Here is a 115,343-nt window from a genome sequence, read left to right as displayed (position 1 = left end):
AACTGGTTTGTTCAGTTTATTAAGCTATTTCTTATAGTAAGAAGGTAAATACATGAGCATCTACGAACATTTTAGGCCTGATGAGGAGGTCTTTGTGGATAAAGTGCTAGAGTGGAAGCGAGCGGCGGAGTACCATCAAGTGAAGTTAACGGATTTTCTTGATCCTAGGCAACAACAAATTGTTTCTATGGTAATAGGACAAGGTGATGTTGCTGTGCAATTTGGTGGTGCAACGCCTAATGCAGAGCGTAAAAGAGCACTTATTTATCCAGACTATCTAGAATTAAATGAAGAAGAATTTCAAGTAGAAGTATTAGAAATTGACTATCCTTCCAAGTTTTATACGCTAGAACATAGGCAAATATTAGGTACATTTATGTCTCTTGGTTTAACAAGAGAAAAATGTGGTGATATTTTGCTGCAAGAAAATCGTGCCCAAATTGTAGTTGCGAAAGAAATTGTATCGTATATTGAGATGAACTTACAATCAATAGGGAAAGTAAAAGTCTCTTTAGCGTCAGTGCAAGGAGAACAAATTCTACAGATACATGAAACGTGGGGAGAGAAATCTGGAACGGTTTCTTCACTTCGTTTAGATGTTATGTTAGCTGAAATGTTACATTTATCTAGACAGAAAGTACAACCTTTCATAAAAAATGGTTTAGTAAAAGTCAATTGGAAAACAGTGGAGCAAACTTCTTATGAATGTTATCCAGGAGATGTTTTTTCTGTTAGAGGATATGGCCGAAGTAAATTATTTTCTGTAGAAGGTAGAACAAAACGCGACAAATGGAGAATTTTGTATGGTATACTAAAATGATTGGTTTTTTAGAAGGAAATCCTCCTATTTTGTCGAAGAAAAGATATAATTGAAAGAGGAAATTTAGATAACTACTTGGAGGTGGCGTTGTGCCGTTAACACCATTAGATATTCATAACAAAGAATTTGGTCGCGGATTCCGTGGCTATGATGAAGATCAAGTAAATGAGTTTCTTGATCAAATTATCAAAGATTATGAATTGGTCATTCGTGAGAAAAAAGCTTTAGAAGAAAAAGTTGCGCAGTTAGAAGGGAAGTTAGATCATTTCTCTAATATTGAAGATACGTTAAACAAATCTATCGTTGTTGCACAAGAAGCAGCGGAAGAAGTAAAACGTAATGCGCAAAAAGAAGCGAAATTAATTGTGCGTGAAGCTGAAAAGAATGCTGATCGTATTATTAACGAAGCATTAGTAAAATCAAGAAAAGTTGCTTTTGATATTGAAGAGCTAAAGAAACAAGCGAAAGTATTCCGAACTCGTTTCCGTATGTTATTAGAAACACAGCTTGAGATGTTAAACAACGATGATTGGGATAAACTAATTGAATTAGAAGACGAAGTAGATGAACTGTTGAAAAAAGAAGAAACAGTGTAAGCTTGACGTTTTTCTCATTATTACATATAATTTTAAACAACATATTTATTAAGAAAAACGAAGATAGGGATAAGTACCTTTTCAAACCTTATATAGCGAACTGAGGATGGTGTAAGCTCAGGATAAGGAGATAGTGGGAATATCACCCTGGAGTTCCGCGCTGAACAAATAGAGTAAGCGTAGGCGTGTATTCGCGTTAAGAATATAAAGAGGATTATATACATATGTATATAATCTACTAGGGTGGTACCGCGGGAGACTTTCTCGTCCCTTTTGGGGATGAGAAGGTCTCTTTTTTATTCCGTTTTTTAAGTATTTCTTTTATACATGTAAGGAGGAATTGAGCATGGAGTACAAAAATACATTACTGATGCCAAAAACAGAGTTCCCAATGCGTGGGAATTTACCAAAACGTGAGCCTGCAATGCAAGAAAAATGGGCTGAAATGAATATTTACGAAAAAGTACAAGAACATACAAAAGGTCGTCCTTTATTTGTATTGCATGATGGACCTCCATATGCGAATGGTGACATTCATATGGGACATGCATTAAATAAAGTATTAAAAGACTTTATTGTTCGTTATAAATCAATGACTGGTTTTAGTGCGCCATATGTTCCGGGATGGGATACGCACGGTTTACCAATTGAACAAGCTTTAACAAATAAAGGTGTAAAACGTAAAGAAATGACAGTTGCTGAGTTCCGTAAGTTATGTGCAGAGTATGCATATGAACAAGTAGAACGTCAACGTGAACAATTTAAGCGTCTAGGTGTACGTGCAGATTGGGATAATCCATATATTACTTTAGAGCCAGCTTATGAAGCACAACAAATTAAAGTGTTTGGTGACATGGCGAAAAAAGGTTATATCTATAAAGGTCAAAAACCAGTTTACTGGTCTCCAACGAGTGAATCTGCTTTAGCGGAAGCTGAAATTGAATATCAAGATAAAAAATCAGCATCTATTTACGTAGCATTCCCTGTAAAAGATGGAAAGAACGTATTAGAAGGTGATGAAAAGTACATCATTTGGACAACAACACCTTGGACATTACCTGCAAACTTAGGTATTTCTGTTCATCCAGAGCTTGAATATAGCATTGTAAAAGTAAATGATGAGAAATATATCATTGCTTCTGAGCTGTTTGAGACAGTTGCAAAAACGTTAGAGTGGGAAAATGCTGAAGTTGTGAAAACAGTAAAAGGTAGCGAACTTGAGTATACAGTTGCAAAACATCCATTCTACGATCGTGATTCATTAGTTATGCTAGGAGATCACGTAACAACAGATGCAGGTACAGGTTGTGTTCATACAGCACCAGGACACGGGGAAGATGACTTCGTTGTTGGTAAAAAGTATGGATTAGAAGTACTTTGCCCAGTCGATGATAAAGGTGTATTAACAAATGAGGCACCTGGATTTGAAGGCTTATTCTATGATAAAGCTAACAAACCAATTACAGAAAAATTAGAAGAAGTAGGCGCGTTACTGAAACTAACATTCATTACACATTCATACCCACATGATTGGAGAACGAAAAAACCAATTATTTTCCGTGCGACAGCACAGTGGTTTGCATCTATTGAAGCATTCCGTAAAGAATTAATAGAAGCTGTAGCAGAAACAAAATGGGTACCAGCATGGGGAGAAACTCGTCTTCATAATATGGTTCGTGACCGTGGTGACTGGTGTATTTCTCGTCAGCGTGCATGGGGTGTGCCAATTCCGGTATTCTATGCTGAGAATGGTGATCCAATTATTACGGATGAAACAATTAACCATGTAGCAGATTTATTCCGTGAACACGGTTCTAACGTATGGTTCGAGCGTGAAGCGAAAGATCTATTACCAGAAGGATTTACACATCCAGGTAGCCCAAATGGTGAATTCCGTAAAGAAACAGACATCATGGATGTATGGTTCGATTCAGGTTCTTCTCACCAAGCGGTATTAGAAGAGCGCGAAGATTTACAGCGTCCAGCTGATTTATATTTAGAAGGATCTGACCAGTATCGTGGTTGGTTTAACTCTTCATTATCAACAGCAGTTGCTGTAACAGGTAAAGCTCCATATAAAGGCGTACTAAGCCACGGTTTCGTACTAGATGGTGAAGGACGTAAAATGAGTAAGTCGATTGGAAACATCGTCGTACCGAAGAAAATCATGGATCAATTAGGCGGAGACATTTTACGCTTATGGGTATCTTCTGTTGACTATCAATCTGACGTACGTATTTCAGATGATATTTTAAAACAAGTAGCAGAAGTGTATCGTAAAATCCGTAACACATTCCGTTTCTTATTAGGAAACTTAGACGACTTTAAGCCAAGTGAAAATGCAGTAGCTGTAGCTGAACTTCGTGAAGTAGATCGTTACATGTTAGTAAAATTAAATGACTTAATTACAAAAGTTAAAGAAGCATATGAGACATACGATTTCGCTGCTGTGTATCATGCAATTCATAACTTCTGTACAATTGATTTAAGTTCATTCTACTTAGACTTTGCAAAAGACATCTTATACATTGAAGGTGCAAACCACGAAGATCGTCGTGCAATTCAAACTGTATTATATGATGTTCTTGTTGCGTTAACGAAACTTGTAACACCAATCTTACCGCACACAGCTGATGAAGTATGGCCATATATTCCAGGCGTAACAGAAGAAAGTGTACAATTAACTGATATGCCAGAAGCTGTACAATTAGATGACGCGGAAGCGTTAAAAACAAAATGGGATGCATTTATGACATTACGTGATGACGTGTTAAAAGCACTAGAAGTAGCTCGTAATGAAAAAGTAATCGGTAAGTCATTAAATGCAAGCATTACGCTATATCCAACTGCAGAAATGAAAGCTATGTTAGAGTCTATTAGCGAAGACTTAAAGCAATTATTCATCGTTTCTGAGTATAAACTTGGTGGTATGATGGATGAAGCGCCAGCAGATGCACCGAAGTATGAACATACAGCGGTTGTTGTTGTTCAAGCAACTGGTGAAACATGTGAACGTTGTTGGGTAGTTTCAGAAACAATTGGTAAAGATGCTGAACATGAAACATTATGTGAGCGTTGTGCAACAGTTGTTAAAGAAAACTATGTAAAATAATAAAAAACTGACTGCTATTGATGCGGTCAGTTTTTTTGTTGATGGTATATCAAGATCACTTTCAGACTCTTTCCTGTGAAGGAAAAATGTGTGTGAGGTAAGCAAATAAATTTCGGACACACTAACTGTACATTACAGCTAGGAGGAATGTACACGTGAATGAAATTTACATGGAAATAAAAGAAGAATTGCAATTGATGAGAAAAGAGTTGCAAGAGAGACTAGCTAAAGAAGTAATGCACAAATATGATGTCGAGTTCAGCCAAGAGCTTGGATATGAAATTAAGGAAGAGATAAAGAAAAAATTGCTATTACATGATATAAAAGAGGATTTAAAGGATGTAGAACGCGCATTATTTAAAATGGAAATAGACATGTATGGTATTTGTGAAGAGACGGGGAGATTAATTTCGACAAAGCAAATGAAGACAATGCCGACTGCCCGTACGATTCATGAATTCTTCTACGAAAAGGTAAATGTATGAATACGCACAACGATATTATATTACCTTTTTTTAATTTATTTTATTCTTCTATAAAGGTTCATTGTGAAAAGGTAGCAGCTATGCTAAAATTTTGAGGTACACTGTCTTTGTGGGGGAAATGAAAATGATATATTATGTAATAGCGTTATTCGTCATTGCTATCGATCAAATATCGAAGTGGTTAATTGTAAAGAACATGGAATTGGGTACGAGTATTCCGATTATCGACAATGTATTATACATAACATCACATCGAAATAGAGGCGCTGCTTGGGGTATTTTAGAAAATAAAATGTGGTTCTTCTACATTATTACAGTTGTTTTTGTAGTGTTTATTGTATTTTATATGAAAAAGTATGCGAAAACAGACAAGCTTCTAGGTATTTCGTTAAGCCTAATTTTGGGCGGGGCAATTGGTAACTTTATTGATCGTGTATTTAGACAAGAAGTAGTGGATTTCATTCACGTGTATATTTTCTCGTACAACTATCCAGTATTCAATATAGCTGATTCAGCATTATGTATTGGTGTTGTATTAATTATTATTCAAACATTATTAGAAGGCAAGAAAGCGAAGGAGTAATTGAATGAGTGAAGTAGTACAAGTAACAGTTGCAGCAGAGCAAAAAAACGAGCGAATTGATAAATTCGTTGCAGGGATAAATAACGAATGGTCACGTACGCAAGTGCAGCAATGGATTAAAGATGACGTTGTGACAGTAAACGGAAAAGCGGTAAAAGGGAATTATAAAGTAAAAGAAGAAGATGAAATTACAGTAACAATTCCTGAACCAGAAGAGTTAGATATTCAACCAGAGGATTTAAATTTAGAAATTTATTATGAAGATGCAGATGTGCTTGTTGTAAATAAGCCACGTGGTATGGTTGTACATCCAGCACCAGGGCATACAAGTGGTACACTTGTAAACGGCCTTATGCACCATTGTACAGACTTATCAGGCATTAACGGTGTAATGCGTCCAGGTATCGTGCATCGTATTGATAAAGATACATCTGGACTATTAATGGTTGCTAAAAATGATATGGCACATGAATCGCTTGTAAATCAGCTTGTAGCAAAAACAGTAACGAGACGTTACAAAGCGATTGTACACGGTGTGATTCCGCATGATAAGGGAACGATTGATGCTCCGATTGCTCGTGATAAGAAAGAGCGTCAAAGTATGACAGTTGATGAAAATGGTAAGAACGCTGTTACGCACTTCCAAGTGTTAGAACGCTTTAAAGACTTTACGCTTGTAGAATGTCGCTTAGAAACGGGACGTACGCACCAAATTCGTGTTCATATGAAATATATTGGCTATCCACTTGCAGGAGATCCGAAGTATGGTCCGAAGAAAACGTTAGATATGAATGGACAAGCACTTCATGCGGGTATTTTAGGCTTTGATCATCCTCGTACTGGTGAATATATTCAGTTTGAGGCACCGATTCCAGAAGTGTTTGAAGACGTATTAAATATTTTACGAAAATAGTATTGACAAATCATAAGAAAACTGAGATACTGACAACAGTTAAATAATGATCCTTTAACACAGCCCCGTGAGGTTGAGAAGGTAACGGTTTGAAATACTTAGGGTATGTTGTACCCTTTTTTCAAAAGTCCTCTCGCACACGCTGAGAGGACTTTTTTTATACCATTACTCTCACGCAAGAAAAAAGCTTGGAGGTGTAGAGCATGCAAGAGAAAGCTGTCGTTTTAGATGACCAAATGATTCGCCGCGCTTTAACACGAATTAGTCATGAAATCGTGGAACGAAATAAAGGTGTCGATAATTGTGTTCTTGTCGGAATTAAAACTCGTGGAATTTTTATTGCACAACGTTTGGCAGAACGAATTGGTCAAATTGAAGGAAAAGAAATGGAAGTTGGAGAGTTAGACATTACGTTATATCGTGATGATTTAACACTACAATCGAAAAATAAAGAACCACTTGTAAAAGGTTCTGATATCCCTGTAGATATTACGAAGAAGAAAGTTATCCTTGTGGATGACGTATTATATACAGGAAGAACAGTTCGAGCAGCAATGGATGCTCTTATGGATTTAGGTAGACCATCTCAAATCCAATTGGCGGTTCTTGTTGATAGAGGTCATCGCGAATTACCAATTCGCGCTGATTATGTAGGGAAGAACATTCCAACATCAAGTGAAGAGCGTATCGAAGTTGATTTGCAAGAGACAGATCAACAAGATCGAGTAAGCATATACGATAAGTAAAGCCCTTTTAAATGTAGTCCTGTGAGGCTGCCAAAGGGTCTTGGCTTTCATATGTCAAATTTGGCATACGAAAGTGTAGGACTCTTTGTGCACAGGCACAAAGAGTTTTTTTATTGCAAAGATTTAAACTGAAGGAGGATGTAACAATGGAACAAAAGCCAGTGTTAGACGTTAATGAAGTACCGAAACCGGGAAAATGGTTATTTTTAAGTATACAACATTTGTTCGCGATGTTTGGATCAACAGTGCTTGTTCCGTTTTTAACAGGATTGAATCCATCAGTAGCATTAATATCAAGTGGATTAGGAACGTTAGCGTTCCTTCTTATAACGAAAGGTCAAGTACCTGCCTATCTAGGATCATCATTCGCCTTTATCGCACCGATTATAACAGCGAAAACGGCAGGTGGACCGGGAGCAGCAATGCTTGGTGGTTTGCTAGCAGGACTTGTGTACATCTTAATCTCACTCGGAATTAAGAAATCAGGATCAGAGTGGATTATGAAATTACTACCACCAATCGTAGTTGGTCCAGTAGTAATGGTAATCGGTCTAGCTTTAGCACATACAGCAGTTAACATGGCGATGAACGGTGCGGATGGCAAATATAGCTTTACACACTTTTCAGTAGCATTAGTAACATTAGCAATTACCATTATATGCTCGATATTTGGAAGAGGATTTTTCAGTATAATACCAGTGTTACTTGGCATTATCGTCGGATATATCTTCGCTTACTTCCAAGGGCTAGTAGACTTAAAGCCGGTAGCTGAGGCAAAATGGTTTGTTGTACCAGATTTCACAGTACCATTTGTAACATATACACCAGAGTTTTCATGGAAGATTGTACTCTTGATGGTACCAGTTGCACTAGTAACAATATCAGAACATATCGGACATCAAATTGTTCTTGGAAATGTTATTAAAAGAGATTTAATTGAAAAACCAGGTTTACACCGTTCAATCTTCGGTGACGGAGTAGCAACATTAATTGCGTCACTAATCGGTGGGCCACCGAATACAACGTATGGTGAAAACATCGGTGTGCTAGCAATTACGAGAGCATACAGTGTATACTTATTCATCGGTTCAGCAGTATTCGCAATCATGTTCGGGTTTATCGGTAAGATTTCTGCACTGATTCATTCGATCCCAACACCAGTTATGGGTGGTGTATCAATCTTACTATTCGGTGTAATCGCATCAAGCGGATTACGCATGATGGTAGATGATAAAACAGATTTAAGTGACAAACGAAACTTAATGATTGCATCAGTAATATTAGTAATCGGTATTGGTGGAGCGGTACTTCACGTAGGAGAATCATTCCAAGTAGAAGGAATGGCACTAGCAGCAATTGTAGGTGTACTGTTAAATCTACTACTACCGGAAACGAAACAAATAAAACAATCTAAGCAGATTGCTTCATAATAATAACCTTTTAATTCAGTCCTGTGAGACCGGAAAGGGTGGCTTCTTTCTTGCACCCTAGTCTCACATGACTAGGGTATTTTTATGCAAAGGTTGTTATAAAAATTCAAAAGTGGTAACATAAAAATCAGAAAGATGAGGGATGACGATGAGCCATTTGTTAACGATGAGTGAATTATCGGAAGTAGAAATTTCAGAAATCCTAAAAGATGCAGAAGATTTTGCGAATGGAAAAGAGAGCAAAACGACAGAGCAAACTTTTGTTGCGAACTTGTTCTTTGAGAATAGTACGAGAACGAGATTTAGCTTTGAAGTTGCTGAGAAGAGATTAGGACTTGATGTTTTAAACTTTTCAGCTGATGCATCTAGCGTACAAAAAGGAGAAACTTTATACGATACGATAAGAACACTAGAATCAATCGGAACAAAAGCAGTGGTCATCCGCCACGAGCAAGATCGCTACTTCGATGAACTAAAAGATCAGGTGAATATTCCAATCTTAAACGCTGGAGATGGATGCGGAAACCACCCAACGCAGTGCCTACTCGATCTTCTTACAATTAAACAAGAGTTTGGAAGATTTGAAGGTTTGAAGATTGCAATAGTAGGAGATGTTCGTCATAGCCGAGTAGCACGTTCTAATGCAGAAGCATTAACGAAGCTTGGTGCAACAATTTACTTTGCAAGTCCAGAAGAGTGGAAAGATGAAGACAACACATTTGGAACATACAAACCATTAGATGAACTTGTTCCAGAAGTTGATGTAATGATGTTACTCCGTGTACAACATGAGCGTCATGATCATTATGAAACAGACATTATGAAAGAATATCATGAGAAACACGGATTAACAGTAGAAAGAGAAAAGCGTATGAAAGAAGGAAGCATTATTATGCATCCAGCTCCTGTAAACCGTGATGTTGAAATTGCAAGTGAACTTGTTGAGTGTGAGCGTTCACGCATATTTAAACAAATGGAAAATGGAGTTTACGTAAGAATGGCTGTACTAAAACGCGCCTTACCAAATGTATTAGGAGGAATGAAACATGAATTATTTGTTTAAAAATGGTCGTTATATGAATGAAGAAGGAAAAATCGTAGCAACGGATCTTCTCGTACAAGACGGTAAAATCGCTAAGGTAGCAGAAAATATTACGGCAGATAATGCTGAAGTAATCGATGTGAACGGAAAGTTAATCGCACCTGGATTAGTAGATGTACACGTACATCTTCGTGAACCAGGTGGTGAACATAAAGAAACAATTGAAACAGGTACACTAGCAGCGGCAAAAGGTGGATTCACTACAATTTGCGCAATGCCAAATACACGCCCGGTACCAGATTGCAGAGAACATATGGAAGACTTGCAAAAACGTATTGAAGAAAAAGCTCATGTTAACGTACTACCATACGGAGCAATTACAGTACGTCAAGCTGGTTCTGAAATGACAGATTTCGAAACATTAAAAGAACTTGGAGCATTTGCTTTCACAGATGACGGCGTAGGCGTACAAGATGCGAGCATGATGTTAGCGGCTATGAAACGTGCAGCAAAATTAGATATGGCAGTAGTTGCGCACTGTGAAGAGAATACGCTTATTAATAAAGGTTGTGTACATGAAGGGAAGTTTTCTGAGAAACACGGATTAAACGGTATCCCATCAGTATGTGAATCTGTACATATTGCAAGGGATATACTGCTTGCTGAAGCAGCAGATTGCCACTATCACGTATGTCATGTAAGTACGAAAGGTTCGGTACGTGTAATCCGTGATGCGAAACGCGCTGGAATTAAAGTAACAGCAGAAGTAACACCGCATCACCTAGTGTTATGTGAAGATGATATCCCATCAGCTGATCCTAACTTTAAAATGAACCCACCGCTTCGTGGAAAAGAAGACCATGCAGCATTAATTGAAGGTTTATTAGATGGAACGATCGATATGATTGCAACTGACCATGCACCGCATACAGCGGAAGAGAAAGCACAAGGAATTGAAAGAGCACCGTTTGGAATTACTGGTTTTGAAACAGCATTCCCGCTTCTATACACAAACCTTGTGAAAAAGGGAGTTATTACGCTAGAACAGTTAATTCAATTCTTAACAGAAAAGCCAGCTGATACATTCGGCTTAGAAGCAGGTCGCCTAAAAGAAGGTAGAGCAGCTGATATTACAATCATTGATTTAGAACAAGAAGAAGAGATTGACCCAACAACATTCTTATCAAAAGGAAAAAATACACCATTCGCAGGTTGGAAATGCCAAGGATGGCCGGTAATGACAATCGTTGGTGGTAAGATCGCATGGCAAAAGGAGAGTGCATTAGTATGAAAAGACAACTTATCTTAGAAGATGGAACAGTATTAATTGGAACAGGTTTCGGAGGCGAAATCGAAAAGTCAGGTGAGGTTGTATTTACAACAGGAATGACTGGATATCAAGAAACATTATCTGATCCATCATATTGCGGTCAAATCGTAACATTCACGTACCCATTAATCGGAAACTACGGCATTAACCGTGACGATTTTGAATCCATTCACCCATCTGTAAATGGTTTAATCGTAAACGAAATTTGTGATCATCCATCAAACTTCCGTAATGAAATTTCGTTAAATGATTACTTGAAAGAAAGAAATATCCCAGGATTAGCAGGGATTGATACGAGAAAATTAACGAGAAAAATTCGTCAATACGGTACATTACGCGGACGCCTTTGTAATATGGATGCAGATGTAGAGTACATTGTAAGTCAATTAAAAGCGACAGTATTTACAGATCATGTAAAACGCGTATCAACGAAAGATCCATACCCAAGCCCAGGTCGTGGTCACCGAGTTGTACTAGTAGACTTCGGTATGAAACATGGTATTTTACGAGAATTAAATAAGCGTGACTGTGATGTAATTGTAGTTCCTTACAACACAACAGCAGAAGAAATTTTACGCCTTAGCCCAGATGGAATTATGTTAAGTAATGGACCTGGAGATCCGAAAGATGTATCAGAAGCAATTGAAATGTTAAAAGACATTATCGGTAAAGTTCCTTTATTCGGAATTTGCCTAGGACATCAATTGTTCGCTCTAGCATCAGGTGCAAATACAAGTAAGTTGAAATTTGGTCACCGTGGTTTAAACCATCCAGTAAAAAATCTTGCAACTGGAAAAGTAGCAATTACATCTCAAAACCACGGATACGCAGTAGAAGAAGAATCAGTTGAAAATACAGATCTTGAAATTACACATGTTGCTTTAAACGATGGAACGGTAGAAGGTCTTCGTCATAAGAAGTTCCCAGCATTTACAGTACAATACCATCCAGAAGCTTCAGCGGGACCAGAAGATGCAAATGATTTATTCGAAGATTTCTTAACAATGATTGAAAACTTCAAGAAAGAAGGGGAAGAGTTATGCCAAAACGCCTAGACATTAACACAATTTTAGTAATCGGATCAGGACCAATTGTAATTGGGCAAGCAGCGGAGTTTGACTACTCTGGTACACAAGCTTGTCAATCTCTTAAAGAGGAAGGTTACAAAGTAATCCTTGTTAACTCTAACCCAGCAACAATTATGACGGATACTGCAACAGCAGATAAAGTATACATCGAGCCATTAACATTAGAATTCGTAAGCCGTATTATTCGTAAAGAACGTCCTGATGCAATCCTACCAACATTAGGTGGTCAAACAGGTTTAAACATGGCTGTTGAACTTGCAAAATCAGGCGTACTTGACGAGTGCGGAGTTGAAATTTTAGGAACAAAATTATCAGCAATCGAGCAAGCGGAAGATCGTGATTTATTCCGTACATTAATGCAAGATTTAAATGAACCAACACCACCAAGTGAAATTATTCATAACCTTGATGAAGCATATGGATTTGTAAATGAAATTGGTTATCCAGTAATCGTTCGACCAGCGTTCACATTAGGAGGAACGGGCGGCGGAATTTGCCATAACGAAGAAGAGCTAATTGAAATCGTAACAAGTGGTTTAAAACATAGTCCAGTAACACAATGTTTATTAGAGAAAAGTATTGCTGGCTGTAAGGAAATTGAATATGAAGTAATGCGTGATTCAAATGATAACGCGATTGTAGTATGTAACATGGAAAACATCGATCCAGTTGGTGTTCACACAGGTGATTCGATTGTAGTAGCACCGAGCCAAACGCTAAGCGACCGTGAATATCAAATGTTACGTAACACTTCATTACGAATTATTCGTGCACTAGGAATTGAAGGTGGATGTAACGTTCAGCTTGCGCTTGATCCATATAGCTTCCAATACTATGTAATCGAAGTAAATCCACGTGTAAGTCGTTCATCTGCACTAGCATCTAAAGCAACTGGATATCCAATTGCGAAATTAGCAGCAAAAATTGCAGTCGGCTTAACGTTAGATGAAATTGTAAACCCAGTAACACAAAAAACTTACGCTTGCTTCGAGCCAGCGTTAGACTATGTTGTTTCAAAAATTCCACGTTGGCCGTTTGATAAGTTTGAATCAGCGAACAGAACGCTTGGAACACAAATGAAAGCAACTGGTGAAGTTATGTCAATCGGACGTAACTTAGAAGAATCATTACTAAAAGCAGTTCGTTCTTTAGAGCTTGGCATTTATCACTTAGAATTAGACCACTTAAAAGAACTTGATAAAGAAACGATGAAAAAACGTATCATTAAAGCGGATGATGAACGACTGTTTATTGTAGCAGAAGCAATTCGCCAAGGTGTAACGAAAGAAGAAATCAATGAATGGTGTGAAATGGACTTCTTCTTCTTACAAAAAGTTGAAAACATCGTAAATATGGAACGTGAAGTAAAAGCGAATGTAGGAAATATAGAAGTACTACAAACTGCAAAAGAAATGGGCTTCAGCGATCACTACATTGCAGCAGCTTGGAACAAAACGGAGCGCGAAATTTACGATATGCGTAAAGAAAATAATATGATGCCAGTATTCAAAATGGTAGATACTTGTGCGGCAGAGTTTGAATCTGCAACGCCATATTACTACAGCACATATGCGGACGAAAATGAATCGATTGTAACAGATCGTAAGAGTGTAGTAGTTCTAGGATCTGGTCCGATCCGAATTGGTCAAGGTGTTGAGTTTGATTACGCAACAGTTCACTCAGTATGGGCAATTAAAGAAGCTGGATATGAAGCAATTATCATTAACAACAACCCAGAAACAGTTTCAACAGACTTCAGTATTTCTGACAAATTATACTTTGAACCATTAACGATTGAAGATGTAATGCACATTATCGATTTAGAAAAACCAGAAGGTGTTATCGTTCAGTTCGGTGGACAAACGGCAATTAACTTAGCAGCGAAACTAGAAGAACACGGTGTGAAAATTTTAGGAACATCACTTGAAGACTTAGACCGTGCAGAAGATCGTGATAAATTCGAAGCTGCTTTAACAAAACTTGGCATCCCGCAACCAGTTGGTAAAACAGCAACGACTGTAGAACAAGCGGTAGCAATCGCAGAAGAAATTGGTTACCCAGTATTAGTAAGACCATCTTACGTACTAGGTGGACGTGCAATGGAAATCGTATATCGTCAAGAAGAACTGCTGCACTACATGAAAAATGCAGTTAAAGTTCATGCAGATCACCCAGTATTAATCGACCGTTACATGGTTGGTAAAGAAATTGAAGTAGATGCAATTTCGGATGGTGAGAATGTATTCATTCCAGGTATTATGGAACATATTGAACGCGCTGGAGTTCACTCTGGTGACTCAATTGGAGTATATCCACCACAAAGTTTATCTGAAAAACTAAAAGAACAAATCATTGAACATACAATTGCACTTGGAAAAGGATTAAACATTGTTGGATTACTAAATATCCAGTTTGTAGTATTCAAAGATCAAGTGTACGTAATTGAAGTAAATCCACGTGCAAGCCGTACAGTACCGTTCTTAAGTAAAATTACAGGCGTACCGATGGCGAATGTTGCAACGAAAGTTATTTTAGGGCAAGACCTAGTAGAGCAAGGATACGGAACTGGCTATCACCCAGAAGAGAAAGAAGTATATGTAAAAGCTCCGGTATTCTCATTCGCGAAACTACGCTCAGTTGATACAACATTAGGACCTGAAATGAAATCAACAGGGGAAGTAATGGGTAAAGACTTAACGCTTGAAAAAGCATTATATAAAGGATTAGTTGCTTCTGGAATTAACATCCCAACGCACGGCTCAGTAATCATTACTGTAGCTGATAAAGATAAAGAAGAAGCGATGGAAATTGCAAAACGTTTCCACGAAATCGGCTATAACTTATTAGCAACAGCTGGAACAGCACAATCATTAGAAGAGCAAAATATCCCAGTACAAGTTGTAAACAAAATTGATTCTGAAGACTACAACTTACTAGATATTATCCGTCAAGGAAAAGCACAGTTTGTAATTAACACATTAACAAAAGGTAAACAACCAGCGCGTGATGGTTTCCGCATTCGCCGTGAATCAGTAGAAAATGGTGTGGCTTGCTTAACATCACTTGATACAACGAGAGCAATCTTACGAGTATTAGAATCTATGACATTCTCAGCTCATTCAATGAAAGAAATTACGCAAACAAAGCGTCACGAGGTGGTACATGCATGATGCAAAAGCAAAATATGATCGTCGTTAATCAAAAAGAAATCGCAAAAAATATTTACGAATTAGTGCTTCAAGGAACGTTAGTACAGCAAATGAACGAACCAGGGCAGTTTGTACACATTAAGGTAGCAGAGGGCATTGCGCCCCTTCTGCGCCGCCCAATTAGTATTTGTAATGTAGATCAAGAGAAGAACGAATTTACAATGCTATATCGTGCCGAAGGACAAGGGACAAAAACATTAGCAACTAGAAAACAAGGTGAAATGGTAGATGTACTAGGACCATTAGGACACGGTTTTCCTGTAGAAGAAGCAGAAGCTGGTCAAACAGCTTTACTAGTAGGCGGGGGAATTGGTGTACCACCACTTTATGAATTATCACAGCGCCTCGTTGCAAAAGGTGTACGTGTTATTCACATCTTAGGCTTTCAAACGAAAGATGTAGTTTTCTATGAAGAAAAATTTGCAGAACTTGGTGATACGTACGTTGCAACAGTAGACGGTACACACGGTACAAAAGGATTTGTCACAGATGTAATTGATAATTACGGAATTGACTTTGATATTCTTTATTCATGTGGTCCGTTAGCGATGCTTCGTGCATTAGAAGGACGTTACAAAGAGAAAAAAGCCTATATTTCATTAGAAGAACGTATGGGCTGTGGTATTGGAGCTTGTTTCGCATGTGTATGCCACTTACAAGAAGATCCAAGTGGACATTCTTACAAGAAGGTGTGTAGCGACGGACCAGTATTTCCAATCGGGGAGGTTGTACTATGAACAGATTGCAAGTTGAATTACCAGGATTATCATTAAAAAATCCAATTATACCGGCATCTGGATGCTTTGGGTTTGGTCGTGAATATGCACAGTTTTACGATTTAAGTGTATTAGGATCAATCATGATTAAAGCGACGACAGAACAACCACGTTATGGAAATCCGACGCCTCGTGTTGCTGAAACACCAGGCGGCATGCTAAATGCAATCGGACTTCAAAACCCGGGATTAGACAAAGTAATGAATTCGGAATTACCATGGTTAGAACAATTTGACCTTCCAATTATTGCAAACGTTGCAGGCTCACAAGCTGAGGATTACGTAGCGGTTGCGAAGGAAATTTCTAAAGCGCCTAATGTCCATGCACTAGAATTAAATATTTCTTGTCCGAACGTAAAAACAGGTGGTATCGCCTTTGGTACAAATCCTGAAATTGCTGCTGATTTAACGAAGCGAGTAAAAGAGGTTTCTGAAGTACCTGTATACGTGAAGTTGTCACCGAACGTGGCAAACATTGTGGAAATTGCAAAAGCGATTGAAAATGCAGGTGCAGATGGTTTAACGATGATTAATACATTGCTTGGTATGCGTCTAGATTTAAAAACAGCTAAACCAATTTTAGCAAACCGTACAGGTGGATTATCAGGTCCTGCGATTAAGCCAGTAGCAATTCGTATGGTACATGAAGTAAGCCAAGCGGTAAACATTCCGATTATCGGAATGGGTGGTATTGAGACAGCGGAAGATGTAATTGAATTCTTCTATGCTGGCGCAAGCGCAGTTGCAGTAGGTACAGCGAACTTTATTGATCCGTTCGTATGTCCGACAATTATTGAAGAGTTACCAGCATTACTAGATGAATTAGGATTTGATCACATTTCGGAATGTCAAGGAAGGAGCTGGAAGCAAACATGTCACAGTCGTTAATCGTTGCATTAGATTTTCCAGGGAAACAAGATGTAGAACAATTCTTGCGCCACTTTGAAGGGGAAGAGTTATTTGTCAAAGTTGGTATGGAGTTATTTTACAAAGAAGGCCCTGCGATTATTACGTACTTAAAAGAAAAAGGACATAAGATTTTTCTAGATTTAAAACTTCATGATATTCCGAATACAGTAAAAAGCGCTATGCGTAGCCTAGCTAGTCTAGATGTTGATATGGTAAATGTTCATGCTGCAGGGGGAAGCAGTATGATGAAAGCTGCGATTGAGGGATTAGAGGAAGGTAAGCAAGAAGGAAAAGAGAGACCGATTTGTATTGCAGTTACACAACTAACAAGCACTTCGGAAGCTATGATGAAAAAAGAGATCGGCATTGAGAAAACGTTAGAAGAAGCGGTTGCTCATTATGCAAAACTAACGAAAGAAAGTGGACTTGATGGCGTTGTTTGTTCAACACTTGAAGTTCCAAAATTACGTGAAGTATGCGGAAATGAATTTGTAACAGTAACACCGGGGATTCGTCTTGCAAGCGATGATGTAAATGACCAGGTGCGCGTAGCAACACCGAAACGTGCGAGGGAACTTGGCTCAAGCTACATCGTAGTTGGACGTAGTATTACAAAAGCAGAAAATCCGCTTGAAGCGTATAAAACAGTAAAACAACAGTGGGAAGGTGTAACAGTATGAAAAAAGAAATCGCATCGCATTTATTAGAAATTGGAGCAGTATTTTTACAACCGAACGATCCATTCACATGGTCTTCAGGTATGAAATCACCAATTTATTGTGATAACCGTTTAACTTTATCTTATCCAAAAGTACGTCAAGCGATTGCAGCTGGATTAGAAGAGTTGATTAAAGAGCACTTCCCAACTGTAGAAGTTATTGCAGGAACAGCAACTGCTGGTATTGCGCACGCTGCATGGGTAAGCGATCGTATGGATTTACCAATGTGCTACGTACGTAGTAAAGCAAAAGGTCACGGTAAAGGGAACCAAATCGAAGGAAAAGCTGAAAAAGGTCAAAAAGTAGTAGTAGTAGAGGACCTAATTTCAACTGGCGGTAGTGCAATTACATGTGTAGAAGCACTTCGCGAAGCTGGCTGTGAAGTATTAGGGATCGTATCAATCTTCACATACGAGCTAGAAGCAGGAAAAGAAAAGTTAGAAGCAGCGAACGTAGCATCATATTCTTTAAGTGATTACAGTGCATTAACTGAAGTTGCAGCAGAAAAAGGTATGATTGGACAAGCTGAAACGAAGAAATTACAAGAGTGGCGTAAAAATCCAGCTAACGAAGCTTGGATCACAGCGTAACACGAAAAAAGACGACCGCGGGGGAACGCGGTCGTTTTTTTATATTATTGTTAAAACTTCAAGTAAAGTTCCATCAATATCAAAGAAAATCATATTACAATCTCCTTAACTACTTAGTGCTTTCTGCAAGCTTATATCCTCTTACAAACAATAGAGTCACATAAGAAACAATAAATGAGAAAATGCTATACATGCCGACCCAAAAGAAAAATTTTGGAGTAAAGGCGATAACACCTATTATTAAAAAACTAGCAAACGTTACAATCGGCATTACGTAATACGTTTTCGTCTTGCGCGTTCCAATAACAGAAACGATAAAGATAAGTAACGGACAAATTAATAAGACGAAAATCAATTCATTCATAGTTATGTCCCCTTTTCTAATTGAAGTAATCTGTTTCTCGTAAACGTTTTGAAAAAATTACTCTCCTAATATAATTTCGCTAAGGGATAACGAATCCCTGTTGAAAACCGGTAATTCATGATGAATTTTACAAGAAAAAACGTAAGCAAGAGAACACTTGCTTACGTTATAAAATAAACATCGCAAAGATAGTGGTGACAATTAAACCGATAACAACAGGTAAAAAGTTTCGGCGTGCAAGTTCAAATGGATCTACCTTGCAAATTGCAGCAGCAGGAATAAGCGCCCAAGGAATTAACGTCCCGCCCCCGGTCCATATAGCCGCAATTTGTCCGAGTGCTGTTAATGTAGCTGTTCCATGGCCAAGTGCTGTTCCAAAAAGATTGGCAATGGAACCAGCAAGTGATATACCTGAAAAACCTGATCCATCTAAGCCGGTAATGACACCAACGATGGTTAATGTCCCTGCCGATACATATTGATTTAAAGGAACAGTTTGAGATAAAGCGATGCCTAAGTCGTTAATGATTCCGTGTGAACCTTTCGGTAAATAGTCCCCGATAATTTTTACAAATCCACTATCTCCTAAATAAAAGAGTGCAGCGATAGGAATAACTGGTCCGAAAATTTTAAAGCCAAATTGGAGCCCTTCTATGAAATAATCGGTCGTTTTATTCAGTCCATTTCCTTTGTAGGCGATGAGGGAAATGATGATAATCATAATAACAGTCGTTCCGCCGATAAGTGCAGTTGCGTCGCTTCCTTGTAATTTAAATTGAATCATGCAAAGGATATCAATGATATATATGATAGGGATACAAATAGCGAGCCATTTTTTTATGCGAGGAGATAATGAAGTGAGCGTTTTAGAAGACTCAGTTGATGGAATAGCTTCTTGTATAGATAAGCCTGTATGAAACTCTTTTCGTAAGAAGAAAAAAGCGACAGAAGTTGTCACAATGCCCATAACGATAACGAGTGGAACACTTGCAGATACGACGCTGGAAACAGGGAGACCAGCCGCGTCTGCAGTTAATTTCGGTGCACCTTGAATAACGAAGTCTCCAGATAAGGCGATGCCGTGTCCAAATAAGTTCATAGCAATTGCAACCCCAATTGGAGGAAGGCCGACACGTACAGCAACCGGTAATAAAATAGCTCCCATTAAGGCGACAGCTGGAGAAGGCCAAAAGAAGAAAGAAATGGTCATCATTAAAAGGCCGATAATCCAGTAGGCGAGTGTAGGTGTACGAATCATTTTTGTAAATGGTGAAATCATCGTATCATTTATGCCAGTATGAACGAGTAAATTGCTCATTGATACGATAATGGAGATGATTAATATAGTTGGTAATAGCTCAGTAATGGCGTAAATGAAACTTTGAAAAATTCCGCTAATGGCAAGAGGGATAGAACTTGTTGCAGTTAATGCCAATAAAAAGATAAAAACGATACAAATGATAGTCGTATCTTTTCGGAGAATAAAAAAGGTAATAATAGTGAGTAAACAAATAATGTAGAGAGCGTGTAATAGCGTTAATTCAACTCCCATAACATTCACATCCTTTAGGCATTCGTGTAGTTTATTGTATGAAAGCAGTGAAAGTATGTGAGTATAGGAAAAAGAAAAAAGTGAAATTTCATGTACTGTAATGATAAGAATAAAAAATGGATGATACAATACAATTAATCCTAAAAATGGGATTTGAGGAGAAGGGGAATGGGGGAGTAAGAATGAGAGAAAAAATAGGATATTATGGTGTGCTAGTTTGTTTACTATTATCAGTTATTTCAGGACAATTTCTTAACAGTGAATGGGTACCAGTTATATTATGTATAGGAGTATTGATTTTTGCTCCTATGTATCGCTGGAATGAATGGAAAGCATATAGTCGAAAAAAGAAAATGGTTTTCAGCATCGAATTTGTCATTATAATCAGCACAATTCCGTTTTTGTTATGGAAAGGAAATGAGGTAATAGATGGAATTGTAATGTTTCAAGGGTGGTTGTTTATTGCGAAAATGCTATATTTAATATGCATTTTAATGTTGGTAGTGGTAGTCACTAAAATAGTAAACGAAAAGCTATTCGTTAATGAATAAAAGAAAATGCCACCTTATTCGGTGGCATTTCCTCATTAGAAAGAATTCTATGTGCAACGAAAAACTCCTTTAAAAAAGGTCGTGATTTCAACAAGGAATAACAATTAGTTCTCGATTTGATTTTGTAATAACTTCATATCCATCTTTTGTAATGACGATATCGTCTTCAATTCTACAACCGCCCCAGTTCGGTATGTAAATGCCCGGCTCAACTGTAACAACCATACCTTCTTGTAAAGTTACCTTACTTTCTTGGGATAGGCGAAGCGGTTCATGTATTTCTAACCCAAGACCGTGCCCAGTAGAGTGGCCAAAGTATTGACCGTATCCATGTTCTGTAATGTAATCCCTCGTTATATCATCGATACTTTTCGCAGTTTCTCCAGGCTTAATCGCTTCAGTCCCACGTTTTAACGCTTCTCGTACAACATTGTATATTTTTTTGAATTCTTCCGATGGTTCCCCTATTGCTACAGTACGTGTTATATCGGAACAATATCCGTCGTAAAGTGCACCGAAGTCTAATGTAACGATATCCCCTCGTTCGATTATTTTATTTGATGCAACTCCATGGGGAAGTGAAGAACGAACGCCTGAGGCTACAATGATTTGGAATGAAGAAGATGTAGCCCCTTTTTTTCGCATGAAAAATTCTAATTCATCTCGTACAGCATTTTCACTTATTCCTGGTTTTAGAAACGTAAGAATGTGGTGAAATGCTTCGTCCGCGATATTAGCTGCAATTTTCATTGTTTCTATTTCAGGCGTGTCTTTAATGATACGAATATTTTCGATAATTTCGCACACTTGAATCATTTCCGCCTGTACGTATTTTTGCAAGTTTTTATATTGTTGCAATGTCATGTTGTTTTCTTCAATTCCAAGTTTTTGAATGTTTAATTTCGATACTTGATGTGCAATTTCTTTTTCTAAATTTCCTTTATGCATAATAATTTCAGCATCTTTTATTTGTGATTTCGCTTGATCTACATAGCGGAAATCAGTGATAAAAACAGCTTGATCGGCAGAGATTAAGACGACGCCAGCACTACCTGTAAATCCTGTTGCATATTGGCGGTTTTCTTTTTTGGTAATAAGTAACCCGTCAATTTCATAGTTTTGTAATTGATTTTGGATTTTATTAATTTTTAAAGTCATGTTAATTCCTCCTATTCACAGTATTGAATAAAGCAAATAGCGTGCCAAAATGTATATTTGAAGAAAGGATAGTAGGGACAACATATATTTTAGGGGAGATAAAAAAATAGCCTGTAATTTGTGGGAGGCGGTTTGTTCATAAAATCTAGATTGCTTCAATGAATAGCAGGGGGATGGGGAAAAATAATGATTGGAGTTACACTTGTACTTTATTTACATGCTGTAAAAAATTTTATACAAATGTGAAATGATACTGTCAATTTTTTTGACAATATTGAATGGATATAGCAACGAAATTGAAAACATATAAAAAATGCGCTGCATACAAGCAACGCATTTTTTTATTTACGCTTTTAATTTCATTACAATATCAGCATCTGGTGTTACATATACGGTTTGCTGATTGTCGTACGTAACAAAACCAAGTTTTGCACCACTCGGTTTTTTGACATGGCGTATTTTGGTGAAATCAACAGGTACAGAGCTAGACTCTTTCGCTTTACTGTAATAGGCAGCAATTTTGGCAGCTTCTAGTAAAGTTTCTTCAGCAGGCTCTAAAGAACGAATGACAACGTGAGAGCCAGGTATGTCTTTCGTATGTAACCAAATTTCATCACGGCGGGCAAACTTCGTTGTTAAATAATCATTTTGTTTATTGTTTTTACCAACGAAAATCTCTGTGCCATCACTTGCTACATATTTATCTAATACTGGTTTAGTAGGCTTTTTCTTTGCGTTTTTCGTTTTGCGATTGCGCACATAACCTTCTTCAGCTAATTCCTCACGAATTTCTTCAATATCTTTTGAAGAAGCAGCTTCCATTTGTTGAAGTAAGCTATCAAAATAAAGAATTTCTTCATTTGTTTTTTCGATTTGTTCTTCTACAACAACAACTGAATTTTTTGCTTTTTGATACTTTTGGAAATAGCGTTGTGCATTTTCAGATGGTGTTTTTAAAGGATCTAATGTAATTTTTACAGTTCCACCATTCTCATCGTAATAATTAACGACCTCAATATCTTTATCGCCCTTTTTTAAAGCGTACATATTGGCTGTAAGTAGCTCTCCAAATAGTTGATATTTATCTGCTTTTCCAGCATCTTGCAGTGTTTTTTCGAGTTTAATGAGTTTTTTCTCGTTTTTATTTTTTTCGTTTTGCATAAAGCGTTCTAAATCATGAGCTTGTTGTTTTACACGATCACGTTCTGCTTTGCCAAAGAAGAAACGATCTAACAATTCGCTCACTGATGAGAATGTTTTTTCTTCTCCTTGCAAGTGTGTAAGAGGGAAAAGATAAAAGAATTCTTTTCCATTTGCAGTAATCATTGTAGGTGTATATGCATGAGATAGTAATGGTGTTTGTATAGAGAAAAATGCTTCTGATAATGCTTTCTCGTTTGCCATACCGGCTTTCTTTACTACTTCTTTTGCAAATAATGGGGATATTCCCATGAAAGCACCGACGAGTTGTTTATCCATATTTCCAGATAGAAAGTCTAGCGGTCTAATAAAATCATCTGCGGTTTCAATTTGCAGAGGATTGATTTTATGTTGGGCTGGTGGCGCGACGTACTCAGCACCAGCATATACAGTTCGGTGACGGTTTACGGCTAATGAAACGTGTTTTAAGCTATCTAAAATCACGTTTGTTTTCGTATCTAATAAGATAATGTTACTATGTCGTCCCATTATTTCAATTACTAATGTTTTTAATGATTCGTCTCCGATTTCATTACGACTGCGAACTGTAATTTGAATAATGCGTTCTAAGTCGATTTGTTCAATTTTTTCAATAAATCCACCTTCTAAATGTTTGCGAAGAAGCATACAGAACATCGGCGGTATTGCTGGCGAATCGTAGTTTTGATTCGTTAAGTGCATACGCGCATATGTAGGATGAGATGAAAGAATTAGTTTTTGGTTCTTTCCATTCGCTCGAATATGTAATAAAATCTCGTATTTTGAAGGTTGATATATTTTGGAAATTCTTCCTGTGTAAAGAGAATTTTCAATTTCATGTGTAATCGCTCTTGTAAATAATCCATCGAATGCCATAAATGAACACTCCTTTCTAACTAAATGTTAATTATAGCATTTTTTTGGACGAGGCTGAATAAGCTTTCAATAGAGTATGTCTGGAATCAGGAGGTCGATAGCAGGATGAACTGGTATGGAATGCGAGCACATGAAGTGGAAGAAAGAACGAATACGAATGTAAAGGTTGGACTTACAGAGAAAGAAGCAGAAGGGCGAGTAAAGAAATTTGGTACTAATGAATTAGAAGAAGCAAAAAGGCCTTCTGCACTAATGGTATTTTTAGCACAGTTTAAAGATTTCATGGTACTCGTTTTGTTTGGAGCAACAATTGTTTCTGCGTTTTTAGGTGAATACATTGATTCTATTGCTATTGTTGCCATTGTTATTATCAATGGTATTCTCGGCTTTTTTCAAGAAAGAAAAGCTGAAAAATCATTGGAAGCTTTAAAGGAACTAGCCGCTCCGCAAGTTACTGTAATGCGGAATGGAAAGTGGGTAAAAGCACCATCTAAAGCACTTGTTTTAGGGGATATTATTAAGTTTTCCAGTGGTGATCGTATTGGGGCTGATGTGCGTCTTGTTGAGGCATCAAGTTTATATATTGAAGAGTCTGCTTTGACAGGGGAGTCCGTACCTGTACAAAAGAAGGTAGAAGCATTGCAAGGGCAAGATGTTGCAATTGGGGATCAAAAAAATATGGCTTTTATGGGGACAATGATTACGCGAGGATCTGGTACAGGAGTTGTTGTAGCAACTGGTATGAATACAGCGATGGGGCAAATTGCAAATATGTTGCAAAATGCAGAGCAAATGGAAACGCCACTGCAAAGAAGGTTAGAACAGCTCGGAAAAATATTAATTATTGTAGCTCTTATTTTGACAGCGCTCGTTGTATTGGCTGGTGTGTATCAAGGGAATGAAGTATATCATATGTTTTTAGCTGGCGTATCGCTAGCTGTTGCGGCTATTCCAGAAGGATTGCCAGCAATTGTTACAGTAGCTTTATCACTTGGTGTACAGCGTATGATAAAAAAGAGAGCAATTGTAAGGAAGTTACCGGCCGTAGAAACGTTAGGCTGCGCTTCTGTTATATGCTCTGATAAAACGGGAACAATGACGCAAAACAAAATGATGGTAACACATATGTGGTCAGGCGGAGAATTGTGGAAAGTGACAGGGCAAGGATATGAACCTAATGGCTCTTTTATGAAAGGTGAAAAAGAAGTGAATCCAGCTAAGACAAAATCACTTTATCAGCTACTTACATTTGGTTCACTATGTAACAATGCAAATATTATTCAAAAGAAAAAGGCGTACGTATTAGATGGAGATCCGACAGAGGGAGCGCTTGTAGCTGCAGCAATGAAAGCTGGGATAACACGTGAGGCATTAAAAGGGAAATTTGAAATTATTCGTGAATTCCCCTTTGATTCAACTCGAAAAATGATGAGTGTTATTGTACGAGATCGAGAGGGGAAAAAGTTTATTGTTACGAAAGGAGCACCGGATGTTCTTTTGCAACTGAGTCAAACAATCTTATGGGGGGATAAGCAGCAGCCGTTAAGTGAGCTATATAGAAAAGAAGTACAGGCGGCTATTCATAGCTTAGGTAGTCAAGCGCTTCGAACAATTGCAGTTGCGTTTAAACCTTTAAAAGTCACGGATTCTATTGAACATGAAAGAGACGTTGAAAAAGATTTTATGTTGGTTGGAATACAAGGTATGATTGACCCGCCAAGGCCAGAAGTGGCGCAGGCGGTAAAAGAGTGTAAAGAAGCTGGTATTCGAACAGTAATGATTACAGGTGATCATAAAGTGACAGCAATGGCGATTGCTGAACAATTAGGAGTTTTACCACCAGATGGACGCGTTGTTGAAGGAGTAGAACTCGCGAATATGGATGTGGAGGAATTAGAAAATGTTGTAGAAGATACGTATGTATTCGCTCGTGTATCACCTGAGCATAAATTGAAAATTGTTAAGGCACTGCAAAATCAAGGACATATAGTAGCGATGACAGGTGATGGAGTGAACGATGCTCCAGCGATAAAAACAGCGGATATTGGGATAGCGATGGGAATTACAGGGACAGATGTTGCGAAAGAAGCCTCTTCACTTGTTTTACTAGACGATAATTTTGCTACAATTAAATCAGCAATTAAAGAAGGAAGAAATATATATGAGAACATACGTAAGTTCATTCGCTACTTATTGGCGTCAAATGTTGGAGAAATTTTAGTTATGTTATTTGCGATGTTACTTGCATTACCACTGCCGATGGTTCCTATTCAAATTTTATGGGTGAACTTAGTTACTGATGGTTTACCAGCGATGGCATTAGGTTTGGATAAGGCTGAAGGAGATGTGATGAAGAGAACACCGCGTCACCCGAAAGAAGGGGTATTCGCTAGAGGGCTTGCGTGGAAAATAATAAGTCGAGGGTTTTTAATTGGAGCAGTGACGTTAGTGGCGTTTATTATTGCGTATAACCAACATCCAAATGAACTGAAATATGCACAAACTGTAGCGTTCGCGACGTTGGTACTTGCTCAGCTTATTCATGTATTTGATTGTCGTAGTGAGCATTCTGTCTTTCACCGTAATCCATTTGGGAACGTGTATTTAGTAGGGGCGGTTATTATTTCGTTACTACTCATGCTAGTGGTTATATATTATCCACCGTTACAACCAATCTTTAGCACAATGCCGATACAAGCAAGAGATTGGTTATTAATTGGAGGTTTGTCATCAATTCCGACTTTCTTACTAGTAGGTTCTTTATTAACAGGGAAAAAGGCTAAGAAGAAAAAGCCGATATTATATAAGAAGGGATTAAACTTGAAATAGTCAATGTTATGAAAATGTGATATAATTTACAGAAGGTAGTAGAGCCTTGTCTCTATTACCTTTTTCATTGAGTTATTTTATGGCTTGGATGTGATAAAAATGATTTCTAGTATGACAGGGTTTGGAAGATCGAAAGTAGAAAGTGATACTTTTCAAATTACAGTAGAAATGAAATCGGTGAACCACCGTTTTTTAGAGATGAGTATTCGACTTCCTAAGCAAATGATGGTATTTGAGGACAAAATTCGTAAAATAATTGCACAGCAAGTTCGACGTGGACGCATTGAAGTGTCTATTAGTATAGCGGGTGAAGGACTTGTTGAAAGAAAATTAAGTGTGAATTGGTCACTTCTTGAGCAGTACCAATCGATGATGGAAGATATAAAAGGAAAATTTCAATTACAAGATTCTATTACACTTCAGCAATTAATGGCAATGCCAGAAGTAACAGCAATTGAAGAAATAGAAAATGTAAATGAACATTTTGAGAACAGTTTATATGAGGCTGTTCGTCAAGCTGCTCATATGTTGAAAACGATGAGAGATGGCGAAGGAGAACGATTACATAAAGATATAGCGTATCGTTTACAAGAGATTAGCAACTGTGTAAATGCAATTATTCCACATGCACCAATTGTTACACAAAAATATCGTGAACGATTAGAAAATCGCTTAAAAGAATTACATAATCAAGATCTAGATGAACAAAGATTGCTAACAGAAGTCGCAATCTTTGCAGAGCGTTGTGATATTCATGAAGAGTTAGTTCGTTTGCAAAGTCATTTAGAGCAATTTCGTGAAACATTGCAGATTGAAGAGCCTGTTGGAAGGAAAATGGATTTCATCGTGCAAGAGATGCATAGAGAAATTAATACGATTGGTTCTAAGGCAAATGACTTAACAATTTCAAAATATGTTGTAGAAATGAAAAATAACCTTGAAAAAATTCGTGAACAAGTACAAAATATTGAGTAGCTTTCAAAAAATATATAAAGTTATACGTGGTGGAGAAATCGGATAGACTTACTAGGAGGCGCAAACTATGGCCATGCGGTTTTTAAATATTGGATACGGAAATATTGTATCTGCTCATCGAATTATTGCTATTGTAAGTCCGGAGTCAGCTCCTATTAAACGGACAGTACAGGAAGCACGCGAACATAATGCTTTGCTTGATGCTACGTATGGGAGAAAAACAAGGGCGGTTATTGTTATGGATGATGGGCATGTTGTATTAAGTCCAATTCAACCAGAGACGATTGCACATCGTTTGAATAATAAAGAAGATTTAAGTGAGGAAGGGTAGGTTTTACATATTTATGAGAAGTAGAAGAGGATTGCTCATCGTTCTTTCAGGGCCTTCTGGGGTTGGAAAAGGGACGGTTCGTAAAGAGCTGTTTAGCCATGAGGATACACGTTTTCAGTACTCTATTTCAGTAACGACACGTAAGCCGCGTGAAGGTGAAGTAGATGGTGTGGATTATTTCTTTAAAGAAAGAGAAGAATTCGAGGAAATGATTCGTAATGAAAAATTACTTGAGTGGGCTGAGTTCGTAGGTAATTATTACGGAACACCGATTGACTATGTTGAAAAAACATTACAAGAAGGAAAAGATGTATTCTTAGAAATTGAAGTGCAAGGAGCAATTCAAGTTAAGAAAGCTTTCCCAGAAGGTGTATTTATTTTCTTAGCACCTCCAAGTTTATCTGAACTAAAGAGCCGTATTGTCGGACGTGGTACAGAGACTGAAGATGTTATTGAAAATCGTTTAACTGTAGCGAAAGAAGAAATCGAGATGATGGACGCTTACGACTATGTAGTAGAAAACGATCAAGTTGAATTAGCTTGTGATAGAATTAAAGCAATTGTGGTTGGCGAACATTGCCGCCGCGAAAGGGTAGCAAAATATTATAAAGAAATGACGGAGGGTCTATAATTATGTTAAATCCATCAATTGACTCATTACTACAAAAAATCGATTCTAAGTACACATTAGTAACAGTAGCTGCAAAACGCGCGCGTGAAATGCAACTTGCTAATAACTGTGTTGTAGAAAAACCTGTTTCTCATAAATGTGTAGGTAAAGCATTAGAAGAAATCGATGCAGAAGCATTAAGCTACGTACCAAGTGAAGATAAAGTAGCTGAATAAGCCTTTGCCTTCGACAAAATAAAACATAGACTTTATAATTTTCTATGTAACGGTAACAACCTATTTACAAGTAGGTTGTTATTTTTTTACGAAAGGAATGAAATATTGGTACTGACGAGCTGAGAATTCTATTTCAGTATTATAAGTTTGAAAAAGAAAGAGGACGAGTCATATGCTAAAAGGGAAAAAGATACTTCTATGTGTAACAGGAGGCATTGCGGTTTTTAAAGCAGCTGCGTTAACGAGTAAATTGACACAATCTGGCGCGATTGTAAAAGTAATGATGAGTGAGTCGGCAATGAAGTTTGTTACGCCTCTTACATTCCAAGCGCTTTCTCGCCATGATGTATATACGGATACATTTGATGAGAAAGACTCAGCTGTTATTGCTCATATTGATTTAGCAGATTGGGCGGATGTTGTACTTGTCGCACCTGCTACTGCCAATTGTATTGGAAAGTTAGCTGGTGGTATTGCAGATGATATGATTACAACTACTTTGTTAGCTACTACAGCTCCGGTATGGATTGCGCCTGCTATGAATGTGCATATGTATGAAAATAAAATAGTTCAAAAAAATATGATGACATTGAAAACGCTAGGATATACATTTATTGAGCCTGGGGAAGGCTTTTTAGCATGTGGATATGTAGCGAAGGGACGACTAGAAGAACCTGAAGCAATTATTGCACGGTTAGAGGAAGCTTTCTCAGAACACAAACCATTGCAGGGAAAAAGAATATTAATAACTGCTGGCCCAACACGTGAAAAGGTTGATCCAGTTCGCTTTATGACAAATTTTTCTTCTGGAAAAATGGGGTATGCGATTGCGGAAGTGGCAGCGAATTTAGGCGCTGATGTTATACTCGTTTCAGGACCGACAGCATTAAATCCACCGTTACATGTAACGACAGTGCAAGTGGAATCTGCACAAGATATGTTAGAAGCGGTTCTTCAACATTATCAAAACGTAGACGTTGTCATTAAAACAGCAGCAGTTGCAGATTATCGTCCGAAATATGTTCATGAGAATAAAATGAAAAAGCAAAATGGTGATGCTGTCATTGAACTTGAAAGAACGGTGGATATTTTAAAAACGTTAGGTCAGAAAAAGGATAAACAGTTACTTATCGGTTTTGCTGCTGAAACGACAAATGTAGAGGAATATGCAACGAAAAAACTACGTGAGAAAAATGCAGATATGATTGTCGCGAATGATGTAAAAGCGCAAGGAGCTGGATTTGGCACGGATACGAATATTGTAACAATGTATAGAAAAGATGGAAAAGTTATTGAGTTGCCAATTTTAATGAAAAAAGAGGTAGCTCGTGAAATATTGAAGCAAATTGAAATGATGTTAGAAGATGATCGTTTATGAAATTTGCAAGTGTAATTGTTGATGTACCTGCCCGTCAGACAGATCGACCATTTGATTACATTATCCCTAAAAAATGGGAAGATATTGTACAGACAGGAATGCGTGTAGTAGTTCCGTTTGGCCCAAGAAAATTGCAAGGTTTTATTATTGGGATTAAAGATTCGGTGGATGTAGAAAGTAAGAAGTTAAAGACAATCCATGAAATATTAGATGTAACACCGGTTTTAAATGATGAATTATTAAAGCTTGGATATTGGCTTACAAGTGAAACGTTATGCTACATGATTTCAGCTTTTCAAGTGATGCTTCCAACTGCGATAAAAGCAACGTATAAAAAACGTCTACAACTTTGTAAACAGGAAGAAATAGCACCTGAAATACTATATTTATTTCAGGATAAAGAAGCAATTGATTTTGAAGTAATCGAGCAACAGCCACATTTATACCGAACTATTCAACAAGAAATTAAAAATGGTACGGTTGAAGTCGTTTATCAAGTGAAAGATAAAGTACAAAAGAAGAAGCAAAGAGTGGTTCAGCCGGAGTTGCCAGAAGATAAATTGGAATTAGCGGCATTTGAACTGAAAAGTAAAAAACAACAAGATGTACTTTATTATTTTGTGGAAAATTATAAAAGTGCACCGTTGAAAGTAATTACAGAAGAGTTACAAATAACAGATGCTCCAATAAAAGCACTTGTTAAAAAGGGATTCATTTCAGAAAAGTATGTGGAAGTATACCGAAATCCGTATGACGATGATGATTTTGAACAAACAAAACCATTTCCACTTACGGAGGAACAAAAACAAGTTATTACACCGATTTTATCATCAATTACAAATGAAACTTATAATCCATTTTTACTATATGGTGTTACAGGAAGTGGAAAGACAGAAGTATATTTACAATCTATAGCAGCAGTGCTCAAGAAAGGAAAAGAAGCTATCGTTCTTGTTCCTGAAATTGCACTAACGCCCCAAATGGTGGATCGTTTTAAAGGTAGGTTTGGCTCACAAGTTGCAGTTCTTCATAGTGCGTTGTCTGTTGGAGAAAAGTATGACGAGTGGCGTAAGATTTTAAGAAAAGAAGTGAAAGTTGTAGTTGGTGCGCGTTCAGCTGTTTTTGCGCCTTTTGAGAATTTAGGGATTATTATTATTGATGAAGAGCATGAATCAAGTTACAAACAAGAAGATAATCCGAGGTATCATGCAAGAGATGTAGCTGTCTGGAGAGGACAATATCATAAATGTCCTATCGTTCTTGGTAGTGCGACACCAACACTTGAATCGTTTGCAAGGGCGAAAAAAGGTGTTTATGAACTATTAACAATGGAAAAACGTATGAATGAACAAGCTTTACCAACGGTAGAGATTGTTGACATGCGAGAAGAACTTCGTGACGGGAATCGATCAATGTTTTCTAAGGCGCTGCATGAAAAAATAGCAGATCGATTAGAAAAGAAAGAACAAATGGTACTCTTTTTAAATAGAAGAGGTCATTCTACATTTGTTATGTGCCGTGATTGTGGGTATGTTGTTCAATGTCCGCATTGTGATATTTCATTGACATATCATAAAATGAATCATCGTTTAAAATGTCATTATTGTAGTTACGAAGAGAATATGCCAACTGAGTGTCCAGCTTGTCAAAGTACATACATTCGTTTCTTTGGTACAGGTACACAAAAGGTAGAAGAAGAAATTACAAAACTATTTCCAGAGGCACGAGTCATTCGAATGGATGTAGATACGACAAGTCGAAAAGGAATGCATGAAAAATTATTAAAGGCGTTCGGGGAAGAAAAAGCAGATATATTACTCGGAACACAAATGATTGCTAAAGGATTAGATTTTCCGAAAGTAACGCTCGTTGGGGTGTTAACTGCAGATACGATGCTTCACTTACCTGATTTTCGGGCGAGTGAAAAGACATATCAGCTATTGACGCAAGTAAGTGGACGAGCGGGTAGACATGAATTGCCAGGGGAAGTTGTGATTCAAACGTATACGCCAGAACATTACAGTATAGAGTTAGCGAAGAACCAACAATATGATGTGTTTTTTGACCAAGAAATGCAAATGAGACGAACAAGACAATATCCCCCATATTACTATGTTGTACTCGTAACTGTATCTCATCCTGAATTATTAAAAGCGGTACAAGTGACGGAAAAAATTGCCTCGTATTTACGAACGCATTGCTCACAGCAAACAATGGTGCTAGGACCAGTTGCTTCAGCGATTCCAAGGATAAAAGATAGATATCGTTATCAATGCATGATAAAATACAAACGGGAACCAAACTTAAAGAACGTGCTCAAAATGGTAAATGAACATTATCAAGCAGAAATGCAAAAAGAGCTACAAATCTCAATTGATTTTAATCCAACAATGTTAATGTAGCGGAGGGAAATATGGCAGTTTTAGAAATAATAAAGCATCCAAATGAAGTGTTAGAAACACCATGCGAAAGAGTAATTAACTTTGATAAAAAGTTAGTGAAATTGTTGAAAGATATGCATGAAACAATGTTAATTGCGGACGGAGTCGGTTTAGCTGCGCCTCAAGTAGGTGTAAGCTTGCAAGTAGCGGTTGTTGATGTCGATGATGATACTGGGAAAATCGAGTTAATCAATCCATCAATATTAGAAAAACGTGGTGAACAAGTAGGTCCCGAAGGCTGTTTAAGCTTCCCGGGACTTTATGGTGAAGTAGAACGTGCCGATTATATTAAAGTAAGAGCACAAAATCGCCGTGGGAAAGTATTCTTATTAGAAGCGGAAGGATTTTTAGCGCGTGCAATTCAACATGAAATCGATCATTTACACGGTGTTTTATTTACATCGAAAGTGACAAGATATTATGAAGAAAACGAACTAGAATAGGTGTTAAAAGGAGCGGTTTTTAAATGATAAAAGTAGTGTTTATGGGAACACCGGACTTTTCAGTGCCGGTGCTTCGTCGTCTTATTGAAGATGGCTATGAGGTAGTAGGTGTTGTGACGCAACCTGATCGTCCAGTAGGTAGAAAAAAAGTATTAACACCTACACCTGTTAAAGTTGAAGCGGAAAAACATGGTATCCCTGTGTTACAGCCGTTAAAAATTCGTGAAAAAGATGAATATGAAAAAGTATTGGCATTAGAGCCAGATTTAATTGTAACAGCTGCATTTGGGCAGATTGTACCAAATGAAATTTTAGAAGCACCGAAGTATGGATGTATTAATGTTCACGCTTCTTTACTTCCTGAACTTCGTGGTGGTGCACCAATTCATTATGCAATTATGGAAGGTAAAGAAAAAACAGGTATTACAATTATGTATATGGTAGAAAAATTGGATGCTGGTGATATCTTAACGCAAGTGGAAGTTGAAATTGAAGAGCGTGAAACGACAGGCTCATTATTTGATAAATTAAGTGAAGCAGGAGCACACCTTCTATCTAAAACAGTACCTTTATTAATCCAAGGTAAGTTAGAACCGATTAAACAAAACGAAGAAGAAGTAACGTTTGCGTACAATATAAAACGTGAGCAAGAGAAAATTGATTGGACAAAAACAGGTGAAGAAGTATACAATCACATTCGCGGATTGAATCCATGGCCAGTTGCTTATACAACTTTAGCGGGACAAGTTGTTAAAGTATGGTGGGGAGAAAAAGTGCCTATAACTGAACCGGCTGAAGCAGGTACGATTGTTGCAATCGAAGAAGATGGTTTTGTTGTAGCAACGAGTAATGAAACAGGTGTTAAAATTACTGAATTGCAACCTTCTGGTAAAAAGCGTATGAGTTGTTCACAATTTTTACGTGGAACAAAACCTGAAATTGGAACGAAGTTAGGAGAAAATGCATGAGACAAAATGTTCGTGAATTAGCTCTTGATGGTTTAATTCAAGTGGAAAAAAGTGGTGCATATAGCAACTTACTTTTAAATAATCTAATTGAAAAAAGTGCAATTGATAGAAAAGATATTGGTTTATTAACTGAAATTGTATATGGAACGATTCAACGTCGTGACACATTAGATTATTATTTACAGCCTTTTTTAAAAAAGAAGGTTGAGGCGTGGGTAAGAGTATTGCTTCGCTTATCTTTATATCAAATGATTTATTTAGACCGAGTGCCAGAAAGAGCGGCTATTCATGAAGCGGTTGAGATTGCAAAGCGTCGCGGGCATAAAGGAATTGCTGGTATGGTGAACGGTGTATTACGTTCGATTCAGAGAGAAGGTGTACCTTCTGTAGATGAAATCAAGGATCCAGTAGAACGTCTTGCAATTACAACAAGTCATCCAGTTTGGCTTGTCCAAGAGTGGACTTCAGAATACGGTTTAGAAACTGCAGAAAAAATGTGCGAAGTAAACATGTTACCCCCTGTACCAACAGCGCGTGTGAATGTTGATAAGGTAACGGTAGAAGAAGCGATTGAGTTGTTGGCAAGTGAAGGTATAGAAGCAAAAAGTGGTGACTTATCAGATGATGCAATTCAGATTGAAAGAGGAAATGTAGCGCATACAGAAGCGTTTAAAAAAGGATTTCTTTCTATTCAAGATGAAAGTTCTATGCTTGTAGCACGCGCTTTAGAACCGAATACGGGAGATGCAGTTCTTGATAGTTGTGCTGCTCCAGGCGGAAAAACAACGCATATCGCGGAACGATTAAAGGGAACTGGTAAGGTCATGTCCCTTGATTTACATGCACACAAAGTACGTTTAATTAAACAGCAAGCAGAGCGACTTGGTCTAGAAAATGTCGAAACTAAAGCGCTAGATGCTAGAAAAGTGCAAGAGCACTTTGCAAATGAAACGTTTGATAAAATATTGGTAGATGCACCGTGTTCTGGATTTGGTGTAATTAGACGTAAGCCTGATATTAAGTTAGGAAAAGATAAAGGCGATAGTGAAAGATTATCGACGATTCAAATTGCAATACTAGAAAAAATAGCACCATTATTAAAACAAGGCGGTCGTCTTGTTTATAGTACGTGCACAATTGAGAAAATAGAAAATGAACAAGTAATAGAGAAATTTTTACAAGAACATCCTGAATTTGAATGGGATACTACGCTTAAAGAGCGTATGCCAGAAAAATTAACTCCGTATATTGATGAAGGTCAAGTACAAATTTTACCGCATTATTTTGCGACGGATGGCTTTTATATTGCTTGTTTAAGGAAGAAGGTGTAGCATCATGGAAACGACTGTAAGAAAACAAAAGAAAAATTTAGAAACGAAGAAACCATCAATTTACTCTTTACAACTTCATGAAATGCAAGATTGGTTAAAGGAACAAGGAGAACCGAAGTTCCGTGCTGGACAAATTTTTGATTGGTTATATAAAAAACGTGTAAAAAATTATGAGGATATGTCAAACCTTTCTAAAGGATTGCGTGATAAATTGTCGAATTCCTTTGATATTACTACTTTAAACACGTTAGTAAAACAAACGTCTTCGGATGGAACAATTAAATTCTTATTCCAATTATATGACGGATATTCTATTGAAACGGTATTAATGCGACACGAATATGGAAATTCCATTTGTGTAACAACGCAAGTGGGTTGTCGTATTGGGTGTACGTTCTGTGCTTCGACACTTGGTGGATTAAAGCGAAACCTAGAAGCTGGAGAAATCGTAGCGCAAGTAGTAGAAGTTCAGCGTGCGCTTGATGAAACGGAAGAACGTGTAAGTTCTCTTGTTGTTATGGGGATTGGAGAACCATTTGATAACTATGATAATTTAATGGGATTCTTACGCATCATTAACCATGAAAAAGGACTTCATATTGGTGCGAGACATATGACTGTTTCGACGAGTGGAATTATCCCGAAAATTTATAAGTTTGCTGAAGAAGATCTACAAATTAATTTTGCGATTTCATTGCATGCTCCAAACTCAGAATTACGTTCAAAATTAATGCCGATTAACCGTGCTTATAAATTACCAGATTTAATGGAAGCTATTAAATACTATGTAAATAGAACAGGGCGTCGTATTACTTTTGAATATGGATTATTTGGAGGAGAAAATGACCAAGTAGAGCATGCTGAAGAGCTTGCTGCGCTCTTAAAAGGTGTAAAATGTCATGTGAACTTGATTCCGGTAAACTACGTACCTGAACGTGATTATGTACGTACGCCACGTGAACAAATTTTCTTGTTCGAGAAAACGTTAAAAGATCGTGGAGTGAATGTAACGATTCGCCGTGAACAAGGTCATGATATTGATGCAGCCTGCGGTCAGTTGCGTGCGAAGGAGCGCAAAGAAGAGACGAGGTGACGAGATGAAAGCCGTATTTCTATCGGATAAAGGAAAAGTTCGTCAACATAATGAAGATAGTGCAGGAGTTTTTCACAATTTAGATGGAAATGTATTAGCGGTAGTAGCAGATGGAATGGGAGGTCATCGAGCTGGTGATGTAGCTAGCTCGATGGCCATTCAATTATTCCATGATTATTGGAAGCAAACACATAATATGAATGAGCCGAAAAAAGTAGAACAATGGTTACATACTAGTGTTGGGATTATTAATGAGCGTATATATGAATACGCTCAGCAAAATGCAGAATGTAATGGTATGGGAACAACGCTTATAATAGCTGTTTGTACACCAAGCTTTGTGACAATAGGGCATATAGGAGATAGTCGTTGCTATATGGTATCAGAAGGAGAAATGACGCTAGTAACGGAAGATCATTCACTTGTAAATGAGCTTGTGAAACATGGTGAAATTTCAAAGGAAGACGCAGAGTATCATCCGAAAAAGAATGTGTTATTAAGAGCATTAGGAACAGAAGAAAAAGTTGGGTTAGATGTTAAAACGTTGGTGATTGAGGAAGATGATCAATTACTTCTTTGCTCTGATGGGTTATCAAACAAAGTTTCTATTGATGATATGCGACAAATTTTACAGTTAAATGAACAGCTTGAAGGTAAAGGGCAGTGTCTCATTCAATTGGCAAATGATCGCGGTGGAGAAGATAATATCACACTTGTTCTTATTGATTATGCGGGTTCGACAAACGAAAGTAGGTGAAGTGCAACGTGCTGATTGGAAAACGCTTAAATGACCGTTATAAGCTGCTGAAAATGATTGGTGGTGGCGGAATGGCCAATGTATATTTAGCTCATGATGATATACTTGGCCGAGATGTAGCGGTAAAAATATTAAGACTCGACTACTCAAATAACGAAGAGTTTATTAAACGTTTCCATCGAGAAGCGCAGTCTGTTACAACGTTGTCGCATCCAAATATTGTGAATATGTATGATGTCGGAGAAGAAGATGGTATATACTATCTTGTCATGGAATATGTACCAGGGCAAACATTGAAGCAATACATAATTGAGCGAGGGATGTTACCTATAGGAGAAGCTCTTGATATTATGGAGCAGTTAACATCCGCTATGGCACATGCCCATCATTTTGAAATTGTGCATCGTGATATAAAGCCGCACAATATTTTAATTCGAGCTGATGGAATAATAAAAGTAACAGATTTTGGAATTGCGACAGCTACAAGTGCAACAACAATTACACATACAAATTCAGTGCTCGGTTCAGTCCATTATTTATCACCAGAACAGGCACGTGGCGGGATAGCAAATAAACAATCAGATATCTATTCTCTTGGAATAGTTATGTTTGAATTGTTAACAGGAAGACAACCGTTTTCTGGCGAATCTGCTGTTGCTATAGCTTTAAAACATTTACAAAGTGAAATCCCATCACCAAAAAGATGGAATGAAAATATTCCGCAAAGTGTTGAAAATATTATATTAAAGGCAACTGCAAAAGATCCGTTTCACCGATATCAATCTGCCAATGCGATGAAGCGAGATATTGAAACTGCGCTATATCCAGAGAGGATAAATGAGCAACCATTTTACATACCGGAAGATATGGAAGCGACGAAAGCGATTCCGATTATTCAACAAGAACAATTATTTGAAAATGTAAGTGATGAAACGATTGTTTTAAAAGGGAGTAAGGTGGAAGAACCGATAAGAGCAGAAGCAGCTGAGTTAGATAAGAAGAAAAAACGGAGTAACAAGTGGCTTAAAGTTTTAATTTCAACATTTTTATTTTTAGCAATAGGAATAACATTAGCACTTACGGTTATTCCAGGATTATTTATTCCGAAAGATGTGAAAGTTCCTGATGTGGCTGGTATGAAATACACGACAGCTGTAAATACATTAGTAGAAAAGGGCTTTGAGGTGACGGAGCCTAATATTGTATATACAGATGATGTTGAAGTTGGGGATGTAATAAAAACGGACCCTGTAGCAGGAAGAGTCGTAAAAGAAAACGCTAAAATTACTATCTATCAATCAGGTGGAAAAAAGAAAAGTAAGATGGCAAATTTCACAGGTCAAAACTTTGAGAGTGTAAAAGCTGAGTTAGAAGAAAAATATAAACAAGTTACGGTAAATTATATTGAAAATGATAAGCCGAAAGGTGAAATTGTAGAACAAATTCCGACGCCTGATCAGATGGTTATAGAAGCGGAGCAAGAACTGAAAATCTGGGTAAGTAAAGGGCCTTATCAAATTAGACCAGGTGACTTTTCGGGGTGGACTGAAAATAGTGTAACTGGTTATTTGAATGAGAGAAAACTAACGTCAGATATAAAACGAGAGTATTCAGATACAGTCGAAAAAGGACTTGTAATTTCGCAATTTCCAAAACCAGGTACACCATTAAAAGAGGGAGATAAAGTAACTATTATTATCTCTGATGGTCAAAAGCCTAAAGTGACTAAAACGGTAAAAGTGGACAATATCTCTATCCCATATGAGCCTGCTGTAACAGGTGAAAAAAAGCCGCAAACAATAGAAATTTATAAAGAAGACATGCAGCAAAAAATGGATAGACCGGTTGAAACGAGAACAATTACTGAATCAGCGACTATTTCTTTAGAATTTGTAATTCAAGAAGGTTCAAAGGGACACTATAAAATTGTACGGGATGGAGTAACGATTATTGATAAAGAAGTACCATATCCAACTCAATAATAGTGAAAGTCTACTTATTATTATTGCCTGTTATGCTGTCTACAAAGTGGACGGTATAGCAGGCAAAAATATATGATTCAAAAAGCTAGTAAAGTGATGCAGCTGTAAATATTTTTTTGCATTTAATGGGAAATTCAATGTATATTAGCGAAAGTATATATGGTAGGTTTTGAAATCGTTATTTGGAAAATTTAAATCCATTCATTTTTAAATTCAGCATCACCTTATACAAAAAAGGAGAATTCTATGCCAGAAGGAAAAATTATAAAAGCTTTAAGTGGGTTTTATTACGTGCAGCATGAAGAAGGGGTTACGCAATGTCGTGGGCGAGGTGTATTTAGAAAAAATAAAATTACACCACTTGTAGGAGACCAAGTTGTTTTTCAGGCAGATAATCCAACTGAAGGTTATGTGCTTGAAGTGTTTGATCGAAAAAATGAACTTGTTAGACCTCCTATTGCTAATGTCGATCAAGCGATCCTTGTGTTCTCTGCAGTAGAACCAGATTTTAATCCTGGACTGTTAGATCGATTTTTAGTGCTGATTGAATATCATAACATTAAGCCAATTATTTGTATTAGCAAGATGGATTTAGTAGATGAAAAGATGAAAGCAACTGTTGAAGCTTATGCGAATGATTATCGTGAGATGGGTTATGATGTTTTATTTACTTCTATTAATACGTCAGAAAGTATTGATATATTAAAACCATACTTAGAAAATTGTGTTTCTGTCGTTGCGGGCCAATCTGGTGTTGGGAAATCTTCAATGCTTAATGTGCTACGTCCAGAATTAGAGCTGAAAACAAATGATATTTCTTCCCATTTAGGACGCGGGAAGCATACGACAAGACACGTAGAATTAATTGCAATTGGGAGTGGACTAGTAGCAGATACACCGGGTTTTAGTTCACTAGATTTCATTGATATAGAAGTAGAAGATCTTACATATTGTTTTCCAGAGTTGAAAGAAGCGAGCCAATACTGTAAATTTAGAGGGTGTACACATCTTTCTGAACCGAAATGTGCGGTGAAAGCTGCGGTTGAAGAAGGGAAGATTACAGAATATCGCTATAAGAACTATAAACAATTCGTAGAAGAAATTAGAGAGAGAAAGCCGAGGTATTAGTTATGATTAAAATTGCACCATCGATTTTATCAGCAGATTTTTCAAAATTAGGGGAAGAGATTAAAGATGTAGAAAAGGGCGGAGCGGATTACATTCACGTTGACGTAATGGATGGACATTTCGTACCAAATATTACGATTGGACCGTTAATTGTAGAAGCAATCCGTCCGATTACATCATTACCATTAGATGTACATTTAATGATTGAAAATCCTGATAACTATATCCCGACTTTCGCACAAGCGGGAGCGGATATTATTACTGTTCACGTAGAGGCGTGTCCGCATCTACATCGTACAATTCAGTTAATTAAATCTCATGGTATTAAAGCGGGCGTTGTATTAAATCCACATACGCCAGTTTCAGTGATTGAGCATGTATTAGAAGATATAGATATGGTATTACTTATGACAGTAAACCCTGGATTTGGTGGACAGAAGTTTATCCATTCTGTATTACCGAAAATTAAACAAGTTGCAGACATGGTGAAAGAGCGCAATCTAGAAGTGGAAATTGAAGTTGATGGTGGTGTAAATGCTGAAACAGCAAGACTTTGTGTGGAAGCAGGAGCAAATGTACTTGTAGCTGGGTCAGCAGTATACAATCAAAAAGACCGCGGTGAAGCAATTCGCGTAATTCGTGGGTAGTGATGAACTTTTATCCTAGTAAGGCATTTATAGGATAGGATAAAAATATGTAAAAAGGCAATCTACCGAATGGCAGATTGCCTTTTTACAATGGGAGGAGAAGAAAAAATGATTATTCATATTTTGGCAGGAGGACCTTCGGAATATTGCGCAGATTTTGCTCGATACGAGAATGAGGAAGTAGTGTGGGCAGCGGTTGATAGGGGAGTATACCGTCTATTAAAGAAAGGGATTACCCCGGCTGTTGCGTTTGGAGATTACGATTCAGTTACTGAAGAAGAATTAGTATGGATGGGACAGCAAACGAACGAATTACATATTGTTCCGCGGGAAAAAGATCAAACGGATTTAGAAATTGCAATCAACTGGGCATTAGAACAGAAGCCGGCACTAATTCGTATTTTTGGTGCTACTGGTGGAAGGCTTGATCACGGTTTGGCAAATATACAGATGCTTTTAAAAGGGTTAGAAGTAGAGATAGAAATGTGTATTGTGGACAATAAAAATGAAATAACAGTTAAAAAAATGGGTACACATATAATTGAAGAAAATAAAAATTTTCCTTATGTATCTTTTGTACCAGTTACTGAAATAGTGGAAGGGATTACATTGTTTGGTTTTAAGTACCCTCTTACTAATAAAACAATAGAGTGGGGATCAACACTTTGTATTAGTAACGAACTCGTTGAGGAAAAAGGTACTTTTTCATTTACTTCTGGCATATTAATGTTGATAAGAAGCACTGATTGAAGAAACAATTTTGCTCCTTACATCATATAGTGACCAAGTGGAGTAATGGGGATTAGGAGGGAAACCATGAGATTTTATACAATTAAGTTACCTAAATTTCTTGGTGGAATAGTTCGTGCAATGTTAAATACCTTCAAAAAAGATTAAAAAAAGCACCTATCACCGGTGCTTTTTCCATTGTTATAGTAAAAAAAGAGCCTATCGGCTCTTTTTTTTATTATTAAACACGTTCGATTTTGCCAGATTTTAATGCTCTAGCAGAAACGTAAACACGTTGAACTTTTCCGTCGATGCGTACGCGAACTTTTTGAAGGTTAGCGCCCCATTTACGTTTTGTAGCGTTCATTGCGTGAGAACGAGAGTTACCAGAACGAGCTTTTCTTCCAGTAATAGCACAAACACGAGCCATTTATATTTCCCTCCCTTGATACCTTACCATACGTAATTTTTCAATGTTAGTCTTTTATGCGATGCTAAAAACACTACTATAATTTAACACAACTAAAAAGAGAATGCAACACCGTAGAAAAAAGAAATCAAGAAAATTTACTTGACACTATATGTCAATGAAGAAAAGTTGAAATCCATAAAAATTGCTTGACATATTATAGTGGTACATGTTGTATAATAACAATGGACTATTTTGCTCATCATAAAAAAGTGTAATTTAAAACATAAAATATGAGAGTGAAAAGAAAGAACGATGGAATTTTCTTTAAAAAGATTATATGATAGTAACTAAAGTAGTCTAGCTCACTTTCACCATTTATGAAGGGGGAAACGAGATGTCAATTGAAATTAAAACGAAGTACGGTCAAATTGATATTAGTACAGATGTAATTGCAACAATTGCTGGAGGTGCCGCGGTAGATTGCTACGGTATCGTAGGTATGGCATCAAAAAATCAGTTAAAAGATGGATTAACAGACATTTTACGAAAAGAAAACTTCACTAGAGGTGTTATTGTTCGTAAAGATGAAGATGAAGTACATATTGATATGTATATTATTGTGAGCTATGGTACGAAAATTTCAGAAGTGGCACATAATGTGCAGACGAAAGTGAAATATACATTAGATCAAACTGTAGGACTAGCAGTAGATTCTGTAAACATCTACGTACAAGGAGTTAAAGTAATAAACTTGTAATGTGCATTAAGGAGGAAAATCTGTGTCAATTCAAAAAATTGATGGAAAACGTTTATCACAAATGATCATGCAAGGAGCGAATAATTTAACAAACAATGTTCAGCTTGTTGATGCATTAAACGTATTTCCAGTTCCAGATGGCGATACCGGTACAAACATGAACTTATCTATGACTTCAGGTGCGCGTGAAGTGAAAGCAAACCCTTCACAGCATGCTGGTAAAGTCGGCGTAAGTTTAGCCAAAGGATTATTAATGGGAGCTCGTGGTAACTCTGGAGTTATTTTATCTCAGTTGTTCCGTGGTTTCTCTAAATCCATTGAACAAAAAGAAGAATTAACAACAGTTGATTTTGCTGCAGCACTAGAAGCTGGAGTAGAGGCGGCTTATAAAGCGGTTATGAAACCGATTGAAGGAACGATTTTAACGGTTGCAAGAGAAACGGGTAAATATGCAGTAACAGTTGCGAAAAAACAGCGCGACTTTGTTTTGTTTATGGAAGACGTTGTGAAAGAAGCAAACGCATCGTTAAATCGTACGCCAGATTTATTACCTGTATTAAAACAAGTTGGCGTTGTAGATAGCGGTGGTAAAGGTCTTGTAGTGGTATACGAAGGATTTTTAGCTGACTTAAAAGGAGAAACGATTTCTTCTGATGCACCGACGCAACCATCTATGAATGAAATGGTACGCGCAGAACATCACCGTAGTGTACAAAGCCAATTGAGTACAGAAGATATTAAGTATGGATATTGTACGGAATTCATGGTGAAATTAGAGGCTGAAAAGGTGAAAGAGCATAATTTCTCTGAACAAAAATTCCGTGAAGATATTAGTGTATATGGTGATTCTCTACTAGTTGTGTCTGATGATGAAATTGTAAAAGTTCATATCCATGCAGAACATCCTGGAGACGCTATGAACTACGGGCAAAAATACGGTAGTTTAATTAAGATTAAAGTAGAAAATATGCGTGAACAGCATACTGCTTTATTAGATGAACCTACTATGGTTCCTGAACAACCAGCTCAATCGAAAGAAAAACAACCATATGGTATCGTAACTGTAGCTATGGGGTCTGGTATTAAAACTTTATTTGAGAGCATCGGCGCAACGAAAGTTATCGAAGGTGGTCAAACGATGAATCCAAGTACGGAGGATATCGTGAAGGCAATTGAAGAAGCAAATGCTGAAAAAATCATTATTTTACCGAATAACGGAAATATTGTAATGGCAGCAGAACAAGCGGCATCAGTTGTAGATCAAGAAGTTATTGTTGTTCGTTCGAAAACAGTTCCTCAAGGTATGGCAGCAATGTTAGCATTTAACCCAGTTGGAACGTTAGAAGAGAATGAAGAAAACATGCAAGAAGCTTTATCTCATGTGAAAACAGGTCAAATTACGTATGCTGTACGTGATACGGAAATTGATGGTGTAGCAATTCAAAAAGATGATTTCATGTGTATTGCAGATGGGAAAATTGTATCTACAAATGCTGAAAAAGTAGGAGCTGCGAAGCAATTACTAGAAGCGCTTATTGATGAAGATTCTGAAATCGTAACGATTCTACAAGGTGAAGATGCAACTGACGAAGAAGTAGCGGAGTTAGTTGAATTTGTAGAAGAGAAATTTGAAGATGCAGAAGTAGAAGTGCATGCTGGAAACCAACCAGTGTATTCTTTCATCTTCTCTGTAGAATAAGATAAGATTCGTTTTGAAAATAAATGGATTACTTACTTGCTAATGGATAAGAAGTAGTAATATGAAGTTTATTACTAGTTTTTATTCAAAAGGCTAGCATATTGAAGAGAGAAAAGAGCCTTGCTGCTAATAGTGAGGCTCTTTTTTACTTGTTTTATATAAGGGATTTGAGTAGTTTCTCTTAGAATGCCTATGATAGAATATATAAGGTGAAAGAGAGCGATTACAGATGCTAATTGGTACTCAAATAAAATGCAATAAAGAAAATAATGTGACGGGGTGTGAGAATCTTGAATGATGTTGTACAAGTTCCTGTTACGGATGTAAAGGGGATCGGAGGAGAAACATCTGAGTTACTACATGAGATGGGTATTTATACAGTTTCTCATCTATTAGAACATTTTCCATACCGTTATGAAGATTATGCGATGAAAGATCTTGCTGAAGTAAAGCATGATGAACGTGTAACGGTTGAAGGGAAGATTCATAGTGCTCCTTTGCTGCAATATTATGGTAAGAAGAAATCGCGTTTAACAGTTCGTGTTCTCGTCGGTCGTTATTTAATTACGGCGGTATGTTTTAATAGGCCTTACTATAAGCAAAAATTAAAGTTAGATGAAACGGTAACGATTACTGGTAAATGGGATCAACATCGTCAAACAATTGCTGTATCAGAACTTCATTTTGGGCCGGTTGTACGTCAACAAGAAGTGGAACCTGTTTATTCAGTAAAGGGGAAACTTACAGTAAAACAGATGCGTCGTTTTATTGCTCAAGCGTTAAAGGAATATGGAGATTCTATAGTCGAAGTGTTACCGGATGGTTTGTTAGGGCGATATAAATTATTACCAAGATATGAAGCGCTTAGGGCATTGCATTTTCCGGTAGGACAGGAAGATTTGAAGCAAGCGCGTCGCCGTTTTGTATATGAAGAATTTTTCTTATTTCAGCTGAAAATGCAAACGCTCCGGAAAATGGAGAGGGAAAATTCAAAAGGGACGAAGAAAGAGATTCCGTCAGTAGAATTACAAGAATTTATCGATGCACTGCCGTTTCCATTAACGGGTGCGCAGCGCCGAGTTGTAGATGAAATTTTGAAAGATATGACATCTCCTTATCGGATGAACCGACTATTGCAAGGTGACGTTGGTTCTGGGAAAACAGTTGTTGCTGCGATTGGCCTTTATGCATCGAAATTAGCTCATTATCAAGGTGCTTTAATGGTTCCTACAGAAATTTTAGCTGAGCAACATTATCAGTCGCTTGCTGAAACGTTTTCGCATTTTGGTATGAAGGTGGAACTGTTAACAAGTTCTGTTAAAGGTGCGAGACGTCGAGAAATTTTAGCGAAGTTAGAACAAGGAGAAATAGATATTCTTGTTGGAACGCATGCCTTAATTCAAGATGAAGTTATATTTCATAGGTTGGGTCTCGTTATTACAGATGAACAGCATCGATTTGGTGTAGCGCAGCGCCGAGTTTTACGGGAGAAAGGTGAAAGTCCAGATGTATTATTTATGACAGCGACACCAATTCCGCGTACGCTTGCAATTACTGCATTTGGAGAGATGGATGTTTCGATAATCGATGAGATGCCAGCAGGTAGAAAGGTGATTGAAACATATTGGGCAAAACATGATATGTTAGATCGCGTTCTCGGTTTTGTTGAAAAGGAGATAAAAAAAGGAAGACAGGCATACGTTATTTGTCCTCTAATTGAAGAATCTGAGAAACTTGATGTGCAAAATGCTATCGACTTACATAGTATGCTGACGCATCATTACCAAGGGAAATGCCAAGTTGGATTGATGCATGGGAGATTATCGTCTCAGGAAAAAGAAGAGATAATGGGACAGTTTAGTGAAAATAAAGTGCAAATTCTTGTATCGACAACAGTTGTTGAAGTAGGTGTGAACGTACCGAATGCGACTGTAATGGTTATTTATGATGCAGAACGTTTCGGTTTATCGCAGCTTCATCAGCTTAGAGGGCGTGTCGGCCGTGGTAGTGAGCAATCATATTGTTTATTAATAGCAGACCCTAAATCAGAAACAGGGAAAGAAAGAATGCGCATAATGACTGAAACAAATGATGGATTTGTATTGTCAGAAAAAGATTTAGAATTACGAGGTCCTGGAGATTTCTTTGGGAGTAAGCAAAGTGGCTTACCAGAATTTAAGGTTGCTGACATGGTACATGATTATCGAGCGTTAGAAACAGCAAGGCAAGATGCGGCGATACTAGTAGATTCAGAAGCGTTTTGGCACAATGATCAGTACGCTGCCTTGCGTACGTATCTTGATGGGACAGGTGTGTTCCAAGGAGAGAAGCTCGATTAAAGGGAGTCAACAAAAGTTTTTGTTGCATTCTACTTTTAATGATTATATACTACTGTTAGTACCTAGTCATAAAAATGGATGGTGCGGTATGAAAAAAAGAAGAAGTAAAAAAGAAAGACAAGAGTTATTACAACAAACAATCGAATCAAATCCTTTTATTACGGATGAAGATTTAGCGGAAAAATTTCAAGTGAGTATACAAACAGTACGACTTGATCGTATGGAATTGTCTATTCCTGAATTAAGAGAGAGAATTAAACATGTAGCTACAAAGCAACATGAAGAAGATGTGAAATCTTTACCGTTAGAAGAGGTTGTTGGAGAAATTATTGATATTGAATTAGATAGACATGCAATCTCTATCTTTGAAGTAAAGGTAGAACATGTATTTAAAAGAAATCAAATTGCCCGTGGGCATCATCTGTTTGCGCAAGCAAACTCACTAGCTGTTGCAGTTATTGATGAAGAATTAGCTTTAACTGCAAAGTCTACCATTCGATACATTCGCCCTGTAAAATTAGGAGAGCGTGTTGTTGCAAAAGCGCGCGTTGAAGATGTAGAGAATGATAAGGGACGGACGGTTGTCAAAGTGCGTAGCTTCGTTGGAGAAGAACTTGTTTTTACAGGCACTTTTGAAATGTATCGATCTAGTAATTATAGTGAGGAAGGTAACAACTTATGAAAATCGCAATAGATGCAATGGGCGGAGATCACGCTCCAAAGGCTGTAGTATTAGGGGCAATGAAAGCTATTAAGGAATATTCTGATTTACATATTACGTTAGTAGGGAAAGAAGAGGAAATTCGTCAATACTTAACGAGTGATGAACGAATTACTATTCTTCATACAGACGAAAAAATAGAATCAACGGAGGAACCAGTAAGAGCGGTTCGTCGAAAAAAACAAGCTTCAATGGTGCTTGCGGCACAACAAGTAAAGGATGGAGAAGCAGACGCTTGTATATCCGCAGGTAGTACAGGAGCTTTAATGGCAGCTGGATTATTTGTTGTCGGTCGTATGGAAGGAATTGAGCGACCAGCTTTATCGCCTACAATGCCAACTGTAGATGGAAAAGGTTTTGTTATGTTAGATGTTGGAGCAAATGTTGATGCAAAACCAATTCATTTATATCAATATGCAGTAATGGGATCTGTTTATGCTGAGAAGGTAAGAGGAATTGAAAATCCTCGCGTTGGACTATTAAACGTTGGAACAGAGGATGGAAAAGGAAACGAGCTTTCAAAGCAAGTATTTGCAATGCTTAAAGATGCGCCAATTAATTTCGTTGGGAACATTGAATCAAGAGATTTATTGCAAGGTGTAGCAGATGTTGTTGTATGTGATGGTTTTACAGGGAATGTAGCGTTGAAATCATTAGAGGGAACAGCACTTGCGCTATTCTCTATGTTGAAAGAACAATTAATGAGTTCATTTACGAGTAAATTAGCAGCGGCGGTATTAAAGCCAAAACTTATGGTATTAAAAGATAAAATGGATTATTCGGAGTATGGAGGAGCTGCATTATTTGGATTGAAAGCACCTGTCATTAAGGCTCACGGTTCTTCTAATGACCAGTCGATATTTAGTGCGATTCGTCAAACGAGAGAAATGGTAGCGAAAGAAGTAATTCCTACGATTTCAAGCGTAATGGAGAAAGAGTCACTCCAATAAGAGGAGGATTTGAAATGGGAAAAATAGCATTTCTTTTTCCGGGCCAAGGTTCACAGGCAGTTGGAATGGGTAAACAATTAGCAGAGAATAATAAAGAGGTTGCAAAAGTGTTTGCAAAAGCAGATGAGGTGTTGCAAGATTCACTTTCAGAAGTGATTTTTGAAGGACCGCAGGAAAAGCTTACATTAACAACAAATGCGCAGCCTGCATTATTAACAACGAGTTTTGCTATTTTGACAGCTTTGAAAGAGTATGACATTACACCTGACTTTGTCGCTGGTCATAGTTTAGGTGAATATAGCGCTCTTGTAGCAGCTGGTGCATTAACTTTTGAAGATGCGGTATATGCTGTAAGGAAACGCGGGGAATATATGGAAGAAGCTGTTCCGGGCGGGGAAGGTGCAATGGCAGCTATATTAGGTGCTGACCCACATATGCTGAAACAAGTTACAGAAGAAGTAACAAGTGAAGGATATGCAGTGCAAATCGCTAATATGAATAGTACGAAGCAAATTGTAATTTCTGGAACGAAGCAAGGCGTAGAGGTTGCTTCTCAAAGAGCGAAAGAAAATGGTGCAAAGAGAGCAATTCCACTAAAAGTAAGTGGGCCATTCCATTCTTCACTTATGAAGCCGGCAGCTGAGAAGTTTCAAAGTGTTTTGAATGAAATTACAATTCATGATACGAACATTCCTGTTATTGCAAATGTTACGGCGGATGTTATTACACGTGGTGCCGACATTCAAGAAAAGTTAATCGAACAGCTTTATTCGCCTGTATTATGGTACCCGTCTATTGAATGTATGGTGAAGCAGGGAGTAGATACATTTATTGAAATTGGGCCTGGAAAAGTACTTGCTGGACTTATGAAGTCAATTGATTCATCAGTGAAAGCATATGCGATATATGATGAAGAGACATTAAAAGATACCATTTCAAATTTGAGAGGAGAAAACTGATGTTAAAAGGGAAGGTAGCATTAGTAACTGGCGCTTCACGTGGAATTGGTCGCGCGATTGCGATCGATTTAGCGAAACAAGGGGCAAATGTAGTAGTAAATTATGCAGGTAATGAACAAAAAGCAAATGAAGTAGTAGATGAAATTAAGAAATTAGGTTCTGATGCAATTGCGGTAAAAGCAGATGTTGCAAATGCTGATGATGTTACAAATATGGTGAAACAAACAGTAGATACATTTGGACAAGTTGATATTCTTGTAAATAATGCTGGTGTAACAAAAGATAATTTATTAATGCGTATGAAAGAAGAAGAATGGGATACAGTTATTAATACAAACTTAAAAGGTGTATTCTTATGTACAAAAGCAGTATCTCGTTATATGATGCGTCAACGTCACGGTAGAATTATAAATATCGCTTCTGTTGTGGGTGTTATAGGAAACCCAGGGCAAGCTAATTATGTTGCTGCTAAAGCGGGTGTTATTGGATTAACAAAAACATCTGCAAAAGAGTTAGCAAGTCGAAATATTACTGTGAATGCAATTGCGCCGGGCTTTATTGCGACTGATATGACGGATGTACTAGATGAGAATATTAAAGCTGAAATGTTAAAAGTTATTCCAGCTGCTCAATTTGGTGAAGCGAAAGATATCGCGAATGCTGTAACGTTTTTTGCTTCTGATCAAAGCAAATATGTTACAGGTCAAACGTTAAATGTTGATGGCGGTATGGTAATGTAATAAAAGAATCGATTTCACCTAGTTTTTTTGGTCAATATTTAATATAATATTTGAGGGGAGGTGAATGGAATGGCAGATGTTTTAGAGCGCGTAACAAAAATCATCGTTGATCGTTTAGGAGTAGAAGAGACTGAGGTAGTACCAGCTGCAAGCTTCAAGGAAGATTTAGGAGCAGACTCCCTAGATGTAGTAGAACTTGTAATGCAATTAGAAGATGAATTCGAAATGGAAATTTCTGATGAAGATGCTGAAAAGATTGCTACTGTTGGCGATGCTGTGACTTACATAGAGAGTCATCTATAATGCTTAAGTGAAGTCCCGTTTTTTAGCGGGGCTTTCTGGCTTATATCTGGAGGGACCTATGCCGTACCGAAAATATAGAGAAAAAAAATACGAAACAAAATATCGTGAAGCATTTAAAGTGTTTCAAGAAAAGATAGGTATTACGTTTACAGATGAAAAATTATTGATTCAAGCATTTACGCATTCATCGTATGTGAATGAGCATCGAAAAAAACCGCATGAAGATAATGAGCGTCTTGAATTTCTTGGAGATGCAGTATTGGAACTGACTGTATCACAGTATCTGTTTCAAAAATATCCGACAATGAGCGAAGGAGAGTTAACAAAACTACGTGCAGCTATTGTATGTGAGCCATCTCTTGTTCGTTTTGCGAACGAATTGTCATTTGGCAGCCTTGTTTTATTAGGAAAAGGTGAAGAAATGACAGGTGGACGTGAACGACCAGCTTTATTAGCGGATGTCTTTGAAGCGTTTATTGGTGCCCTTTATCTTGATCAAGGGCTAGAAACAGTTTGGGAATTCTTAAAAGAAATTGTATATCCGAAAATTAATGAGGGTGCTTTTTCTCATGTGATGGATTATAAGAGTCAGTTGCAAGAATTGATTCAGCGTGATGGCAGTGGCAATGTTGAGTATCAAATTTTGCAAGAAAAAGGACCAGCTCACAATCGAGAATTTGTGTCACGTGTTACGTTAAATAACGTAGCTTTAGGTCTTGGTAGTGGTAAGTCGAAAAAAGAAGCAGAGCAACAAGCTGCTGCAGAAGCATTGAAAAAATTAAAAGAACAACTATAAGGAATCCCCCTTTGAATGAGGGGGATTCCTTATGCATAGAATGAAACTTTCTTTTTGTTTATAAAGAAAAAGAAGGTAAATCCGTATAATACTTGTTTTTATATAGAGAACATTTATAACGACGGAGAATAGGAGGAAGGCCTTTCGTGTTTTTAAAAAGATTAGAAATAGCAGGGTTTAAGTCTTTTGCTGAGCGTGTATCTGTTGATTTTGTCCCAGGTGTAACTTCTGTAGTAGGACCTAATGGAAGCGGGAAAAGTAATATTACTGATGCAATTCGCTGGGTACTTGGTGAACAATCTGCAAAATCATTACGTGGTGCAAAGATGGAGGATATTATTTTTGCAGGCAGTGATACGAGGAGAGCGGTTAATGTTGCTGAAGTAACAATAACTTTAAATAATGAAGATCAACGTTTACCAATTGAATACAATGAGGTGTGTGTAACACGTCGTGTATCTCGTTCAGGTGATAGTGATTTTTATATTAATAAACAATCATGTAGATTGAAAGATATTATCGATTTATTTATGGACTCTGGTATGGGAAGAGAAGCTTTTTCAATTATTAGCCAGGGGAAAGTGGAAGAGATTTTAAGTAGTAAGTCAGAAGAGCGTCGAGGTGTATTTGAAGAAGCGGCAGGCGTACTAAAATACAAACTTCGCAAAAAGAAAGCTGAAGGGAAACTAGCAGAAACACAAGAAAACTTAAATCGTGTACAAGATATAATTCATGAATTAAGTAGTCAAGTAGAACCTTTAGAAAGACAAGCTTCTATTGCGAAAGATTATCTTGAGAATAAAGAAGAATTAGAGAAAGTAGAAGCTGCGCTTATTGTTCATGAAATTGAAGAATTGCATGAGAAATGGGAAGCGCTTCGAAATCAGTTTGGGCATAATAAAAACGAAGAAGCTAAAATGTCAACGAATTTACAAAAAAGTGAAGAAGAGCTTGAGGAATTACGAGGACAATTACAAGCGGTAGACGAGTCTGTAGACTCGTTGCAAGAAGTACTTCTTCTTTCTAGTAAAGAGCTAGAAAAACTAGAAGGGCAGCGTGAGTTGTTAAAAGAAAGAAAGCAAAATGCTACGACGCATTGTGCGCAACTTGAGCAGTTAATTGTTGAATTAACTGAGAAAGCTAAAAGTTACGATGGTGAGATTGAGTCAAGTACAGAATCTTTAATGCAATTTGTGAATGAAGTAAAAGAGTTGGAGCAAAAATTGCATGATAATGAGCAACTGCTTGCTACTTTTGCTGACAATTTAGAGGAACAGATTGAGAATTTAAAAGGTGACTATATTGAGCTTTTAAATCAACAAGCTAGTCATCGTAATGAATTATCTATGATTGAAGAACAATCGAAACAGCAAACGTCTAAAAACGAGCGTCTAGATGAAGAGAATGCGAAATATGTAGAAATGCGTATGGAAATTACAGCGAAAAAGACGAAACTTGTAGAAAGTTACGAACAAGCGAAAGAAAAAGTAGCTGGCATTCTCTCAAATATACAGAAGACAGAGGCGGCGCTTGGGAAATGTAAGACGCAGTATAGTGAAAATGAAACAAAACTGTATCAAGCATATCAATTTGTGCAACAGGCACGTTCTCGAAAAGAAATGCTTGAAGAGATGCAAGAAGATTATTCTGGATTCTATCAAGGTGTACGTGAAGTATTGAAAGCTAGAGAAAATAGGTTGCAAGGTATCGAGGGTGCTGTTGCGGAACTGTTAACGGTACCGAAAGAATACGAAGTTGCAATGGAAATCGCTCTAGGTGCAGCGATGCAGCATATTGTTGTACAAACAGAGGAACATGCTCGTAATGCGATTGCATTTCTAAAGCAAAATAAACATGGACGTGCAACGTTTTTACCGCAAGCTGTTATTAAAAGCAGATCGTTATCATTTGAGCAATTACGCATTGCAAATCAACACCCATCGTTTGTAGGTGTGGCGGCAGAACTTGTGCAGTACAACAATAAATATGAAAATGTAGTTTCAAATTTATTAGGTACTGTTATTGTTGCGAAAGATTTACGTGGAGCAAATGAGTTGGCGAAACAACTGCAATACCGTTATCGCATTGTAACAATCGAAGGTGACGTAGTGAATCCTGGCGGTTCTATGACTGGTGGGGCGGTAAAGCAAGCGAAATCTTCTTTATTAGGACGCCAACGTGAACTGGAAGAGTGGACTCGCAAGTTAACTGATATGGAAGAAAAAACAACGAAGTTAGAAAACTTTGTTAAAGCAGTAAAACAAGAGATTCAAGAAAAAGAAGTGAAAATACGCGAACTAAGGCAAACTGTAGAAGCAGATCGTGTAGATGAGCAGAAATTAAGAGAAGAGATTAATCGTTTAGAATTAGAAGAACATCGTATTAATGATCGGTTGTCTATTTATGATTTAGAGATTGAAGGGTTTTTACAAGATCGAGTAAAAATGCAAGGGCGTAAAGAGGAGTTAGAAGGGGTTTTAACGAATCTTCAAGCTGAAATCACTAAGTTAGATAGTAAAATTGTAGCTTTAACAAAACAAAAAAGTGAGCAACATTCTTCGAAAGAAAAAGTTCAAAAAGAAATGACTGAGTTAAAAGTGCTGGCAGCTGAAAAGCAACAACGCTTATCTAATCAAAAAGAAAAAGTTGAACGATTGACGAAGGAAAAAGAAGAAACGGATGCGACACTTGTAAAAACGAAAGAGGATTTAGCGTTCTTAAAACAAGAAATGACATCTAATTCAAGTGGTGAAGAGCAAATTACGAATATGATTGAGAAGAAAGCATATGATCGTAATCAAACTTCAGAATTAATTCGCTCTCGTCGTGAACAACGTGTATCGTTGCAAGAGAGAGTAGAACATTTAGAGCGCAATTTGAAAGAAACGACAGGTAAACATAAATATGTTCTTGAAATGTTGAAAGATCAAGAAGTGAGAATAAATCGACTGGATGTAGAGTTGGAAAATAGATTACAACATTTACGTGAAACATATACGATTTCATTTGAAGCGGCAAAACTAAAATATACAATGACAATGCCTGCAGAAGATGCGCGTAAGAAAGTAAAATTAATCAAATTATCCATAGAAGAGTTAGGTACAGTGAACCTAGGGGCAATTGATGAATATGAACGTGTAGCGGAGCGTCATACATTCTTACTAGAGCAGAGAGACGACTTAGAAGAAGCGAAAGCGACATTGCACCAGCTTATTACCGAAATGGATGAAGAAATGAAAAAACGCTTTTCTACTACGTTTGAAGGCATTAGAATGGAGTTTCAATCGGTATTCTCTGAATTATTTGGAGGCGGTAGAGCGGATTTAGTAATGACTAATCCAGAGGATTTACTAAATACGGGTATTGATATTGTAGCACAACCGCCAGGGAAGAAACTGCAGAACTTAGGTTTACTTTCAGGTGGAGAGCGTGCTTTAACAGCAATTGCGCTTTTATTTGGTATTTTAAAAGTACGCCCAGTACCGTTCTGTGTACTAGATGAGGTAGAGGCAGCCCTTGATGAGGCGAATGTAGCTCGTTTTGCACAGTATTTAAAGAAATTCAGTGATGAGACGCAGTTTATTGTAATTACACATAGAAAAGGTACAATGGAAGAGTCTGATGTGTTGTACGGTGTAACAATGCAAGAATCGGGGGTATCTAAACTTGTTTCGGTTCGTTTAGACGCCGGAGAAGAACTTATTGCAAGTGAATAGGAAGGATGGGAAAGTATGAGTTTTTTTAAAAAACTAAAAGAAAAAATTTCAAAACAAACGGATACAGTTACAGAGAAATTTAAACAAGGATTAGAAAAAACGAGAAATTCATTTGCGGATAAAGTGAATGATTTAGTGTATCGTTACCGTAAAGTGGACGAAGATTTCTTCGAAGAGTTAGAAGAAATTTTAATCGGTGCAGACGTTGGCGTTGCGACGGTAATGGAATTAATTGACCAATTGAAAGAAGAAGTACAACGTCGTAACATTCAAGATCCAAAAGAAGTACAAGCTGTTATTTCAGAAAAACTAGTAGGAATTTACAAAGGTGACAGCGATTTTAGTAACGAAATTAATATGCAAGAGGACCAATTAACGGTCGTTTTATTTGTTGGTGTTAATGGTGTAGGAAAAACGACGACAATTGGTAAACTGGCGCATAAGTTTAAATCAGAAGGTAAGTCAGTCCTATTGGCGGCAGGAGACACATTCCGTGCTGGAGCGATTGAACAATTAGAAGTATGGGGCGATCGCGTTGGTGTAGAAGTGATTAAACAAGGATCTGGATCTGATCCAGCGGCGGTTATGTATGACGCTGTACAAGCAGCGAAAGCACGTAAGGTAGATGTATTACTATGTGACACAGCAGGACGCTTGCAAAATAAAGTGAACTTAATGAAAGAGTTAGAGAAGGTGAAGCGTGTAATTGAGCGTGAAGTACCAGGTGCTCCTCATGAAGTATTGCTTGTTATTGATGCAACAACAGGACAAAACGGTTTAAGCCAAGCGAAAACATTCCGTGAAGCAACGAATGTAACTGGTATTGTTTTAACGAAGTTAGATGGAACTGCTAAAGGTGGTATTGTATTAGCGATTCGTAACGAAATGGATGTACCGGTGAAGTTTGTTGGATTAGGAGAGCAAATGGATGACTTGCAGCAGTTTGATCCAGAACAATATGTGTATGGTTTATTTGCGAACTTAGTAGAAACAGAAGAAGTATAAGCGAAAGAAGCGGTATTTCCGCTTCTTTTTCTATAAAAAATATATGATGTTAAGAAAAAAACTTGACACTCTTTTGGACTACATGTAAACTAATTCATGTAAAGGGAAATCACTTAACAAAGGATGATCCAACATGCTCGAAAAAACAACGAGAATGAACTATTTATTTGATTTTTATCAATCGTTGTTAACGCAAAAACAAAGAAGTTATATGTCGCTTTATTATCTAGATGATTTATCTCTTGGTGAAATTGCGGAAGAATTTGATGTAAGTCGCCAAGCCGTGTATGATAACATTAAACGGACTGAAGCGATGCTTGAAGAATATGAAGAAAAATTAGTATTACTTCAAAAGTTTCAAGAGCGACAGCGACTTGTTGCAAAGCTAAAACAGCTAATCAGCGAAGAAGAGCATGTGAATGAAGAAATGAAACAAGTTGTTGAAGCTATCGAAAAATTAGATTAGGAGGGCGGCAATATGGCATTTGAAGGATTAGCCGACCGACTTCAACAGACAATGCAAAAAATCCGCGGCAAAGGAAAAGTTTCTGAAGCCGATGTGAAAGAAATGATGAGAGAAGTTCGTCTAGCTCTTTTAGAAGCGGATGTTAACTTTAAAGTAGTAAAAGATTTTGTGAAGCGTGTGTCTGAACGTGCTGTCGGACAAGATGTAATGAAAAGTTTGACACCTGGACAACAAGTAATTAAAGTTGTACAGGAAGAACTTACAGAACTTATGGGCGGAGAGCAAAGCAAAATTGCTGTTGCTAATAAGCCACCGACTGTTATTATGATGGTTGGTCTGCAAGGTGCGGGTAAAACAACGACGACAGGTAAGCTTGCGAATTTGCTTCGTAAAAAGCATAATCGTAAACCGATGCTTGTTGCAGCGGATATTTACCGTCCAGCAGCGATTAAACAGCTTGAAACATTAGGGAAGCAATTGGACATGCCTGTATTTTCTTTAGGAGATCAAGTAAGTCCTGTTGAAATTGCGAAACAAGCGATTGCAAAAGCAAAAGAAGATCATCACGATTATGTTTTAATCGATACAGCGGGTCGCCTGCATATTGATGAAGAATTAATGGATGAATTAGCGAAAGTGAAAGAAGTTGCGAAACCGGATGAAATTTTCCTTGTTGTCGATGCGATGACGGGGCAAGACGCGGTAAATGTTGCACAAAGTTTCCATGAACAGTTAGGTTTAACAGGTGTTGTATTAACGAAATTAGATGGTGATACGCGCGGTGGTGCTGCATTATCTATTAAGGCTGTAACAAACACGCCGATTAAATTTGCTGGTATGGGTGAAAAACTAGATGCAATTGAAGCGTTCCATCCAGAGCGTATGGCATCCCGTATTTTAGGGATGGGCGATGTCTTAACGTTAATTGAAAAAGCGCAAGCTACAGTTGATGAAGAGAAAGCAAAAGAACTTGAGCAAAAAATGCGTACGCTTTCGTTTACGCTTGACGATTTCCTAGAACAACTTGGACAAGTGCGCCAACTTGGGCCGCTTGATGAATTGTTAGGAATGCTTCCTGGTGCAAATAAAATTAAAGGGCTGAAAAATGCGCAAGTTGATGAAAAACAAATTGGGCATATTGAGGCAATTATTCGTTCTATGACTAAATTAGAACGAGAACAACCGGAAATAATCAATGCTAGTCGCAAAAAGCGCATTGCCAAAGGTAGCGGTACAACTGTACAAGAAATCAATCGTCTAATTAAGCAATTCGATGACATGAAAAAAATGATGAAGACGATGACGGGAATGCAAAAAGGTAAGAAAAAAGGACTAGGTGGATTGAAGTTTCCATTCATGTAAGGAAAAAAAGATGGCTCTGTTAAGAAAAAATACTTTACAAAGCAATAGTCTTTTTGCTAATATAATTATCTGTGTGAAATAAATTCGGAGGTGCTTTATAAATGGCAGTTAAAATTCGTTTAAAACGTATGGGAGCTAAAAAAACTCCTTTCTATCGTGTAGTTGTTGCAGATTCTCGTTCTCCTCGTGACGGACGTTTCATTGAGGAAATCGGAACTTACAATCCAGTTGCTCAACCAGCTGAAGTTAAGATCAACGAAGAAGCAGCATTAAAATGGTTAGGAAATGGTGCTAAACCATCTGATACAGTTCGTAACTTATTCTCTAACCAAGGTATCATGGAGAAATTCCACTTATCTAAACAAGGTAAGTAATTGAGGCAATGACTATGAAGAAGTTAGTCGAGACGATTGTCAAGCCTCTTGTCGATTATCCTGAAGATGTAAAAGTTACACAGGAACTTTGCAACGGAGAGATAAAGTATCGATTAACTGTACATCCTGAGGATGTTGGAAAAGTCATTGGAAAGCAAGGGAGAGTTGCGAAAGCGATTCGAATGCTCTTGTATTCAGTGGGACATCATAATGATGAAAAAGTAACACTGGAAATTCAATAAACGTAAAAAGGGCGAGGAGTTATTCCTCTCCCTTTTTTAACATTTAAATAGAGATTGCATGTTCCATCTGCGAAATGGAGATGCTTAATTTATATAGAAACCAGGGGTGACATACTATTTATGACAAAATGGTTTAACGTAGGGAAAATTGTAAATACTCATGGCGTAAGAGGAGAAATCCGTGTTATTTCTCGTACTGATTTTCCAGAAGAGCGATATAAAGTAGGAAACACGCTATACATATCGAATGAGAAAGGCACAGACTATCTTCCGGTGAAGGTAACTTCTCATCGCCAACATAAGACATTCGATTTATTAACATTTGAAGGATATAACAATGTAGATGAAGTAGAGAAGTTTAAAGGTTCTTTAATAAAAGTACCAGAAGAGCAGTTAGGCGAACTTGCTGAAGGTGAATACTACTATCATGAAATTATTGGTTGCAGTGTTGTAACGGAAGAAGGAGAAGCGCTAGGGACAATCAAAGAGATTCTATCTCCTGGTGCAAATGATGTTTGGGTAATTAAACGCCCGAAGGGTCAAGATCTCTTAATTCCTTATATCGATGATGTTGTACTTCAAGTTAATATTGAAAATAAATTAGTAACCATTCATGTAATGGAAGGGCTGCTATAATGAAAATTGATATTTTAACGTTGTTCCCAGACATGTTTACCGGTGTATTTGGATCTTCTATATTAAAGAAGGCGCAAGAAAAAGAAGCGGTAAACCTTCGTGTTGTTAACTTTCGTGATTATACAACAAGTAAGCATAATAGCGTAGACGATTATCCTTACGGCGGAGGAGCTGGTATGGTGCTTACTCCTCAGCCTATTTTTGATGCTGTAGAGGATTTGACGAAAGAGACAGAGCGTAAGCCGAGAGTTGTCTTAATGTGTCCGCAGGGCGAAAGATTTACGCAGAAGAAAGCGGAAGAGCTTGCAGGGGAAGAACATTTAATCTTCGTATGTGGGCATTATGAAGGATATGACGAACGAATTCGTGAGCATCTCGTAACGGATGAGATTTCTATTGGTGACTATGTATTAACGGGCGGAGAATTAGCCTCTATGGTTATTACTGATAGTGTGGTACGTCTCTTGCCAGGTGTGCTAGGAAATCATGCTTCACAAGTAGAGGATTCGTTTAGTACAGGTTTATTAGAGCATCCTCATTATACACGTCCAGCTGATTTTCGTGGTATGAAGGTACCGGATGTATTAATGTCAGGGAATCATAAAAACATTGATGAATGGCGACATAAGGAATCTTTGCGCCGAACGTATACGCGTAGACCTGATTTATTAGATGAGAGAGAGCTATCTAAACAAGAGAAAAAATGGCTTGAGGAAATAAAGCGAGAGCAGTAATAACTTCATATATTTGCTATTGCAACAGGCCTAGTAATATGCTATTATAACATTTGTGCTACTGAAATCAGTAGCCGTATTAACGATGTTCCGCTGTAATTTATTAAGACTTTATAAGAGCATCTGTTTAAAGGAGAGAATTTAATATGCAACAATTAATCGCAGAAATTACAAAAGGCCAATTAAAAACTGACCTTCCTTCATTCCGTCCTGGTGACACTTTACGTGTACACGTAAAAGTTGTTGAGGGAACTCGTGAAAGAATTCAGCTTTTCGAAGGTGTTGTAATTAAACGTCGTGGTGGCGGAATCAGTGAAACATTCACAGTTCGTAAGATTTCTTACGGTGTAGGTGTTGAGCGTACATTCCCAGTTCACACGCCAAGAATCGCGAAAATCGAAGTACTTCGCCGTGGTAAAGTACGTCGTGCTAAGTTATACTACTTACGTAACCTTCGCGGTAAAAAAGCACGTATTAAAGAAATTCGATAAGACATGTATGGGAGCTTGTAAATGCACAAGCTCCCTTTTTCCAATCTATATGAAATTTTGGTATAATACGAGCAGTTTACATAACCGTGGAGGGGAAATGCATGAAAAAAGAGAAGAGTTCACTTTGGGAATGGATTAAAGCAATTTTGATTGCTGTTGTATTAGCTGGTGTTATTAGACAGTTTTTCTTTGCGCCAATTCTCGTAGACGGGGTATCGATGGCACCTACTTTACATGATCGTGATCGAATGATTGTGAATAAAATTGGTTATCACATTGGAGATCCAAAACGCTTTGATATTATCGTATTTCGAGCAACAGAAGATAAAGATTACATTAAGCGCATTATAGGCCTGCCAGGCGATGAAATAGAGTATCGTAATGATAAACTGTATATTAACGGAAAGGCTTATGAGGAGCCGTATTTAGACAAGCAGAAAAAGCAAATTGCTGACGGACCGCTTACATATGATTTTAATCTTGAAGAAATGACAGGCAAGAAAACCGTTCCAAAAGATCAATTATTTGTTTTAGGTGATAATCGTCGTTTTAGTAAAGATAGCCGTTCAATCGGTACGATTTCAATGGATCAAGTAATTGGTAAAGCTAATATGTTATATTGGCCGTTAGAAGACGCACGTATTGTGAAATAAATGAAAAAGAAGGTGGCAACATGGTAATTCAATGGTTTCCAGGGCATATGGCGAAGGCTAGACGCCAAGTAACGGAGAAATTAAAATTAATTGATGTTGTAATTGAACTTGTAGATGCTCGATTACCATTATCATCTCGAAACCCAATGATTGATGAAATCATTACACATAAGCCAAGGCTTGTTGTTTTAAATAAAGCGGATATGGCAGATGATCGTTTAACAAAACAATGGATCGCATATTTTAAAGAAAAAGGCCATATGGCAATTTCAATTAACGCGCAAGCTGGACAAGGTATGAAGGAAATTGCAGCAGCTTGTAAAGTGCTTGTTAAAGAAAAATTTGATAAAATGGTTGCAAAAGGTATTAGACCGAGAGCGATTCGTGCATTAATTGTAGGTATACCAAATGTTGGTAAATCTACATTGATTAATAAATTGGCAAAGAAAAATATTGCTAAAACAGGAGATCGTCCAGGTGTGACAACAGCTCAACAATGGATTAAAGTTGGGAAGGAAATGGAATTGTTAGATACACCAGGTATTCTGTGGCCTAAATTTGAAGATCAATTAGTGGGTCTTCGCTTAGCGACAACGGGTGCAATTAAAGATTCAATTTTAAATTTACAAGATGTAGCTGTTTACGCATTACGTTTTATGGAGAAACATTATCCAGAACGCTTGAAAGAACGCTATAATTTAAATGAGATTCCAGAAGATATTGTGGAATTATTCGATGCAATTGGAAAAAATAGAGGCTGCTTAATGGGCGGCGGAATGATTGATTATGATAAGACATCTGAGCTTGTGCTTCGTGAGCTTCGTGGTGGCAAACTTGGAAAAATGACGTTTGAAACACCGGAAGAGTTTGCAGAGCAAGTAGAAGATGTGGAAAAAATAGAAGAAGTATAAGACGTGCGTTTGTGCGTCTTTTCTTTTTGGATATGTTTAAAAAGGAGCTTGTATAAATGCAAACTATAACGATAAAAGAAGCAGAAAATGTATTGAAAGAAATTATGAATGAAGAAGATGATCGCTTTCAACTGTTAATGAAAGATGATCGAAAAGGTGTTCAAAAGCTCGTTTTGAAGTGGTATAAACAAAAAGAGTTAGAACAGAAAGAAAAAGAGAAGTTTTTTGAAATGTCCAAGTATGAAAATGCTTTGCGTGAAAAAGGGGTCACATATATCGCGGGTATTGATGAAGTAGGGCGCGGGCCATTGGCTGGGCCTGTTGTGACGGCAGCTGTCGTTCTTCCTGAGGATTTTTATATTCCAGGGTTAAATGATTCGAAAAAGTTGAGTGAAGCGAAACGTGAGCGTTTTTATGATGAAATAAAAGTACAAGCAATTGCAATTGGAGTAGGAATTGTATCGCCGCAAGTTATTGATGACATTAATATTTACCAAGCAACGAAACAAGCGATGTTAGATGCAGTTGCGAATTTATCTTGTACACCCCAACATTTATTAATTGATGCGATGAAACTTCCTACACCAATTCCACAAACATCAATTATTAAAGGTGATGCGAAAAGTGTTTCGATTTCAGCCGCATCCATTATCGCAAAAGTAACGAGAGATCGTATGATGAAAGAACTGGGAGAGAAGTATCCTCAATATGGATTTGAGCAACATATGGGATATGGCACAAAGCAACATTTAGAGGCAATTCAAGTGCATGGAGTATTAGATGAACACCGAAAGTCATTCGCGCCAATTAAAGATATGATTCAAAAATAAGCTGTAAATATACAGCTTATTTTTTTATTTTGGCATATAAACATTACTATTTCCGAAAAAGAATAAAGCGATTTCAGTTTTCTGACACTTTATTGTAGACAGCGTGCCAATCATCTTATACAATGGCAATGTAATGTTTTTTAAACATTAAAAAACTTTTCGAGTAAAACAGGAAAACAGGGGAGGATGGGACCATGAATATCCATGAGTACCAAGGTAAGGCAGTCCTTAGAAGCTATGGGGTTAGCGTTCCGAACGGGAAGGTTGCATTTACAGTAGAAGAAGCTGTAGAAGCGGCGAAAGAATTAGGAACAGATGTATGTGTAGTGAAAGCACAAATTCACGCTGGTGGACGCGGCAAAGCTGGCGGAGTAAAAGTTGCAAAAAATTTAGATGAAGTTCGTACATATGCAGAAAGCATTTTAGGAACTACACTTGTGACACATCAAACAGGTCCTGAAGGTAAGGAAGTAAAACGCTTACTTATCGAAGAAGGTTGCGATATTAAAAAAGAATATTATGTAGGTCTAGTTTTAGATCGTGCAACTTCTCAAGTTGTTTTAATGGCGTCTGAAGAAGGCGGAACAGAAATTGAAGAAGTAGCAGAAAAAACACCTGAAAAAATCTTTAAAGAATATATTGATCCAGCAGTAGGCTTACAAGGTTTCCAAGCGCGCCGAATCGCATTTAACATCAATATTCCAAAAGAGCTTGTAGGACAAGCTGTGAAGTTTATGATGGGCTTATACCGTGCGTTTATCGAAAAAGATTGCTCTATCGCTGAGATTAACCCACTTGTTACAACAGGTGAAGGTAAAGTTATGGCATTAGATGCAAAATTAAACTTTGATTCTAATGCATTATATCGCCATAAAGACATTTTAGAGCTTCGTGATCTTGATGAAGAGGATTCAAAAGAAATTGAAGCTTCAAAATACGACTTAAACTACATTCCTTTAGATGGAAATATCGGTTGTATGGTTAATGGTGCAGGTTTAGCGATGGCTACAATGGATATCATTAAACATTACCACGGTGACCCAGCTAACTTCTTAGATGTTGGTGGCGGTGCAACTGCAGAAAAAGTTACAGAAGCATTCAAAATTATCCTTTCTGACAAAAATGTAAAAGGTATCTTTGTTAACATTTTTGGTGGCATTATGAAGTGTGATGTTATTGCAGAAGGTGTTATTGAAGCAACGAAACAAGTAGGTCTTGAGTTACCTTTAGTTGTACGTCTTGAAGGTACAAACGTAGAACTAGGTAAGAAAATTTTAAATGAGTCTGGCTTAAATATTGTTGCAGCAGAATCTATGGCAGACGGTGCACAAAAAATTGTTTCACTAGTGGGCTAATAGAAAGCGGGGGAGAAAAATGAGCGTATTAGTTAATAAAGATACAAAAGTTATTGTTCAAGGTATTACAGGTTCTCAAGGTTTATTCCATACAAAACAAATGATTGAATACGGTACAAAAATTGTCGGTGGTGTAACACCAGGTAAGGGCGGCACTGATATTGAAGGTGTACCAGTATTTGATACAGTAGAAGATGCAGTGAAAGCAACAGGCGCAAACGCTTCAGTTGTATACGTTCCACCCGCTTTTGCGGCAGATGCAATTATGGAAGCTGTTGATGCAGAAATTGATTTAGTAGTATGTATTACTGAAGGGATTCCTGTATTAGATATGGTAAACGTAAAGAGATATATGGCGGGTAAACATACACGTTTACTTGGACCAAACTGCCCAGGTGTAATCACACCGGATGAATGTAAGATTGGTATTATGCCAGGATATATTCATAAAAAAGGTCATGTTGGTATCGTATCTCGCTCTGGTACATTAACGTATGAAGCTGTACATCAGTTAACACAAGAAGGTATTGGCCAATCTACTGCTGTAGGTATCGGCGGAGACCCTGTTAACGGTACAGACTTTATTGATGCTTTAAAAGCATTTAATGAAGATGAAGAAACACATGCTGTAATTATGATTGGTGAAATCGGCGGTACAGCAGAAGAAGAGGCAGCTGAATGGGTAAAAGCTAATATGACAAAACCTGTTGTAGGCTTCATTGGTGGTCAAACAGCGCCTGCTGGCAAACGTATGGGCCATGCTGGTGCAATCATTTCTGGCGGTAAAGGAACTGCTGCTGAAAAGATTAAAACAATGGAAGCTTGTGGCATTAAAGTAGCTGAAACTCCAGCAGTTATGGGAGAAACGCTAATCTCTGTTTTAAAAGAAAAAGGTTTATTTGAGACTTGTAAAAACTATTAATCTGTTGAAAGACACCTTCTTACTTGAGGGTGTCTTTTTAGACTTTTTCTGTTTACATAATAAAAATTATGGGTAAGGAGAATCAAGATGAAAAGAGAGAGATTATTACATCTTCATTACTTGCTAGCAGATTATTGGAAAGCGATGGAGAGGCTACTATATGTCGATCCAGAATTAGAGAACATATATAATTTTAACGAAAAACAAATGGAACACTACACTGGAATATCCTCGAAAAAATCTTCAGAACTAGTAAAATTTCTTCAAAGTTCAAATCTTCCGCAATATATATCTTATTTAGAGAAAAATCGTATTTTTTATATAACGATATGGGATGAAAATTATCCGCAATTATTACGTGAAATACAAGACCCTCCCTTCGTTTTATATGGAAAAGGAGAGAAAGATTTCCTGAATAAAGTAAATAAATTAGCAGTTGTTGGAACGAGAGAACCATCATTATATGGTCATGAGAGTTTGAAGTTTATTTTACACCCTTTATTAGAAAGAGAGTGGCTTATTGTCAGTGGGTTTGCAAAAGGGATAGATACAATGTCTCATGAGATTACAGTAAGGCATCATTGCCCGACTATTGCGATATTAGGGCATGGATTGTCTTTTATGTATCCGAAAGAAAATAGACCTTTATATGAAATGTGGAAGGAATATATATTGTTATTGACAGAGTATCCGCCGCACTATGCACCGAAAAAATGGTATTTTCCAAAAAGAAACCGGATTATTAGTGGTATAAGTAAAGGTGTTTTAGTTGTAGAAGCGAAATCGAGAAGTGGAACACTTATTACTGCGGACCTTGCGTTAGAGCAAAGTAGAGAGGTATTTGCGCTTCCTGGACCTATATTTATAGAGGGGGCATCGGGAACGAATCATCTTATTCAGCAAGGAGCAAAACTAGTAAGAAATGCAGAAGATATCTTGGAAGAGATTTTAAATTAACCTTATATTTTTATGTTTTTATTAAACAATTATTGACAAATGGTAGATTGGCACTGTATGGTATATTCATTCTTGATTGACAAAAACAAGAGAAATCAATAAGATTAATGAAGACTTGAATCCACCTCTTAAGGAGGCACTAGCATGTCAGATTACCTCGTAATCGTGGAGTCGCCTTCTAAGGCGAAGACCATTGAGAAATATTTAGGGAAAAAATACAAAGTTGTCGCGTCTATGGGACATGTTCGCGATTTGCCAAAAAGTCAAATGGGGATAGAAGTAAAGAACAACTTCACCCCGAAGTATATTACCATTCGTGGTAAAGGTCCCGTCTTAAAAGATTTAAAATCAGCGGCCAAAAAAGCAAAGAAAGTCTATCTCGCGGCCGATCCAGACCGTGAAGGGGAAGCGATTGCTTGGCATTTAGCGAATACGTTAAATGTGGACGTTGAATCAGATTGTCGGGTTGTGTTTAATGAGATTACGAAAGATGCGATCAAAGAATCATTTAAACATCCTCGTGCAATTAATATGGATTTAGTGGATGCACAACAAGCAAGACGTATACTTGATCGTCTTGTTGGTTACAATATTAGTCCTTTATTATGGAAGAAAGTAAAAAAAGGATTAAGTGCAGGACGTGTACAATCTGTAGCAGTTCGTTTAATCATCGAGCGTGAAAGGGAAATTCAAAACTTTGAACCTGAAGAATTCTGGACAATTAAAACAGAATTTGTAAAAGGAAAAGACACATTTGAAGCAAGCTTTTACGGTGTAGATGGTGAAAAAGTTCAATTAACAAATGAAACGCAAGTGAATGAAATAATTGAACAGATGAAAGACAATGCGTTTTCAGTTGAAAATGTAACGCGCAAAGAGCGAAAACGTAACCCTGCATTACCGTTTACAACATCTTCCTTGCAACAAGAAGCAGCCCGTAAGTTAAACATGCGAGCAAAGAAAACAATGATGCTTGCACAGCAATTGTATGAAGGGATAGATCTTGGAAAACAAGGAACTGTAGGTCTTATTACGTATATGAGAACTGATTCAACACGTATCTCAGAAACAGCTCAAACAGAGGCTCGTACTTACATCACTGAAGCGTATGGTACGGAATACATAGGAACAGAAAAGAAGAAAGAAACGAAAAAGTCAAATGCACAAGATGCGCATGAGGCAATTCGTCCTACTTCGGTAATGAGAAAGCCAGAGGAACTAAAAAGTTTCTTAGGTCGTGATCAACTTCGATTATATAAATTGATTTGGGAGCGATTTGTTGCAAGTCAAATGGCGTCTGCTATAATGGATACTGTGACAGCGAGACTCATTAATAACAATGTTCAGTTCCGTGCAAGTGGATCGGTTGTAAAGTTCCCGGGATTTATGAAAGTGTATGTAGAGTCAAAAGATGATGGTGCTGAAGAAAAGGATAAGATGTTGCCGCCTTTAGAAGTAGGGGAAACTGTATTTTCAAAGGATTTAGAACCAAAGCAACATTTTACACAACCTCCTCCGCGCTATACAGAGGCTCGCCTAGTAAGAACACTTGAAGAACTTGGAATTGGAAGACCGTCGACATATGTACCTACACTTGAAACGATTCAAAAGCGTGGGTATGTAGGCTTGGATAATAAACGCTTCGTTCCGACTGAACTTGGTGAAATAGTAATTGAACTTATTTTAGAGTTTTTCCCAGAAATTATTAACATTGAATTTACTGCCAATATGGAGCAAAGCCTTGATGAAGTAGAAGAAGGAAATGCGAATTGGGTAAAAATTGTTGATGATTTCTACGTAGGTTTTGAACCGCGTTTAGAAAAAGCGGAAAAAGAAATGCGTGAAGTGGAAATTAAAGATGAACCAGCTGGGGAAGATTGTGAATTATGTAATCACCCAATGGTCTTTAAAATGGGTAAATACGGGAAATTTATGGCTTGCTCGAATTTCCCAGATTGTCGTAATACAAAGCCGATTGTGAAAGAAATCGGTGTTACTTGTCCAAAGTGTGATAAGGGTCAAATTATTGAACGCCGTAGTAATAAAAAGAAACGTCTTTTCTATGGGTGCGGTACGTATCCGGAATGCGACTTTGTATCTTGGGATAAGCCAATTGGTCGTAAGTGTCCGAAGTGCGAAGGCATGCTTGTAGAGAAAAAGTTGAAAAAAGGCGTGCAAGTACAATGTATTTCGTGCGATTATGAAGAAGAACAACAAATGTGAGCGTAACTGCTCACATTTTTTTCGGGAAGAAAAGGAAAGGTGATATAAATGACAACACAAGTAGTAAACGTCATTGGCGCAGGTCTTGCAGGAAGTGAAGCAGCTTATCAAATTGCAAAACGTGGTGTCCAAGTTAGATTATATGAAATGAGACCGGTAAGGCAAACGCCAGCTCATCACACAGATAAATTCGCTGAATTAGTATGTAGTAACTCACTTCGTGCAAACACTTTAACAAATGCAGTTGGAGTTATTAAAGAGGAAATGCGCTTAATGGATTCTGTAATTATTCGTGCGGCGGATGAGTGCTCTGTACCAGCTGGAGGCGCTTTAGCTGTAGACCGTCATGAGTTCGCAGCTAAAGTAACAGAATACGTAAAGAACCATCCAAATGTAACTGTAATGAATGAAGAAATTACAGATATTCCAGAGGGACCGACAATTATTGCTACAGGTCCATTAACATCTCCTGATCTTTCTGCAAAATTGAAAGAATTAACAGGAGAAGATTATTTCTACTTCTATGATGCTGCAGCCCCAATCGTAGAAAAAGACAGCATTGACATGAATAAAGTATATTTAAAATCGCGTTATGACAAAGGTGAAGCTGCATATTTAAATTGCCCAATGACAGAAGAAGAGTTTGATCGTTTTTATGAGGCTCTAATTGCTGCTGAGACAGTGCCTTTAAAAGAGTTTGAAAAAGAAATTTTCTTTGAAGGTTGTATGCCAGTAGAGGTTATGGCAAGTAGAGGGAGACAGACGTTAGTATTTGGACCTATGAAACCTGTTGGATTGGAAGATCCAAAAACAGGGAAAACGCCATATGCTGTTGTTCAGTTACGTCAAGATGATGCAGCGGGGACTTTATACAATATCGTAGGTTTCCAAACACATTTAAAGTGGGGACCGCAAAAAGAAGTGTTACAGTTAATTCCAGGATTAGAAAATGCAGAGATTGTACGTTATGGTGTAATGCATCGTAATACGTTTATTAATTCACCTAATTTGCTTCGTCCAACATATCAATATAAACAACGGGATGATTTATTCTTCGCTGGTCAAATGACTGGAGTAGAGGGATATGTTGAATCGGCAGCATCAGGATTATTAGCAGGAATTAATGCTGCGCGTCTTGTGCAAGGTGAAGAGCCAGTTGTATTACCGCCAGTAACTGCGATGGGTAGCATGGCAAATTACATTACGGCAACGAACGCTAAAAACTTCCAACCGATGAATGCGAACTTCGGTCTATTTGCACCGTTAGAGAAGAAGATTAAAAAGAAAGCAGAACGAAATGAAGCGTACGCAGCACGCGCTTTAGAAACGATTCGAAATTTTGTAAATATTTAGTTAAATTTCTTGCAAAGGCTACTAAGTTGTGATACGATTTAGTAGCCTTTATTGAGGTGAGTTGTGTGAATGTGAAGAAATTGTTACAATTATTCGTTGGATATTTACAAATTGAAAGAAATTATTCAAAATATACAATTGCAAGTTATCAAAATGATTTAGAACATTTTGTGCAATTTATGGAACGAGAAGGCATATCCTCTTTTTTAGACGTTACATACGCGGATGTTCGTTTGTACTTAACGACGTTGCACGATGAGAAGTTAGCCCGTAAATCTGTCGCAAGAAAAGTATCAAGCTTACGAAGTTTATATCGTTTTTTGATGCGTGAAGGTTATCGAAAGGATAATCCGTTTGCACTTGCGTCACTCCCCAAAAAAGAATTGTCAATCCCAAAGTTTTTATATGCTGAAGAGTTAGAGGAATTATTTGAAGTTTCTGACACAGAAACACCATTAGGTCAAAGGAATCAAGCTTTGTTAGAGTTGATGTATGCGACTGGGATCCGTGTGAGTGAATGTGTCAATTTACAACTTACCGATATTGACTTTGCGGTGGGAACAATTTTAGTAATGGGAAAAGGAAAAAAACAAAGGTATATTCCGTTCGGAAGCTATGCGCAAGATTCTTTAATTACTTATATAGAGAATGGGAGAAAACAGTTAGTTAATAAGACTGACGAGGACTCTCATATGGTATTTTTAAATGCGAAAGGTAAACCGCTAACAAGTCGTGGAGTTCGTTATGTTTTAAATGAACTCATTAAAAAGGCTTCGCTGACAATGCGGATAAGTCCCCATATGTTAAGGCATACATTTGCTACACATATGCTAGATGAAGGGGCGGATTTACGTACTGTACAGGAGTTATTAGGCCATGAAAATTTGTCGACGACACAAATTTATACGCATGTCTCTAAAGAAAGATTGCGTTCTGTTTACATGAAGCATCACCCGCGGGCATAAATTGCTTTAAAAGCTATAAAAACAAATAAAGGAGTTTTTTCTATGGGAAATTTCCACGCTACAACGATATTTGCAGTTCATCATAATGGAGAATGTGCAATGGCTGGAGATGGCCAAGTGACAATGGGAAATGCTGTTGTAATGAAACATACAGCTCGTAAAGTTCGTAAACTTTTCCAAGGTAAAGTTTTGGCTGGTTTCGCAGGATCAGTTGCTGACGCATTTACTCTTTTTGAAATGTTTGAAGGGAAATTAGAAGAGTATAATGGCAACTTGCAGCGTGCTGCTGTTGAAATGGCCAAACAATGGCGTGGCGATAAAATGTTACGTCAGCTAGAAGCAATGCTCATTGTCATGGATAAAACAACTATGCTCCTTGTTTCAGGTACAGGAGAAGTAATTGAACCGGATGATGGTATTTTAGCAATTGGATCTGGTGGGAATTATGCACTTTCTGCAGGTCGTGCTTTAAAGCAATATGCAAGTGAACACTTAACAGCGAAGCAAATTGCGAAAGCGAGTTTAGAGATTGCTGGCGATATTTGTGTTTATACGAATCACAACATAATTGTTGAAGAATTGTAGAATCGTAAGGGAGGCATTTTATATGCATTTACATTTTACTCCGCGCCAAATTGTGGAAAAATTAGATCAATACATCATCGGTCAAAAAGACGCAAAGAAAGCGGTTGCTGTAGCGTTGAGAAATCGATATCGTCGCAGTAAATTAGCTGAAAATTTACGTGACGAAATTGCACCTAAAAATATCTTAATGATTGGACCGACAGGTGTTGGGAAAACAGAGGTAGCACGACGAATGGCGAAACTCGTTGGAGCACCTTTTATTAAGGTTGAGGCTACAAAATTCACAGAAGTTGGATATGTGGGTAGAGATGTAGAGTCGATGGTACGTGACCTAGTGGAAACATCGGTTCGTATCGTAAAAGAAGAAATGGTAGTGAAAGTTCAAGATAAAGCCGAAGAGCAAGCGAATCAACGTCTTGTTGAAATTTTAGTGCCGAGTCCAGAGAAACAATCTGGATTCAAAAATCCATTAGAGATGCTTTTTGGAGGCACTCAAAATTCGAATCAAACGTCTGATACACAAGAAGATGTTGAAATCGAAAAGAAGCGTCAAGATGTGGAGAGAAAGCTTGCTGCAGGGCTTCTTGAAGACGAAATTGTATCGATTGAAGTGACTGAACAACAGTCTTCCATGTTTGATATGTTACAAGGAACTGGCATGGAGCAAATGGGAATGAATTTCCAAGATGCGCTAGGAAGTTTTATGCCGAAAAAAACGAAAAAACGTAAACTTTCTGTAAAAGAAGCAAGAAAACTCTTGACAAATGAAGAGGCACAGCGCTTAATTGATATGGATGAAGTTACACAAGAGGCTGTTTATCGTGCTGAACAGCTCGGGATTATTTTTATCGATGAAATTGACAAAATTGCTGGTAAGCAGTCGAATAGCGTAGATGTATCACGTGAAGGTGTGCAACGTGACATTTTGCCGATTGTAGAAGGGTCGAATGTTGCGACAAAATACGGATCAGTAAAAACGGATTATATTTTATTCGTTGCAGCTGGAGCGTTCCATATGTCTAAACCGTCGGATTTAATTCCGGAATTGCAAGGGAGATTTCCGATTCGAGTAGAATTAACAAAATTATCGACAGACGATTTTGTTAAAATACTAATCGAGCCTGACAATGCGTTAATTAAACAATATATGGCATTATTGGCGACTGAAGGTATAGAAATTGAATTTTCAGACGAAGCTATTCGTAAGATTGCTGAGATTGCTTATCAAGTTAATCAGGATACAGATAATATTGGAGCAAGAAGACTTCATACGATTATGGAGAAGCTCCTTGAAGATTTATCGTTTGAAGCATCTGAAATTACGTTAGAGAAAATAACGATAACACCTCAATACGTTGAGGAGAAATTAGCAACAATTGCTAAAAATAAAGATGTGAGCCAGTTTATTTTGTAATAGTGTCATCAGGTGACTCGCCCTAGTTTCCAAGTGATGAAAAAATATGTGAGTAACATGTAGGAGGAACTTTTGAAATGGAATTATTAGCAAAAACGAGAAAATTAAATGCGTTATTACAGAGCGCAGCAGGGAAGCCTGTAAACTTTAGAGAAATGTCTGACACAATGTGTGAAGTAATCGAAGCAAACGTATTCGTAGTTAGCCGTCGTGGTAAATTACTAGGTTATGCAATTCACCAACAAATCGAAAACGAACGCATGAAGCAAATGCTTGCAGAACGTCAATTCCCAGAAGAATATACACAAAGCTTATTCAACATTACAGAAACATCTTCAAACTTAGATGTGAACAGTGCTTACACAGCATTCCCAGTAGAAAACAGAGAATTATTTGGTCAAGGTTTAACTACAATCGTACCAATCGTTGGTGGCGGTGAGCGTCTAGGTACATTAGTATTAGCTCGTCTTGGTCAAGAGTTCTTAGATGATGATTTAATCCTTGCTGAGTACAGCTCAACTGTTGTAGGTATGGAAATCTTACGTGAAAAAGCAGAAGAAATCGAAGAGGAAGCACGTAGTAAAGCTGTTGTTCAAATGGCGATCAGCTCATTATCTTACAGTGAGTTAGAAGCAATTGAGCACATCTTCGAAGAATTAAATGGAACAGAAGGTTTACTTGTTGCAAGTAAAATTGCTGATCGCGTAGGAATTACTCGTTCTGTAATCGTAAATGCACTACGTAAATTAGAAAGTGCTGGTGTTATTGAGTCTCGTTCTTTAGGTATGAAAGGAACATACATTAAAGTGCTAAACGACAAGTTTCTACAGGAACTTGCTAAATTAAAAACAAACTAATTTGTAAAAACTCTCCTCGATTGAGGAGAGTTTTTTATGTGCAATGGATAGATGGTGCTTGTGAAAAGTGTCATAAGCGTGTTTTCTGAGAAAACTATTAATTGTATTTATTTTTTTGCTTAAAAGAAATGAAGGTTGGTAATACTAGAATTCGAGTATGAACAAAGAAAGTTTTACATTGTTCGCATTTTCGACTTGATTGTAATATTTCAGTATGATATAGTAAGCAGTGGTGTCAGTACAAAGTACACACGTTTACTGATTTAAGTGTTGGTGCTACGTTTGTAGTTTCGCTTAGAGATGAAGTAAACGGAGGATATCAAAAACCATTTAGGAGGAACTATATTATGTCAGTAATTTCTATGAAGCAATTGCTTGAAGCTGGTGTTCATTTCGGACATCAAACTCGTCGTTGGAACCCAAAAATGAAGCGTTACATTTTCACAGAGCGTAACGGTATCTACATCATCGACTTACAAAAAACTGTGAAAAAAGTTGAGGAAGCTTACAGAACGATGCGCGACATCGCTGCTGAAGGCGGAGACATCTTATTCGTAGGTACTAAAAAACAAGCACAAGAAGCTATTAAAGAAGAAGCAACTCGTGCTGGTATGTACTTCGTTAACCAACGTTGGTTAGGCGGAACTTTAACAAACTTCCAAACAATCCAAAAGCGTATCAAGCGTCTTAAAGACATCGAAAGAATGCAAGAAGATGGTACTTTCGAAGTACTTCCTAAGAAAGAAGTTGTTCAACTTAAAAAAGAGTTAGAGCGTCTTGAGAAATTCTTAGGCGGTATTAAAGATATGAAAGGTCTTCCAAGTGCATTATTCGTAGTAGACCCTCGTAAAGAGCGTATTGCAGTTGCTGAAGCACGCAAATTACACATTCCAATCATCGGTATCGTTGATACAAACTGTGATCCAGACGAAATCGATCACGTTATCCCAGCAAACGATGATGCAATTCGTGCTGTAAAACTTCTTACATCTAAAATGGCAGACGCGATCCTTGAAGCAAAACAAGGTGAAGAAACTGTTACTGCGTAACAAAGTTGGAAAGGTGATAAGGGGTTCGGCCTTTTATCACCTTTTTTAAGGTATAAACACCTTTATAAAAGGTATAAATACATATTTTAGGAGGATGAAAAGTATGGCAATCACTGCTCAAATGGTAAAAGAATTACGTGAAAAAACTGGCGCAGGTATGATGGACTGCAAAAAAGCTTTAACAGAAACTAACGGCGACATGGAGAAGGCAATTGACTTCTTACGTGAAAAAGGTATTGCGAAAGCTGCTAAAAAAGCTGACCGCATTGCTGCTGAAGGTTTAACTTTCATCGAAACAAACGGTAACGACGCTTTAATCTTAGAATTAAACTCTGAAACTGATTTCGTTGCGAAAAACGAAGGTTTCCAAACACTAATTAAAGAATTAGCTGCTCACTTATTAACTAACAAACCAGCTAACGTTGAAGAAGCTATGGCTCAAACAATGGAAAACGGTAAAAAAGTTGAAGAGCACATCAACGAAGCAATCGCTAAAATTGGTGAAAAACTTACACTTCGTCGTTTCGAAATCGTATCAAAAACTGATGCAGATGCATTCGGCGCTTACCTACACATGGGTGGACGCATTGGTGTATTAACAGTTCTTGAAGGTTCTACTGATGAAGCTGCTGCTAAAGATGTTGCAATGCACATCGCTGCAGTTAACCCTAAATACATCGACCGCGATGCTGTAACAGCTGAAGAAGTTGAGCATGAGCGTCAAGTATTAACACAACAAGCATTAAACGAAGGCAAGCCTGAGAAAATCGTTGCAAAAATGGTTGAAGGCCGTTTAGGCAAATTCTTCGAAGAGATTTGCTTACTTGACCAAGCATTCGTTAAAAACCCTGATATGAAAGTTCGTCAGTTCGTTGAGTCTAAAGGCGGAACATTAAAAGGATTCGTTCGCTACGCTGTTGGTGAAGGTATCGAAAAACGCGAAGACAACTTTGCTGAAGAAGTAATGAACCAAGTAAAAGGTAGCAACTAATACAGATTAGGGAACACATTGTGTTCCCTTTTTTAAAATAAAGATGTAAGCAATTGGAGGTTCATTATGAGTAAACCGAAATATAATCGTGTCGTTTTAAAGCTAAGTGGAGAAGCTTTAGCTGGAGAGCAAGGATTTGGAATTAACCCAACTGTTATTAAGTCAGTTGCGGAACAAGTAAAAGAAATTGCAGAACTTGATGTAGAGGTTGCTGTTGTTGTTGGTGGCGGTAACATTTGGCGTGGGAAAATTGGAAGTGAAATGGGCATGGATCGTGCAGGGGCAGATTACATGGGCATGTTAGCGACAGTTATGAATTCATTAGCTCTTCAAGATAGCTTGGAGAATATCGGAATTCAAACTCGTGTACAAACTTCAATTGAGATGCGTCAAGTTGCAGAACCTTACATTCGTCGTAAAGCAGTTCGTCACTTAGAGAAAAAACGTGTTGTTATCTTTGCAGCAGGTACAGGTAACCCATACTTCTCTACAGATACAACAGCAGCATTACGTGCGGCAGAAATTGAAGCAGATGTAATTTTAATGGCGAAAAACAATGTAGATGGTGTATATAATGCGGATCCATCTATTGATCCAACAGCTACGAAATATGAAACGCTTACTTACTTAGACGTATTAAAAGAAGGTTTAGGTGTAATGGATTCTACAGCTTCTTCTCTATGTATGGATAATGATATTCCATTAATTGTATTCTCAGTTATGGAAAAAGGTAATATTAAACGTGCCGTTTTAGGCGAAAATATCGGAACAGTGGTAAGGGGGAAATAAATATGGGACAACAAGTATTGAAGTCTTCAAATGAAAAAATGGAAAAAGCAGTTGCTGCTTATTCTCGTGAATTAGCAACAGTTCGTGCTGGCCGTGCAAACGCGTCTGTATTAGATAAGGTACAAGTTGATTACTATGGTGCACCAACACCAGTTGTGCAATTAGCGAACATTACAGTTCCAGAAGCGCGTTTACTAGTAATTCAACCTTATGATAAAACTTCTATCGGTGATATTGAAAAAGCAATTTTAAAAGCAGATTTAGGCTTAAATCCTTCTAATGATGGAACTGTAATTCGTATTGCATTCCCTGCATTAACAGAAGAACGTCGTCGTGATCTTGTAAAAGTTGTGAAAAAATATGCTGAAGAAGCTAAAGTTGCTGTTCGTAACGTACGTCGTGACGGAAATGATGATCTTAAGAAGCTTGAAAAAGCTGGCGAGATTACAGAAGATGATTTAAGAGGATATACTGAAGATATCCAAAAAGAAACAGATAAATATATTGCAAAAGTTGACGAAATCGCAAAAAACAAAGAAAAAGAAATCATGGAAGTGTAATAGCGATAACTTCGCAATTATGACCCTCTTCTTAAGGGGGTCTTTTTACACTTTTAGGCATACGTCTGCTTGCTGGAGGGTATGAATGATGTTTAAAAACTTTCCTTTTTTTAAAGGTAAAAAGGACACATCGTTTGATCATCTCGTTGAAGAAGTGAAAAAAGGATATATCCCAGAACATATTGCCATCATTATGGATGGGAATGGAAGATGGGCAAAGAGGAGAGCAATGCCTCGTATTGCGGGACATCATGAAGGTATGCAAGTTGTAAAGAAAATTACAAAATTTGCAAGTAAACTTAATGTGAAAGTGTTAACTCTTTATGCTTTTTCAACTGAGAACTGGAAAAGACCGAAAAAGGAAGTTGATTATTTAATGAAGCTTCCAGAAGAATTTCTAGGTACATTTTTACCAGAATTGATTGAAGAAAACGTACAAGTCCGAGTAATAGGGCAAAAAGATCGTCTTCCTACGCATACACGCAGAGCGATGGAGAAAGCCATGGAAGATACGAAAGAGAATACGGGATTAATTCTTAATTTCGCGTTAAACTATGGAAGTCGAGATGAAATCGTTTCTGCTGTGCAACATATGATGAAAGATAATGAGGAAGGAAAAATTCGTTCTGAAGAGGTAAGTGAAGAAATGCTTTCCTCCTACTTAATGACGAGTTCTTTACCTGATCCAGAGTTGTTAATCCGAACAAGCGGAGAGCTACGTATTAGTAATTTCATGTTATGGCAAATTGCATATTCGGAGTTTTGGTTTACAGACGTGTATTGGCCAGACTTCAAAGAAGAACATTTGCTAAATGCGATTACTGACTTTCAACATAGAGGGCGCAGATTCGGAGGCGTGTAGAAAGAGAGGGTTTGGTAGTGAAACAGAGAATTATTACTGGAGTGGTTGCTGCCGCGCTATTCATTCCCATCGTAATATACGGTGGCGTGCCTTTTACGGTTTTAGTGTATGCACTTGCTTCTATAGGTTTATATGAATTAATTCGTATGAATAAGCTTACGCTTATTTCAGTACCGACAGTTTTAGCTGCAGTATTATTGTGGATTCTTTTAATTCCAAGTAGTGCATCAGAACTGTTTACATGGATTGGATTAGGTAAATTGGAAATCACATTTGTGATTGTTTTATTACTTTTATCATATACAGTCCTTTCTAAGAATACATTTACTTTTGATAATGCTTCATTTTTACTGATGGCAACGACATATGTGGCAATGGGATTCTTATATTTAAATGAAACGAGAATATTAGGAATTAAATATGTATTTTGCGCATTATTTGTTATATGGGCTACTGATTCAGGCGCATATTTCGTAGGAAAAGCATTGGGCAAGAGAAAATTGTGGCCAGAAATCAGTCCAAATAAAACGATTGAAGGTTCATTAGGGGGCATCGTTTGTGGAATTATTGTGGCACTTGTTTACAACGTGTTCTTCCCAGTCGAATCGAATGTAGTAATTTTAATTGTGCTGACAATTATTATTTCTATTTTTGGACAAATTGGTGATTTAGTACAATCTGCTTTTAAACGTCATTATGGCGTAAAGGATTCAGGTACAATTTTACCTGGGCATGGTGGTATATTAGACCGAACAGATAGTTGGTTATTCGTTTTACCAATTCTCTACTTCTTATTACAATATAATTAATAAATGAACGAGGGGTTGGAGTCATGAAAAACATTAGTTTATTAGGTGCAAGCGGATCAATTGGTACACAAACTTTAGATGTATTACGCTCGCACCCAGACCAATTCCGTCTCGTTGCTTTTTCTGTAGGGAAAAATATTGACTACGCAGTAAAGGTAATTCAAGAATTTTCTCCGCAAATCGTCTCTGTGCAAAGAGAAGAAGATGTTTTAAAATTACAATCTGTTTCTGGTAATACAAAAATTGTATATGGTAGTGAAGGACTTTTAGAAGTAGCACTACATCCAGATGCGGAGATTGTAGTAAATGCTGTTGTAGGTAGCGTAGGGTTGTTACCAACACTTCGTGCAATTGAGGCGAAAAAAACAATTGGAATTGCAAATAAAGAAACGTTAGTAACTGCAGGACATCTTGTAATGGAAGCAGCACGAAAACATAATGTTTCGTTACTTCCAGTTGATAGTGAACATTCGGCTATTTTTCAATGCTTGAATGGTGAAAATGAAAAAAGAGTTTCTCGTCTTATTATAACGGCTTCTGGTGGAAGTTTCCGCGATAAAACGAGGGATGAATTGCATCATGTGACCGTAGAAGATGCGCTTCGACATCCAAACTGGTCAATGGGTTCGAAAATTACAATTGATTCTGCTACAATGATGAATAAGGGACTAGAAGTAATTGAAGCACATTGGCTTTTTGGTATCCCTTATGAGCAAATCGATGTTGTTTTACATAAAGAAAGTATTATCCATTCTATGGTTGAATTTGAAGATCGTAGTGTAATGGCGCAGCTTGGTTCACCTGATATGCGAGTACCAATTCAATACGCACTTACATATCCGGATAGATTGCCTCTTTCAGACACAAAACAGTTAAACTTATGGGAAATAGGGACGTTGCATTTTGAGAAAATGGACCAAGAACGATTCCGTTGTTTACGTTTTGCGTATGAAGCTGGAAAAGCAGGTGGAAGTATGCCAGCTGTAATGAACGCAGCGAATGAAGTAGCTGTTGAAGCCTTTTTACAAAAGAGAATTGATTTCTTAACAGTGGAAGACCTCATTGAAAAAGCAATGAACCATCACAATGTCATTGCACGACCGAGCTTAGAGGAAATTTTGGAAATTGATGCGGCCACAAGACGGTTTGTGATGGAACAAATTTAGCAAAGGTGGTTATGGAATTGAATACAGCGATTGCCTTTATATTAATTTTCGGTGCACTCGTATTTTTCCATGAGCTAGGGCATCTATATTTCGCAAAAAGAGCAGGTATTTTATGCCGCGAGTTTGCGATTGGTTTTGGTCCGAAAATATTCTCATTTGAAAAGAATGAAACGGTGTATACGATTCGATTACTGCCCCTTGGTGGCTATGTAAGAATGGCTGGCGAGGATGCGGACACAGTTGAGTTAAAGCCTGGGAAAAAGGTTGGCCTTGTATTAAATGAAAAAGACGAAGTTGTGAAATTAGTTTTTGATGGATATGAAAAGTATCCAAATGTTCGTGTTATTGAAGTCGAACAAGCTGATTTGGAGCATAATTTAACAATTTCGGGCTATGAAGAGTACGAGGAAGAGCTTCAAACATTCCGAGTGAATGAAAAGGCTCGTATTATTACTGCGGGGGAAGAAATTCAAATTGCCCCGTATAATAGACAATTTGGCTCGAAAAAACTAGGGCAACGCGCTTTAACAATCTTTGCGGGTCCTGCAATGAACTTCATTTTAGCATTTGTTATTTTTGTGATTCTTGGATTTGTACAAGGGGTCCCTATTGACAAACCAATGGTCGGAAAAGTGATGGATAACAGTGCAGCACAGCAAGCTGGATTGAAAGAGAATGATACAATTCAAGCTATTGATGGGAAAAACACAAGTACATGGAAAGATGTTGTTACTATTGTACGTGAAAACCCAAATAAAGAAATTACGTTACAAGTAAAGCGTGATAATGAACAGTTTAATGTGAAAGTAACGCCAACACTCGATAAAGAAGGAAAAGACGAAGTTGGTAGAATCGGTGTTTATTCTCCTGTAGAGAAAACAGTGATGGGTTCTATTAAATCAGGATTTGAACAAACGTACCAATGGACGAAACTAATTTTTGAATCTCTTGTTAAATTAGTAACTGGTCAATTTTCTATTAATGAGTTATCAGGTCCAGTAGGAATTTATAATCTAACAGATCAAGTTGTAGATTATGGGTTTACGCGTGTACTAAGTTTAGCTGCAGTTCTAAGCATTAATCTTGGTTTATTTAATTTATTACCAGTTCCTGCTTTAGATGGTGGCCGTTTATTCTTCTTCTTAATTGAAGCGTTACGAGGGAAACCAATTGATCGCCAAAAAGAAGGAATGGTTCACTTTATTGGTTTTGCATTATTAATGTTACTTATGTTAGTTGTAACTTGGAATGACATTCGTAAGTTTTTCTTGTAAAATAAAGTGAAACTTATAATGAAATAGAGCTCGTAGAATAAAATCCCTCACCTAACTCGAGGTGAGGGGTTTTACTGCGTGTAAGAGTAAAATGAAGAGGTGCAAATAAATGAAACAAAGTATGGTATTCAGTCCTACATTACGTGAAGTTCCAGCTGATGCTGAAATTAAGAGTCATCAGCTATTACTTCGTGCAGGTTTTATGCGTCAAAATGCTTCTGGTATTTATAGCTTTCTACCATTTGGATTAAAAGTATTACACAAAGTAGAACGTATCGTTCGAGAAGAAATGGAGCGCGCAGGAGCTGTAGAATTATTAATGCCAGCTATGCAAGCTGCAGAATTATGGCAAGAATCAGGTCGTTGGTATTCTTACGGATCTGAATTAATGCGTATGAAAGATCGTAACGCTCGTGAATTCGCATTAGGAGCGACACATGAGGAAGTAATTACGGATCTTGTGCGTGATGAAGTGAAATCATATAAAAAATTACCGTTAACATTATACCAAATTCAAACAAAATTCCGTGATGAGCAAAGACCTCGTTTCGGCTTATTACGTGGAAGAGAGTTTCTAATGAAAGATGCCTACTCTTTCCATGCTACACAAGAGAGCTTAGATGAAGTATACGATCGCTTATATAAAGCATACTCTAACATTTTTGCTCGCTGTGGCTTGAATTTCCGTGCAGTTATTGCTGATTCTGGAGCAATGGGCGGAAAAGATACACATGAATTTATGGTATTATCTGATGTTGGTGAAGATACAATTGCATACTCTGACACATCTGATTATGCAGCAAACATCGAAATGGCTCCTGTTGTAGCTACGTATACGAAGAGTGACGAAGCAGAAAAAGCACTTGAAAAAGTAGCAACACCAGACCAAAAAGCAATTGAAGAAGTATCTGCATTCTTAAACATTGCAGCTGACAAGTGCATTAAGTCTATGGTGTTTAAAGTAGATGAGAAATTAGTAGTTGTACTTGTTCGTGGTGATCACGAAGTAAACGATGTGAAAGTGAAAAATGTATACGGCGCTTCAGTTGTTGAGCTTGCTTCTCATGAAGAAGTAAAAGCATTATTAAATTGTGAAGTTGGTTCATTAGGACCGATTAATGTAACAGGTGATATCGAAATTATTGCTGATCACGCTGTAGCATCAATTGTTAACGGATGTTCAGGAGCGAATGAAGAAGGGTTCCATTATGTAAATGTAAATCCAGAACGTGACTTTAAAGTAAGTCAATATACAGATTTACGCTTTATTCAAGAAGGAGACCAATCTCCAGATGGAAACGGAACAATTCTTTTCGCACGCGGAATTGAAGTTGGTCATGTATTCAAATTAGGAACTCGTTATAGTGAAGCAATGAACGCAACATTCCTAGATGAAAATGGAAAAACACAACCACTTATTATGGGTTGTTACGGTATCGGTGTATCTCGTACAGTAGCAGCAATTGCAGAGCAATTTAACGATGAGAACGGCTTAGTTTGGCCAAAAGCGGTAGCACCGTTCCATGTGCATGTAATTCCAGTAAATATGAAATCTGATGCACAACGTGAAATGGGTGAAAATATCTACAACTCATTACAAGAACAAGGCTATGAAGTGTTATTAGACGATCGTGCAGAACGTGCAGGTGTTAAATTTGCAGATGCAGATTTATTCGGTCTTCCAGTTCGTGTTACAGTTGGTAAAAAAGCAGACGAAGGTATTGTAGAAGTGAAAGTACGTGCTACAGGTGAGTCTGAAGAAGTAAAAGTAGAAGAACTTCAAACATATATTGCAAATATTTTAAAATAAGAAGAGGTACCTCGTAATGGGGTACCTTCTCTTTCTTTGTAAACGTATTTTGTAAAAGAAGAGGTGAGAAATCTTTCTTTGTGGTACGTTTCAATTTATAATAGCAAATGGAAGGAGAGTGCTTATGTCTTTAACAAATGAACAACAAGAGCGATTTCAAATTTTGCTCCAGCAGTTGCAAATACCAGACGACCTTATAAATCAATATTTACAAGGCGGTGGTATTGAAAGGCTCGTTATTGATAAAGCGAATAAAAGTTGGCATTTTGATTTACAAGTGCCACGTATTTTGCCTACAGAATTATATGAATTGCTAGAAACAAAGCTTAAGCAATCATTTTCTCATATTGCAAGAACAACATTTGCATTAGAAACAGAGAATAAACAATTTACAGAAGAAGAAGTGAGGGCGTATTGGCCGCTTTGTACGGAACGAATTACATTTTCACCTATGTTCGCATACTTAAAGAAGCAGCTTCCACAGGTGAATGGAGTGAAGTTGTTAATAAATGTAAATAACGAGCTGGAGTCTACGGCTTTAAAGAAAAACGTTGCGAAACCAGTAGGGGATCAATACGAAGTTTTTGGATTCCCGCGTTTTCAGTTAGACACACATATACAGCAAAATACAGAAGAAATGCAAAAGTTTCGTGAACAAACGCAGCAAGAAGACCGTGAGCGTGTTATACAAGCTATGGAAGAAATGGCGAAGAAGCAAGCTGAAGAAAGCAGCGTTGTGTATGAAGGACCGATTACACTCGGGTATCTTATTAAGCCAGATGAAGAGATTACACCGATGCGAGAAATTCAAGATGAAGAAAGAAGAAAAACGGTTCAAGGATATGTCTTCCATGTAGAAACAAAAGAGCTTCGTAGTGGGCGTACGTTATTAACTTTAAAAATAACGGATTATACGGATTCTATTATGATCAAAATGTTCTCGCGTGACAAAGAAGATATTCCAATGCTGCAATCCTTGAAAAAAGGAATGTGGGTGAAAGCGCGTGGTTCTGTTCAAAACGATACATTCGTTCGAGATTTAGTAATGATTGCAAATGATATTAATGAAATAACAGGACCGTCTCGTAAAGATAAAGCACCAGAAGGCGAAAAACGAGTAGAGCTGCATCTCCATACTCCGATGAGTCAAATGGACGCTGTCACTCCAGTTTCTAAGCTTGTTGCTCAAGCTGGTAAATGGGGACATGAGGCTATTGCGGTTACAGATCATGCCGTGGCTCAGTCCTTCCCAGAGGCGTATTCTGCAGGGAAGAAGGCTGGTGTTAAAGTTATATATGGTGTAGAAGCAAATCTAGTTAATGATGGTGTACCGATAGCGTATAACGAAGCGCATCGTTTACTTGCAGAGGAAACGTATGTTGTTTTCGACGTTGAGACGACAGGTTTATCAGCTGTATACGATACAGTCATTGAGTTGGCTGCCGTAAAAGTAAAGGGTGGCGAAATTATTGATCGCTTTGAATCTTTCGCAAATCCACATCAACCATTATCAGCGACGATTATTGAATTGACAGGTATTACGGATGATATGTTAACTGATGCACCTGAAGTGGACGAAGTGTTTAAAAAGTTTGAGGAATGGATGGGCGACCATACACTTGTTGCCCATAACGCGAGCTTTGATATGGGCTTTATTAACGTAGGTTTTAAAAAGGCTGGACTAGAAAAAACGAATAATCCAGTTATTGATACGTTAGAACTTGCACGATTTTTATTCCCAGAAATGAAAAATCATCGATTAAATACGATGTGTAAAAAACTTGATATTGAATTAACACAACATCACCGTGCGATTTATGATACAGAAGCGACGGGATATTTACTTGTGAAAATGTTGAAAGACGTAATTGAAAAGGGATTTGAATATCACGATCAATTAAATGATAGCATGGGACAAGGGGATGCGTATAAGCGTGGCCGTCCAAGTCATATGACGTTACTTGCCACATCAGATGTTGGATTGAAAAATTTATATAAACTTGTTTCATATTCTCACCTTAATTACTTTTACCGTGTACCACGTGTGCCGAGATCACTATTAAAAAAATATCGTGAAGGGATTTTAGTAGGAACGGCTTGTGATAAAGGTGAAGTGTTCGAGGCAATGATGCAAAAGGCACCTGAAGAGGTAGAAGAAATTGCCCAGTTCTATGATTACATTGAAGTAATGCCTCCAGAGGTGTTGCGTCATTTAGTAGAACGTGAGCTTGTTCGAGACGAAGGTCAATTAAAAACAATTATTTCTAACTTAGTAAAACTAGGTGAGACGTTAGATAAACCAGTTGTTGCTACAGGAAACGTGCATTATTTAGACCCTGAGGATGCGATGTATCGTAAAATTTTAGTCAGTTCGCAGGGCGGAGCCAATCCGTTAAATCGACATTCATTACCGCCAGTACATTTCCGTACAACTGATGAGATGTTAGAATGTTTTTCATTCTTAGGTGAAGACAAAGCGAAAGAAGTTGTTGTAACAAATACACAAAAGATTGCGTCATTAATTGGTGATGTGCATCCAGTAAAAGACGATCTATACACACCGAAAATTGAAGGTGCTGATGATGAAACGCGTGATATGAGTTATAAAATGGCGCGTAGCATTTATGGTGAAGAGCTACCGGAAATTGTAGAAGCACGTTTAGAAAAAGAATTAAAAAGTATTATTGGGCATGGATTCGCCGTAATTTATTTAATTTCACATAAGCTTGTGAAAAAATCGTTAGTAGACGGATATCTAGTAGGTTCGCGTGGATCGGTAGGGTCATCATTTGTTGCAACGATGATGGAAATTACAGAAGTAAACCCATTACCACCACACTATGTATGTCCGAAGTGTAAGCAATCAGAATTCTTTAATGATGGTTCTGTAGGTTCTGGTTTTGACTTACCAGATAAAGAATGTCCTGCTTGTAATATTCCATATGTAAAAGATGGACATGACATTCCTTTCGAAACGTTCCTTGGATTTAAAGGAGATAAGGTGCCCGATATCGATTTGAACTTCTCCGGGGAATACCAACCACGTGCCCATAACTATACGAAAGTACTGTTCGGTGAAGACTATGTATATCGTGCAGGAACGATTGGTACAGTTGCGGAAAAAACTGCTTACGGATATGTAAAAGGTTATGCAAATGATCATAACTTAACGATTCGAAATGCAGAGATTGATCGCTTAGTAGCAGGGTGTACCGGTGTAAAACGTACAACAGGACAGCATCCAGGCGGTATTATCGTTGTGCCAGATTACATGGATATCTTTGATTTCTCACCAATACAGTACCCAGCTGATTCAATTGGTGCTGAATGGAGAACAACGCATTTTGATTTCCACTCGATTCATGATAATTTATTAAAACTTGATATACTAGGACACGATGATCCGACCGTTATTCGTATGTTACAAGATTTAAGTGGTATTGATCCGAAAACAATCCCAACGGATGATCCAGAAGTAATGAAAATTTTCTCTGGTCCAGAATCGTTAGGGGTAACGGAAGAGCAAATTAACTGTAAAACAGGTACACTTGGTATACCAGAGTTTGGTACAAAATTCGTAAGACAGATGTTAGAAGAGACAAAACCGACGACATTCTCAGAGTTAGTCCAAATTTCTGGACTATCACATGGTACTGACGTATGGCTTGGTAATGCAAACGAGTTAATTTATAACGGTACATGTACGCTGAGCGAAGTTATCGGTTGTCGTGATGACATCATGGTATATTTAATCTATCAAGGTCTAGATCCATCATTAGCCTTCAAAATCATGGAGTCGGTTCGTAAAGGTAAAGGTGTACCGGAAGAATGGGAAGAAGACATGAAAAATAATAATGTACCAGGTTGGTATATTGATTCATGTAAGAAGATTAAATACATGTTCCCTAAAGCCCATGCGGCTGCTTACGTACTTATGGCTGTACGTATCGCATACTTTAAAGTACATTTTGCACTGTTATTCTATGCCGCATATTTTACAGTTCGTGCAGATGATTTTGATGTAGAGGCAATGGCGAAAGGTTCAGCATCTATACGTGCAAGAATTGATGAAATTGCTCAAAAAGGATTGGATGCAGCGCCGAAAGAGAAAAGTTTATTAACAGTACTAGAAATGACACTTGAAATGTGTGAGCGTGGATACTCATTCCAAAAGGTGGATTTATACCGCTCACATGCAACAGAATTTATTATTGATGGAGACACATTAATTCCTCCATTTAATGCGGTACCTGGTCTTGGTACAAACGCAGCTTTAAGTATTGTGGAAGCACGTAAAAATGGAGACTTCTTATCAAAAGAGGACTTGCAGCAGCGTAGTAAGGTTTCGAAAACAATTATTGAGTATTTAGATAGTCAAGGTTGTTTAGGAGATTTACCGGATCAAAACCAGTTATCACTGTTCTAGTAGGTAGGAAAAGTCTTTGCAAATCAACATTTCCTATGATATACTATTAACCGAGATAACCATGTCATGTATATTGTGTAAAGAAAAGAGTGGGGAAACCCACTCTTTCGTGTTACTATCTATGTTTTCTCTACGTAGATAGGTAAAAGATTTCTGTCGTATATACATATTTTGTTACAAGTTTTACTTCTTAAATTTGGTAATACTAAGACAGATAATCCCTGCTGAACAGCAGGGGCTTTTGTTAGCTAACGAGAAAGAATAAGATAGACCGTTTTTAAAGTGGCGGGGTCTTCTTCTTTTAAATGGTACATGACGGCAGGAAGGAGGCTGTTTATGGATAAGAAAGTCACAGAAGTTGTAGAAGCATTTGCGCAGCCGATCGTTGAAGAGTTAAATCTTGAACTTGTAGATGTAGAGTATGTGAAAGAAGGACAAGACTGGTTCTTACGCGTATTCATCGATTCTGAAAAGGGAGTCGACATTGAAGAATGCGGTGCGGTAAGTGAACGTTTAAGCGAAGCTTTAGATAAAGAGGATCCAATTCCTCATCTTTACTTTTTGGATGTATCATCTCCTGGAGCGGAACGCCCATTAAAGAAAGAAAAAGACTTCCAGCAAGCGGTAGGAAAACAAGTGGCAATTAAAACATATGAGCCGATTGATGGTGAAAAGATGTTTGAAGGAAAACTGCTTTCTTACGATGGTACAACAATAACATTATTATTAACAATTAAAACACGTAAAAAAGAAATCCAAATTTCGATGGATAAAGTCGCAAATGCGCGACTTGCTGTTACGTTTTAGTTAGAAGGGGGATCTTCATGAGCACTGAGTTATTAGATGCTTTGCTCGTATTAGAATCTGAAAAAGGCATTAGCAAAGACATTATTATTGATGCGATTGAAGCAGCTTTAATCTCTGCTTATAAGCGCAATTTTAATCAAGCACAAAACGTTCGTGTGAGCTTTAACCCAGAAGTGGGAACAATTCAAGTTTTAGCACGTAAAGACGTAGTAGACAATGTGTTTGATCCACGTCTTGAAATTTCTGTAGAGGAAGCAAGACAAATTAATCCAAACTACCAAGATGGTGACGTACTAGAAATTGAAGTAACACCAAAAGACTTTGGTCGTATTGCAGCACAAACTGCAAAACAAGTTGTCACACAACGAGTGCGTGAAGCAGAGCGCGGTGTTATTTACTCTGAGTTTAGTGACCGTGAAGAAGATATTATGGTAGGTATTGTACAACGTCAAGATGCTCGTTTCATCTATGTAAGCTTAGGAAAAGTAGAAGCTTTATTACCTGTAAGTGAGCAAATGCCTAATGAGCAATACAAACCACATGATCGTATTCGCGTATTCATTACGAAAGTAGAAAAAACGACAAAAGGACCACAAATTTACGTATCACGTACACATCCTGGTCTTTTAAAACGTTTATTCGAAATGGAAGTTCCTGAAATCTATGATGGAACTGTAGAAATTCGTTCTGTAGCACGTGAAGCTGGCGATCGCTCTAAGATCTCTGTATATGCAGAGAACACTGATGTTGATCCAGTTGGTTCTTGTGTAGGACCAAAAGGGCAACGTGTACAACGCATTGTAGACGAATTAAAAGGTGAAAAAATTGACATCGTCCGCTGGTCAAATGATCCAGTTGAATATGTTGCAAATGCATTAAGCCCATCACAAGTTGTTAAAGTACTTGTAGATGAAGAAGAAAAAGCGACAACAGTAGTTGTTCCAGACCACCAGTTATCATTAGCTATCGGTAAGCGTGGACAAAATGCACGTCTTGCAGCTAAATTAACAGGCTGGAAAATTGATATTAAGAGTGAGTCTGATGCGAAACAACTTGGTATTGTAACAGAAGAAGATAGCGTAATCGCATTTGGATTCGATTCAGTGGAAGACGAAATCGAATAGAGGTGATGAGTATGAGCAATCGAAAAGTTCCGTTACGAAAATGTGTTGCAACGCAAGAAATGAAATCAAAACGAGAGCTCGTTCGCATTGTTCGTTCCAAAGAGGGAGAAGTGTCCATTGATTTAACTGGGAAAAAATCAGGACGAGGTGCTTACTTGTCGAAGGACAAGGAGAGCATTCTTCAAGCTCAAAAGAAAAATGTTTTGGAACATCATCTAAAAGCGAAAATCGACGGTTCTTTATATGAAGAGCTTCTTGAGCTTGTTGAGAAGGAGTCGAAATAAGTGTCCGATTGGAAATCGTTTTTAGGACTAGCAAACCGGGCTCGGAAAATTATTTCGGGTGAAGAACTCGTTTTAAAAGAAGTACGAAGTGGCAAAGCAAAACTTGTATTGCTATCTGAAGATGCGTCAGTAAATACTACAAAACGCATCACAGATAAAACTACGTACTACAACGTACCAATGAGAAAGGTCGAAAATCGACAACAATTAGGGCATGCGATTGGGAGAGATGAGCGAGTCGTTGTAGCTGTGTTAGATGTAGGCTTTGCGAAAAAGCTGCGTAGCATGCTCGATACAAATTACCGGGGGTGAAGGTATGAGTAAAATTCGAGTGCATGAATATGCAAAAAAACATAATATCTCAAGTAAAGATCTTATGACAAAACTAAAAGAAATGAATATCGAGGTTTCGAATCATATGACAATGTTAGACGATGAAGTAGTAAATAAATTAGATAATGAATATCAAACTGAAAAACCTTCTGTTGCAGATGAGTTTGAAGTAGAAGAAAAAGTTGTTCGCAGTAAAAAGAACAGCAATAAGAAAAAGAAAAAAGGCAAAGGAAACGAAGACAAACGTCAAGAGAACTTTGCTGGTAGACAACAAACTCAAATTGTAGAAACACCAGATAAAATTACTTTCTCTGGAAGCCTTACAGTAGGAGATCTTGCTAAAAAATTAAGCAAAGAGCCATCTGAAATTATTAAGAAGCTCTTCATGCTTGGAATTATGGCAACAATTAACCAAGACTTGGATAAAGATACAATTGAGTTAATTGCTAACGACTACGGTATTGAAGTAGAAGAAGAAGTAATTGTAAGCGAGACTGAGTTTGAAACATTCATTGATGAGCAAGATGATGAAGAGAACTTAAAAGAACGTCCAGCTGTAGTTACAATCATGGGACACGTTGACCATGGTAAAACAACATTACTGGATTCTATTCGTAACTCAAAAGTAACTGCAGGCGAAGCGGGTGGAATTACTCAGCATATCGGTGCATATCAAGTTGAAGTAAACGATAAGAAGATTACATTCTTAGATACACCTGGTCACGCAGCATTTACAACGATGCGTGCTCGTGGGGCACAAGTAACGGATATTACAATCCTTGTTGTTGCAGCGGATGACGGTGTTATGCCACAAACGGTTGAAGCAATTAACCATGCGAAGGCAGCAGGAGTACCAATTATTGTTGCTGTGAATAAAATGGATAAACCAGCTGCAAACCCTGATCGCGTAATGCAAGAACTAACTGAATATGAATTAGTTCCAGAAGCTTGGGGCGGAGATACTATTTTCGTACCAATTTCTGCAATTCAAGGCGAAGGCATTGACAACTTACTAGAAATGATCCTTCTTGTAAGTGAAGTAGAAGAATATAAAGCAAATCCAAACCGCTATGCAACTGGTACAGTAATCGAAGCACAGCTTGATAAAGGTAAAGGAACTATCGCGACATTACTTGTTCAAAATGGTACGCTTCGAGTTGGAGATCCAATCGTTGTTGGAACTTCATTCGGACGTGTTCGTGCAATGGTAAGTGATATTGGTCGTCGTGTAAAAGTTGCTGGTCCATCAACTCCTGTTGAAATTACTGGTTTAAACGAAGTACCACAGGCTGGAGATCGTTTCATGGCATTTGCTGATGAGAAGAAAGCTCGTCAAATTGGTGAATCACGTGCACAAGAAGCGTTAGTTGCACAACGTGGTGAGAAATCTAAATTAAGCCTTGAAGATTTATTCCAACAAATCCAAGAGGGCGATGTAAAAGAAATTAACTTAATCGTAAAAGCAGACGTACAAGGTTCTGTTGAAGCGATGGCAGCATCACTTCGTAAAATTGATGTTGAAGGCGTAAAAGTTAAAATCATTCACACTGGTGTAGGTGCGATTACAGAATCTGATATCATTTTAGCTTCTGCATCTAATGCAATTGTAATTGGATTTAACGTACGTCCAGATGTGAACGCGAAGCGTACAGCTGAATTAGAGAACGTTGATATTCGTTTACACCGTATTATTTATAAAGTAATCGAAGAGATTGAAGCAGCTATGCAAGGTATGCTTGATCCAGAATTCGAAGAAAAAGTAATCGGTCAAGCAGAAGTTCGTCAAACGTTTAAAGTAACAAAAGTTGGAACAATCGCAGGTTGTTACGTAACAGACGGTAAAATTACGCGTGATAGTGGCGTACGTATTATCCGTGACGGCGTAGTAATTTTCGAAGGACAACTTGATACGTTAAAACGTTTCAAAGACGACGTAAAAGAAGTTGCACAAAACTATGAGTGTGGTATTACAATTGAGAGATATAATGATCTTAAAGAAGGGGACATCATTGAAGCGTACATTATGGAAGAAGTGAAGCGATGATTATCGCTTCACTCTCATTCGAGTGTATGATTTACGATGTGCATTCTTTAAAAGAGAAACGTGCAATTTTACAACGTGTGTTAACTCGTGTAAAACAGCGCTATAATGTAGCTGTTTCTGAAGTTGGGCACCAAGATGTATGGCAACGTACAGAAATTGCAGTTGTTTCCGTATCCTCAAATCGTGTTATCTGTGAGAAAGAAATGAATCGTGTACTTGAGTACATCGATTCATTTCCTGAAATTGAACGTACAATAACACATTTGGAATGGTATTGAATGAGGTGAAGAGTTATGAAATTACGTGCGAACCGTGTGGGCGAGCAAATGAAAAAAGAATTAGGCGACATTATCAGTCGTAAAATTAAAGACCCACGTATTGGATTTGTTACAGTAACTGATGTACAAGTGAGTGGTGATTTACAAATTGCTAAAGTATATATTTCTGTTTTAGGTGATGAAGAACAGAAAGAAAATACTTTAAAAGGTTTAGCGAAGGCAAAAGGCTTTATTCGTTCAGAAATTGGCCAACGTATTCGTCTTCGTAAAACACCAGAAATTACCTTTGAGTTTGATGAGTCTATCGGATATGGTCATCGAATTGATACACTTTTACATGAAATTAATAAAGACGGTAAACGTGAAGAATAATGGATAGACATTTGTCTATCCATTTTTTCAATGCAAAATAAGTTTTGGATATTTACTACGAGAGAATTATGATGAGGTGAACATATATGGAAGGTGTAGTATTATTACATAAGCCAAAAGGCATGACATCACATGATTGTGTATTTAAATTAAGAAAGATATTGCGAGAAAAGAGAATTGGTCATACGGGAACATTAGACCCTGATGTAACAGGAGTATTACCAATTTGCGTTGGAAGAGCAACGAAAATTGCACAATTTTTAACAAGTGAAACGAAAACATATGAAGGTGAAGTAACATTAGGGTTTTCAACGACAACTGAAGATGCTTCTGGTGAGGTTGTTGAAACGAAAAATGTAGATCGTACTATTACTCGTAAGGAAGTAGAGAAAGTCCTTGCGGAATTAACAGGCACGATTGAACAAATGCCACCAATGTTCTCGGCTGTAAAAGTAAACGGGAAAAAATTATACGAATATGCAAGAGCAGGGCAAGAGGTGGAACGTCCAGTTCGTACAATTACAATTCATGAATTCATATTACTTGATGATCGTGAAGTTTTTGAAGGAGAAAATATTTCATTCCGTTTCCGTGTAACGTGTAGTAAAGGAACATATGTAAGAACGTTAGCTGTAATGATCGGGGAAAAACTTGGTTTCCCATCACATATGTCGCACCTTATAAGAACGGCATCTGGTGAATTTTTATTAGAAGATTGCATATCATTTGAAGAAATTGAAGAAAACGTGCAAAATGGAACAGTAGAGTCTATCTTCATTTCAATTGATGAAGCATTAAGTAAGTTTCCAAAAATGGTTGTAGATGAAAAGCAAGCAGAGAAAATAAAGAATGGTATGTTCTTAAAAAATGAATTAGAAATAACAGCACCATTTATTACAGTGTTTGATAAAAATGATCGTTGCTTAGCAATTTATGAACATCATCCGAAACATCCTGGTATGTTAAAGCCGATGAAAGTACTTGTGAATAATCAAGAACTAAAGCTATAATGAATTATTGGAAGGATTATTACAGAAAAAGGTGAATTCAAGCGTGAAACTTATTCATTTAACTCATCCACATGAACAAAATAAATTAGAATTACCACCTACTGTAATGGCATTAGGATTTTTTGATGGCATTCATTTAGGACATCAATGTGTAATTCGAACTGCGAAAAAAATAGCGGACGACCGAGGATATAAAAGTGCAGTTATGACATTTCATCCTCATCCATCTGTTGTTTTAGGAAAAAAGGATGCGCATGTGGAGTATATTACACCGATGCGCGATAAAGAAAAAATAGTCGAAAGCTTAGGAATCGACATATTATATGTAATTAAATTTGATGAATCATTTGCAGGGTTATTACCGCAACAATTTGTAGATGATTATATTATTGGTTTAAATGTAAAGCATGTAGTAGCAGGGTTTGATTATTCATATGGACGTTTAGGAAAAGGAAAGATGGAGACTTTACCATTTCATGCAAGAGGGGAGTTTACACAGACTGTGATTGAAAAAGTTGAATTTCAAGAAGAGAAAGTAAGTTCTACAGCATTACGAAAGTTAATTCGAAATGGCGAAATGGAGCAAATTCCATCTATTTTAGGTAGAGCCTATACTGTAGCGGGAACAGTTATACACGGCGACAAACGTGGACGTCAAATTGGTTTTCCAACAGCTAATGTAGGTTTAAGTGATGAGTATTTATTGCCACCTGTAGGTGTTTATGCAGTGAGATTAAAAGTTCACGGTGAATGGTACGATGGTGTATGTAATATTGGATATAAACCGACTTTTAAAGAAGATGAGCGTCAATTATCAATTGAAGTGCATTTATTTGAATTTAACAAAGATATATACGATCAAAATGTTACAGTAGAGTGGCATATGCGTATAAGAGCAGAAAAGAAATTCAACGGTATTGATGAGTTAGTTGAACAGATCGCAAAAGATAAGAAAACAGCCCAAGAATATTTTGTGAGCGAAAAGAATATACTTGCTTTTTCAAATGAAAAGTAGTATTCTATGTTATGTACTTTATGACAACCATTGCTTGGCATTGCGACTCACCGACGCTTGCTAGGTAATTGGGGGTTTAATTAATAGGAGGTGAAATAGGATGGCTTTAACACAAGAGCGTAAAAATGAAATCATTGCACAATTTAGAACTCATGAGACTGATACTGGTTCTCCAGAGGTTCAAATTGCTGTCCTAACGGAGCAAATTAACACTCTAAACGAGCACTTACGTACTCACAAGAAAGATCATCATTCACGTCGTGGTCTATTAAAGATGGTTGGTAAACGTCGTAACTTACTAACTTACCTTCGTAATAGCGATATCACACGTTACCGTGAATTAATCACAAAGCTTGGCTTACGTCGATAGTCAAAGAAGCGGGAATATTCCCGCTTTTTTGTTAGGTAAAAATATATCTTCTACGCTTTATAGCTTACTTAATTTTAGGCAATACTAGAGGTAGAATATTGTGATATACTATCCATTTACATAGAAGAATTGAATACTTTAAATTGAGAGGGGTACTTAAATGAGTCAAGAAAAGCAAGTCTTCTCGATAGATTTAGCTGGTCGCCAGCTAACAGTTGAAACTGGTCAGCTTGCAAAACAAGCGAACGGAGCAGTATTAGTAAGATATGGCGATACAGCGGTTCTATCTACAGCAACTGCATCAAAAGAAGCAAAAAATGTAGATTTCTTCCCACTTACAGTAAACTATGAAGAGCGTTTATATGCAGTCGGAAAAATTCCTGGCGGTTTCATTAAACGTGAAGGTCGTCCAAGTGAAAAAGCAATTTTGGCAAGTCGTTTAATCGACCGTCCAATCCGTCCACTTTTCGCAGATGGTTTCCGTAACGAAGTACAAGTTGTCAGCATCGTAATGAGTGTTGATCAAGATTGTTCTTCTGAAATGGCAGCTATGCTTGGTTCTTCATTAGCGTTATCGATTTCAGATATTCCATTTGAAGGTCCAATCGCGGGTGCAACAGTTGGTCGTATTAACGGCGAATTCGTTATCAACCCAACAGTAGAACAGCAAGAACAAAGTGATATTCACCTTGTTGTAGCTGGTACGAAAGATGCAATTAACATGGTTGAAGCAGGAGCAGATCAAGTGCCTGAGGAAACAATGTTAGAAGCAATTATGTTTGGTCATGACGAAATTAAACGTCTAATTGCATTCCAAGAAGAGATTGTACAAGCTGTAGGTAAAGAGAAATCAGAAGTGAAACTTTATGAAGTTGACGCTGATCTTAACCAAGCTGTACGTGAAATGGCTGAAGAAGATATGCATTCAGCAATTCAAGTACATGAGAAACATGCACGTGAAGATGCAATTAACGAAGTGAAAAAGCGTGTTATTGAGCATTACGAAGCGCAGGAAGCTGACGCTGATACATTAGGACAAGTAAATGAGATTTTATATAAAATTGTAAAAGAAGAAGTACGTCGTCTTATTACAGTTGAAAAAATCCGCCCAGATGGCCGTAAAGGTGACGAAATCCGTCCATTAGCATCAGAGGTTGGCATTTTATCTCGTACACACGGTTCTGGTTTGTTCACTCGTGGACAAACACAAGCATTAAGTATTTGTACATTAGGTGCATTAGGCGATGTGCAAATTTTAGATGGTCTTGGTGTAGAAGAATCAAAACGCTTTATGCACCATTACAATTTCCCATCATTTAGTGTTGGTGAAACTAGACCAATGCGTGGACCAGGTCGTCGTGAAATCGGTCACGGTGCACTAGGAGAACGCGCACTTGAGCCTGTAATTCCATCTGAAAAAGATTTCCCATACACAGTACGTCTTGTATCTGAAGTTTTAGAATCAAATGGTTCTACTTCACAAGCAAGTATTTGTGGTAGTACTTTAGCAATGATGGATGCTGGTGTTCCACTTAAAGCTCCAGTTGCAGGTATTGCAATGGGTCTAGTTAAAACTGGTGAGCATTACACAATTTTATCTGATATTCAAGGTATGGAAGATCATTTAGGTGATATGGACTTTAAAGTAGCAGGTACAGCACAAGGTGTAACTGCACTACAAATGGACATTAAAATCGATGGTCTATCTCGTGAAATTTTAGAAGAGGCATTACAACAAGCGAAAGTTGGTCGTGTGCACATTCTAAATCATATGTTATCTGTTATTCCAGAGCCACGCACTGAATTATCAGCGTACGCTCCAAAGATTATTACAATGACAATTAATCCAGATAAAATCCGTGACGTTATTGGACCGAGCGGTAAACAAATCAATAAAATTATTGAAGAAACTGGCGTTAAAATTGACATCGAGCAAGATGGCACAGTATTCATTTCTTCAATAAACCAAGAAATGAACGACAAAGCTAAGAAAATTATCGAAGATATCGTTCGCGAAGTACAAGTAGGTGAAATCTACGAAGGAAAAGTGAAACGTGTTGAGAAATTCGGTGCTTTCGTTGAATTATTCAGCGGTAAAGATGGATTAGTTCACATTTCTGAACTTGCACTTGAGCGTGTAGGTAAAGTAGAAGACGTTGTAAAAATCGGTGACGTAATTACGGTTAAAGTTATCGAGATTGACAAGCAAGGTCGTGTTAATCTATCTAGAAAAGTATTGCTAAAAGAAGAGCAAGAAAAAGAAGCTGCTAAAGAAGAAAACAAACAAGAGCAGCAATAAGCGAAAGCCAGTTTAACTGGCTTTTTTTGTTATGTAAAAATATGATTTATATATATTTTTATGTCAGTATAGGTATAGTTTTCATTATAACGCTCAAATTAACAAAGATAAGAAGAAAAATGTTTTTTTATATAGTTAATTTGGGAGGGTTTATATGAAAGTTCGTATATTGGCATACATATGTATATTTTCTTTATATGTCAGTTTAGGCTCTTATTCTGTTTTTGCACAGGATAACTTATATGAAGAAATTCAAAAGCATGCAAAACAATATGAGATTGCACCTCAAAATGCGATGATTGATAAGATATGGAAAGCAACACCAGGATATAATGGAAGACAAGTTGATATGGAAGCATCCTATAACAATATGAAGAAGCTAAAGGAATTTGATCAAAAACACCTTGAATTTAAGGAAGTATCACCGAGTGTCCACTTAGAAGATTTATCACCTGCTCCAATTTATAGGGGGCATCCGAATAAAAAGATGGTGGGATTAACAATAAATGTGGCATGGGGAAACGAGTATTTGCCTCGTATATTAGAAATATTGAAAAAGCATGATGTGAAGGCGACTTTCTTTTTAGAAGGACGTTGGGTGAAAGAAAATTTACGATTTGCAAAAATGATTGTCGATGCAAATCAAGAAGTCGGAAATCATTCTTATACGCACCCTAATATGAAAACGCTATCGTCTGATGAAATACGAGAGCAGTTACAAAAAACAAATCGAATGATTGAAGCTGCTACGAATCAAAAGGTGAGATGGTTTGCCCCGCCGAGTGGAAGTTTTCGGGATGAAGTCGTGAAAATCGCTGATGATTTCCAAATGGGAACGATTATGTGGACTGTCGATACAATCGATTGGAAGCGACCTGAGCCAGATGTACTATTGCAGAGAGTAATGAGAAAAATACACCCAGGTGCTATCGTATTAATGCATCCTACTTCGTCCACGGCAGAAGCATTAGATACAATGATTAAAAAATTGAAGGAACAAGGATATAAAGTAGGGAATATAACAGAATTACTGGATGAAAAACGTGTGGATTAAATACATTTGCATGACATTCATCCTTAAACTTGTTATCATTAAATAATAGCACTTATTTAGAGAAACTGGCAGTAGGAGGAAAGTTTTTGATTAAAAAATATACTTGTAAAAATGGTGTAAGAATAGTTATGGAGAATATACCAACTGTAAGATCGGTTGCGATTGGTATTTGGATCCATGCGGGATCAAGAAATGAAAATGAAAAAAATAACGGGATTTCTCACTTTTTAGAGCATATGTTCTTTAAAGGGACAGAAACACGTAGTGCACGCGAAATTGCAGAATCATTTGATAGTATTGGTGGGCAAGTGAATGCTTTTACTTCAAAAGAGTACACTTGTTACTATGCAAAAGTGCTAGATGAACATGCTAAATATGCTTTAGATGTATTAGCTGACATGTTCTTTAATTCAACATTTGATGAAGAAGAATTGAAAAAAGAGAAGAATGTCGTATGTGAAGAAATTAAAATGTACGAAGATGCTCCAGACGATATTGTGCATGATATGTTAACGAAAGCAACATATGAAACGCATCCGCTTGGATATCCTATTTTAGGAACAGAAGAAACACTTGATACGTTTACAGGTGATACGCTACGCCAATATATTAAGGATCATTATACACCTGAAAATGTAGTTGTTTCAGTTGCAGGAAATATTGATGAAGCCTTCTTACAAACGGTAGAGCAATATTTCGGTAGTTATGAAGGAACAACAAACCGTGAACAAGTACATAGTCCAATTTTCCATTTTAACAAAGTAGCACGTAAAAAGGAAACAGAACAAGCTCATTTATGTTTAGGATATAAAGGCTTACAAATGGGACACGAAGATATTTATAACTTAATTGTATTAAATAACGTTTTAGGCGGTAGTATGAGTAGCCGTTTATTCCAAGAAGTACGTGAGCAACGTGGGTTAGCTTACTCAGTATTTTCTTACCATTCTTCTTATGAAGATACAGGTATGTTAACACTGTATGGTGGAACAGGTAGTCAACAATTAGATACACTGTATGAAACAATGCAAGAAACATTAGAAACATTGAAAAATACAGGTATTACAGAAAAAGAGCTTATTAATAGTAAAGAGCAATTAAAAGGAAACTTAATGTTAAGTTTAGAAAGTACGAATAGTCGTATGAGCCGTAATGGTAAAAATGAATTGCTACTTCGTAAGCATCGTTCACTTGATGAGATTATCGAAAGTGTAAACACTGTAACAAAAGAAAATGTAGATGGGTTAATTCGTAACATGTTTACAGATGAATTCTCTGCAGCATTAATTAGTCCAGATGGAAAACTTCCAAAAGGAATAAAACTATAATCAACTTTTACGATGTATCTGAAAATAACCTTCTCTCTTTTTAAATGAGAGAAGGTTATTTTTTTTATACATATAGAATAGGTACTAATTATAGACAATGCAAATGAAAAATTTAGTAGGGGAGTGGAGTGAGTATGCGATTAAGTGAATTAAGCGGTAAAGAGGTTGTAGATTTAGAAAAAGCGGAAAAAATGGGAGCCTTAGGTTATATGGATTTAGAGATTAATGAGAAAGACGGACAAATACAAACACTTATAATACCTGTAGGGAAGTGGGGAGGTTTTAAAAAGGAACCACAAGAAGTAAGAGTGGCATGGAGTCAAATAAAGAAAGTCGGACACGATATGCTTCTTTGTGATAGTATAGATCGTTCAAATTCGGAGTGAAGGATGGCCATTTTGGTCATCTTTTTTTGTATCTACATAGAAACCTGATAAATCATATGTGCATTTGGATTTTCAATCACCATAAACTCGTACATTACATATGATGTGGAGGAAAAAGAAAAAGTAGGCACTTTTCTTATAAATGACAGAAAAAGAAGGTGAATTAGGGAATGTTGACTGAGATGCATATTGCTGTCATAGGAGGAGATGCAAGGCAGCTAGAAGTAATTCGTAAGCTAGTTGAATTGGATGCGAAACTTTCTTTGATAGGTTTTGATCAGTTAGATCATGGTTTCACAGGGGCAGCAAAAGAAAGTATACAAAATTTAGATTTCACTTCTGTAGACGCAATTATTTTGCCGGTTGCCGGTACAAATGCCAAAGGAGAAGTAGATACTATTTTTTCAAATGAAAAAGTTTCAATAACGAAAGAACAAATTGAAAATACACCAGAACACTTTACTATATATTCAGGTATTGGTACACCTTACTTGGAAAATCTCGTATCTACTACGAATCGAAAACTTGTTAAATTATTTGATCGTGATGATGTAGCAATATACAATTCTATTCCAACGGTAGAAGGTACATTAATGATGGTAATTCAACATACCGACTATACAATTCATGGGTCCAATGTAATGGTTCTAGGATTTGGGAGAACAGGAATGAGTGTTGCGAGAGCATTTCAATCATTAGGAGCCCATGTCAAAGTTGGAGCAAGACGATCTGAACATATTGCACGTATTACAGAAATGATGTTTTCTCCTTTTCATATGCAAGACATAGAGAAAGAAGTAGGAAATATCGATATTGTAATTAATACGATTCCGCATCTCGTTGTAACAGCGAATGTTATTGCAAAAATGCCAGCTCATACGTTAGTGATTGATTTAGCTTCTAAACCAGGCGGTACCGACTTTAGATATGCGGAAAAAAGAGGAGTCAAAGCATTGCTAGCACCTGGATTACCAGGTATTGTTGCCCCAAAAACGGCTGGGCAAATTTTAGCAAATGTTCTTTCTCAGTTATTAGCAGCAGATGCAATTGCGAAGGAGGAGGAAAAGAAATGAGTTTGAAGGGGAAACGAATTGGTTTCGGATTTACAGGTTCACATTGTACGTACGAAGAAGTAATGCCTCATTTAGAAAAATTAATTGCTGAGGGAGCAGAAGTACGTCCTGTTGTTTCTTACACTGTTCAATCAACAAATACTAGATTTGGAGAAGGAGCAGAGTGGATTAAGAAGATTGAAGAAATAACAGGTTTTAAAGCAATTAATTCAATCGTTGGTGCAGAACCACTAGGACCTAAAATTCCACTAGATTGTATGGTAATTGCACCACTAACAGGGAATTCTATGAGTAAATTTGCAAATGCAATGACAGACTCTCCAGTATTAATGGCAGCGAAAGCGACGTTAAGAAATGGCAAGCCTGTCGTATTGGCTGTTTCGACGAATGATGCTCTAGGGCTTAATGGAGTAAATCTAATTACACCAACAAGGTGACGACAAAGCATAAACGCTTATATGTCGCCATCTTGAGGGAGCTTAGGGTAAAGCACAAGTTCGAAATCATCAAGCCTTTGCCACTTTTCCTTTTTATAAACAGCCTTTTCTAAAACTGACTTTAGGAGGCTGTTTTTCTTTTTTGGATCATCTGTTTTAAAGTACAGATCAAGAACATGCTCCACTTGAGGTATTGTGTCTTTCTTGACTTTTTCCTTCTTTATTTCGGTTTTAATTTCTTTCTTTAAGTTTTCCATAGTGGAAGTAATTTCAGTTATACGGTCAGAAACTACATTCGAGCGTTCTAAAAACATATCGACTGTGTAAACGCCACGTTCTAATAAATCATGTAAATTATTTTTTTGTTTTTGGACATCCACTAATTCTTTTTCAAGCTTGCGTAATGCAGCTTCATTCATTTGAATAACTTGTGTTTCTTTTAATTTGTCATCTTGCTTATGTTTTTCAAAATCAGCTTTATAATTGATGTACCATTCTTTTAATGCCTCGAGTAAACGCTTCTCAATTAATTCAGTATAACTTGATTTGTTTTCACAGCCGCGGTGTTTACAGTCCATCGTTTCTTTTCGATTCTTTGGATAACGTTGTACCATACTGTAACCACATTTAGCGCATTTAATAATACCAGCCAATGGATTTTTTATTCCGTTCGTATTGTAGGGAATGTGATATCTTGAGTTTAATTTTTCTTGTACTTGTTCAAATAAACTTTCCGGTATGATTGGCTCATGTTTGCCATCAGCAATAATCCAATCTGATTTATCTTGTCTTGCACAACTACGTTTCACAGCGTCAGGACGTTTTACTTCTTTTCGCTTTTGCCACGTTACTTTTCCGATGTACACATTGTTTTTTAATATATCCAAGATGCTGTAGGGGTTCCATTCATTACCTAGCTTACTTTTGTAGCCAAGATCATTTAACTTGCTCCTAATTGCATTTGCTCCCATATCCTCATTTGCATACCAATCAAATATCATTCTAACGACAGAGGCTTCTTCTGAATTAATTGTTAAAGTACGTTCTCGCTTATTTAAACGATGGATATCATATCCGAATGGTGCATGTGTGCCAAGGTAATTACCAGCCTCTACACTTGCGACACGACCGCGTTGCATACGTCTCGTAATAATCTTTAATTCTTTACGTGCCATAAATGCTTCAAATTCGCTGTATTCTTCATCCCACTCATCATTAAGGTCATAAGTCTTCCTAGGTGTCATAATCTTCGTATTCGAGCGTTTAAACGTCTCTAAAATGATTCCTTGCTCTTTCATACCACCACGACCCAAACGGTCCATATCCATACAAAGAACAACATCATATTTATTATCTTCAATCTCTTCAAGTAGCGCTAACATCTCAGGGCGTTTCACTAAGCTCTCACCAGAAACGATTTCCTCACGAACAGATAAAACATTTAAGTTCATTTCCTTGGCAATTTTCAGCAGGGTAGTTCGATGTTTTGCTAAAGTTTCGCCTTCACCGCGTGCTTCGGCCTCGAGATCAGCACGGGATTTACGTAGGTAGATTGCGGTTTTCATAGGAATTCCCCTCCCTTTAATAGCTATTATAAACTCTAATAATGAATATAGAATTATTCTTTTCGGATAAGAATATATGTTCTTTTTTATGTTAGAAGAAAAGCCCGCAAAAAGGGCTGTAAGAAACTATTTTTGTTAGTCTAATTTGAATGTGCTGTTACAGTATCCGTATCATCCTCAATCTTGTTTTCGTTTACGATTTTTCTGTATTTCAAAAATACTTTTGAATCGAAATCACATATAAAGAATACATCGTTATCCTTATAGAACTCTGAGAAGTAAACAGTTCTTTTATTATCGATTATATATCCATGTTTTAATTTCTCAGTTTTAATTTTCGCTTCACTTACTAGTGATACAGAGTATTCATGTTGTACTTTGATTTTGTGTTTATTAATTATTATAGTATATAAAGGGAACAGCATAATTAAGAAGAAAAATGTTGTAATTATAGTTTTAATACTAGGGTCTATATAAAAAGAATAGCTAAATAAAATACTATGTACGAAAATCCCACTAACTACTGTGAACATAAATATATTATCGAATTTTGTTTTATCGATTTTTTTCGATTCCGAAGCACGTAAAGCAGATACAAGAATTCTAATTAAGAAAAATCCCCATATTATTAGTAGTAAAAAAGCAATAATACCAATAATACCAATCCATTCATTATTTAAATGAAAGGTTTCAAGAGCAAGGTACAGTAGCAATGTAACAGAAATATTGAAAATAACAAATAGTATGTCCCCCATAATAAAACGCCATATTTGTAGGTTTTTTTGTTGTATTTTTTCTAAAAATAGTTGGTCAATTTCATTAATGGTTGTGATTTTAAGGTTTTTATTAAATATATAAGTAATCAAGGCAAGAACCGCTGTTCCAAGTGCCGCTATTCCAGCGGCTGATTTTATAAGAGTTTCAATTGGTAAATTCAAATTGTATTTCCTTCTTTCATTTAATTTTTCTTGCAATAACCTTTACACATTTTTAAACGAGCAAATCCACCCGGAATCTCATAAATCTCTGCAACTTCTTGAATAGTTAAACGAGTATCTTTATAAGCAGAAACCATTTCATCAGTTAGTAATAACTCCACAGCAAATGTATTTGCTTCAATCTCTAATCAATCTAGAGAAAACAAGGTTTTACTTCTTAAAAATGGAGTAATAGCTTTTGAGTGTAATAGGACACATTCTAATGCAAACTTTAGATTACGATAAAAATTCTTCTACAATTGCTTTACTTTTTTCATATAGGATAGATCTATCATCAATGATGGCATGAACATGCATTAGATTGAGATGACTTAATCCGTCCGTTTCTAATTTTTTATAATATCGCTGTTATTTATTTCACTTTCTATCCAACATAAGCCCACTAATTTTATTAAAAAAATCTAAACACCTTTTTTCAAGTGGTTTAATCACCTGATTTGTTGCACCTCGCTATTTTATCTTGATAATCAAGTGCCTGTTTTTTTTGCAATCGGATTGTCATCCATTTTTTCTAATTGAGATAAAGCAGAACGTGCTGTATCGCAATCCATTTTTTCAATTTCTTGTCTCTCGAATCGTTCACGGCGAGAGGCTGCTGCCCTATCGAAAGCTTCCTCTTTCTCCTTTGGATCAGCGGCTTGAAGTTTTCTTATTTGCTCCTCCTTGAATCGCTCCAATTCGGGTCCTTCTATTTTGGGTACTGATTGATTACTGGAATCATTTTCTTCCGTTTGACGTTGGGCTTCAGCTTCTTGACGTTGTTGTTCTTCTTGTTTTATTTTTTCTTCTACCTGACGTTGTTCTTCCGCACTCTTTGTTTCTTCTTGTGCGTGTTGTTCGTCTTCTTTAACTGGATTGTTAGTATCACAACCAACTAGTCCAATAGATAAAAAGAGCGCTGTAAATGGTACTAGGTACTTTTTCATTATTAATCCTCCATAAGTTAATAGAATTGCATCTGCTTTCTTAACAAATATAGGTTTTTAAACGGGCGAATCCTCCAGGAATCCCATAAATCTCCGCAACTTCTTGAATAGATAAACGAGTATCCTTATAAGCAGAAATCATTCCATCGGTAAGTAACAATTCCACAGCAAATGTATTTGCTTCAATTTCTAAGCGATCCACTGAAAAGAAGGTTTGGTTACGCAAGAAGGGAGTATTTGCTTTAGGATGAAGTACAGCATGACCTAATTCATGTGCACAAACAAATCGTTGAGTAGTTTCGTTAATTTAATTATTAATATGAATGAATTTAAAGCGTTTATAAGTGTTGTAAAAACCAAGAGTATTCCCAAGGTCTTCGAACAACACTATAATACTTTTTCGTTTAGCAATTTCAAAGGGGTTTGTTGTGTCGTGTTTTTTTACGATTTTGAGTACGTATTCTTTAATTTCCATTTCTCGCTCCGTTCAATCTTTTTTATACTTGTTTGGAGTGAATTTTTGTTTTGCTAATTGTTTTGCCATGCGCATAGAGTTTTCTAGAGAAATACGAATCATTTCTTTTGTATGTTCGTCTATTGGTTCTCCGTCAAACATTAAAGCATCTTCGCTATTTTCTAAGTCTTTTAAAGTTTTTTCTAAGTCACGAGCGATATCACGAGTATCTTTTTTGTTTAAATCAGGAAGTGCATTAGACATCCTTGATTCATCTTCTCTTCCTAATAAATAATCTGTTGTTACTCCTAAAACATTCGCTAAATCTTTTAGCATTTCGTTTGAGGGAGTGCTATGACCATTCTCATAGTTACTAATGGTGCCTTTAGTGGTATTTACTTTATCGGCTAATCCTTGCTGAGTGAGCTTACGCGTTTTACGCATCTCTTTTAATCTTTGTCTCAACATTTTTAGCACCTCCCGTTAATAAAAAGTACAAAGATATTGTACCTTATAAAGATGGATTGTAAAAATTTGTACAAGAATCTTATACATATAATAAAAGTACAAAATACTTATACAAGGAGCGAGACAGTGATCAAAAATATCAAATTAATTAGAGCTAGGAAAAAAAGTAAGTTAACCCAACAAAATCTTGCAAATAGAATGCAAGTTACAAAATCTACAATAAGTAATTGGGAAAATGGTTATAGTAATCCAAATCTTGAAAAGGCTATCAGATTAGCAACTATTCTTGGTCGTGATATAAAGGATTTAATTTGAGGTACAAGAGTACAAGAATCTTATACTTTAAGGTGGAAAGTAGGTGAGAAAATGCCATCAACTAACATGGCAGTACCAACAGAACCGTCGCATAAACATATAAAAAGCACTTCAAGAGGTGACACTATGAGCCAACAAGAAGAATATGCGGCGACTTATGAATTTGGAAAAACGAAAGTCCATGTCGTGGCTCCTGAGCCAAAATCACAAAAGGATATTGATAAAATCCGTCAAGCATATTACAAGGCTGGTTGGGCCATCATCAAAGAGATACAAGTAAAAGCAAACGTTGAGGAATAGTTCCTCTCTTTTTATACGAAAAGTAGACAAGTTACATATGTACTAAGTTCATTGTAACCATTTGAAAACTAAATATGGAGGCGAACAGATATGGGAACAAGCATATACTGCAATTCAGCAATAGGGGAATTATTACAGAATGCTAGAGAATGTTGTGACAATGTTCAGCTGAAAACAAAGAAAGGGTTATCTAAGTACCTGGGTATTACACATGAACGATTAACCCGTATTGAATCAGGACTTTCTAAACCAGAATTGGAACTTGCGATGGATTGGTGTCATGCAACAGGAGCAAAGTTGAATCAACAAGCAATCAAACATATTTATGGTGTTGGGTTGCCGCCTACAGATCCACGATTAACTCAAGATGTAAATCTACAATTGATGAACTACATTAAGCAAGCTGAAGAGGGAATTGCGGCAGCAAAAGAAATTATGAATCTACAAGTTACAACAAGGTCATGGAAGCATGATGAAAAGAAGAAACATGAATATGCAGTTCATGCAAAAGAAATCTTCGATACAATCCAAGCTACTCAATGTGTAGTACAAGCCCTTGAACAAGTTCATTTTGGCATTATGGAACAAATACAAAGAAGTTGGTTGCAAAAGGCTATGACGGAGAACGTTATTATTCAATCGGTGGATAGCTTAATGAATTTAACAAAGGTGCTGTAAAGGAGGAAGGAAAATGACAGTAGATTATAAGAAACCGAGTTTAAGAGAATACAAGGAATTAATTCGATATGATGCAAAACTAACGGGTGAAATTAAAATAGCAGAATTACTTAATGAAGATTCAAAAACAGTTGAATTAAAGCAAGAGAAGAAATTGTTGGGGATTCGAATCAAGATTATCGAAGCGTCATTTATTTTGAAACATAAATGGGCAAAAGAAAAAGCTACCGCCTAGACAACAGTAGCTGACAATATATTTTACAAAATAATTATATCATTATATTAATTTTTTGGGTAAATTAATGAACTTGTAGTTTCTTCCATTAAGTTTAATTTATACCGAAATAATAGATTTTTAATATTTTTATAAAAAATAGAAAAGTACTGTGCGTGTCGTTATGACCAGAAAGGAGATGTAATTTATGAATGATAAAAACAATCGTCTGCATGATTTAGTTCTTCCTGGGGATTTTTCATTTGCGAATAAACTTCGTAACTGTATGAGTGAATGTATTCATAACATGTTTAATGCAGAATCAACCGGAGAATCAAATCATTGGGAAGAAGAGCTGGAGCGATGTATAAGGGAATTTAAAATGCTTCGTGATACAAAAGAGGAACATGAGGCATCGATGAGTTATCGGGTAGTGATTAAAGATTTAAGAGCAAGAGGAGTTAACGCTTCGTTAGTAACACGTAGAAAATAAAAAAGATCTATCACTTGGCAGAGTGATAGACAAACGGTCTTGCAAAGATCTTAGGATTAATTATATCAAATTAGCATTCGTATAACAACGGAGTGTGCTACATGCTTTTAGACAAATCGTTACATAGAGTGTTGCTGAACCCTAAAGTGTTTCAACAAGCGACATCAGAGCAACACCTAATTTACTTAGTAAAACAATATCTCAAAATAGGATACAAGAATTATCGCTTATTACGTGTAGAGGACGGATTCGCGATATGTAAACGGGAGGATGAATAATATGGCAGTTTATAGACCAGTACATGTTTCATTTTGGCAGGATTCATTTGTTTTAGATCTTACACCGGAGGAGAAGTATTTCTACTTATATTTGATGACAAACAGTAAGACGTCTCAATCAGGAATCTATGAGCTTCCACTTCGTATCATTGAAACTGATACAGGATATAATCGTGAAACTGTTATGAAGCTATTAGAACGTTTTGCTGAATACGGAAAAATTAACTACAACCAAAAAACAAAAGAGCTGTTCTTAATCAACTGGTTAAAATTCAATCCAATTAAAAATGTAAACATTGAAAAGTGTGTCTTAAAAGAGATTCAATCTGTGAAGGACCAGGATTTTTTAGTTGATTTCTATGAAACTTGTTTGCAATTAGAAAAAGAGCAAGATTTTAAAATTCCTCGTATTAAGGAGTATTTATCAGTCCGTTTGGAGGGGCTTATAAGGGGCTTCCAAGACCCTAGCAAGGAAGAAGAAAAAGAAGAAAAAGAACAACAACAAGAAGAACGCGCAGGCGCGGAGGAAGTTGTTGAGGTTAATCCAATTTCTTTTTACGAGCAAAACTTCGGATTCATTACACCTTTTATCGCAGATGGTATTTATGCTTGGGTAGATGATTTAAATACAGAGCTAGTTATTAAGGCTATGGAGATTGCTTTAGAGAAGAATACGAGAAACATGTCTTACGTAAATACGATTTTAAGAGATTGGCATCTTAAAGGCTTTAAAACAGTAACTGATGTTGAGGCAGCTGATAAAGCATTTCGTGCTCAGCGATTAACAAAAGCTCAGCAACAGACACAAGCACCTTATCAACAAAAAGGCTTATCGGAAACTACTAAAAACGTAATACAGCAGCAACAAGCATGGGAGCAGAACATTCCAACAGAAGAAGAACTTGCAGTACTTAACCAACAGAATGCGTGGTTGGCCAAATGAGTAACGATATGATTCGTAATGTTGAAGCTGAACAAAGTGTTTTAGGTAGCATAATCCAAGAAGGCGATTTAATTAAAGATTGTCAGCTAAAGGTAAAACAGTTTTCTTTACCAACGCACCAAGTAATTTTCAAGGCAATGAGAGAATTAGAGGATGCTGAGGTTCCCGTAGATCTTGTTGCTCTCATTGGAAAATTCGATGAAAGCTTTATGCATCAAATTGGCGGAATTGAATTCTTTGTAAATCTAACAGAAGTTGTTACGACTACTAAAAATTTTTCGTATCACGAAGGCTTAGTTATTGAAGCTTGGAAAATGAGACATGCTCAAGAGGTTGCTGGTAATTTATATAATCGTCTTCAGCAAGAAAGAGATATGAGCGCTATTAGTACTTCGATTGATGAATTAAGCGCCATTGAGGAAACAGGTTATTCAGATGAATTTAATTTAAAGGAAACCCTAGTTGATCTGTATAAGAACATGCAAATTGATGTAGGAGATTTAACCGGTATACCAACTGGTTATGACGACTTGAACAGAATGACAGCAGGGTTACAAGAAGGTGATTTAATCATTGTCGGTGCCCGTCCTTCAATGGGGAAAACAGCATTTGTATTAAACGTTGCTTTTCATGCAGCAAGTGCTCATACAGCTACATGAATCTTTTCACTAGAGATGGGAGAAGAGCAGCTACTAAAGAGAATGATCTCAAGTACTGGAAATATAGATGCTACAAAATTAAAGAATCCTAAGAAGCTATGTAATTTAAAGGATTGGGAAAAGATTAGTCAAGCGATGGGATTAATTAATGATTTGCCATTAGAAATTTACGATAAAGCAAATGTCACGATGCAAGAGATTTACGCTAAAACTAGGAAATTAAAGCATAAGTACCCTGATAAAAAGGTTTTAATTGCAATTGATTACTTGCAGCTTATTGTAGGGGATCCAAAGCATAGAGGGAACCGCATGCAAGAAATCGGTGAGATTAGTCGTAAGTTAAAACTGATGGCAAGAGAGCTAAATGTATGTGTAGTTGCATTATCACAGTTAAGTCGTGCTGTAGAAAGTAGACAAGATAAGAGACCATTGCTATCAGATTTACGTGAGAATGGTCAAATTGAGCAAGATGCGGATTTAATAGCATTCTTATATCGTGAAGATTATTATGACCGCGAGACAGAAAATAAAAACATAACAGAAATTATTTTAGCGAAACAAAGGGACGGTCCAGTTGGTGTTGTTGAACTAGCATTCATTAAAGAATTTAGTAAGTTTGTAAATTTAGAGAGAAAGTTCAATCATCAACAGGAGGCTTAATCATGTTGTTACGTCAGGAAGTAGAACGTAGAAAACTAATGATCATTCGTAAATTATTGGGTTTAGGATTAGCTGAAATTAATGGACAAACATTAGATCAATTAACGTTAACGCAGCTTGAAGGGATTCTAATAGCAAGTTTGCAGGTATTGGAGGGGAAAAAACAATGCCAAAGCAATTAACAATTTTTGACGTGGAGCCAGTTGTATCATTTGATCCTAAGAAAGCTCATATTCACCGTTTGAATTCAAAATTACGGTATGCAGATGTGGTTGTGCAAATACCACGCCAAGTCAAAGCGATTGATGAATTAAAACCAACGACAGCGCCTGATGAACGTTATGAGTTGTTTGAAGATTACACAATTGGGATTTGGCGTTATAAGCGAGTGGAGGATAAACAATTTGTATGGGAAGAGGCAGAAAAAATGTGTAAGCAAGCAAGGGATGAAAAAAAGCCGATTCCAATTCGGCTCCATCTATCACTGGAACAATCATTTGTTCCGGAGAATGTTGTGCAATATCTATAGACAAATAAAAAAAGCTGAGATTACTCTCAACTTACTTCGACAAAGTAATTATAACATATGGGAGTGATCTTGGTGGGAATTAGAAAAGAAAATATTGTTGAAATGACAGCTGAAATAGATTTGAAAATAAACGGAATATATATCGTTAAAAATGGTCGGGTTCAGCTAATAGAACCACCTCAAAGTGGATTTGGTGAACAATCATTTGTATATCAAAGTGGAAAAGTAATTCGGATGGAAGAGCGGAAAACACAGTTATTATAATCAAATTTGAATTTTATTAAGAAAGAGAGATAGGGAATGTAATTCGTAAAAAGGCGTTTTACTAGATTAGGAACACTAGCAAAACGCCTTGTGGGTAGTACATCATACCCATCAAGCTAACCAAAATAGGTGGCTCGACTTGAACTAGCAATTGTACCTGCCCAACCGCTAAAAACTACTAATAATTAAAAAAACTTTTTACATAACAATTTAATCCTTTATAGAAAACTACGAGGGGTTAAATTGTTCAAAGAGTATTCCATTTGAGGTCTAATTAATTTAAGTTCTTAAATGAAAATTTGAGGGAAACATTCACGAACACCAGAATTTCTTAATGAATTAAATAATGCTGCACTGATTCTTAATAGGACGTTGTTATCAGTTCCATCTTCTAAATCGTATATTACAAAGTATGAGTTATCGACTGTGAAAATACATTTTCGTTCTAATTTAAATCCAGGCGGTACAGTTGGAAGTGTATCAACTGGTACAATTACAGGTGTATCTCCTTCATCTCTGATAAAATTGAACGTTTGCTCGTCAATTTCATAGATATTAACTGGATCAATTTCTACACCTTTATCTGGAATTGTAATTTCATCTTCAACTAATAAGAAAAAACGTTGGTTTCGAAAATTGAAAAGAGATCTTGCTCCAATTTCAAATGATGCCATTTTATATTAACCTCCTTAGCAACTTTTTATAGGTTTAAAGTTACTTTTATACAATATGTTAGATTAATAGATTTGGTTACGGCACGTACTACGTAAATTACTAAATTAGGGGTCTCGCCCTATGTCTATCAAGCTAAGGTTATGAAGTATTCCAAAAACGATAACAGAGCTTCGGTGTTACAAGAAAGTTAAAATTTTCGTTCTGGGGAATCTATAAAATTTTAACTTGATGGCGATGGGGTAGTACATGTTTTTTGGGGGAAAGCGTATTAAAAAATAAATAAAAGCGTTATTTTATAGTGATGCAAAAAGAGTACATATCGAATATGTACTCTTGAAAAAAGGAAGTGTAAATAAGTGATGAAACACTATACTACAACATATGCTTGTCTCATTTAAAAGTGCAAGGAATATAACAAAATAGTTATTTTGTTATATAAAAAACATGCACAAAAATTGTGCATGTAAAGTAAAAGCTATGTCTTGTCTATGTAAATATATGCTTAGTTTATATAAATCGTGTGTATGTTTGAACGAAATGGTTATTTGCAAATATAAAGAGCGCTTTTTAAGGCGCTCCATGACCAAAACTAAAATTGAAAAAGAATACCACATGATATTTTATGTATGTTCTTAATACATGTGCAGATCTTTCTTTTGCACAACAAAGCAGCTAGTTAATAAAACTAACTGCTTGTTGTACAAAAGAAACGCTGCGCTTACAGAAATAGTTTGTAACTTTAAGTTGCAAAAATAGTATGAACAGGTTTGAAAATGTTATGCGGAAATGAAAGAAAATAAAAAAGAGCACCATGCATAAGTGCTCTTTAAGATAGGAGGTAACACTTTGAGCTGGATGTTTAGGTTAAAAGTATATGATGTAGAAACGGAATAAGACCTAAAACTTATTTTTAACTAAATGCAAAAGAGCAGCTAGCAAAAGCTAACTGCTCAAATAAGGAAATCGGAGAAAGATAACCATGTGTCTACATTATTGACGGAATATTGAGTTTTATTCAAGGGATAGATATTCATAATTTTTAAATAAACGATAATATCTATGTAATACACGGAATATTTAAAGTTTATAAGGGAGAAAGGAGGTATAGGTGGTATGAAAAAAAAGAATGCCAGGGTAGTTAGGGTATTTATAGCAGGTCCATTTTTTAATGATGAACAACTTAACAGGATAAAGAGACTAGAAAATGCGCTTGGTAACAATCCTTTTGTTGCAGATATTTTTTCAGCTAGATTTTATCAACATGAACATTTAACTTTTGGATCTATGGAGTGGAGAACTGTAGTTTTTCATAACGATTTAAAATATTTAAGAAGAGCGGATGTAGTAGTGGCAATTCATGATTTTGTGAATGGATGTGTAGATAGTGGCACGGCTTTTGAACTTGGTTACGCATATGCATTCCAAAAGCCTATTATTTTGATAAAAGAAAAAGAAAGTATACCTAATCTTATGTTAATTGAAAGCTTACATGCCTATCTGGCAAATATAGAAGATATTGTGACGTATGACTTCATTAATATGCCACGTATTCCATATAAAGGGCCACTAGTGTGAATTTTTTCAGTCTCTTAGATGTATTAAGAGACTGGTTTATTTAATAAAACTCAACAAAATAATCCTTTTCTAATAAAAGGTTACTAAAATATGAGAAAATGATATAATAATCCAAATTACACATTTAGTCCTACTGGAAGAACCAGCGGACATCGAACTATAAGAGCATTAGTGATATTGCTCTGTAGTTTGGTGTCCGCTTTCTTGTTTTTATTAATAAAATATATAAGGGGTGTTTTTATATATGACGCAATTAACTTTCTTACCTAAAATTGATCGCAAAGCAACGCAGACTCGTTTAGAAGAGATTCTTGAAAATGTTCGTATTTATAGACAATTTGGGATGATTAGACATGAGATGAAGGTTACAGCATCTAGCGAGGTAAGATATCACGGTCCGACAAATATAGTAGGGAAGCCAGCTGAAGATATTGCTTTAGCAAATGTTGCTATGAGTGAAAGAGAAGTGAAACTACAACGTTTATCTTTTCAAATTGATAAGGCGTTAAGTCGTTTTAGTAAAAACCAAAGGGATATTATTGTAAAACGATATTTAGAAGATGAAGAAGTCTTTGATTACATGATTTATAACGAAATTGGTATGAGTGAGCGTACGTATAGACGGAATAAATCTAATGCTTTTTATAAATTAGCTTTTGCTCTTAGATTAGAAGTATATGAGGCAGAAGAAAGTGGAGGTAATGAATAATGAATTTTGTTCAACCAATACGTGACCCAGAGCAAATACAGCAGTTAAAAGAGTATTTTAAGGAAAAGAGCTTACGTAATTACATTCTCTTCATTATGGGTATTAATACAGGATTGAGAATCTCGGACATTTTGAAATTGAAAGTAGGAGATGTCAAAGATAGTCATATATCTATGCGGGAAAAGAAAACAGGGAAACAGAAGCGAATACAAATTACTGCAGCACTGAAAAGAGAGCTTAAATGGTTTATCAAAGAAAGGGAAGATAATGAGTACCTATTGAAAAGTAGACAAGGTAGAAATCGTCCAATCGGTCGTAGCATGGCATATAAGATATTAAGTGGAGCAGCGGCAGAGTTTGGATTAGATGAAATCGGAACGCATACCCTAAGAAAGACGTACGGGTACCATATGTACATGCAAACAAAAAACATAGCATTACTCATGGAGATATTCAATCACTCGTCAGAGAAGGTCACGTTACGTTATATAGGTGTTAACCAAGATGCAATGGATAAAGCAATGACTAGGTTTAAAATTTAATTATTGCTTATTTCTTTTTCATTAAAAGTTAAGCACCCCAAATCCCCTTAAAAAAGTTGTATTTGGAATATTGTAACAAAATAAAAAAAGACCCTACAAGAGAGTCTTTCATCAGCTAATATTAAGCTTTTTGAACATTAGTAGCTTGTAGGCCACGTTGTCCTTGTTCTACTTCAAACGTTACACTTTGTCCTTCGTCTAAAGATTTGTAACCGTCGATTTGGATAGCTGAGAAATGTACGAATACGTCTTCTCCACCTTCACGCTCGATGAATCCAAAACCTTTTTCTGCATTAAACCATTTTACTTTACCTTGTTCCATAATTGTTGCCTCCTAGTGTGGATACCCACACATATGTTACTACCCTTGCTCAAATACCTTAGACGAAAAACAAAATTTATTCTTAATCTCAAGCCAAACAAAAATAGGTCTTTCTTAAATTAACACACTTTCTAAAAAATAGCAAATTTCAAAAATAAGTCCTTATGGTAATTAGCTACTAATAGTTGTTGCTG

112 protein-coding genes, 5 pseudogenes and 1 other annotated feature (1 of these 118 running past the window's edge) are annotated in these 115,343 nt (G+C 37.0%); of the genes and pseudogenes, 104 read left to right on the top strand and 13 right to left on the bottom strand.

Annotation, left to right across the window (positions count from 1 at the left end):
* From HFD78_RS05245 to pyrE, 17 genes are all read left to right on the top strand, one after another.
* Positions 1 to 37, top strand: the 3' portion of a protein-coding gene (locus HFD78_RS05245) for a YggT family protein (RefSeq protein ID WP_000214233.1). 227 nt of this gene lie to the left of the window's left edge; 37 of the gene's 264 nt are visible here — the last part of the coding sequence; its start codon lies off the left edge, out of view; it ends in the stop codon at positions 35 to 37.
* 15 nt (positions 38 to 52) lie between these two features.
* Positions 53 to 820 (top strand): YlmH family RNA-binding protein, encoded by a 768-nt coding sequence (locus HFD78_RS05240; RefSeq protein WP_002098127.1) that lies wholly within the window; start codon positions 53 to 55, stop codon positions 818 to 820.
* Between the two features lie 89 nt (positions 821 to 909).
* On the top strand, positions 910 to 1,416 hold the full coding sequence (divIVA, locus tag HFD78_RS05235) for a septum site-determining protein DivIVA (protein WP_001131611.1): 507 nt from the start codon (positions 910 to 912) through the stop codon (positions 1,414 to 1,416).
* Positions 1,417 to 1,467: 51 nt separating this feature from the next.
* Positions 1,468 to 1,691: a binding site (T-box leader), on the top strand.
* A gap of 71 nt (positions 1,692 to 1,762) precedes the next feature.
* A complete protein-coding gene (ileS2, locus tag HFD78_RS05230; protein WP_000455952.1) occupies positions 1,763 to 4,528 on the top strand; it encodes an isoleucine--tRNA ligase in 2,766 nt (921 codons plus the stop codon).
* A gap of 155 nt (positions 4,529 to 4,683) precedes the next feature.
* Complete coding sequence (locus tag HFD78_RS05225; RefSeq protein ID WP_001002956.1) at positions 4,684 to 5,013, top strand: TraR/DksA C4-type zinc finger protein; 330 nt, start codon at positions 4,684 to 4,686, stop codon at positions 5,011 to 5,013.
* A 124-nt stretch (positions 5,014 to 5,137) separates the two neighbouring features.
* Positions 5,138 to 5,596 (top strand): lipoprotein signal peptidase LspA, encoded by a 459-nt coding sequence (lspA, locus tag HFD78_RS05220; RefSeq protein WP_000642184.1) that lies wholly within the window; start codon positions 5,138 to 5,140, stop codon positions 5,594 to 5,596.
* A 4-nt stretch (positions 5,597 to 5,600) separates the two neighbouring features.
* The gene (locus HFD78_RS05215) at positions 5,601 to 6,509 is read left to right on the top strand and encodes an RluA family pseudouridine synthase (RefSeq protein ID WP_000005830.1); all 909 of its coding nucleotides are present in this window, start codon (positions 5,601 to 5,603) and stop codon (positions 6,507 to 6,509) included.
* A gap of 203 nt (positions 6,510 to 6,712) precedes the next feature.
* Positions 6,713 to 7,255: a bifunctional pyrimidine operon transcriptional regulator/uracil phosphoribosyltransferase gene (gene pyrR / locus HFD78_RS05210; protein ID WP_001156491.1), complete on the top strand. Its 543-nt coding sequence runs from the start codon at positions 6,713 to 6,715 to the stop codon at positions 7,253 to 7,255.
* Between the two features lie 146 nt (positions 7,256 to 7,401).
* Entirely contained in the window at positions 7,402 to 8,685 is a 1,284-nt protein-coding gene (gene uraA / locus HFD78_RS05205; RefSeq protein WP_116291428.1) for a uracil permease, read from the top strand.
* A gap of 148 nt (positions 8,686 to 8,833) precedes the next feature.
* Complete coding sequence (gene pyrB, locus HFD78_RS05200; protein WP_000018849.1) at positions 8,834 to 9,748, top strand: aspartate carbamoyltransferase; 915 nt, start codon at positions 8,834 to 8,836, stop codon at positions 9,746 to 9,748.
* Positions 9,732 to 11,018, top strand: coding sequence for a dihydroorotase (gene pyrC / locus HFD78_RS05195; RefSeq protein ID WP_001108367.1), 1,287 nt, complete (start codon positions 9,732 to 9,734; stop codon positions 11,016 to 11,018). The genes pyrB and pyrC overlap by 17 nt, the downstream gene beginning before the upstream one ends.
* A complete protein-coding gene (locus HFD78_RS05190; protein ID WP_000828684.1) occupies positions 11,015 to 12,112 on the top strand; it encodes a carbamoyl phosphate synthase small subunit in 1,098 nt (365 codons plus the stop codon). Before pyrC ends, HFD78_RS05190 begins: the two co-directional genes overlap by 4 nt.
* Positions 12,097 to 15,315: a carbamoyl-phosphate synthase large subunit gene (gene carB, locus HFD78_RS05185; RefSeq protein ID WP_001126097.1), complete on the top strand. Its 3,219-nt coding sequence runs from the start codon at positions 12,097 to 12,099 to the stop codon at positions 15,313 to 15,315. Before HFD78_RS05190 ends, carB begins: the two co-directional genes overlap by 16 nt.
* Complete coding sequence (pyrK, locus tag HFD78_RS05180) at positions 15,312 to 16,091, top strand: dihydroorotate oxidase B electron transfer subunit (RefSeq protein WP_000983359.1); 780 nt, start codon at positions 15,312 to 15,314, stop codon at positions 16,089 to 16,091. The genes carB and pyrK overlap by 4 nt, the downstream gene beginning before the upstream one ends.
* Complete coding sequence (gene pyrD, locus HFD78_RS05175) at positions 16,088 to 17,017, top strand: dihydroorotate oxidase B catalytic subunit (RefSeq protein ID WP_001081049.1); 930 nt, start codon at positions 16,088 to 16,090, stop codon at positions 17,015 to 17,017. The genes pyrK and pyrD overlap by 4 nt, the downstream gene beginning before the upstream one ends.
* Positions 17,002 to 17,718: an orotidine-5'-phosphate decarboxylase gene (gene pyrF, locus HFD78_RS05170; protein WP_000083496.1), complete on the top strand. Its 717-nt coding sequence runs from the start codon at positions 17,002 to 17,004 to the stop codon at positions 17,716 to 17,718. Before pyrD ends, pyrF begins: the two co-directional genes overlap by 16 nt.
* Positions 17,715 to 18,347 carry an orotate phosphoribosyltransferase gene (gene pyrE, locus HFD78_RS05165; RefSeq protein WP_000711449.1) on the top strand — a complete coding sequence of 211 codons (633 nt, stop codon included), beginning with the start codon at positions 17,715 to 17,717 and terminating at the stop codon, positions 18,345 to 18,347. Before pyrF ends, pyrE begins: the two co-directional genes overlap by 4 nt.
* Positions 18,348 to 18,456: 109 nt before the next feature.
* Here pyrE and HFD78_RS05160 read toward each other — a convergent pair whose 3' ends face one another.
* Complete coding sequence (locus tag HFD78_RS05160; RefSeq protein ID WP_001003937.1) at positions 18,457 to 18,711, bottom strand: YbeF family protein; 255 nt, start codon at positions 18,709 to 18,711, stop codon at positions 18,457 to 18,459.
* A 166-nt stretch (positions 18,712 to 18,877) separates the two neighbouring features.
* On the bottom strand, positions 18,878 to 20,263 hold the full coding sequence (locus HFD78_RS05155) for a membrane protein (RefSeq protein WP_000537870.1): 1,386 nt from the start codon (positions 20,261 to 20,263) through the stop codon (positions 18,878 to 18,880).
* A gap of 182 nt (positions 20,264 to 20,445) precedes the next feature.
* On the opposite strand from HFD78_RS05155, the gene HFD78_RS05150 reads away from it, so the two are divergent.
* Positions 20,446 to 20,814, top strand: a complete 369-nt coding sequence (locus HFD78_RS05150; RefSeq protein ID WP_001208274.1) for a YoqO family protein — start codon at positions 20,446 to 20,448, stop codon at positions 20,812 to 20,814.
* An 87-nt stretch (positions 20,815 to 20,901) separates the two neighbouring features.
* Here HFD78_RS05150 and HFD78_RS05145 read toward each other — a convergent pair whose 3' ends face one another.
* On the bottom strand, positions 20,902 to 21,972 hold the full coding sequence (locus HFD78_RS05145; RefSeq protein ID WP_000172802.1) for a M24 family metallopeptidase: 1,071 nt from the start codon (positions 21,970 to 21,972) through the stop codon (positions 20,902 to 20,904).
* Between the two features lie 345 nt (positions 21,973 to 22,317).
* Positions 22,318 to 24,027 (bottom strand): Rqc2 family fibronectin-binding protein, encoded by a 1,710-nt coding sequence (locus HFD78_RS05140; protein ID WP_000863279.1) that lies wholly within the window; start codon positions 24,025 to 24,027, stop codon positions 22,318 to 22,320.
* 105 nt (positions 24,028 to 24,132) lie between these two features.
* On the opposite strand from HFD78_RS05140, the gene HFD78_RS05135 reads away from it, so the two are divergent.
* The 17 genes from HFD78_RS05135 to spoVM all read left to right on the top strand — a co-directional run bounded on the left by HFD78_RS05135 (position 24,133) and on the right by spoVM (position 42,073).
* Complete coding sequence (locus tag HFD78_RS05135) at positions 24,133 to 26,856, top strand: calcium-translocating P-type ATPase, SERCA-type (protein ID WP_001104775.1); 2,724 nt, start codon at positions 24,133 to 24,135, stop codon at positions 26,854 to 26,856.
* A gap of 99 nt (positions 26,857 to 26,955) precedes the next feature.
* Positions 26,956 to 27,831 carry a YicC/YloC family endoribonuclease gene (locus HFD78_RS05130; protein ID WP_000625869.1) on the top strand — a complete coding sequence of 292 codons (876 nt, stop codon included), beginning with the start codon at positions 26,956 to 26,958 and terminating at the stop codon, positions 27,829 to 27,831.
* Positions 27,832 to 27,898: 67 nt separating this feature from the next.
* Entirely contained in the window at positions 27,899 to 28,162 is a 264-nt protein-coding gene (remA, locus tag HFD78_RS05125) for an extracellular matrix/biofilm regulator RemA (RefSeq protein ID WP_001251456.1), read from the top strand.
* Between the two features lie 13 nt (positions 28,163 to 28,175).
* Positions 28,176 to 28,793, top strand: coding sequence for a guanylate kinase (gmk, locus tag HFD78_RS05120; RefSeq protein ID WP_001257741.1), 618 nt, complete (start codon positions 28,176 to 28,178; stop codon positions 28,791 to 28,793).
* Between the two features lie 2 nt (positions 28,794 to 28,795).
* Entirely contained in the window at positions 28,796 to 29,008 is a 213-nt protein-coding gene (rpoZ, locus tag HFD78_RS05115; RefSeq protein WP_000933960.1) for a DNA-directed RNA polymerase subunit omega, read from the top strand.
* A 172-nt stretch (positions 29,009 to 29,180) separates the two neighbouring features.
* Entirely contained in the window at positions 29,181 to 30,386 is a 1,206-nt protein-coding gene (coaBC, locus tag HFD78_RS05110) for a bifunctional phosphopantothenoylcysteine decarboxylase/phosphopantothenate--cysteine ligase CoaBC (protein WP_000911749.1), read from the top strand.
* Positions 30,383 to 32,788, top strand: coding sequence for a primosomal protein N' (gene priA, locus HFD78_RS05105; protein WP_000666715.1), 2,406 nt, complete (start codon positions 30,383 to 30,385; stop codon positions 32,786 to 32,788). The genes coaBC and priA overlap by 4 nt, the downstream gene beginning before the upstream one ends.
* A gap of 11 nt (positions 32,789 to 32,799) precedes the next feature.
* Positions 32,800 to 33,270 (top strand): peptide deformylase, encoded by a 471-nt coding sequence (def, locus tag HFD78_RS05100; protein WP_000279455.1) that lies wholly within the window; start codon positions 32,800 to 32,802, stop codon positions 33,268 to 33,270.
* Between the two features lie 23 nt (positions 33,271 to 33,293).
* Positions 33,294 to 34,238, top strand: a complete 945-nt coding sequence (fmt, locus tag HFD78_RS05095) for a methionyl-tRNA formyltransferase (protein WP_000598804.1) — start codon at positions 33,294 to 33,296, stop codon at positions 34,236 to 34,238.
* On the top strand, positions 34,235 to 35,569 hold the full coding sequence (gene rsmB / locus HFD78_RS05090) for a 16S rRNA (cytosine(967)-C(5))-methyltransferase RsmB (protein WP_001249668.1): 1,335 nt from the start codon (positions 34,235 to 34,237) through the stop codon (positions 35,567 to 35,569). Before fmt ends, rsmB begins: the two co-directional genes overlap by 4 nt.
* Before the next feature lie 4 nt (positions 35,570 to 35,573).
* On the top strand, positions 35,574 to 36,662 hold the full coding sequence (rlmN, locus tag HFD78_RS05085) for a dual-specificity RNA methyltransferase RlmN (RefSeq protein WP_000450541.1): 1,089 nt from the start codon (positions 35,574 to 35,576) through the stop codon (positions 36,660 to 36,662).
* Between the two features lie 4 nt (positions 36,663 to 36,666).
* A complete protein-coding gene (locus HFD78_RS05080; protein WP_000648703.1) occupies positions 36,667 to 37,419 on the top strand; it encodes a Stp1/IreP family PP2C-type Ser/Thr phosphatase in 753 nt (250 codons plus the stop codon).
* 8 nt (positions 37,420 to 37,427) lie between these two features.
* Entirely contained in the window at positions 37,428 to 39,401 is a 1,974-nt protein-coding gene (gene pknB, locus HFD78_RS05075; RefSeq protein WP_000904748.1) for a Stk1 family PASTA domain-containing Ser/Thr kinase, read from the top strand.
* Positions 39,402 to 39,647: 246 nt separating this feature from the next.
* A complete protein-coding gene (gene rsgA / locus HFD78_RS05070) occupies positions 39,648 to 40,529 on the top strand; it encodes a ribosome small subunit-dependent GTPase A (RefSeq protein WP_001113932.1) in 882 nt (293 codons plus the stop codon).
* Positions 40,530 to 40,531: 2 nt separating this feature from the next.
* Positions 40,532 to 41,176: a ribulose-phosphate 3-epimerase gene (gene rpe, locus HFD78_RS05065; RefSeq protein ID WP_000589974.1), complete on the top strand. Its 645-nt coding sequence runs from the start codon at positions 40,532 to 40,534 to the stop codon at positions 41,174 to 41,176.
* A gap of 69 nt (positions 41,177 to 41,245) precedes the next feature.
* On the top strand, positions 41,246 to 41,926 hold the full coding sequence (locus tag HFD78_RS05060; protein WP_002062149.1) for a thiamine diphosphokinase: 681 nt from the start codon (positions 41,246 to 41,248) through the stop codon (positions 41,924 to 41,926).
* Between the two features lie 66 nt (positions 41,927 to 41,992).
* Complete coding sequence (gene spoVM / locus HFD78_RS05055) at positions 41,993 to 42,073, top strand: stage V sporulation protein SpoVM (RefSeq protein WP_001213599.1); 81 nt, start codon at positions 41,993 to 41,995, stop codon at positions 42,071 to 42,073.
* A 73-nt stretch (positions 42,074 to 42,146) separates the two neighbouring features.
* On the opposite strand, the gene rpmB is transcribed toward spoVM, so the two are convergent.
* The gene (gene rpmB / locus HFD78_RS05050; RefSeq protein ID WP_000124776.1) at positions 42,147 to 42,335 is read right to left on the bottom strand and encodes a 50S ribosomal protein L28; all 189 of its coding nucleotides are present in this window, start codon (positions 42,333 to 42,335) and stop codon (positions 42,147 to 42,149) included.
* 376 nt (positions 42,336 to 42,711) lie between these two features.
* On the opposite strand from rpmB, the gene HFD78_RS05045 reads away from it, so the two are divergent.
* From HFD78_RS05045 to dpaB, 56 genes and pseudogenes are all read left to right on the top strand, one after another.
* Positions 42,712 to 43,074, top strand: a complete 363-nt coding sequence (locus HFD78_RS05045; RefSeq protein ID WP_000021109.1) for an Asp23/Gls24 family envelope stress response protein — start codon at positions 42,712 to 42,714, stop codon at positions 43,072 to 43,074.
* 22 nt (positions 43,075 to 43,096) lie between these two features.
* Positions 43,097 to 44,773 carry a DAK2 domain-containing protein gene (locus HFD78_RS05040; RefSeq protein WP_000027129.1) on the top strand — a complete coding sequence of 559 codons (1,677 nt, stop codon included), beginning with the start codon at positions 43,097 to 43,099 and terminating at the stop codon, positions 44,771 to 44,773.
* A gap of 290 nt (positions 44,774 to 45,063) precedes the next feature.
* A complete protein-coding gene (gene recG, locus HFD78_RS05035) occupies positions 45,064 to 47,112 on the top strand; it encodes an ATP-dependent DNA helicase RecG (RefSeq protein ID WP_001000813.1) in 2,049 nt (682 codons plus the stop codon).
* A gap of 88 nt (positions 47,113 to 47,200) precedes the next feature.
* Complete coding sequence (fapR, locus tag HFD78_RS05030; RefSeq protein WP_000747349.1) at positions 47,201 to 47,794, top strand: transcription factor FapR; 594 nt, start codon at positions 47,201 to 47,203, stop codon at positions 47,792 to 47,794.
* Positions 47,791 to 48,783, top strand: a complete 993-nt coding sequence (plsX, locus tag HFD78_RS05025; RefSeq protein ID WP_000684098.1) for a phosphate acyltransferase PlsX — start codon at positions 47,791 to 47,793, stop codon at positions 48,781 to 48,783. The genes fapR and plsX overlap by 4 nt, the downstream gene beginning before the upstream one ends.
* Positions 48,784 to 48,797: 14 nt before the next feature.
* Positions 48,798 to 49,742: an ACP S-malonyltransferase gene (fabD, locus tag HFD78_RS05020; protein WP_000515903.1), complete on the top strand. Its 945-nt coding sequence runs from the start codon at positions 48,798 to 48,800 to the stop codon at positions 49,740 to 49,742.
* Complete coding sequence (gene fabG, locus HFD78_RS05015; RefSeq protein WP_000911768.1) at positions 49,742 to 50,482, top strand: 3-oxoacyl-[acyl-carrier-protein] reductase; 741 nt, start codon at positions 49,742 to 49,744, stop codon at positions 50,480 to 50,482. Before fabD ends, fabG begins: the two co-directional genes overlap by 1 nt.
* A gap of 69 nt (positions 50,483 to 50,551) precedes the next feature.
* Complete coding sequence (gene acpP, locus HFD78_RS05010) at positions 50,552 to 50,785, top strand: acyl carrier protein (protein ID WP_000786062.1); 234 nt, start codon at positions 50,552 to 50,554, stop codon at positions 50,783 to 50,785.
* Between the two features lie 58 nt (positions 50,786 to 50,843).
* The gene (gene rncS / locus HFD78_RS05005) at positions 50,844 to 51,581 is read left to right on the top strand and encodes a ribonuclease III (RefSeq protein ID WP_001146875.1); all 738 of its coding nucleotides are present in this window, start codon (positions 50,844 to 50,846) and stop codon (positions 51,579 to 51,581) included.
* A 146-nt stretch (positions 51,582 to 51,727) separates the two neighbouring features.
* The gene (gene smc, locus HFD78_RS05000) at positions 51,728 to 55,297 is read left to right on the top strand and encodes a chromosome segregation protein SMC (protein ID WP_000478977.1); all 3,570 of its coding nucleotides are present in this window, start codon (positions 51,728 to 51,730) and stop codon (positions 55,295 to 55,297) included.
* 15 nt (positions 55,298 to 55,312) lie between these two features.
* The gene (gene ftsY / locus HFD78_RS04995) at positions 55,313 to 56,302 is read left to right on the top strand and encodes a signal recognition particle-docking protein FtsY (RefSeq protein ID WP_000007655.1); all 990 of its coding nucleotides are present in this window, start codon (positions 55,313 to 55,315) and stop codon (positions 56,300 to 56,302) included.
* 133 nt (positions 56,303 to 56,435) lie between these two features.
* A complete protein-coding gene (locus HFD78_RS04990) occupies positions 56,436 to 56,768 on the top strand; it encodes a putative DNA-binding protein (RefSeq protein ID WP_000891062.1) in 333 nt (110 codons plus the stop codon).
* A 12-nt stretch (positions 56,769 to 56,780) separates the two neighbouring features.
* On the top strand, positions 56,781 to 58,130 hold the full coding sequence (gene ffh, locus HFD78_RS04985) for a signal recognition particle protein (RefSeq protein ID WP_000863460.1): 1,350 nt from the start codon (positions 56,781 to 56,783) through the stop codon (positions 58,128 to 58,130).
* A gap of 101 nt (positions 58,131 to 58,231) precedes the next feature.
* A complete protein-coding gene (gene rpsP, locus HFD78_RS04980; protein WP_000268750.1) occupies positions 58,232 to 58,504 on the top strand; it encodes a 30S ribosomal protein S16 in 273 nt (90 codons plus the stop codon).
* Positions 58,505 to 58,518: 14 nt separating this feature from the next.
* Complete coding sequence (locus HFD78_RS04975) at positions 58,519 to 58,746, top strand: KH domain-containing protein (RefSeq protein ID WP_000737401.1); 228 nt, start codon at positions 58,519 to 58,521, stop codon at positions 58,744 to 58,746.
* A gap of 120 nt (positions 58,747 to 58,866) precedes the next feature.
* The gene (rimM, locus tag HFD78_RS04970; protein ID WP_000170278.1) at positions 58,867 to 59,382 is read left to right on the top strand and encodes a ribosome maturation factor RimM; all 516 of its coding nucleotides are present in this window, start codon (positions 58,867 to 58,869) and stop codon (positions 59,380 to 59,382) included.
* Complete coding sequence (trmD, locus tag HFD78_RS04965) at positions 59,382 to 60,116, top strand: tRNA (guanosine(37)-N1)-methyltransferase TrmD (RefSeq protein WP_000686903.1); 735 nt, start codon at positions 59,382 to 59,384, stop codon at positions 60,114 to 60,116. The genes rimM and trmD overlap by 1 nt, the downstream gene beginning before the upstream one ends.
* A 146-nt stretch (positions 60,117 to 60,262) precedes the next feature.
* Complete coding sequence (rplS, locus tag HFD78_RS04960; RefSeq protein WP_001186516.1) at positions 60,263 to 60,607, top strand: 50S ribosomal protein L19; 345 nt, start codon at positions 60,263 to 60,265, stop codon at positions 60,605 to 60,607.
* 101 nt (positions 60,608 to 60,708) lie between these two features.
* Positions 60,709 to 61,260: a signal peptidase I gene (gene lepB, locus HFD78_RS04955; RefSeq protein ID WP_000711851.1), complete on the top strand. Its 552-nt coding sequence runs from the start codon at positions 60,709 to 60,711 to the stop codon at positions 61,258 to 61,260.
* A 20-nt stretch (positions 61,261 to 61,280) separates the two neighbouring features.
* A complete protein-coding gene (gene ylqF, locus HFD78_RS04950; protein WP_000236702.1) occupies positions 61,281 to 62,171 on the top strand; it encodes a ribosome biogenesis GTPase YlqF in 891 nt (296 codons plus the stop codon).
* Positions 62,172 to 62,227: 56 nt separating this feature from the next.
* Positions 62,228 to 63,001 carry a ribonuclease HII gene (locus HFD78_RS04945; RefSeq protein ID WP_001193513.1) on the top strand — a complete coding sequence of 258 codons (774 nt, stop codon included), beginning with the start codon at positions 62,228 to 62,230 and terminating at the stop codon, positions 62,999 to 63,001.
* Between the two features lie 194 nt (positions 63,002 to 63,195).
* Positions 63,196 to 64,356 (top strand): ADP-forming succinate--CoA ligase subunit beta, encoded by a 1,161-nt coding sequence (gene sucC / locus HFD78_RS04940; protein ID WP_001020791.1) that lies wholly within the window; start codon positions 63,196 to 63,198, stop codon positions 64,354 to 64,356.
* Between the two features lie 19 nt (positions 64,357 to 64,375).
* Positions 64,376 to 65,278 (top strand): succinate--CoA ligase subunit alpha, encoded by a 903-nt coding sequence (gene sucD, locus HFD78_RS04935; protein ID WP_000115178.1) that lies wholly within the window; start codon positions 64,376 to 64,378, stop codon positions 65,276 to 65,278.
* Positions 65,279 to 65,365: 87 nt separating this feature from the next.
* Positions 65,366 to 66,235 carry a DNA-processing protein DprA gene (dprA, locus tag HFD78_RS04930; RefSeq protein WP_000818039.1) on the top strand — a complete coding sequence of 290 codons (870 nt, stop codon included), beginning with the start codon at positions 65,366 to 65,368 and terminating at the stop codon, positions 66,233 to 66,235.
* 144 nt (positions 66,236 to 66,379) lie between these two features.
* Complete coding sequence (gene topA, locus HFD78_RS04925) at positions 66,380 to 68,458, top strand: type I DNA topoisomerase (RefSeq protein WP_001286963.1); 2,079 nt, start codon at positions 66,380 to 66,382, stop codon at positions 68,456 to 68,458.
* A 48-nt stretch (positions 68,459 to 68,506) separates the two neighbouring features.
* Positions 68,507 to 69,811 carry an FADH(2)-oxidizing methylenetetrahydrofolate--tRNA-(uracil(54)-C(5))-methyltransferase TrmFO gene (trmFO, locus tag HFD78_RS04920; RefSeq protein ID WP_000213002.1) on the top strand — a complete coding sequence of 435 codons (1,305 nt, stop codon included), beginning with the start codon at positions 68,507 to 68,509 and terminating at the stop codon, positions 69,809 to 69,811.
* Positions 69,812 to 69,876: 65 nt separating this feature from the next.
* Complete coding sequence (xerC, locus tag HFD78_RS04915) at positions 69,877 to 70,776, top strand: tyrosine recombinase XerC (protein WP_001101241.1); 900 nt, start codon at positions 69,877 to 69,879, stop codon at positions 70,774 to 70,776.
* A gap of 42 nt (positions 70,777 to 70,818) precedes the next feature.
* A complete protein-coding gene (gene hslV / locus HFD78_RS04910) occupies positions 70,819 to 71,361 on the top strand; it encodes an ATP-dependent protease proteolytic subunit HslV (RefSeq protein WP_000526272.1) in 543 nt (180 codons plus the stop codon).
* 22 nt (positions 71,362 to 71,383) lie between these two features.
* The gene (gene hslU, locus HFD78_RS04905) at positions 71,384 to 72,775 is read left to right on the top strand and encodes an ATP-dependent protease ATPase subunit HslU (protein WP_000550087.1); all 1,392 of its coding nucleotides are present in this window, start codon (positions 71,384 to 71,386) and stop codon (positions 72,773 to 72,775) included.
* Between the two features lie 77 nt (positions 72,776 to 72,852).
* On the top strand, positions 72,853 to 73,632 hold the full coding sequence (gene codY, locus HFD78_RS04900; RefSeq protein ID WP_000421290.1) for a GTP-sensing pleiotropic transcriptional regulator CodY: 780 nt from the start codon (positions 72,853 to 72,855) through the stop codon (positions 73,630 to 73,632).
* Between the two features lie 347 nt (positions 73,633 to 73,979).
* Positions 73,980 to 74,681, top strand: a complete 702-nt coding sequence (rpsB, locus tag HFD78_RS04895; RefSeq protein WP_000111485.1) for a 30S ribosomal protein S2 — start codon at positions 73,980 to 73,982, stop codon at positions 74,679 to 74,681.
* A gap of 103 nt (positions 74,682 to 74,784) precedes the next feature.
* On the top strand, positions 74,785 to 75,672 hold the full coding sequence (tsf, locus tag HFD78_RS04890) for a translation elongation factor Ts (RefSeq protein WP_001018578.1): 888 nt from the start codon (positions 74,785 to 74,787) through the stop codon (positions 75,670 to 75,672).
* Positions 75,673 to 75,738: 66 nt separating this feature from the next.
* The gene (gene pyrH, locus HFD78_RS04885) at positions 75,739 to 76,461 is read left to right on the top strand and encodes a UMP kinase (protein ID WP_000042668.1); all 723 of its coding nucleotides are present in this window, start codon (positions 75,739 to 75,741) and stop codon (positions 76,459 to 76,461) included.
* A 2-nt stretch (positions 76,462 to 76,463) separates the two neighbouring features.
* Positions 76,464 to 77,021 (top strand): ribosome recycling factor, encoded by a 558-nt coding sequence (gene frr, locus HFD78_RS04880; protein ID WP_000531501.1) that lies wholly within the window; start codon positions 76,464 to 76,466, stop codon positions 77,019 to 77,021.
* 85 nt (positions 77,022 to 77,106) lie between these two features.
* On the top strand, positions 77,107 to 77,883 hold the full coding sequence (uppS, locus tag HFD78_RS04875) for an isoprenyl transferase (protein WP_000971296.1): 777 nt from the start codon (positions 77,107 to 77,109) through the stop codon (positions 77,881 to 77,883).
* Between the two features lie 17 nt (positions 77,884 to 77,900).
* The gene (gene cdsA, locus HFD78_RS04870) at positions 77,901 to 78,692 is read left to right on the top strand and encodes a phosphatidate cytidylyltransferase (RefSeq protein WP_000813592.1); all 792 of its coding nucleotides are present in this window, start codon (positions 77,901 to 77,903) and stop codon (positions 78,690 to 78,692) included.
* A 23-nt stretch (positions 78,693 to 78,715) separates the two neighbouring features.
* Positions 78,716 to 79,858 (top strand): 1-deoxy-D-xylulose-5-phosphate reductoisomerase, encoded by a 1,143-nt coding sequence (dxr, locus tag HFD78_RS04865; RefSeq protein WP_000790377.1) that lies wholly within the window; start codon positions 78,716 to 78,718, stop codon positions 79,856 to 79,858.
* 17 nt (positions 79,859 to 79,875) lie between these two features.
* Positions 79,876 to 81,132 (top strand): RIP metalloprotease RseP, encoded by a 1,257-nt coding sequence (gene rseP, locus HFD78_RS04860; RefSeq protein ID WP_001090243.1) that lies wholly within the window; start codon positions 79,876 to 79,878, stop codon positions 81,130 to 81,132.
* A gap of 109 nt (positions 81,133 to 81,241) precedes the next feature.
* The gene (locus tag HFD78_RS04855) at positions 81,242 to 82,942 is read left to right on the top strand and encodes a proline--tRNA ligase (RefSeq protein ID WP_000814299.1); all 1,701 of its coding nucleotides are present in this window, start codon (positions 81,242 to 81,244) and stop codon (positions 82,940 to 82,942) included.
* A 124-nt stretch (positions 82,943 to 83,066) separates the two neighbouring features.
* Positions 83,067 to 87,368, top strand: a complete 4,302-nt coding sequence (locus tag HFD78_RS04850; RefSeq protein WP_000060005.1) for a PolC-type DNA polymerase III — start codon at positions 83,067 to 83,069, stop codon at positions 87,366 to 87,368.
* A gap of 336 nt (positions 87,369 to 87,704) precedes the next feature.
* Entirely contained in the window at positions 87,705 to 88,175 is a 471-nt protein-coding gene (gene rimP, locus HFD78_RS04845; RefSeq protein ID WP_000359096.1) for a ribosome maturation factor RimP, read from the top strand.
* Between the two features lie 17 nt (positions 88,176 to 88,192).
* Positions 88,193 to 89,299, top strand: coding sequence for a transcription termination factor NusA (nusA, locus tag HFD78_RS04840; RefSeq protein ID WP_000102604.1), 1,107 nt, complete (start codon positions 88,193 to 88,195; stop codon positions 89,297 to 89,299).
* A gap of 11 nt (positions 89,300 to 89,310) precedes the next feature.
* Positions 89,311 to 89,583 (top strand): RNase P modulator RnpM, encoded by a 273-nt coding sequence (gene rnpM / locus HFD78_RS04835; protein WP_000071127.1) that lies wholly within the window; start codon positions 89,311 to 89,313, stop codon positions 89,581 to 89,583.
* Complete coding sequence (locus tag HFD78_RS04830; protein ID WP_001286524.1) at positions 89,584 to 89,895, top strand: YlxQ family RNA-binding protein; 312 nt, start codon at positions 89,584 to 89,586, stop codon at positions 89,893 to 89,895. It abuts the gene before it with no gap.
* Positions 89,896 to 89,899: 4 nt separating this feature from the next.
* Positions 89,900 to 91,960 carry a translation initiation factor IF-2 gene (infB, locus tag HFD78_RS04825; protein ID WP_000036343.1) on the top strand — a complete coding sequence of 687 codons (2,061 nt, stop codon included), beginning with the start codon at positions 89,900 to 89,902 and terminating at the stop codon, positions 91,958 to 91,960.
* Entirely contained in the window at positions 91,957 to 92,238 is a 282-nt protein-coding gene (locus HFD78_RS04820) for a DUF503 domain-containing protein (RefSeq protein ID WP_000582367.1), read from the top strand. The genes infB and HFD78_RS04820 overlap by 4 nt, the downstream gene beginning before the upstream one ends.
* A gap of 15 nt (positions 92,239 to 92,253) precedes the next feature.
* Positions 92,254 to 92,610, top strand: coding sequence for a 30S ribosome-binding factor RbfA (gene rbfA / locus HFD78_RS04815; protein WP_000776437.1), 357 nt, complete (start codon positions 92,254 to 92,256; stop codon positions 92,608 to 92,610).
* A gap of 86 nt (positions 92,611 to 92,696) precedes the next feature.
* On the top strand, positions 92,697 to 93,620 hold the full coding sequence (gene truB / locus HFD78_RS04810) for a tRNA pseudouridine(55) synthase TruB (RefSeq protein WP_000399348.1): 924 nt from the start codon (positions 92,697 to 92,699) through the stop codon (positions 93,618 to 93,620).
* Between the two features lie 43 nt (positions 93,621 to 93,663).
* Positions 93,664 to 94,635, top strand: a complete 972-nt coding sequence (ribF, locus tag HFD78_RS04805) for a bifunctional riboflavin kinase/FAD synthetase (RefSeq protein WP_000766704.1) — start codon at positions 93,664 to 93,666, stop codon at positions 94,633 to 94,635.
* Positions 94,636 to 94,735: 100 nt separating this feature from the next.
* A complete protein-coding gene (gene rpsO / locus HFD78_RS04800; protein WP_001229392.1) occupies positions 94,736 to 95,005 on the top strand; it encodes a 30S ribosomal protein S15 in 270 nt (89 codons plus the stop codon).
* Positions 95,006 to 95,165: 160 nt separating this feature from the next.
* Entirely contained in the window at positions 95,166 to 97,304 is a 2,139-nt protein-coding gene (gene pnp, locus HFD78_RS04795; RefSeq protein WP_000076737.1) for a polyribonucleotide nucleotidyltransferase, read from the top strand.
* Between the two features lie 154 nt (positions 97,305 to 97,458).
* The gene (locus HFD78_RS04790; RefSeq protein ID WP_000868232.1) at positions 97,459 to 98,358 is read left to right on the top strand and encodes a polysaccharide deacetylase family protein; all 900 of its coding nucleotides are present in this window, start codon (positions 97,459 to 97,461) and stop codon (positions 98,356 to 98,358) included.
* An 86-nt stretch (positions 98,359 to 98,444) separates the two neighbouring features.
* Entirely contained in the window at positions 98,445 to 99,686 is a 1,242-nt protein-coding gene (locus HFD78_RS04785; protein ID WP_000592989.1) for a M16 family metallopeptidase, read from the top strand.
* A gap of 134 nt (positions 99,687 to 99,820) precedes the next feature.
* Complete coding sequence (locus HFD78_RS04780) at positions 99,821 to 100,072, top strand: YlmC/YmxH family sporulation protein (protein WP_001239760.1); 252 nt, start codon at positions 99,821 to 99,823, stop codon at positions 100,070 to 100,072.
* Positions 100,073 to 100,242: 170 nt separating this feature from the next.
* Positions 100,243 to 101,145, top strand: a complete 903-nt coding sequence (dpaA, locus tag HFD78_RS04775) for a dipicolinic acid synthetase subunit A (RefSeq protein ID WP_000954735.1) — start codon at positions 100,243 to 100,245, stop codon at positions 101,143 to 101,145.
* Positions 101,142 to 101,567, top strand: a pseudogene (dpaB, locus tag HFD78_RS04770) (dipicolinate synthase subunit B); the annotation flags it as partial. The gene dpaA and the pseudogene dpaB, both read left to right, overlap by 4 nt.
* 32 nt (positions 101,568 to 101,599) lie before the next feature.
* On the opposite strand, the gene HFD78_RS04765 reads toward dpaB, so the two are convergent.
* From HFD78_RS04765 to HFD78_RS04740, 6 genes and pseudogenes are all read right to left on the bottom strand, one after another.
* Positions 101,600 to 103,147: a recombinase family protein gene (locus HFD78_RS04765; protein WP_000844792.1), complete on the bottom strand. Its 1,548-nt coding sequence runs from the start codon at positions 103,145 to 103,147 to the stop codon at positions 101,600 to 101,602.
* A gap of 140 nt (positions 103,148 to 103,287) precedes the next feature.
* Positions 103,288 to 104,085 (bottom strand): hypothetical protein, encoded by a 798-nt coding sequence (locus HFD78_RS04760; protein WP_002197071.1) that lies wholly within the window; start codon positions 104,083 to 104,085, stop codon positions 103,288 to 103,290.
* 20 nt (positions 104,086 to 104,105) lie between these two features.
* Positions 104,106 to 104,336: pseudogene (locus tag HFD78_RS04755) on the bottom strand (ImmA/IrrE family metallo-endopeptidase); the annotation flags it as partial.
* A gap of 276 nt (positions 104,337 to 104,612) precedes the next feature.
* A complete protein-coding gene (locus HFD78_RS04750; RefSeq protein WP_238797725.1) occupies positions 104,613 to 105,071 on the bottom strand; it encodes a hypothetical protein in 459 nt (152 codons plus the stop codon).
* 40 nt (positions 105,072 to 105,111) lie between these two features.
* Positions 105,112 to 105,546 (bottom strand): annotated as a pseudogene (locus tag HFD78_RS04745) (ImmA/IrrE family metallo-endopeptidase).
* A gap of 12 nt (positions 105,547 to 105,558) precedes the next feature.
* The gene (locus tag HFD78_RS04740; RefSeq protein ID WP_000946008.1) at positions 105,559 to 105,993 is read right to left on the bottom strand and encodes a helix-turn-helix domain-containing protein; all 435 of its coding nucleotides are present in this window, start codon (positions 105,991 to 105,993) and stop codon (positions 105,559 to 105,561) included.
* Between the two features lie 126 nt (positions 105,994 to 106,119).
* Here HFD78_RS04740 and HFD78_RS04735 point away from each other — a divergent pair, with 126 nt between their 5' ends.
* The 10 genes and pseudogenes from HFD78_RS04735 (at position 106,120) to HFD78_RS04690 (ending at position 111,326) form a co-directional block, all read left to right on the top strand.
* Positions 106,120 to 106,308, top strand: coding sequence for a helix-turn-helix transcriptional regulator (locus tag HFD78_RS04735; protein ID WP_000594460.1), 189 nt, complete (start codon positions 106,120 to 106,122; stop codon positions 106,306 to 106,308).
* Between the two features lie 51 nt (positions 106,309 to 106,359).
* A complete protein-coding gene (locus HFD78_RS04730; protein WP_001141266.1) occupies positions 106,360 to 106,608 on the top strand; it encodes a hypothetical protein in 249 nt (82 codons plus the stop codon).
* 90 nt (positions 106,609 to 106,698) lie between these two features.
* Complete coding sequence (locus HFD78_RS04725) at positions 106,699 to 107,286, top strand: transcriptional regulator (RefSeq protein ID WP_000537280.1); 588 nt, start codon at positions 106,699 to 106,701, stop codon at positions 107,284 to 107,286.
* Between the two features lie 13 nt (positions 107,287 to 107,299).
* Positions 107,300 to 107,521: a hypothetical protein gene (locus HFD78_RS04720; RefSeq protein ID WP_000215315.1), complete on the top strand. Its 222-nt coding sequence runs from the start codon at positions 107,300 to 107,302 to the stop codon at positions 107,519 to 107,521.
* A gap of 187 nt (positions 107,522 to 107,708) precedes the next feature.
* Positions 107,709 to 107,993, top strand: a complete 285-nt coding sequence (locus HFD78_RS04715) for a hypothetical protein (RefSeq protein ID WP_000998371.1) — start codon at positions 107,709 to 107,711, stop codon at positions 107,991 to 107,993.
* Positions 107,994 to 108,272: 279 nt separating this feature from the next.
* Complete coding sequence (locus HFD78_RS04710) at positions 108,273 to 109,214, top strand: DnaD domain-containing protein (protein WP_000312135.1); 942 nt, start codon at positions 108,273 to 108,275, stop codon at positions 109,212 to 109,214.
* Positions 109,211 to 110,533: pseudogene (dnaB, locus tag HFD78_RS04705) on the top strand (replicative DNA helicase). Before HFD78_RS04710 ends, dnaB begins: the two are co-directional and overlap by 4 nt.
* A gap of 2 nt (positions 110,534 to 110,535) precedes the next feature.
* Positions 110,536 to 110,725 (top strand): annotated as a pseudogene (locus HFD78_RS04700) (hypothetical protein).
* Complete coding sequence (locus tag HFD78_RS04695; protein WP_001125997.1) at positions 110,700 to 111,062, top strand: hypothetical protein; 363 nt, start codon at positions 110,700 to 110,702, stop codon at positions 111,060 to 111,062. Before HFD78_RS04700 ends, HFD78_RS04695 begins: the two are co-directional and overlap by 26 nt.
* A 72-nt stretch (positions 111,063 to 111,134) precedes the next feature.
* Positions 111,135 to 111,326 carry a DUF3954 domain-containing protein gene (locus HFD78_RS04690; RefSeq protein WP_000512843.1) on the top strand — a complete coding sequence of 64 codons (192 nt, stop codon included), beginning with the start codon at positions 111,135 to 111,137 and terminating at the stop codon, positions 111,324 to 111,326.
* A gap of 287 nt (positions 111,327 to 111,613) precedes the next feature.
* Here HFD78_RS04690 and HFD78_RS04685 read toward each other — a convergent pair whose 3' ends face one another.
* A complete protein-coding gene (locus HFD78_RS04685) occupies positions 111,614 to 112,000 on the bottom strand; it encodes a hypothetical protein (RefSeq protein WP_000135754.1) in 387 nt (128 codons plus the stop codon).
* A 1,114-nt stretch (positions 112,001 to 113,114) separates the two neighbouring features.
* On the opposite strand from HFD78_RS04685, the gene HFD78_RS04680 reads away from it, so the two are divergent.
* The 3 genes from HFD78_RS04680 (at position 113,115) to HFD78_RS04670 (ending at position 114,827) form a co-directional block, all read left to right on the top strand.
* The gene (locus tag HFD78_RS04680) at positions 113,115 to 113,576 is read left to right on the top strand and encodes a nucleoside 2-deoxyribosyltransferase (RefSeq protein ID WP_000728626.1); all 462 of its coding nucleotides are present in this window, start codon (positions 113,115 to 113,117) and stop codon (positions 113,574 to 113,576) included.
* A gap of 244 nt (positions 113,577 to 113,820) precedes the next feature.
* The gene (locus HFD78_RS04675; protein WP_000192853.1) at positions 113,821 to 114,285 is read left to right on the top strand and encodes an ArpU family phage packaging/lysis transcriptional regulator; all 465 of its coding nucleotides are present in this window, start codon (positions 113,821 to 113,823) and stop codon (positions 114,283 to 114,285) included.
* Positions 114,285 to 114,827: a site-specific integrase gene (locus HFD78_RS04670; RefSeq protein ID WP_001012156.1), complete on the top strand. Its 543-nt coding sequence runs from the start codon at positions 114,285 to 114,287 to the stop codon at positions 114,825 to 114,827. Before HFD78_RS04675 ends, HFD78_RS04670 begins: the two co-directional genes overlap by 1 nt.
* A 121-nt stretch (positions 114,828 to 114,948) precedes the next feature.
* Here the strand turns inward: HFD78_RS04670 and HFD78_RS04665 are convergent, their stop codons facing one another.
* Complete coding sequence (locus HFD78_RS04665) at positions 114,949 to 115,149, bottom strand: cold-shock protein (RefSeq protein ID WP_000434821.1); 201 nt, start codon at positions 115,147 to 115,149, stop codon at positions 114,949 to 114,951.
* Between the last annotated feature and the right edge of the window lie 194 nt (positions 115,150 to 115,343).

Origin of the sequence: Bacillus sp. EKM501B (assembly GCF_011800505.1) — a bacterium.
GTDB lineage: Bacteria > Bacillota > Bacilli > Bacillales > Bacillaceae_G > Bacillus_A > Bacillus_A cereus.
Note: the sequence above shows the minus strand (reverse complement) of the source record. Positions and strands in the feature narration are given on the sequence as shown.

Bases quoted from the DNA above. Each gene is read 5' to 3' on its own strand.
- hslV (WP_000526272.1), top strand. From the start codon at position 70,819: ATGGGAAATTTCCACGCTACAACGATATTTGCAGTTCATCATAATGGA.
- frr (WP_000531501.1), top strand. From the start codon at position 76,464: ATGGGACAACAAGTATTGAAGTCTTCAAATGAAAAAATGGAAAAAGCA.
- dprA (WP_000818039.1), top strand. From the start codon at position 65,366: ATGAAAAGAGAGAGATTATTACATCTTCATTACTTGCTAGCAGATTAT.
- hslU (WP_000550087.1), top strand. From the start codon at position 71,384: ATGCATTTACATTTTACTCCGCGCCAAATTGTGGAAAAATTAGATCAA.
- sucC (WP_001020791.1), top strand. From the start codon at position 63,196: ATGAATATCCATGAGTACCAAGGTAAGGCAGTCCTTAGAAGCTATGGG.
- pyrH (WP_000042668.1), top strand. From the start codon at position 75,739: ATGAGTAAACCGAAATATAATCGTGTCGTTTTAAAGCTAAGTGGAGAA.
- HFD78_RS05140 (WP_000863279.1), bottom strand. From the start codon at position 24,027: ATGGCATTCGATGGATTATTTACAAGAGCGATTACACATGAAATTGAA.
- ftsY (WP_000007655.1), top strand. From the start codon at position 55,313: ATGAGTTTTTTTAAAAAACTAAAAGAAAAAATTTCAAAACAAACGGAT.
- trmFO (WP_000213002.1), top strand. From the start codon at position 68,507: ATGACAACACAAGTAGTAAACGTCATTGGCGCAGGTCTTGCAGGAAGT.
- HFD78_RS05045 (WP_000021109.1), top strand. From the start codon at position 42,712: ATGTCAATTGAAATTAAAACGAAGTACGGTCAAATTGATATTAGTACA.
- pyrB (WP_000018849.1), top strand. From the start codon at position 8,834: ATGAGCCATTTGTTAACGATGAGTGAATTATCGGAAGTAGAAATTTCA.
- fmt (WP_000598804.1), top strand. From the start codon at position 33,294: ATGATAAAAGTAGTGTTTATGGGAACACCGGACTTTTCAGTGCCGGTG.
- HFD78_RS04715 (WP_000998371.1), top strand. From the start codon at position 107,709: ATGAATGATAAAAACAATCGTCTGCATGATTTAGTTCTTCCTGGGGAT.
- lspA (WP_000642184.1), top strand. From the start codon at position 5,138: ATGATATATTATGTAATAGCGTTATTCGTCATTGCTATCGATCAAATA.
- HFD78_RS04720 (WP_000215315.1), top strand. From the start codon at position 107,300: ATGACAGTAGATTATAAGAAACCGAGTTTAAGAGAATACAAGGAATTA.
- pyrC (WP_001108367.1), top strand. From the start codon at position 9,732: ATGAATTATTTGTTTAAAAATGGTCGTTATATGAATGAAGAAGGAAAA.
- acpP (WP_000786062.1), top strand. From the start codon at position 50,552: ATGGCAGATGTTTTAGAGCGCGTAACAAAAATCATCGTTGATCGTTTA.
- HFD78_RS04850 (WP_000060005.1), top strand. From the start codon at position 83,067: ATGTCTTTAACAAATGAACAACAAGAGCGATTTCAAATTTTGCTCCAG.
- HFD78_RS05080 (WP_000648703.1), top strand. From the start codon at position 36,667: ATGAAAGCCGTATTTCTATCGGATAAAGGAAAAGTTCGTCAACATAAT.
- topA (WP_001286963.1), top strand. From the start codon at position 66,380: ATGTCAGATTACCTCGTAATCGTGGAGTCGCCTTCTAAGGCGAAGACC.
- HFD78_RS05150 (WP_001208274.1), top strand. From the start codon at position 20,446: ATGAGAGAAAAAATAGGATATTATGGTGTGCTAGTTTGTTTACTATTA.
- sucD (WP_000115178.1), top strand. From the start codon at position 64,376: ATGAGCGTATTAGTTAATAAAGATACAAAAGTTATTGTTCAAGGTATT.
- HFD78_RS04975 (WP_000737401.1), top strand. From the start codon at position 58,519: ATGAAGAAGTTAGTCGAGACGATTGTCAAGCCTCTTGTCGATTATCCT.
- HFD78_RS04945 (WP_001193513.1), top strand. From the start codon at position 62,228: ATGCAAACTATAACGATAAAAGAAGCAGAAAATGTATTGAAAGAAATT.
- pnp (WP_000076737.1), top strand. From the start codon at position 95,166: ATGAGTCAAGAAAAGCAAGTCTTCTCGATAGATTTAGCTGGTCGCCAG.
- HFD78_RS05215 (WP_000005830.1), top strand. From the start codon at position 5,601: ATGAGTGAAGTAGTACAAGTAACAGTTGCAGCAGAGCAAAAAAACGAG.
- rbfA (WP_000776437.1), top strand. From the start codon at position 92,254: ATGAAATTACGTGCGAACCGTGTGGGCGAGCAAATGAAAAAAGAATTA.
- codY (WP_000421290.1), top strand. From the start codon at position 72,853: ATGGAATTATTAGCAAAAACGAGAAAATTAAATGCGTTATTACAGAGC.
- lepB (WP_000711851.1), top strand. From the start codon at position 60,709: ATGAAAAAAGAGAAGAGTTCACTTTGGGAATGGATTAAAGCAATTTTG.
- rimM (WP_000170278.1), top strand. From the start codon at position 58,867: ATGACAAAATGGTTTAACGTAGGGAAAATTGTAAATACTCATGGCGTA.
- infB (WP_000036343.1), top strand. From the start codon at position 89,900: ATGAGTAAAATTCGAGTGCATGAATATGCAAAAAAACATAATATCTCA.
- HFD78_RS05135 (WP_001104775.1), top strand. From the start codon at position 24,133: ATGAACTGGTATGGAATGCGAGCACATGAAGTGGAAGAAAGAACGAAT.
- HFD78_RS05160 (WP_001003937.1), bottom strand. From the start codon at position 18,711: ATGAATGAATTGATTTTCGTCTTATTAATTTGTCCGTTACTTATCTTT.
- pyrD (WP_001081049.1), top strand. From the start codon at position 16,088: ATGAACAGATTGCAAGTTGAATTACCAGGATTATCATTAAAAAATCCA.
- spoVM (WP_001213599.1), top strand. From the start codon at position 41,993: ATGAGATTTTATACAATTAAGTTACCTAAATTTCTTGGTGGAATAGTT.
- HFD78_RS04750 (WP_238797725.1), bottom strand. From the start codon at position 105,071: ATGAAAAAGTACCTAGTACCATTTACAGCGCTCTTTTTATCTATTGGA.
- ylqF (WP_000236702.1), top strand. From the start codon at position 61,281: ATGGTAATTCAATGGTTTCCAGGGCATATGGCGAAGGCTAGACGCCAA.
- dxr (WP_000790377.1), top strand. From the start codon at position 78,716: ATGAAAAACATTAGTTTATTAGGTGCAAGCGGATCAATTGGTACACAA.
- pyrF (WP_000083496.1), top strand. From the start codon at position 17,002: ATGTCACAGTCGTTAATCGTTGCATTAGATTTTCCAGGGAAACAAGAT.
- rpsP (WP_000268750.1), top strand. From the start codon at position 58,232: ATGGCAGTTAAAATTCGTTTAAAACGTATGGGAGCTAAAAAAACTCCT.
- uraA (WP_116291428.1), top strand. From the start codon at position 7,402: ATGGAACAAAAGCCAGTGTTAGACGTTAATGAAGTACCGAAACCGGGA.
- HFD78_RS04740 (WP_000946008.1), bottom strand. From the start codon at position 105,993: ATGTTGAGACAAAGATTAAAAGAGATGCGTAAAACGCGTAAGCTCACT.
- nusA (WP_000102604.1), top strand. From the start codon at position 88,193: ATGAGCACTGAGTTATTAGATGCTTTGCTCGTATTAGAATCTGAAAAA.
- rpsO (WP_001229392.1), top strand. From the start codon at position 94,736: ATGGCTTTAACACAAGAGCGTAAAAATGAAATCATTGCACAATTTAGA.
- rimP (WP_000359096.1), top strand. From the start codon at position 87,705: ATGGATAAGAAAGTCACAGAAGTTGTAGAAGCATTTGCGCAGCCGATC.
- rpsB (WP_000111485.1), top strand. From the start codon at position 73,980: ATGTCAGTAATTTCTATGAAGCAATTGCTTGAAGCTGGTGTTCATTTC.
- HFD78_RS04665 (WP_000434821.1), bottom strand. From the start codon at position 115,149: ATGGAACAAGGTAAAGTAAAATGGTTTAATGCAGAAAAAGGTTTTGGA.
- rsmB (WP_001249668.1), top strand. From the start codon at position 34,235: ATGAGACAAAATGTTCGTGAATTAGCTCTTGATGGTTTAATTCAAGTG.
- HFD78_RS04695 (WP_001125997.1), top strand. From the start codon at position 110,700: ATGCCAAAGCAATTAACAATTTTTGACGTGGAGCCAGTTGTATCATTT.
- trmD (WP_000686903.1), top strand. From the start codon at position 59,382: ATGAAAATTGATATTTTAACGTTGTTCCCAGACATGTTTACCGGTGTA.
- HFD78_RS04990 (WP_000891062.1), top strand. From the start codon at position 56,436: ATGCTCGAAAAAACAACGAGAATGAACTATTTATTTGATTTTTATCAA.
- HFD78_RS04680 (WP_000728626.1), top strand. From the start codon at position 113,115: ATGAAAAAAAAGAATGCCAGGGTAGTTAGGGTATTTATAGCAGGTCCA.
- rpmB (WP_000124776.1), bottom strand. From the start codon at position 42,335: ATGGCTCGTGTTTGTGCTATTACTGGAAGAAAAGCTCGTTCTGGTAAC.
- ileS2 (WP_000455952.1), top strand. From the start codon at position 1,763: ATGGAGTACAAAAATACATTACTGATGCCAAAAACAGAGTTCCCAATG.
- HFD78_RS04780 (WP_001239760.1), top strand. From the start codon at position 99,821: ATGCGATTAAGTGAATTAAGCGGTAAAGAGGTTGTAGATTTAGAAAAA.
- HFD78_RS05190 (WP_000828684.1), top strand. From the start codon at position 11,015: ATGAAAAGACAACTTATCTTAGAAGATGGAACAGTATTAATTGGAACA.
- rlmN (WP_000450541.1), top strand. From the start codon at position 35,574: ATGGAAACGACTGTAAGAAAACAAAAGAAAAATTTAGAAACGAAGAAA.
- fapR (WP_000747349.1), top strand. From the start codon at position 47,201: ATGAAAAAAAGAAGAAGTAAAAAAGAAAGACAAGAGTTATTACAACAA.
- HFD78_RS04670 (WP_001012156.1), top strand. From the start codon at position 114,285: ATGAATTTTGTTCAACCAATACGTGACCCAGAGCAAATACAGCAGTTA.
- priA (WP_000666715.1), top strand. From the start codon at position 30,383: ATGAAATTTGCAAGTGTAATTGTTGATGTACCTGCCCGTCAGACAGAT.
- HFD78_RS04710 (WP_000312135.1), top strand. From the start codon at position 108,273: ATGGCAGTTTATAGACCAGTACATGTTTCATTTTGGCAGGATTCATTT.
- fabD (WP_000515903.1), top strand. From the start codon at position 48,798: ATGGGAAAAATAGCATTTCTTTTTCCGGGCCAAGGTTCACAGGCAGTT.
- def (WP_000279455.1), top strand. From the start codon at position 32,800: ATGGCAGTTTTAGAAATAATAAAGCATCCAAATGAAGTGTTAGAAACA.
- coaBC (WP_000911749.1), top strand. From the start codon at position 29,181: ATGCTAAAAGGGAAAAAGATACTTCTATGTGTAACAGGAGGCATTGCG.
- ffh (WP_000863460.1), top strand. From the start codon at position 56,781: ATGGCATTTGAAGGATTAGCCGACCGACTTCAACAGACAATGCAAAAA.
- truB (WP_000399348.1), top strand. From the start codon at position 92,697: ATGGAAGGTGTAGTATTATTACATAAGCCAAAAGGCATGACATCACAT.
- HFD78_RS04820 (WP_000582367.1), top strand. From the start codon at position 91,957: ATGATTATCGCTTCACTCTCATTCGAGTGTATGATTTACGATGTGCAT.
- pyrK (WP_000983359.1), top strand. From the start codon at position 15,312: ATGATGCAAAAGCAAAATATGATCGTCGTTAATCAAAAAGAAATCGCA.
- HFD78_RS05130 (WP_000625869.1), top strand. From the start codon at position 26,956: ATGATTTCTAGTATGACAGGGTTTGGAAGATCGAAAGTAGAAAGTGAT.
- pyrR (WP_001156491.1), top strand. From the start codon at position 6,713: ATGCAAGAGAAAGCTGTCGTTTTAGATGACCAAATGATTCGCCGCGCT.
- HFD78_RS04685 (WP_000135754.1), bottom strand. From the start codon at position 112,000: ATGGCATCATTTGAAATTGGAGCAAGATCTCTTTTCAATTTTCGAAAC.
- pyrE (WP_000711449.1), top strand. From the start codon at position 17,715: ATGAAAAAAGAAATCGCATCGCATTTATTAGAAATTGGAGCAGTATTT.
- HFD78_RS05145 (WP_000172802.1), bottom strand. From the start codon at position 21,972: ATGACTTTAAAAATTAATAAAATCCAAAATCAATTACAAAACTATGAA.
- tsf (WP_001018578.1), top strand. From the start codon at position 74,785: ATGGCAATCACTGCTCAAATGGTAAAAGAATTACGTGAAAAAACTGGC.
- HFD78_RS04790 (WP_000868232.1), top strand. From the start codon at position 97,459: ATGAAAGTTCGTATATTGGCATACATATGTATATTTTCTTTATATGTC.
- uppS (WP_000971296.1), top strand. From the start codon at position 77,107: ATGATGTTTAAAAACTTTCCTTTTTTTAAAGGTAAAAAGGACACATCG.
- remA (WP_001251456.1), top strand. From the start codon at position 27,899: ATGGCCATGCGGTTTTTAAATATTGGATACGGAAATATTGTATCTGCT.
- HFD78_RS05240 (WP_002098127.1), top strand. From the start codon at position 53: ATGAGCATCTACGAACATTTTAGGCCTGATGAGGAGGTCTTTGTGGAT.
- rsgA (WP_001113932.1), top strand. From the start codon at position 39,648: ATGCCAGAAGGAAAAATTATAAAAGCTTTAAGTGGGTTTTATTACGTG.
- rpe (WP_000589974.1), top strand. From the start codon at position 40,532: ATGATTAAAATTGCACCATCGATTTTATCAGCAGATTTTTCAAAATTA.
- HFD78_RS04725 (WP_000537280.1), top strand. From the start codon at position 106,699: ATGGGAACAAGCATATACTGCAATTCAGCAATAGGGGAATTATTACAG.
- gmk (WP_001257741.1), top strand. From the start codon at position 28,176: ATGAGAAGTAGAAGAGGATTGCTCATCGTTCTTTCAGGGCCTTCTGGG.
- plsX (WP_000684098.1), top strand. From the start codon at position 47,791: ATGAAAATCGCAATAGATGCAATGGGCGGAGATCACGCTCCAAAGGCT.
- fabG (WP_000911768.1), top strand. From the start codon at position 49,742: ATGTTAAAAGGGAAGGTAGCATTAGTAACTGGCGCTTCACGTGGAATT.
- dpaA (WP_000954735.1), top strand. From the start codon at position 100,243: ATGTTGACTGAGATGCATATTGCTGTCATAGGAGGAGATGCAAGGCAG.
- carB (WP_001126097.1), top strand. From the start codon at position 12,097: ATGCCAAAACGCCTAGACATTAACACAATTTTAGTAATCGGATCAGGA.
- HFD78_RS04765 (WP_000844792.1), bottom strand. From the start codon at position 103,147: ATGAAAACCGCAATCTACCTACGTAAATCCCGTGCTGATCTCGAGGCC.
- HFD78_RS04730 (WP_001141266.1), top strand. From the start codon at position 106,360: ATGCCATCAACTAACATGGCAGTACCAACAGAACCGTCGCATAAACAT.
- HFD78_RS04675 (WP_000192853.1), top strand. From the start codon at position 113,821: ATGACGCAATTAACTTTCTTACCTAAAATTGATCGCAAAGCAACGCAG.
- HFD78_RS04855 (WP_000814299.1), top strand. From the start codon at position 81,242: ATGAAACAAAGTATGGTATTCAGTCCTACATTACGTGAAGTTCCAGCT.
- rncS (WP_001146875.1), top strand. From the start codon at position 50,844: ATGCCGTACCGAAAATATAGAGAAAAAAAATACGAAACAAAATATCGT.
- rplS (WP_001186516.1), top strand. From the start codon at position 60,263: ATGCAACAATTAATCGCAGAAATTACAAAAGGCCAATTAAAAACTGAC.
- HFD78_RS05155 (WP_000537870.1), bottom strand. From the start codon at position 20,263: ATGGGAGTTGAATTAACGCTATTACACGCTCTCTACATTATTTGTTTA.
- HFD78_RS05060 (WP_002062149.1), top strand. From the start codon at position 41,246: ATGGCAGATTGCCTTTTTACAATGGGAGGAGAAGAAAAAATGATTATT.
- rpoZ (WP_000933960.1), top strand. From the start codon at position 28,796: ATGTTAAATCCATCAATTGACTCATTACTACAAAAAATCGATTCTAAG.
- rnpM (WP_000071127.1), top strand. From the start codon at position 89,311: ATGAGCAATCGAAAAGTTCCGTTACGAAAATGTGTTGCAACGCAAGAA.